A 111,479-nucleotide genomic window follows, 5' to 3' on the forward strand; every position below is an offset into this window, starting at 1 on the left:
CAGCGTCAAGCCGGCCGGAAGCGCGCCGCCGGTGACCGCATAGGAGTAGGGAGCCGCCCCGTTGGCGGCGGCAATCGTCAGGTCATAGGCGTCGGCAACCGTCGCACCGGCAAGCGCACCCGCAGCCGGCGTGAAGGCGAATGTCGGCGGAGACACCGTCACTGTCACCGTCGCTGCGGCAGAGGTCCCGGTCGTGTTCGTCGCCGTGTAGGTGAAACTATCGGAGCCCGAGAACCCTGCAGTCGGCGTATAGCGGAATTCGGTCCCCGCCACCACCACGGTACCGTGCGAAGGCGCCGTGGCGATGGTGACCGACGCTGCCACACCGCCGCTCAGATCGGGCGCAATCACATTGGCAGATGAGTTGGCGGCAACCGTTGCGGCCGTCGCGCCGGCGATCGGCGCCTGGATCCGCACATGCAAACTATAGGTGCCGCTCGATGCAACGGCATTATAGGTATCGGTGGCCACGACCGTGAAGGTGAAGTCGCCGTTGGCCGTCGGCGTGCCGGAAAGCGTTCCCGCCGCATCGAGCGAAAGCCCCGCCGGCAAGGTTCCGCTGGCAATCGAATAGGTGTAGGGCGCCGTACCGCCGATGGCACTGAAGCTCTGGCTGTAGGCTGACGCCACGGTGGTGATTGGCAAGGCGCCGGCGGCCGGTGTAAAGGCGAAGATCGGCGAAGAGACCAAGAACGACTGACTGATGTTGGCGGCTGCCAGATAGGCCGCATCGCCTGCCTGCGAAACTTCAATCACGCACGTGCCGCCGTTGCGGAAGCTGACAGCTCCGCCCGGTGTGACGACGCAGACGGTCGGCGCTCCCGACTGGAATGTGACCGGCAGTCCGGAACTGGCGGTCGCGCTCAAGGTGACCGGCGTCGCATAATCCTGCGGGCCCGGGTTGGCAAAGGTGATCGTCTGCGGCGCTTTTGGCGTCACCGCGTTCGACGCGCTTGAGGCCGGTCCCGTTCCCGCAGCATTGGTCGCCGTCACGGTGAATGTGTAGCTCGTGCCGTTGGTCAGGCCGGGAACCGTGACCGGGCTCGACGACCCCGTTCCGACAAAACCGCCCGGATTGGACGTGACCGTGTAACCGGTGATCGATGCGCCGCCGGCGCTTACCGGCGCGGTAAAATTGACGGACACTTCGCCGTCGCCAGCGATAGCCGTGCCCATGGTCGGGGCGCCTGGCACGACCGCATTGACGATGAACGTCTCGCTTACCGTCGGCGCTGGCAGGTAGGTCCCGTCACCGCCCTGGTCCACAGCGATGGTGCAATTGCCGACGCTGTGGAAGGTCAAGGCGCCGCCCGGCGTGATCGTGCATACGGCCGCGGTCGAGGATGTGAAGGCAACGGGCAGGCCCGCACTGGACGACGCCGTCAATGTCGGCGTGGTGCCAAAACTCATCGGGCCGGGATTGGCGAATGTGATCGTCTGGGCTGCCCGCGGCGTCACCGCATTCGACGGCGAAGACGCCAACCCTGTGCCGGCGACGTTGGTCGCCGTGACTGTAAACGTATAGCTGACGCCGTTGGTAAGGCCGCTCACCGTGACCGGACTGGTTGCACTCGTTCCGGTAAAACCACCTGGGTTCGACGTCGCCGTATAGGTCGTGATCGATGCACCGCCAGAGCTTGCCGGCGCGACGAAGGCGACAGAGGCCGAAGACACATCGGCCGTTGCAGTTCCGATCGTCGGCGCGTCTGGAACAATCGCATCGACGGCAAAGGTCTCGCTCACCTGCGGCGCGGCAAGATAGGCAGCGTCACCGGCCTGATTTGCCTGGATGGTGCAGCTGCCAGCCTGATGGAAGGTCAGATCACCATCGGTCGTCACCGTGCACACAGCCGCCGTCGACGATGTAAACGCCACTGGCAAACTCGAGCTCGCCGTTGCCGTCAAGGTGGGTGTCGTGCCAAACGTCTGTGCCCCCGGATTGGTAAACGTGATCGCCTGACTTCCTTGCGGCGTGACGGCGTTTGAGGCTCCGGAAGCCGGCCCAGCGCCGACGCTGTTGGTCGCGGTTACCGTGAACGTATAGCTGGTGCCGTTGGTCAGACCGCTGACGCTGATCGGGCTTGAGACGGCCGTCGCCGTGAACCCGCCGGGGCTCGACGTGACGGTATAGCCGGTGATTGCGCTGCCGCCATTGAAGGCCGGCGCAACGAAACTCACGTCCGCGCTGGTATCAAGCGCCGTCGCAGTGGCCGCGGTCGGTGCGCCTGGAGCCACGGCGGCGACTGTGATGCTGTAGCTCTCGGTCGCGGCGCGGCTATGCATGTCAGTCGCCGTGACCGCAAAATTGTAAGGACCGGCAATCGAGGGCGTGCCGGTGATCGCCGCGCTCGACGGATCCAGCGACAGGCCCGCCGGCAGGGCGCCGGATGTCACCGCGTAGGTGACCGTGCCAAGCCCATTCGCTGCAGTGATCGACGTGTCGGAATAGGGCGTGCCTGCGGTGGCACCCGCCAAAGCACCGCCCGCGGTCAATGTCATCGCCGGCGCGGTAATCAAAATCGAATAATTTGCGGTTGCCGATCCGGCGGTGAGAGCCGTTGCCGTGATCGTAAAGTTCTTGGTGCCATAGCCGGCTGCCGTCGGTGTGCCCGAGATCGCGCCGGTGGTCGAGCTCAAAGTCAATCCATCCGGAAGCGCGCCCGCAGACACCGAATAGCTGATCACTCCGAGGCCGCCGCTCGCGGTGACCGACGCGCCCGGATAGGTCATGTCCACCACGCCGCCGGCCAGCGCACCGCTCGCGGGCGTCAGCACCACCGGTGGCGCTGCAATCGTTATCGAGTAGGTTTTGGAGTCTTGCCCGACAGTCGCGGCCGTAGCCCTCACCGTGAACGTGGCCGTTCCGTAGGCCGCGTTGGTCGGCGTCCCCGTAATCGCGCCGGTCGACGGATTGATGGCGAGGCCCGCCGGCAGGCTGCCCGACGAAATGGCATAGGTGATGGCGCCGACCCCGCCGGTCGCGGAAATCGACGTGTTCGAATAGGAGACGCCCACCGTACCGCTCGACAAGGCAGTGTTGTTTGCAGGCGTCAGCACCACCGGGGGCGCTGAGACGGTGATCGAGTAATTTGCAGAGGCCGACCCCGAGGTGGCCGCCGTCGCCGTAACCGTAAAGTTCGCAGTGCCGATTGCAGCGGCCGTCGGCGTCCCGGTGATCGCCCCGGTCGCCCCATTCAGTGTAAGGCCCGCCGGAAGCGATCCGGTCGTCACCGTATAACTGATCGTGCCTGAACCGCCCGTCGCCGAAACGCTCTGCGAATACGCAGTCCCCACCGTCCCGGCAGAAAGTGCCGAACCGCTCGCAGGCGACAAAGTCACCGGCGGGAAGCTGTTGATGGTCACCGTAATGTCCTGCGCCAGGAAATGGACGCCACCCGTCGAAATCGTTGTGCTGTCCTGAACCTTCAGTTTGAACGTAAAGCTTGCTGCCGCCGTGGGTGTTCCGGACAGCAAGCCGCTGGACGAAAGGCTCAGGCCGGTCGGCAGAGTGCCGCTGTCGCGTGTGTAGGTGTAACCGGGCGTGCCACCGCTCGCCGTAAATTGCATGCTGTAGGGGACACCGACGCCACCGTCCGGAGGATTGTCTGGCGTTACGTCGATCACCGGCGCTGCGATCGTCGGATTGTAGCTCTTGTCATATGTATGGGGCGTCGGCGTCGTTGAATCGGTCACCCGCACGATGAAATTGTATGGCCCCGAACCGGTGGGCGTTCCCGAGATGACGCCGCCAGCCGAGAGCGTGAGGCCGGGTGGCAGCGTCGTCCCGCCGGTGAGCGCATAGGTATAGGGCGCCGTGCCGCCGGTGGTCGTGAGTGTCTGGCTGTAAGGTGAGCTGATAGCGGGGGTCGGCAGGCTCGCCGGTGTCACCGTCAACGGCGAGCTCGACGGCGCAATCGTCACGTTGAAGGTAACAGGCGACGACATGCTTTCATCGTACGCAATAAAGCTGTCGGATGTCGCTCCGTCCCCGTTGTTGGTGTAAATGAGGGCATTGGTATTCGTCGGCATGCCGAACGTCAGGCTACCGTGGCTCGGAGGCGTCCCCTGGTTAGGGATGAAACCCCATACGGAACAAGTGATGATACTTGTCCCGCCGGACGCCACCGAGATGTTCTGGGTCGTTCCGCAGGCACCCGCCCTGGCGGGGGAAGCCGGCCAGAACGCTCCCAGGCACAGCAGCAACAGGAAACCAAGGAGTAAAGATAACGGCTGGCTACGACCGCCCACGAGGCATGCCCGACCGATTGACTTCTTCAACATGTCCCGCCCCCGTGCGCACTGCACGCCACATGGACGGAAGTCCATCGTCACGATCAGTCCGTTCACCGCCTCGGCTATTGAGTGACACGTAATTTCGAGTCCTACAACCCTGAATCGCACCACTTCTACGCGAAAGCTAATAAAAAATCTTCTATAACCCCTCTTCCTAACTTGCTCGTTATAGGAGAGAGTGGCTGCGGGGATAAATCCAGAGTCGTCACGTTTGTTGATCGGGGGAACAATGGCCGAGGTTTTTGTCGGGCAGATCATGATGGGCGGATTCGGCTTTGCGCCGCGTTCTTTTGCATTGTGCAACGGGCAGATCATGGCAATCAGCCAGAATCAGGCCTTGTTTTCCCTGGTGGGAACGACATACGGCGGCAATGGCAGCACGACATTCGCCTTGCCAAACCTGCAGGGACGCACACCCGTGTCGGCCGGACAATCTGTCGATCCGAGCTGGCAACCTCCAGTCCACGGGATTGGAGCAGTCGCCGGCGTGGAGAACGTAACGCTGAATTCGCAGCAGATCCCGTCCCACTCGCACATTGGCAATGGCGCGACCGCTCCTGGCGGGGAGCGCAATCCGGAAGGCAAGCTCTTCGGCACCACCTCCACGCCGGTGTACGCCAAGACCGGTGGTGTACAGGTTCTGCTGTCTCCGCAAACCGTCGCACCGACCGGTGGCAATCAGCCTCACCCCAACATGCAACCATACAACGTGATCAATTTCTTCATTGCACTTGCGGGTGTTTACCCGTCGCGCAATTGAGCCCAGCCGTCGGAGGTCAAGAATGAGCACTCCCTTTCTCGGGGAAATACGGATGTTCGGTTTTCCGCGCGTGCCGCTCGGCTGGCAGGCGTGCGACGGCACTCTGCTCTCGATCGCACAAAATGATGTGCTCTATGCGCTCATCGGCACGACCTATGGCGGAGACGGCGTGAATACCTTCGCCGTACCGGACATGCGCGGTCGCGTGCCCCTCCATTTTGGTAATGGACAGGGGCTGACACCCCGCAGTCTCGGCGAGAGGGGCGGCACCGAAAATGTAACGCTCGTGAGCACGCAATTGCCTGCGCATAGCCATCCGATATTTGCCACTACGGCGACGGCTGAGAGCACAAAGGTCGATGCGACGATGGAGCTCGGTACGCTGGGAAGCGATACCCTCTACGCAACCGACACGTCCAACCTCCCCGGTTTCAACACCTCGCTGCACTCGACCCAGCTGACAGGCAATTCAACACCGCACAACAACTTGATGCCGACGCTGACGGTGCAGTTCTGCATCGCCACGGCCGGCATCTTTCCGTCGCAAGGCTGATCGAACGAGCCTCGATCTCACAGCAAGGGGATAATAATGTCAGAGCCTTTCGTAGGTGAAATCCAGTTGTTCGGCTTTCCCTTCGCGCCCAAAGACTGGGCGCTTTGCAACGGCACGCTCTTTCCCATCCAGCAGAACACTGCTTTGTTCTCGCTGATCGGCACAATCTATGGAGGCGATGGCCGCACCAATTTCCGGCTACCGAATTTCATCGGACGCGCCGGATGCACGCAGGGCGCGGGGCCGGGCCTGACGCCCCGGGACATCGGGGAGACGTTCGGCGAATACGATCATACGCTGGACTCGACGGAAATGACGGCACATTCTCATGCGTTTACGATCTACAACCAGTCAGACGCGGCAAAGAAGGCAAATACACCTTCCCCTGGCAATTCGCTGACCCTGCCCGCCCAAAGCCAGATGATGGCTTTGGATGCCACCCCATATGCACAGTTTGCACCAGCCATGATCGGCTTGACGGGCAATGGACAGTCGCATGAAAACCGGCAGCCTTATCTTGCGGTGAACTTCTGCATCTCTCTTGCCGGCGCCTTCCCGTCTTTCGGATGATGCGGCCGGATGAAGTTGCCTCAATCACGTTTGCGTCGCGGCTCGATCAGCCTGCCGTCACGGTCACAGGCATGTCGCTGCGACATGCAACACGGGCAGATGTTCCATTTCTGATGGAGCTCTACCGTTCCTTCCGGGTGGACGAAATGGCCCCCGTGCCATGGTCGCCCGAGCAGAAGCATGCGTTTCTTGAGCAGCAGTTCTTGCTGCAACACCGCCATTACACGGCCGTGTTTCCCGAGGCGGAGTTTCTCGTGATCGAAATCGGCGGCAGACCGGTCGGCCGTCTCTATCTCGACAACAAGCAAGAGAACTGGCTGATCGTCGATATCGGGCTGTTGCCGGAATGGCGCCGGCAAGGCAGGGGAAGTGTACTGATATCGGCCATCCAGGACCAGGCAAAGGCATCCGGCGCAGCTGCCATTTCCCTGCATGTCGAACAGCGCAATTTCCGCGCCCAGGCCCTTTATACCCGTCTGGGATTCCGCGTGACAAACGACGCAGGCACGCACATTCATATGGAGTGGGACGCTTCGAGACCGTCCCAAGCGCGACTCGCTTAACGGCCCGTCGTCACCTCAATTGAAAACGGCCTGATAAACGATACCCTGCCTGTCACGGGCTACCGGTACGAGGAAGATGTCCAGCGGGCCGAGCGAGGCATTTTTCAGGCGATAGACCTGCTGCGGCAGGACGATCGCCGAAGTGCTGCGGAAGAGCAGCGAAAACGGAGCCCGAAGCACTCCCGGCAGAATCGGGGTCGTAGCCGCAGTCGCCTCTGCGAGCGTCAGCGGGACAGTGCTTTCGCCAAGAGACAGGTCGAACGCCTCGCCGACGCAACCCGCGAAATGTTGAAGCGTCAGCAATCCCATGCGTTTTCCTCCTCGCGATTCCCGCCTGGGTCGCTTTCGGCTTTTCTACAACACACAAGTTGAATGCAAAAGCCCGCGCGATCCCGTTTGCGTCGGAATGGCGGGCGAAATTTGAGGGGGCGCCGTCACCACGGCCGTTGCTCGTCAACGCAACAGCTGCGAAAGACCGGCGCGAAGATCCGTTTGGCACGCATAGTCGAGCGTGGCGCGCAGCGTCTCGACCGATCCCTGCGAGCGCCGGACTTCGCCGGGCAGGCCTTCCGTGTGGCGAACCGTGGAGGCCGAACCCGTTTCTTCGATCATGATGCGGGCAAGATCGTTGATCGACGTTTCGGTGCCGCTACAGACATTGATGATGGTGGAACCTTTTTGGAAACGGCCGACAGCCCGCACGAGCGCCTCGACGACGTCGCCGACATAGACGAAGTCACGGGTCTGACAGCCATCTCCGTTGATCGTGATCGCTTCGCCGCCCTTCAACCGCTGAACGAACTTCGCGATGACGCCGGAGTAGGGAGATGATGGATCCTGCCCCGGCCCGTAGACGTTGAAGAACCTGAGGCCAATGCTGGAAATGCCGTAGACCTCGTAGGCCGAGCGCGCATGCAGTTCACAGGAGAGCTTGTCGGCACCATAGGGCGAGAGGGGAGCACAGAGACCGGATTCCGACAGCGGCAGATCCTGGCTTGCCCCATAGACAGCGGCGGACGAGGCGTAGACAAGCGGGAGATCGGCGCGTGCAGCGGCAAGCGTCTCGATAAGCGTCAGGAACCCGGTGATGTTGATGGCGTGCGACGCCGTCAAATGGCGTCTGCATCGCTCCACCGATGAGACCGCGGCCAGATGGATACACGCATCGGCTCCCTCAAGCGCGCGACGAACGGCCTCGCCATCGAGGATCGAGCATTTGATGAACGTGGCGGCCTTCGGGATATTCTCGAGTTTTCCTGATGTCAGGTCGTCGAGGACAACCACTTCGTTGCCGGTCTCCAGCAGTTTGCGAACGATGTGCGCGCCGATGAAGCCAGCTCCACCGGTAACCAGAATCCTCTTCACGCGATTTCCCCTCACGACACCGCATCAAGGTGCACCCGGGACTAAAGGAATACCGGCGCTGCTTGCCTGCGCGAAGCCGCCACTTTCCCTACATCTCTCCTGGCGCCACCCTGCGTCCGGCCGCGATCCTCCTTTGCCGCCCTGATGCAGTCAAGCCTCGGACCCGACGGTTTACCGTTTCGCGAAGAAGGCGCGCCCGGCTGCAAAATCACACGCATTGATTGCAGGTCCGCTGTTCGCGACAAGCGCGCCCCTTGCAGTGGCAGATCAAGTGCCGGGGATCTTCAGGACGGACGATATCCAAGGATCAGGTCTTCGACCTCCGAACCGCCGCCGACCCGCTTCACCACAGAGAACGAACCATCTGCGCCGACCTCGAAGAGCGTGCCGCCGTTTTCGCCTTTTTCGTTCGTCCGCGTCACGATCAGGAGGCTCCCGGGGCCGCTCAGATAGGAGTGGATATTGGCGACCGCCGTGCGGATCTGATCATTCGAAAAGTAACTCCGGTTCAAAATGTTGGCGGCGCGCACGAGATCGAAGCGGCCGGCGAAATCGGCCGAGCGCCGCATGATGTCATCTTCGACGAACGCGATGGAATCGGCGTCCGACAACGACCGCGTGATCATCTGCACCGGCTCGCTCCTGCCGCTGCGGATCAGCGCACGCAGGCGCGGCTGCAGGATGGTGCTGGCGAGGTGGCGGGGTATGAAGGCCAGGGACACATAGTCAAGCCGGCGTATCCACGGCCGGATCGCAAGCCCGGCGACATCGTATTGCAGCGGCCAGCCCTCCGGGTCGGCGAGAACACGAATTCCCGTTGCCACTTCGACGATATGGGCGTCTATGAAAAGATCAGTTGCGGTGATCCTCGGCGCCGCGCCGCATGTCTCCAGGTAGCGCAACAGTTCAACCGTCGTCACACCGGTCGAAACGCCGACGTCGAGGGCCTCGCGCAAGCGCTCGGACCGCTCGGTCAGCACCGGCCTGAACGCCGTCTCCAGCTCACGAAAGCGCGATGGCCGTGTCAGCTTGAAGGTGCCGTTCCGCATCTTCAATTTTGCAAAGAACTCCGACTCCCGGGTGTAATCCGTGGAGGCCTCACTTCCGGAATAAAACTGCCGGGCGCTCATAACCATCATCTGACTACCTGTGCAATTGTGACTGCCAGTTGCTGAACCAGGCTTTGTGCGTTCACGTCTCAACCGTGCCGCCTGCGTTGCCGTAGGCAGATTGATTGCTTGCTACAAAGGTCTTGAAAGAGAACTGGCCGTCATCGGCTTCCAAAACTTCGAAAACAACAACAGATGAATTTCAGTATATTCGAAAATAATAGCGGAATGATATCAACTCTCTCCGCAATTCCAAGGTCCTTGGGTCAATTTTCGTCAAACCGTGCACGAAGCGAATCCGAAATATCGCGACGCGCCTTGGGCGGGCCTCGCGTGACTGCGGCATTGCCCGGCCCGGCGTCCGCTCCCGTGGCAACCGATGCCCGTTGGCCCGATTTGACCAGTTCATACAGATCTTCATAGGAAGAGACGGTTCGCTCGATCGAAAAACTTTGCGCCCGTTGCCGCGCATAGGCAGCGGCATCGCCGTACTTCTCCTCGCCCCCGACGAGGGCAAGGATGCGTTCGGCGAGACGCCGGTGATCTTGCGCCGGAAATCGATAGGCGGCATCGTCGACGACCACCGCCAGCCCGCCAACGTCACTGACGAGAACGGGCAGGTTCGCGGCCATTGCCTCCACCACGGCCACTCCGAAGCCCTCCCAATGGGAGGACTGCACATAAAGGTCGATACGGCTCAAAAATGCCGGAATGTCCCGGACCAGGCCGGAAAAATGAACCCGGTCGCGAACACCCAGCGTCACCGCCAACTCTTCGACGAGAGATCGGCGGCTTCCCACGCCGGCAAAACTCGCGTGCACATTGTCCGGCAACAGCGACAAGGCGCGCACGATCGTCTCCTGGTCCTTCTTATCGGTGAAACTGCCGACCATACCGATGTAGAACCGGCCATCCACCTTCGGTCCACGGGCCCGCGTCGACGCGAAACGTTCGAGACAAACCCCGTTTTCGATCAGATGGATTTCTGCCGCCATCGGCGCGAGCCAGGTCTGCAGGTTTTCGCGAACCGGCTCGCTGATGGCCGCCACGCAATCATACCGGCCATAGATCCAACGCTCGATCCCGCGCAACCAACCCCTCGCCCGTCGGCGATTCCACGTGTTGTGCTCGGTGTAGATCTTGCGGAATGGGAGCAGTGCGCAAAAATATAGGGACGGGAAAAGGTGAACGTGAACCAGATCCGCCGCCCGCATGGCGCCCCATGCCCTTGCGATCGACCGCGGGCTTGACAGTTTGACCGCGACAATCGTCACGGCAGAAAAGGCGGCGTCATCGAGGAGCTCGATATTGGCTCCCTTCCAGACGATCACAGTTGCCGAGAAACGCGTTTGGCGCTGCGCCATCTCCACGACCAGCCGCTCGGCACCACCGTTTCCGTTGAGGTCGTTGATGATATGAACGACACTGCCTGTCATCGCAAGACAATCGCCTCAAATATTCGTCCAATTCAATTATGCATAGCAACGATCACATCAACAACAACAACTGCAGAATACGTTTAATATTGCAATTTGTTCGTTCCAAACAAGATCTTCGCACATCACACGAAGCAGCAAGAGAAAGGTGACGCGGCTCTTCTTCGGGTAATGAGCCGTCTTGGCTGTTCAAGAGAGGGAGGTTCATGGCGTCAGAGCAATGCCATGCGATCCAGAAGAAGCGTGTTCACCGCATGAACGTCGAATTTTGACTGCGCCAGGTCACGGGAGCGGAGCCCCATTTCCGGCACCAGCGAGGGAGCCCTGAGAAAGCGGCACATAACCTCCGCCAGTTCCTTGGCGTTGCGCGGTTCGACGAGATAGCCGTTGACGCCGTCGATCACCGTCTCATCGCAACCCGGCAGATCGGTGGTGACGATCGCCCGTCCCGTCGACATGGCCTCGAGAATGCTGCGCGGAATGCCCTCGCGATAGTAGGACGGCAAGACGAACACGCTGCATGCCGCGAGATGGGGGCGCACATCGGTCGTCTCACCGAGATAGGTCAGGCTTCCGTCCTTGACCCAACCGTCGATGGTGTCGGCGGAAATGGCCGCGGGGCCCGGGTCGAATTGCCCCAGAAGGCGGAACTCCGCCTCCGGATGTTGCTCGCGCACCCGGCGCGCCGCCTCGGCATACTCGGTGATGCCCTTGTCCTTCAAAAGCCGTGCGACAAGGAGAAAGACCGGGCGCTCGACCGGGGGGCTCGAGAACGTATAGTGCTCGAGATCGACGCCCGAACCCGGCACCAGCGTCAGTCCCTTGGGGTCCGACATCAGTCCGCAACTGGTGATGTCGGCGGAATCGGCGCGGTTGTAGGCAAACACCCCGGCCGCACCCTTCAGCGCCAATCGGTAGAGCCGGATACTGATCTGCTTGACGCAACGGCCGACCCATCGCTTGCTGGCCGCTTCGGAATAGACATGCCCAAGGCCGGTGACGAGAAAGTACCGCCTCCTGACCCCGGCAAGCCTTGCCGCGATGCCGCCATAGACGATCGGTTTCATCGTATAGGGGATGACGACGTCGATCCGACGCGATCTCAGGAGCCGCCAATAGGACCACAGTGTCGCAAGATCCGTCAACGGATTGAGCCCCTTGCGCGCCATCGGCGCGTGGACGAACTCGACCCCGATGCCGGCCAGTTGCCTGGCGACGTCCTCGTCCTTTTCAGGACCGACGGCCACCACGGAGTGGCCGGCCTGGACCAGCCGACGCAAGAGTTCCAGCCGGAAATTCGTCAACGACCGGCTGTAGCTCGAGAGCACCGCGATGCGCTGTTTCGGAGCCGCTGCCATCGCGACCGCTCCCGTGACCATGGCGCCTGCCCTTTGCTGGGCAGGCGGCTTGACCGGAGAAAAATCGCTCGCATCGATCAACATGCACTGCTCCATACAGGCGTTTGCGGGAAACGGACGATCACAGTGGCATCGGTGTCGAAGGTGGCCCCTGCCTCAGGTTCGCGAGCGCCGCCTGCAGCACATCCTCGGAAAGATGGGCGGAATCCGCGTCCAGTGCCGCTTCCTCGCCGTCAAGCGACGAGGCGCCTTGTGAACCTTCGGCAGAATGCTTGTCGAAGCCCGGAATGAGGCTGTTCATGATCGCAAAGACCATGGTCTGGTCACCGAGTTCGGCAAACAGTTTCAGCCGCGCAAACATCTCTTTCAGCGTGGTAAGCGGAACGGCGTTCGGAATGGCACCGAGAACACCCGGGATCGGCGAACTGATCCGCTGCTCGTTGGTGTCGAACAGTTCCTCGAACAGTTTTTCGCCGGGGCGCAAACCGATGATCTCGATGTCGATATCCTTGCCGGGCGTAAGGCCCGCAAGCCGGATCATGCGCCGGGCGATATCGATGATCTTGATCGGTTCGTTCATGTCCAGAACGAAAATCTCGCCCTTTCCGATTTCGCCTTCCAGCCCGTAGGCCGAGGCTTGCAGCGTCAGCTCCACCGCCTCGCGGATGGTCATGAAGAAGCGGGTCATGCGCGGATCGGTGACCGTCAACGGACCGCCCTTGGCGATCTGCCGCTTGAACAGCGGGATGAGCGAACCACTCGACCCCAGCACATTGCCGAACCGCACGGTCATGAACCGCGGCCCGGAACCCTTCTTCAGGCAATGCAGATCGAGCGCCTGGCAGTAAAGCTCGGCCAGCCGCTTGGTCCCGCCCATCACGCTTGTCGGGTTGACAACCTTGTCGGTCGAAACCTGCACCATCGCCTGCACCTTGAAGCGACGGGCAGCATTGGCGACGTTCATCGTACCGATGACGTTGGTCAGCACCCCCTCGCACGGATTGAGCTCCACCATCGGCACATGCTTGAGCGCCGCCGCATGGAAGACCAGTTCCGGCCGGTATTTCGCGAAGACATCGTTGACCCGGTTCGCCCTGCGGACATTGCACAGGTTCGCCGTACGCTTGACGCCGGGATAACGTTCGCCCAGCTCCATATCGATGGCATAGAGATTGTACTCGCAGTTCTCGACCAGGATGAGCTCCGCCGGCTCGCGCGCAGCCACCTGCAGGGTGAGCTCGCTGCCGATCGAGCCTCCGGCGCCGGTGATCAGCACGCGCCGTCCGCGCACGAGGCGAAGAATTGCATCGTTGTCGAGTGCCGCCTGCGGACGCTCGAGCAGGTCGGTGAGTTCGATCGACCGAAGCTCGAACCGGCTTTCCTGCTTCGCGCTCTTGAGTTCTGTGATTTGCGTCAGGCGTGACACGGTCATGCCACGCGCTTCGGCGCGCCGAACCACATCCTCGGCACCTTCGCCGAAACTCGAGAGCGCCTCGGTAAAGACGACGTGGCGTGGTACCTGACCGGCTGCTGCGAGCTCGCCAACGACCCGGTCGAAATCGCACAGTGCGCCGAGGATCGGAATACCCCGCAAGGTCATGTCCGTGTGCTCGGGCATCGCCTCGAGGCAGCCGACCGGTTTGTGGTTGCAATGCGGATCGCGGCGCAGTGCCCTGAGATAAAGATCCGCGGCATGACCGCTGCCGACAAGCAGGGTCGGGATCTGTCCCGCATTGTCTTCGGCGACGGGCTGGCGCCGCGCCGGCCGCAATGCGAGCTCATCCAGCCGGAAACTCAGCCTGGACGCCGAGAGAAATGCAGTCAAAAGCAACGCCTCGAGGGGCACGACGCTTCGTGGCATATCCTGAAGGCGATTGGCAAAGAACGACATCAGCACGAGAGCTGCCGAGCTGAGCAACACGGCCTGCAGGATCGAGCGCAGGTCCGATACCGAGCAATAGCGCCAATCGCGTGCGTACAAACCGGCGATCGGGAAAGCGAGCGCACAGGCAAGTATGTATTGCGGCCCGGTGGTCGCCAGGGCCCAGGCAAGCTCGGGCCGCGAGGACATGGCATCGAAACCGTAGCGCAGGAAGAAGGCCGCGACGAGCGCCAGCGACGCCGACACGATATCCATCACATAGAGCCTGCGCGATCGGCGGACCTGCTTGATCGACGATACGGTGGTCCGTGCCGCCAAGCGCGCGAGCGCGCGTCCGACGGCGGCAAACCAGTTGAGTGTGTTGAGGAACCGGGCCCAAAATCTCGCCGTCGGTGACGGAGCTGGGGCAACGGCTTGTGTGGGCTGGGCAGCGGCTTCGTTGCGATGCATGCGACACCCTTCGATCAATAGAACGTCGTCCACCCGCCGCGCCGAAAACGGACGGACGGACGATGTACTTTGGACAATCATTGTCCTGTTAATTTGTGCGGAATAAACTTCGGATACCTATGACTTCATACTAAGTTACCTGAAATTTATTTCATTTAATGACTGAACTACGAAAACGTTCTGGCAATAAGATAAGCTATTTGCTCGAAAACTGTCGCACGCCGAAAATCCCATGTAAATTATCTTTTTGTTTTATAGATCGAGTTTTGGCTACCAAACTTAGAACTCAATAGTATTAATCGCATCAAGTGCATAACCCGTAAGGATTAATCACAGAAAAGAGCCGCCGCAGGGCGATGTGCATCGGCGACGATTAGCGCCATTGGCGCGAGATAAATCGGGCATGTGGAAAAGAATAGGCAAAATATCCGCCGCGGAATCAAAGGTGTAATCGTGATGAATTTTGCTCGTCACGACCTTGCGACTTGGAAGATCTATGCCGGCGACAAGTGTAGGGCTGATGCAACGGTTTGCCGTTCACCTGCCGCGAGCGGCAGAAAAGCATGGACACAACCCGGCCTTAGCCGGGTCGGACGGAACGCTGACCGCGTGCCGGCATCAACGGGCCGGCATCGACGGGCTGCATCTCCACGCAACGGCGCCGTCACTCGCCGGCGAAAGCGCGCCTGTAGGAGTCGGCAATCGGCTTCACCAGGTACTCCAGGAAGGTCCGGTCGCCGATTTCGATGAACGCATCGATTGGCATGCCCGGATGGAGCTGATCCATCCGCACGCCCGCGGGCAGTGGCATGTCGAGATGCAGGACCGCGCGGTAATAGGGTTCTCGGGTCGCAGGGTCGCTCAGACGGTCGGCCGACACATGCGCAACCGTCGCAGACACCTCGGGCGTGAGGCTCGCGTTCAGGGCCGACAGACGGATCCTTGCCGGCTGGCCGACATGGACGACGTCGATATCCTGCGGGTGGATGCGCGCGTCGACGACGAGATCGCCGGTCGGCAAGATCTCCATGATCTTTTCTCCCGGGCCGATCACGCTGCCGATGGCATTGTAGACGGAAGCGACGACCACTCCGTCGACCGGAGCCTTGACGACGGTTCGCTCAAGCACGCGGCGCGCCGCCGACACCTGCTCCTCCACGTCGGCGAGCCCGGTCTTCACCTCGTTCATCGCAGTCACCGCCTGTTCGACACGCTGCGTCTTCAGCCGCTCGATCTGTTCGCGGGCCTCGGCAACCTGCGTGCGGCTCGACGAAGCCTCCGCCTGCAGCATCCCGACCTGGCCGAGCAGATCCGCCTCGACCCGCAGGAGCTGGGTGTACTCCGTCCGGTTCGTCAGTCCCTTTTCGAGAAGGCTGAACTTCCGTCCCGCCTCGCTGCGCACGATCTGCGTCTGTTTTTCGACGGCGGCCTTCTGCGCCGAAAGCCCCTCAAGTCCATCGTTCAGACTTTCGACCCGCTGCTGCAGGATGACCGTTTCCGAGGTGAAGCGGGCAAGCCGGCTTTCAAACTCCTTGACCTGCTCTTCGGTAAGGTCACGGCTTGCGGCCGACATGGTGGCGGGGGCATTGCCGATGTTGATCGTCAATTCCCGCCGGCCGTCGCGCTCCGCGGCAAGGCGGGCCTCTCTTGCCTTCAGCGCAACCCATTGTTTGGCCAGACGATTGAGCTGGGTGCGCGCGACCGTATCGTCGAGCACCACCAGTGTCTGCCCCCTGCTGACGGCATCTCCCTCGCGAACCGCGATCTCGCTGACGATGCCGCCTTCCAGATGCTGGACGAGCACGTTGCGACCGGTCGCGGTCAGGGTGCCGGCAGCGACTGCGGCCCCGGAAAGCGGTGCCGTCGCAGCCCAGTAGCCGAAACCGGCGAGGATGAGCACCAGGGCGGCATAACCGATCCGCGCGATTGGCGTCGTGTCGGTCGCGATCGTTTCGCGCCACGACCGTGGCGTCTTGTCAGCCGTCATCATGGGCGGTCACCGGCCCTGCCGGGGACGAAGGCGGCGACATTGGCGGCGGCGATGTTGGGTGGTCGCTTCGCACTAGCTCTTGCCATCCTCTCGGCGCGTTCGGATTGGGCGCGGCGCGCCACATCTTCAGTCAGACCAAAATCCTCGACCCGGCCGTTGTTCATCACCAGGATCCGGTCGCAGGTCTTCGCGATCGACATGCGGTGCGTGACGATGACGACCGTGACGCCCTGTGCCTTGGCGTCGCGAAGCGCCTGACCGAGAGCCGCCTCGCCTTCGCTGTCCAGGTTAGCGTTCGGCTCGTCGAGCACCAACAGGCGCGGGGTACCATAAAAGGCGCGCGCCAACCCGACGCGCTGGCGCTCGCCGCCGGACAGGTTGCTCGAGCCGGGCCCAATCAGGGTCTGATAGCCCTTCGACTGCCTCAGAATGAGGTCGTTGGCATGGGCCGCACGCGCGGCGGCGACGATATCCTCATCGGCAGCATCCGGATCAAACCGGGAGATGTTGGCTGCAATCGTTCCAGGCAGGAGCTGGACGTCCTGAGCCAGATAGCCGACGAGCCGGCCGAGCTGTTCGGGGTCCCAGGTCCTCAGGTCTGCGCCATCGATCGCGATCGTGCCCGCGGTCGGGGCCACGGCACCGGTCAGCAACCGGGCAAGCGTCGACTTGCCGGCCCGACTTGGACCGACGACGGCGATGCTCTCGCCGGCTGCAATCGTGAAATTCAGCCGTTTCAGGATCGGCTCAGGATCAGCCCCTGCGTCCGGCGACACGTAAAGCAGGTCTCGCACGGCAATATGGCCGACCGGGTCCGGCAGCCGGAGCCTGCGCCCCTCCGTGCCTTCCGCCGCGATCACCTTTTCGAACCGCGTCCAGGCACTGCGGGCCTCCATCGCCTGCTTCCAGATCCCCACCAACTGGTCGAGCGGCTGCAGGGCGCGCCCCGAGAGGATCGAAGACGCGAAGATCATGCCGGCGGTCATCTGTCCCTTGAGCACGAGCGTCGCCCCCACGGCGAGGATCGCCATCTGGAGGATCATGCGCACCGACCGGGACACGCCGCCAAAAATGGCGTTGACGATGAGGCTTCCGTCCGACGCGGCGGTTGCGGCCGCGAACTGGCGGCCCCAGACCTCGCCGACATTGCCCGTCATCCCCATCGCGCGCACCGTCTCTGCGCTGCGGCTGAAGAGCTGCGCGGTCAGATTGGCGCTGGTGATGCGCTCCTGTGCGAATTGCGATGCCCGTTTGTTGGCGTACTGGTTGAGGAAAACCACGAGGATGATCACAACCGCACCGATCGATGTCATCACGAACAACATCGGATGAAGAATGTAGAGAAGCGCCGCAAACACCGGCGAGAACGGGAGATCGAAAAGCACGGGCGTGCCGCGCGACGCAACAAAGCCCCGGATGGTCGAAAGATCACGCAACGGCTGAATGTCGCCCGGCTCGCGTCCCGTTGACTTGAGCACGCTTGCGAAGGCTGTCGGTCCCAGTTCGCAGTCGAGCTTGGCAGCCAGGCGCACCGCGTAGACCGCGCGAATCACATCGAGCAATCCGAGGAATGCAAAGGCGAGGAAGGCGATAATCGCAAGATAAACCAGCGTTTCGAGGCTCGATGACGGCAGAACGCGATCGTAGACCTGGATCAAAAACAGGGGTGACGTCAGGGCCAGAATGTTGACCACCGTCGAAAACAGGCCGAGGTCGATCAGGCTGCGCCGAAACGCAGGCCATAGTTTACTGTCTCTGATTCTCTTGTCTGCCATGCTGTAACGACACCGGTTTAAAGATTTTGAGTGGGGCCGTATCGATGGAACTCTTGCCCGCTGTCAACGTGCCGGGAGTTGAGTGGATACTATACATCTATTGTAGGGGTTGCTTATAGATGTTATTTTGGATTCCCACCACATAACGCGACAGGTCACAGTTTTCACACGCTACGGTCGCTTGCTGTTCTTGCAAGGCGGTCGGTAAAAGCAACGGCGCGTATTCTGCCCCACTAATAAAGGATGGAAACATGATCGTTAAGGGAAGACCCGTAGCTGACACGCTTTATGGCACGAACGTAGCCGATACGATTTACGGATATGGTGGCGACGATAGCCTTTGGGGCTATGCCGGGGACGACTATCTCGACGGAGGAGATGGCAACGACCGGATGTACGGTGGCGACGGCAACGACTTCTTCAAGGCCGGTTCGGGTGACGATTACGCCGAAGGCGGCGCCGGCAACGATTCGTTTGACGGCGGACTCGGCAACGACCACTTCGTCGGCGGCCTCGGCAACGACACGTTCGACGGCGAAGACGGCGACGATATCCTCGACGGCGGCGATGGCCACGACATCATGCTCGGCGGTGCCGGCAACGACACCTTCTATGGTGGCGCCGGCGAGGAGTACATTGACGGCGGCGCCGGCAATGACATCATCTATGCCGGTGACGGCAACGACGGCTTCATCAACCGCATCAACCCGGCGACCGGCAAGCTGACGACCCAGGCTGTCGGCGGCGGCGCCGGTGACGACTACATCTACGGCGAAGGCGGCAACGACGCGCTGAAGGGCCAGTCCGGCAATGACCACGTCTATGGCGGCATCGGCGATGACCGCGTCGACGGCGGTGATGGCGACAACTACATGGACGGCGGCGACGGCAACGACATTCTCGATTCCGAGAATGGCCGAGACGAAGCCCATGGCGGTGCGGGTGTTGACAGGATCAGCGTCGGCGCCGGTGACGACCTCGTCTATGGTGATGGCGGCAACGACAGCATCAGCGGCGAAGACGGCAACGACGTGCTGAACGGCGGTGACGGCGACGACCTGTTTTACGGCGGGTTCGGCAACGACACGATCCGCGGCGATGCCGGCCGCGACACGCTCATCGGCGAGTCCGGCTCGGACACGCTGTGGGGTGGCGCCGATGCCGACCGCTTCGTCTTCAAGGGCGCAGGCGCGATCGACGGTGGCAAAGACACCATCATGGACTTCCAGGATGGTCTGGACCGTATCGTTCTCGAAAAGCTCGGCATCACCCGCTACGCCAACACCGGCGCCGCCGGCACGGTGTATGCCTATGACGATGCCAGCGGCGACGTGATCCTGAAGGCACAGGATTCGGCCGGCCACGCCTTCCAGATCGTTGTCGACGATCCGAATGGAACGCTTTCGGCGGCCAACTTCAGCGCTGCCGACTTTACATTCGCATAAGATCGGCGTGCCCCGGATAAGGGCACATCATAACTTTGGCCGCGGACGGGCGCGCACGCTCCGCGGCCATGCTTTTTTTTCAGGCGCCTGCCTGAGGTATGCTTGCGTCGGATGTTTATCAGGGGGAGGTTTCCGCTGGCCGGAACGACCGCAGCGCATCTTGCAATTCGTCGAGATCGTTGATGCGGATATCGGCCTGATGGGCCTGGTCCGGTGCGGCCGACTTGTGAACACGGGCCTCGCGCGCCACCATGACGGTTCGCCACCCGCGGCTGCGCGGGGTGACGAAATCCTTGACCGGATTGTCGGCGACGTAGACGAGATTGTCGGGTTCGAGCCCTGTCCAATCTTCGATCGTTTCGTAAGCTCTTGCGTGCGGCTTCCAGAAGGCACGCCCCCAGAGATCGGTGAAGATCACGCGGTCGACGAAAGCTTCGAGACCAAGCGCCTTGACTTTGGCCTGCTGGGTTGCTGCAGGCCCGTCGGTGATGATCGCCCGTCTGCCTGTGCGTGTTCGTTCCAGATAACGCCGGGCATCCGGGGCAAGAGCAATGTCCGGCTTGTGACCACGGTAGACAGCAACCAGTTGTGCAACCAGCGCCTTGTCGGGTTCAATGCCGAGGGCGGCCAGGGCCTGATCGAAGACATGCCCGCTGTGCCCGTTTGCCGCCGCCGCCCTGCATTGGACGGCAAAGCCTTCGACACCGGCGTGGCTCGCGAGAAAGCAATCGACGGCAGAAAATCCGCTCGCGACGAAATCCCGCTCCAGATAAAGCGTGTCGTCGAGATCAAAGACTATGACCTGCTCGCGGGCCGACATAGCCATTACCCCCTGAATATCGCGGCATCGTACCGCAGCATCAGCACACCCTCGCGCCAATTGTCATGCGCCGTGCTCGGCAAGCCCGCGACCTCTTCAAGGAGGAAACGGGCGTAGGTGGCACCCGCATGGTCGACGAGAGGATAGCCGCCGCCGAACCGGGCGTTGATCTCGATAACCCTCGGCCCCGTCCGGCTGTCGTCGATGACCTGGAAACAGAATGCCCCGCGCAAGGCCGGCAGCGCTCGCATGATGCCCTCGGCCATGGCGCGGTGAACGGCATGGCGCTCGGTAACTCCTTTTTCCACCTCTCCCGCGCGGATGCGCAGACGCCGGTGCGAGATCACCGATACGAGATCGCCGGCGGCGTTGACGAACGCATTGACCGTATGCTCCGGACCGTCGAGATATTGCTGCAGGATCATCGGCTCGGAACTGCTGGCGGGCAGTTCGGCCTCAGAACCGACCACGCTGATCGACCGGCTGGCGCTGCCGGCGTTCGGCTTCAGGAAAAGCGGCCAATCCCAGTCAGCAAGCTTGCCGCGGACCTCCTCCAGCATGCCGGTTCGCGGCACCGGGACGTCGGCGGCGGCCAACACGCGCATCGTTTCGAGCTTGTCGCGGACGACGTCGATGACGGGCGGCGGGCTGACATGGACGCGGCATCCGGCCTGGGCGAAGGCGTCGGCGGCGATCGCAAGTGGCAACAGTTCCGGATCGATCGTCGGAACGATCAGGCGGATTTCATTGGCTTGCGCGAGGTCGGCAAGGCGTGCTGCAAACTCGGGATGGCCATAGGCCGGAACCGTGAAGGCCCGATCGGCGATGGCACAGGCTGCGCTCAGGTCCGGGTCGACATCGCAGGCAAAAACCTTGAGATCGATCTGAAGCGTCTGCGCCGCCCGTCGGAAGCACTCGATGAGGCCGACGCGCCTTCCGGCGGAAGAGACGAGGATGTTAAGCGACCTTTGCGTCATGCGCGCCTTCTCCAGATGTTGCAAGGAGCAGCCACGGGGTCGAGGTCCGCTCTCTCCTATCGAACAAGCCAATCCGAACGTCCGCTGCGGCCGGCACCTACGATCCCATCTTGCTGTGAACGGCCGGGCGGCGACCGTCTGTCCCGCGCCAGGCTGTCACTTCGATGCACTGCCGGTCCCCGCACATGACTGTAAATCCCTCCGTCGTATGCGCCTGCACCTGGCCGGCAAGACCGATGTAACGAAAGGAGTCTGCAAACGTCCGTGCCGCATCGATATGGATCGGCCTGCCGTCTCGAAGAGAGAAGGCGCCCGGGTAAGGGTCGCCGACGGCCCGGATCAGCCGCAGGATCTCGGCGGCCGGGTGAGACCAGTCGATGAGGCCGTCTTCGGCCACGCGCTTTGCGCAATAGCTGGCGAGTGTGTGATCCTGCTCGATCCTCGGCGCCCGTCCCTCGGTCGCCAGCGCCACGGCTTCCGGAACCATCTCGGCCAGGTTGCCGACATGCTTGGCGTAAAGGCTGCGCGCGGTCTCGTCCGGGGCGAGCGGGAAGAGACGCTGCAGGATGATGTCCCCCGAATCCATGCCTTCATCGATCCAGAAGAGCGATGAGCCCGTCGTCTTTTCGTCAAGCAGGATGGTCCATGGTATGACGCCCCTCCCCCGCAGCCGCGGCAACGCGGCCGGATGAAAGCCGATCACGCCGAGGCGAGGAATGTCGCGAAAGGCCTGACGGCAGATCTGCGACCAGCCAAGTACGAGGATGAGATCCGGCGCGGTGGCGCGGACAGCCTCAAGCGTCGCCTCGGCGTTGATATTCGTCGCATGAAACACGGCACTGCCAGCCTTGAGCGCCGGCGTCGTCAGATCGGCAAAATCGGAATGCCGATCCGCCGCCTCCGGTGGCAGGGTGATCACCAGCGACGGCACCATGTCTTTGGACAAAAGGGCCTCAAGGGCTATGCGAGATCCTTCTACGGCACCAACCAGAACAAACCGCATCTTCTCTCTCAAATGCACAAGGTTTCAGAGCGCAATGTACAAAATCAGACCGCAACCAAGGGTAAAATAACCCATGCGGGCGATATTAAAGTATTTCAAGTATGATATTCAGGGATGCTATTTCAGACGCCAGCTATACTGCAAGAGAATAATTGCATGACAGTGTCAGCCGTTGTATCTTGAAACCACTGCCTTTCTAGGGATCTGCCCGGAGAGGCGCATTTAGAGTACCAACACTTTTTCAGAAATGATCGCATCCGATGTGCCCTCCGAAATCGAGGCAACGGAAATTTGATACCCTGGCGCGGAGACCGCGCTGAGGCTTGTGGTGCTCATGGCAGGCGCAGGCAGCCACCGGGTGTGGCGCTTGAAGTCCGGCCGGGGAATGCGGAGGTAGGCCCAAGCTGCGGCGCAACTTCGGATCCATGGTATGATTTTGCATTTGATCACCAATTTCAGCGCAAGTGCCGGAGCTGAAACGATGCTCGCGCGCCTGCTCAAGGCGTCGCCTGACGAGCGCGTCATGGTCGTCTCGCTGCTCGATATCTCGGCGCGAAACCGCGATCTCGCGGGCAATCCGCGTGTCGAATACGTGGCGCTCGGTGCGCGCTCGCTGCCTGCGATCATTCAGGGCACGATGCGGCTTGCGCAGATCATCCGCCAGGAAAAGCCCAGCGTGCTTTTGTGCTGGATGTACCATGCCATGGTTGTCGGCACGCTTGCCGCCAAGCTTTCTCGCCGCGCGACGCCGGTGATCTGGAACGTTCGCCAGTCTCTGGACGACGTTGCCTCACTTTCAAGAAGCTCGCATCTGGCGATCGCCGCAGCCAAGGTGCTTTCCGGCTCCGCATCCGGCATCATTTACAACTCGTCACGCGCGCGCGACATGCACGGCGCCTATGGCTATCGCAACCTCAATTCGGTCGTTATCCCGAACGGCTTCGAGATTCCGGCCGTCGCCACCCATCACCAGGTGCCGGACCAGGCGCCGGCGCGGCGGATCGGCATCGTCGCCCGCTTTCATCCGCAAAAGGATCACGCAACCTTCTTTCGCGCCGCCGCATCGGTGCTGCGTACCCATCCCGACACGCGCTTTCTCGCAGCCGGCCGCGGCCTGGCCTGGGACAATCCCGAAGTTGTCCGGTTGATTACCGATGCGGGATTGCCGAGCGAGGCCATCGACCTCAGGGGCGAAGTCGCCGACATGGAGGATTTCTATCGCAACATCGACATCCTGGCGCTGTCTTCGAGAACGGAAGGATTTCCGAACGTCGTTGCCGAGGCGATGAGCTATGCCAAGATGGTCGTGGCGACAGATGTCGGGGACGCAGCCGAGGTGGCGGGCAATGCCGGGATCGTCGTGCCGGCCCGCGATCCGGAGGCCTTTGCAGACGCCATGCGCAAGGTGCTCGATCTCTCGCCGGAGGAGTACGCCCGCTACGCGCACCTTGCCCGTGACCGGATCGAGAGCGAGTACACCCTGCACAAGATCGAGCGGCGCTACTCCAATTTCCTGAGGAACTTCTAGCGGATATGTGCAGGCGCCGGGCGAAGCAGTGCTGCGAAACAGACCGAAAGGACGATACGACCGACCCACAGTCGTAAACGGAACGGCCACAATTCAAGCATGCCACAAACCATACCGGCCGAACATTGACGAGCAGAAAGCTTGTGATACCATCTGAACTTTCAATGACATACTCTGCGATACTTTTATCTATACAATCAAAGATTGCGACCGCCAGCACCCGTAGTATTTCTAATCACATCACTTCTTTTGCGGGCATGTTGAAATGCGTAGAACCCGAAACACATTTTTTATCATCAGGCGATCCATGTATCACTGCGGTGGAAAACTCCCGTTAAGCGGCAGTTTTCCGCTCGACCATGGGCTCGACGGCTCACGGCGACGGCCGTGCGTCTTGTCTGGCGCCCGGGGCAGCAGGGGAGCGTCATGACCGCACCGATCCGAACTGTGATTGTCGACGACCATCCGCTCGTGATTGTCGGCGCCCGAGCAACGGTCGAGACGACCCAGGATATCGTCTGTGTCGGCGCGGCCGGGAGCGGCACCGATGCCTTGGCGCTGATCGGCGCGACCAGCCCGGACGTGTCGGTCATCGATATCTCGCTTCCCGACATGAGCGGTCTGTCGCTTGCCGAGGAAATCCTCAAGCAAAAGCTCTCGACCTATGTGGTGGTGATGACTGAGCATCAGGAGCGCAGCTATGCGCAGCAGGCGCTCCAGATCGGCGTCAAGGGCTTCATCCAGAAATGCTCCGCGCCGGAGCACCTGTTGCTCGCGGTGCGCTCGGTGACGCTCGGCGGGCTCTATCTCGACCCGCCGACCGCTCAGGAGCTGACGCGATCGACGCCAGGCCCTGGCGCGCAAGCCGTGAGGATGGCCGGCATGCCCGGCCTGACGCGACGCGAGCAGGACGTGCTGAGGCTTGTAGCGCTTGGGTATTCCAACAAGGAAATCGGCGCGAGAACCAATGTGAGCGTTAAATCGATCGAAACCTACAAGGCCCGCGCGACGGAGAAGCTACAACTTCATACGCGGGCGCAGATCGTCCATTTCGCCCTGACCCACGGCTGGATGAGCGCCATCTAGCGCGCCGGCCGTCGAAGCCATGCCTTGCGCCTTCGGGCGCTGATCGATGCAGCCGGATGTGCTTGTCGAAGGTGAAATGCACTTCGACGCGTCCGGCGACGGTGAAGAGATTGTCGCGCATGCCGCAGAACAGGAGCCGGCTTTGCGAATTGTATTTGTGCTCTCCGGGCTAGGAGCGGGCGGGGCCGAAAAGGTCGTCAATATGCTCGCGCATCATCGGCGCGCGCATGGGGACGACGTCCACGTCCTTGCCGTCAGTGCCAACAATGCGGCCAGCTTCTTTGCCTACGACAAGGCGATCAGCGTGGAGGCGCTGGGCGGCGGCACTGCCTCCGGGGCCATTGGAACCGCACGACGTATCGCACGGCTTCGCACGCGCCTGAGCGCATTGTCCCCGGACCTCGTCGTCTCCTTCCTGACAAAGGTCAACATCATGGTGGTCCTCGCATCGCGCGGGCTTGGTCTTCGGCTGGTTCTTTCCGAACGAAACAACTTCAGCACCCAGGCGATGAGCCCCATTTGGCGGCTGTCGCGGCCATTGGCCGCGCGGGCGGCCGAACGGCTGGTGATGCAGACAAGGCAGGCCACCACCTTGCTGCCGCCTGCCCTGAAGGACAAGTCGGTGATCATTCCCAATCCGGTAACGCTTCGGCGCGCCAGCCCCGCGGCTGAGGGCGACGGCACCCGGGTTGTCGCGGTCGGTCGCCTCGATCGGCAGAAGGGGTTCGATCTGCTGATAGACGCCTTTGCCACCGTTACGAAACTGGACCCCAGGTTGACGCTGACGATTTTCGGCGAAGGTCCGGAACGGGCGGCGCTCGAGGCGCAGGTTCAGCGTCTCGGCCTTCAGGATCGCATCCGTCTTCCCGGCACCACCAAATCGCCGGTCGAGTGGCTGGATGCCGGCGATATCTTCGTGCTCAGCTCGCGCTTCGAGGGGTTCCCCAACGTGCTGCTCGAAGCCATGTCAGCGGGTCTTGCGACGATCGCGTTCGACTGCCCGTGGGGACCATCGGAGATCATCAACACGCCCGAGGTCGGAATGCTCGTGCCCCTGGGCGATATCGCGCAGCTGACAGCGGCAATCCGCCGGCTGGCGGGGGATGCGGCCCTCAGGCAGCGGTTGGGGGCAGCCGCGGCCCGCGCCGTGGCCGCGCGCTACGCGACATCGATCGTTCTTCAGCAATGGGACAACGTCATTGCACCGCCGATGACGGCCACGGTCCGATTGCCGACCGAGCAGGTACCGACCTGATGCGGCACGCGGCCACTGCATGTTTCCTTTAATCGTAGCCGGTCAGAGGACAAAAACATGCAGCAATTGAAAGTGCTACAGCATCCTTTGCGCGTCCGACAAGACGCGCGGCGCTGTAGCGGGCCACTGCATTTTTTCAAGACTGGCGCTCAGGACGAGGCGGGTTTCAGATACAGCACCGGCGTCCCGTACCGGTCCTTGAAGCCGAGGGGCGCCGACAACACGTAGCCGTGGCTCTCCGCATAGGCGCGCATGGGTTTCTCCAGCTCATCGTCAAATCCGAGCAGCAGGGCCGCCGGTGGCTCCTGGTCAAACAGAGCGCCGACCGTCTCCGGCGAGGTCATCCTGTAGTATTTCGCGAGCTCCGGGCTGGTCACCGAGGCGGTGCGATAGGCGAAGGGACCGGTAGCAAGCTCGGGATAGACGTCAAGGCCACCCTCCAGCGGATAGATCGGCGAAAGCGTCGCCACCTTGCCGCTGACGCCTGCGGCCTGCATGCGCTCCGCGATCGTCATTCCCGCCTCATGAACACGCATCGTCGTCCACTGCGCCGGATGTACCGCCTTGCCGATGTACTGGCCAAGGCGCGGCGCGTTGACGGCGAGAGCGAGAACCGCGGCCGAAAGAAGTATTGGCCGCACCGATGGCAGCGAAGTCGGCCCGAGCGTCTCGAGAAAGAGGCCAAACGCCAACGGAACGCAGATGAGCGGCGGCGCGAAATATTGCGGAAAGCCGGGGGTCGGCACGAAGCTCATGGCGATGCTCGTCAGCACGACACCGAGCAGCACGAGCAATTCACCCCTGCGCATGCCCGGTTCCGGCGTCCGGCTTTCGGCGCGCCGGGAAAAAACGGTGAGGGCCACGGCAAGCAGGGCCGCAAGTGCGACGGCAACGGCGGGCGCCAGCCATATCTCCTGCGCGAGCGCCAGCTTCTGGGCAAGCGACATGGCGCCCCCTTCGCCGTCACCACTCGCCAGCCGCCAGTATTGCGGATGAGGTCCGGTGTGGTAGCGCACGACATGCGCCAGTAAAAGCTGCGGATCGCGCAGCAGATAAAAGAGGATCGGCGCTCCGCCGATCAGGCCGCCGACCGTCAATGGCGCAACCACCTGAACCAGGCGTTCCTTCAGCCGCAGTGACTGCGGCAGAAGGAATGCGGCGATGGCGACGGCCGGAATGAAGGCGATCGCGCTCAGTTTGAAGCTCACGGCCAGCGCCAGGAAAAATCCGGAAAGCGCCACCAGCATCGCGCGTCGGCGTTCGTTGCGCAACGCAAGCAGGAAGAGACTGAGCCCAAGCAGGGCGAATGGCCACGGCAGGAAGTTGTTTGTGGCGCCGACGCCCGTCTGTGTCAGAAACAGCTCGTTCACCAGCGACAGGACGACGACGCAGACGGTAACCCATCCCGATCGCGTCAACGCGTGCACCACGCCGACCACGACGACCGCAAACAGGATCCAGGCGAGGAAAACTCCCACGCGTCCGCTCAAAAGCAGGTGACTTGGCCCGACCAGCTTGCTGACGCCATAGAAATACCAGGCCGAGCCCGGCGGGTGATTGTAGAAAAAGTCACTGTAAAGCGCCGCGCCATCGAGAAGCTTGATAGGAGGAACGTAAAGCTGCTCGTCTCTGCGCATCTCGAAGTTCATGATGCGAAGAAACAGGAGGACGGACAGGAAGGCAAAGAACAGCGACGTCGCGATGGAATAGAAAACACCGAACGTTTTCGTCGGAGCTGGAACGTTCGCTTCACCGGCAATAGTTGATGGATAGGTCATCTAAAACTCCGAACAGAAAAATGACGAAGTATGGCAGGCGCGCGCGCAACCCGCAGGTCGCGCAGGATGTCAAACGAACGGCCGGATCCGTGGTCTGCGCCTGGCCCGCCCGGCAATTCGGGCAAATCCGGACAAGCGCGCAAGGATAAACCTGACACCTAAAAAGGCTTGCGGCCCAACAGAATATAAGGTATTTCTTTTATATTGGTTACTTAACATATCGGAAACGCTGGGACTAATCCAGTTATATTCCGGAGTGCGCAGATAAGCGCCAGCATTTGTAGACGTGCATTTTTATCAGTTATTGAAAACGACCTTATCGCGCATTGGATCGCGATTGCTCATGAACAACATCTGAGACGTCAACAGTATCTCAAAACTACATTCTTGGAGACCGCTATGAAAGTCGTTCTCTTTGCGGGAGGGCTTGGCTCGCGCCTTGCCGAGGAAACCACGCGCGTACCGAAGCCGATGGTCGAGATTGGTGGCAAGCCCATCATCCTTCACGTCATGGACATCTACAGCCACTGGGGGCATCGCGACTTCGTCGTCGCCGGCGGCTACAAGTGCATGTCGATCAAGAGCTTTTTCCATAATTTCCATCTGTCGACCGCCGATTTTACGGTGGCGCTCGGAAGCGGCTCTATGGTGCTGCACCCCAATCATCCACTCGACTGGAATGTTTCGGTGGTCGACACCGGGCTGTCGACGATGACCGGAGGGCGGCTCCTCAGGCTGCGCGAGTGGCTCGACAACGAGACCTTCATGGTAACTTATTCGGACGGTGTCGGGAACATCGACATCGAGGCGCTTCTGGCGTTCCACCGTTCGCATGGCCGCCTGGCGACCGTCACGGCGGTCCAGCCTCCTGCACGTTTCGGCAACCTCGAGATCGAGGGCGACCAGGTCGTCGAATTCACCGAGAAGGTGCAAAAGAAGGAAACCTGGATCAATGGCGGCTTCTTCGTCTTCGAACCAGGTGTGCTCGACTATATTCCGAGCCTGTCCGAGCCGCTCGAAATGTCGCCGCTGACCAATCTTGCAAGGGACGGCCAGCTGTTCGCCTACAAGCACCACGGCTTCTGGCATCCGATGGATACGATCCGTGACCGCGACTACCTGAACGGCCTTTGCGAGAGCGACGATCCGCCATGGCTGCACTTTGAACGCGATCATATCGCTGGCTCGACAACCCCGATCTCCACCCACCACGTGCGGATGTAGGACATGGTCTGGATCACCAGCGAGGCCGACCTTTCCGAGGCGTTCTGGGGTCAGCGGATTCTGATCACGGGGCACTCCGGCTTCAAGGGAGGCTGGCTTGCACTTTGGCTGAGGCGGCTCGGCGCCTCGGTGGTCGGGCTGTCCCTGCCACCGGCGACACCTTCATTCTTCCGGGCCGCCAACCTCGGCGAAATCATCGATGGTCGTGACGCAGATATCCGAAGTGCGGCCGATGTTGCCGAGGCAATCGAAGGGCAGGACTTCGACCTCGTCATCCACATGGCCGCGCAGGCGGTCGTCCGGGCGTCGTTCGAGAACCCGGTCGATACCTATGCCACCAATGTCGTCGGCACGGCGATCGTGCTCGATGCGGCAAGGCGACTGAAGTCGCTGAAGGGCGTCGTCGTCGTTACCAGCGACAAGTGCTACGAAAACCGCGAATGGGTCTGGGGTTATCGTGAAAACGACCCGATGGGCGGGCGCGACCCCTACAGCTCGTCGAAAGGCTGCGCCGAGCTGGTCGCCGCCGCCTATCGCTCCTCCTTCTTCAACGACCCGAACGGCCCTCAGCTTGTCAGCGTACGCGCCGGCAATGTCTTCGGCGGTGGCGACTGGGGCGCAGACAGGCTCGTGCCCGATCTCGTTCGCTCGGTCGAAAGCGGCACTCCGGCCCGTTTGCGCAACCCGTCCAGCATTCGGCCGTGGCAGCATGTCTTTGAGCCGCTGCGCGGTTACATGATGCTGGCCGCCCATCTCGTTCAGCGCAGAACGCGCTTTGCCGGCGGCTGGAATTTCGGACCCGACCAGGAGGCAACCGTCAACGTCGGCACACTTGCCGACATGGTCGTCAGCCACTGGGGCGACGGAGGACCGCGTGTGATCGTCGAACCGCAGGCAAACGCGCCGGCGGAATCGACCATCCTGCGGCTCGACAGCACGAAGGCACACACGGAACTCGGCTGGAAACCGGTGCTGCGCCTTGCGGACGCCGTTTCGATGACCGTCGCCTGGTACAAGAAATATCGCGACGATCCTGATCATATCCGGTCGTTTTCCGAACACCAACTCGAGCAATACGCCGCGGCCTGGAAACGGGACGCGGAACACGACGCAAAACCATCGCCATTGCGCGCTATCGGAGATTGGAAAGATGCGAGTTAATTACGGGCAATCCGTCTACGGGCAGGAAGAGATCGACGCCGTCAACGCCGTGTTGCGCTCATCGACGCAAATGGGCAAGGCCGTGAGATCGATGCAGGAACGCGTCGCTGCACTGTTTGCCAAGCAGCACGGCATCATGGTGAACTCGGGTTCGTCGGCCAATCATCTTGCCATCGAAATCGCCGATCTTCCCAAGGGCTCGGAAGTCATCACCCCGGCGCTCACCTTTGCGACAACCGTTGCGCCGATCGTGCGTGCCGGACTGTTGCCGGCATTCGTCGACGTGGTCGAGGGCACTTACAATATCGATTCCGATTGCATCGAGCGCATGATCACCAAGAAGACCAAGGCGGTGATGATCCCGTCTCTGATCGGCAATCTGCCCGACTGGGACCGCATCCGCGCCATCGCCGACGCCCACAAGCTGCTGGTGATCGAAGACAGCGCCGACACGCTCGGCGCAACCATCCGCGACAAGAGCACCGGCACCCGCTCCGACATCAGCACGACCAGCTTCTACGGCTCGCACGTGATCACGGCGGCCGGAAACGGCGGCATGGTTTGCGTCAACGACGACGAACTGGCCCGAAAGGCGATGCTCTATCGCTCCTGGGGCCGGACCTCCTCGCTTTTCGTTGAATCCGAAACCATCGAAAACCGTTTCAACATCGACCTCGACGGCTTCGACTACGACGCGAAGTTCGTGTTCGAAGTCCTTGGATTCAACGTCGAACCATCCGAAATGGGGGCTGCGTTCGGTCTCGTGCAGCTGGATCGACTGCAGCAGAACATCGACGCGCGCGAGCGCAACTTTGCCGACCAGATGGCCTTCTTCCGGGAGTACGAGGACTGGTTCGTACTGCCGCGGCAATTGCCCTTCTCGCGCACCGGCTGGCTCGCATTCCCGCTGACGGTTCGTGCCGACGCCCCCTTCACCCGGCGCGAAATGCAGATTTTCCTGGAACAACGCGACATCCAGACACGCCCGGTGTTCACCGGCAATATCCTGCGTCAGCCGGCGATGAACGGTGTCGCCTGCAAGGTCGATCCGCGCGGCTATCCGATCGCCGACGACGTCATGCGCGGCGGCATCCTGCTTGCCTGCCATCACGGGCTGACGCCGGCGCATCTGGACCATATCCACCAGTCGTTCCGCGATTTTGCGCTTCGGTTCGCCAAGTCCGGCAGCGGCAAGCGTCGCCAGCAGCAACCGGCCTCGTTCATCTGAAAGACCTGAGACGGAGGAGGGAAGCGCAGTCATCGGTTCGTATCGGCTTCTGGTCGGCGCGCACCGCAGTTCGCTTCCCAACCGACGCTCAAGCGGAAATGAGAAAAGGCGCATGTCGAGGATATTGATTACCGGAGCGGCTGGCTTCATTGGTTCGCATATGACGCGCATTTGCGTCGATGCTGGCCATGAAGTCCATGTCATCGTACGGCCCGGCACGGAGGATAGTCGCCTCGATGCCGTTGACGGCGCGTTCGTCCGGCACAACTTCGACCTTCAATCGGAGGACGCAATCCGGCGCTGCCTTTCGGACGCGGCGCCGGAGATCGTCTTTCATCTCGCCGCCCGGCCGCGGCGGCGGGAGGAAGCTGAACTGAATGACGCCAAGGCCGGGATCCGCGAACATCTCAATGCCGTGCTCGGCCTGCTCGGTGCTGCCGGCGCCGCCCGCCACCCGCCGAAAAAGATCATCAGAACCGGCTCTCTTGCCGAATATGGCGTGGCGCAGGCGCCCTACGAAGAAGACAGCCGCGAGATCCCGGTCAACGCCTATGGTGCCGAGCTCACCGCCGCAACGCATCTTATCGGCGGCCTGCAGGCGCGCCTGCCGTTTCCAGTGATCACGGCCCGCCTGGCGCTGGTCTTCGGCCCGATGCAATCGACGCAGTTCGCCATTCCACAGTTGATCGAGCACTGCCTTTCTGCCCAGCGCTCGGTCGTGCACCATCCCTCGGACCGGCGCGATCTGCTTTATGTCGACGACGTGGTCGAAGCGCTGCTGCGCGTCGCCGAGGCCCCGACAAGCACGCGGCTCGTCAACATCGCAACCGGCATTGCCCCGTCGATGCGGGAGATTGCCCGGCTGATTGTCGAACACACCGGCGCCGACCCGGCCCTGATCGAGTACGGAGCGGACGGCGTGACGGGCGGCATCCCGGATTTCCGGGCATCGCCAGCTCGGGTGAAGGATCTGTTCGGCTGGAGTGCACGTGTGCCGCTGGCTGAGGGGTTCACCCGCACCGTTGCCTGGCACCGCGCGGTTCTGCCGCCCATAGCAGACGACGGCCCCGCGCCGCGCAAAACCATGTGAGAGTGGCGGACGTGACGACAAAGAGACCGAAGATCTCCATCCTGGTGCCGGCCTTCAACGAGGAGGCCAATGTCCGCCGCGCGCACGAAGCGGTCGTCGACATGTTCCTGAGCCTGCCCGGATATGACCGGGAGATCATCTTCACGGACAACCACTCCACGGACAAGACCTTCGAGATCCTCAAGGAAATCGCCAGCGAGGACCCGACCGTCCGGGTCATCCGCTTCAGCCGCAACATCGGCTACCAGCGCTCACTCTTGGTCGCGTACAAGTCGGCGACGGGCGACTGCTCCGTGCAGATCGACTGCGACCTGCAGGATCCGCCGCATCTCATTCCAGGCATGATCGACCTATGGCGCGAGGGTCACCAGGTGGTCTACGGCATTCGCCGCACGCTGACGGACGGCTGGCTGACGACCCGGATCCGCCGCGCCTTCTACTGGTGCATCAATGCGCTCAGCGAGGACGACCTGCCGCTCAACGCCGGCGAGTTCCGGCTGGTCGACCGGTGCATTCTCGACGAATTGCGCAAGGTCGACGATACCTCGCCCTATCTCCGTGGACTGATCAGCGCCATGGGCTTTTCGCAGGTCGGTTTCGAATATGATCGCCAGGCGCGTGTCGCCGGCGAAAGCAAGTTTCCGTTCAAGGCAATGTTGTCGCTCGCCATCGACGGCATTCTCAACCATTCGCTGACACCACTGCGGCTCGCCTCGATGGCGAGCCTGGTGATGGGAACCGCCACGCTTTTGCTGCTGCTCGGGTATCTCGTCGGCAAGCTGCTGTTTGGCCAGGACTGGCCGGCCGGCTTTGCGACAACGACGATCCTTCTTCTCCTGTCGATAACGCTGAACGCAATCTTCCTCGGCATCGTCGGCGAATATGTCGGGCGCATCTTCATGCAATCGAAGCGGCGCCCTGCCCCCATCATCGAAGCGTCCCTGAACGACGACCGGCACCGGCAGCCGGCCCCTATGATGCCGGAATGGAGGCGCGAAGATGTCGCTGCCGACACCCAAAGACATTAGTGCCACGCCACGTGCCGGTGAGACGCTTGCCCGCTTCGCGGCCGTCGGGGCCGTCACGACGCTTCTCGACATGGGGCTGTTCAACACGCTCTATTTCGCCGGTCTGCCGCCGCTCCCGTCGAACCTCTTCTCCTACTCCTGCGGCATCGCGGTCAGCTACATGCTCAATCGCGCCTGGACCTTTCGCGCCGCCCATAGCCATGTCCAGGCAGTAAAGTTTGTCGTCGCGACCGTCACCGGCCTTCTGATTTCGACCCTCATCGTCGCGACCCTTGCCGTGCTGATCCCGGCACCGGTCGCCAAAGTCGTCAGCGTCCCCATCGTCTTCGTCTGGAACTACTTGGCATCGCGGCTGTGGGTGTTTCGACAGATACCATCACCATCGGCGCGGCCGTAACACACGTATAAAAAGCTCACTCGGAACAGATTCACAGAATATTTAGTATAAAATTCTGAACAAATATCAACATAGAATTGCAGAACGCAATAATTTTGAACTTTATATTGAAGTCGCCCTATTAATATTTCGTCGTTCTGGAGCATTATCCAATGTCCATGACACATCTACAGCGCCTTGAAGCCGAGGCGATCCACATCTTCAGAGAGGTCGTCGCGACCTTTTCCAAGCCTGTCATGCTCTATTCGATCGGCAAGGACTCCTCGGTCATGCTGCATCTGGCGATGAAGGCGTTTTATCCCGGGAAGCCTCCCTTCCCGTTTCTCCATGTCGATACGACATGGAAGTTTCGCCAGATGATCGAGTTTCGCGACCGGATCGCCGCCGAACTCGGCATCGACCTGCTCGTTCACATCAACCGTGACGGCGTCGAGCAGAAGATCAATCCCTTCACGCACGGCTCGAACGTGCACACGCACGTGATGAAGACCGTCGCGCTCCGGCAAGCGCTCGACAAATACGGCTTCGACGCCGCATTTGGAGGCGCACGGCGCGACGAGGAAAAGAGCCGCGCAAAAGAGCGCATCTTCTCGTTCCGCAACAGCCAGCACGCCTGGGACCCGAAGAACCAGCGTCCGGAACTGTGGAAGAGCTACAACACCCGCGTCGGACCATCGGAAACCATTCGGGTCTTTCCCCTGTCGAACTGGACCGAACTCGACATCTGGCAATACATCCTCAAGGAAAACATCCCGATCGTGCCGCTCTATTTCGCGGCGCGCCGGCCGGTCGTCGAACGCGACGGCATGCTGATCATGGTCGATGACGACCGGATGCCGCTCAACCCGGACGAAAAGGTCGAGGAACGCCTGGTGCGGTTCCGAACGCTCGGCTGCTATCCGCTCACCGCCGCGATCGAATCAAGCGCCACGACGCTTCCCGATATCGTGCGCGAGATGCTGACCGCGCGGACCTCGGAACGTCACGGCCGCCTGATCGACGCCGATGAGACAGCCTCTATGGAGAAGAAAAAGCGGGAGGGGTACTTCTGATGACGGCCAACACACCCGCAACGACCAGCAGCGTGCTGGACTACCTCGGTAAGCAGGAAAAGAAGACGCTGCTGCGCTTCATGACCTGCGGCTCGGTGGACGACGGCAAGTCGACCCTGATCGGCCGGCTGCTCTACGACACCAAACTGCTTTTCGACGACCAGCTTGCAGCACTCAAGCGCGAGACCAAGCGGCGCAATGCAAGCCAAAACGACATCGATTTCGCCCTTCTGATCGACGGCCTCGAGGCGGAACGAGAACAGGGCATAACCATCGACGTCGCCTACCGCTTCTTTGCGACGTCACGGCGCAAATTCATCGTCGCCGACGCCCCCGGCCACGAAGAATACACCCGCAACATGGTCACGGCCGCCTCGACAGCGGCGCTGGCAATCGTGCTCGTCGACAGCCGAAAAGGCATCCTTCGCCAGACCCGTCGCCACTCCTTCATCGCGTCGCTGCTCGGCGTCCGCCATATCGTTCTTGCGGTCAACAAGATCGATCTCGTCGGCCATGACCGGCGGGTGTTCGATTCCATCGTCGCCGACTACATGGACTTCGCGAAGAACCTCGGCTTTTCGACAATCACGCCCATCCCGATCTCGGCCCGCTTTGGCGACAACATGACGAACCGGTCGGCGAACATGCCCTGGTACAACGGCCCGACGCTGCTTGAGCATCTTGAAACCGTTGTGATCGAAGACGAAGTCTCCGCGGCGCCGTTCCGCTTTCCTGTGCAGCTCGTGCTGCGCCCGAACCTCGATTTCCGCGGCTTTGCCGGCCAGGTGGCGTCCGGCAGCATCGCCGTCGGCGACCCGGTCGCGGTGGCGAAATCCGGCCAGGTGACACGGGTCAAGGAGATCGTTACCTACGACGGCAATCTGCCCCGGGCCATCGAGGGGCAATCCGTCACGATCGTCCTGGAGGAGGAACTGGAGGTATCGCGCGGCAACATGCTCGTGCCGCCCGAGGACAGGCCCCACGTCGCCGACCAGTTCATGGCCCATGTGATCTGGCTGCATCCCGAGCCGATGCTGCCCGGTCGCAGCTACATCCTGCGCACCGAGGCCGACAGCGTCAGTGCGACGATCACGACCCTCAAGCATCAGATCGACGTCAACACATTCGCCGAAGAAGCGGCCAAGTCCCTGCGCATGAACGAGATCGGCGTGTGCAACGTTTCAACCCAGGCACCGATCGTTTTCGACAGTTACAACGCCAATCGGACCACCGGTAATTTCGTTCTGATCGATCGCTTCACCAACGCGACGGTCGGCGCCGGCATGATCGACTTCCCGCTTCGCCGCGCGCTCAATGTCCACTGGCAGGCGTTGGACATCAACAAGACGGCGCGCTCAGCTCTCAATCACCAGACGCCGCGCGTACTCTGGTTCACCGGCTTCTCGGGCTCCGGAAAGTCGACGATCGCCAACATCGTCGAGAAGATGCTGCACGCCCAGGGCAAGCACACCTTCCTGCTCGACGGCGACAACGTCCGCCATGGTCTGAACCGCGACCTCGGCTTCACCGAAGAGGACCGCGTCGAGAATATCCGGCGGGTCGCCGAAGTCGCCAAGCTGATGACCGAAGCGGGCCTGATCGTGCTGGTGTCGTTCATCTCGCCGTTCCGCTCGGAGCGCCGCATGGCGCGCGACATGTTCGAGCCTGGAGAATTCATCGAGATCTTCGTCGATACGCCGATCGAGGAATGCGCCCGGCGTGACCCGAAGGGTCTCTACAAGAAGGCGATCGCAGGCGAGATCCGCAACTTCACTGGCATCAGTTCGCCTTACGAGCGCCCCGAAACACCGGAAATCCACCTGCATACGGTAGGTCGCGAGGTCTCGACGCTTGCTGACGAAATCGAGGCGTACCTGGACAAGCAATAGCGCGGAAGGCGGCGACGCCAAGAGGACCATCGGAGGCAAATGATGATCGACACGCTGACGGCAGCGGCGATAGAAGCCGGAAGGGCCATTCTCGACGTTTATGAGCGTGATATCGAGGTTTCCGAAAAGGCTGACTGTTCGCCGGTCACGGAAGCGGATCGCTGCGCGGAAGAGATCATCCTTGCCATTCTGGCAAAGACGTTTCCCGACATACCGGTGATTGCCGAAGAAGCCGTCTCGGCCGGCGAAATACCCGAGATCGAAGGACAGCTCTTCTTTCTCGTCGACCCGCTCGATGGCACGAAGGAGTTCATCAACCGGCGCAGCGATTTCACCGTCAACATTGCCCTGATCAGCAACGGCGAGCCGGTCGCCGGGGTAGTTTTCGCACCGGCGCGCCAGGTCGGCTATGTTGCAGAAGGCGGCAGGGCCACCAAGTTCCATGTCGCGACCGACTTTGCCGTTACGCAAGTAACCGAGATCTGCTGCCGCCCGCGGCCGGCGAGCCTGACGGCTGTCGCCAGCCGTTCGCACAGCGACGCCGAAACCGCCGACTTCCTGCAGAAGAACGCGATCCGCGATTGCACCTCGATCGGCTCGTCGCTCAAATTCTGTCTGCTCGCCGAGGGACTGGCGGACGTCTATCCGCGTTTCGGGCGCACCATGGAGTGGGACACTGCCGCGGGCGATGCCGTTCTGCGGGCTGCCGGCGGGCGTGTGACGACACTGGACGGTCACCCGTTTCGCTATGGCAAGCGGCGCCAGGCGAACGACTGCGATTTCGCCAACCCCGGCTTTATCGGCTGGGGACGTGATTGCGGGCCCGTGGCCGTCGATAAGGAAACCGATTGAACAGGAAAGAGTGGCAGGATGTGCGACATGCCAGCGCCGCGGCGGAAGGACCTGACAGCCCTGATCCGCGTCATGTCGAGGGAGGGTGACTTCGAACCATGAGCATGTACAACCACAGCCTCCCAGCAGGACTGGTCCCCAATCGCGATGCCATGCGCCGCGATGCACCGAGCCTGGCGATCACCAAGAGGATCGAGTTCTTTCTCCTGATCGGAGCGGTCTTCTTCTGCTCGATGAACTATTTTCGCTATGGGGACACGAATTTTACCGTTGCCGACTTTTTTGCCCTGGTTTGCTTCTGCTTCGCGGTGCTCAACCGCAACATCGATTTTCAGCTGTTCGGTCGCATCAGCAGCGGCATGTGGTGGCTGGGGCTGGCGCTTCTCGTCTCCGGCCTTCTTGCAAGCAGCATCGCCGGGCCCGACCCGATGCGCGGCATCGTCATCGTCACCCAGTATCTCTATGCCTATCTCTTTGTCGTCCTGCTGTTCAGCGGCCGTACGCTCGACCAGCTCGTGATCGTTGCAAAAACCTACGTGACATCGATCCTCGTCCTGTGCTTCCAGGGGATTTACCTCATCCATATCGACGGGCGCACCAACACCAATTTCGTCAGCGGCAACGGTCGCTTCAGCGGATTGATGGAACGCGAGAACGAGTGCGCGGCAGTGATCGCACTGGCCGTGCCCATCCTGCTCCTTTTGATCACCACCAAGCGGATCAACCGCATCTATGGCTGTTTCGCCTTTGTCATCCTGATCTACGGCATCCTGCTCACCGGCTCCAACACCGGCCTGATGGCGCTCGTGTGCGGCTTCAGCGCCTTCGTCATCATCGGCGTCAACTGGAAGCGGCTTTTCATCAACGTCGCCATGATCGCCGTCGCGATCGTCGCCATCGGCAGTTCGGCGCGCGATTACTTGCCACCGGTGTTCCAGAAACGCGTGCTTGGCGCGCTCGAAAGCGGCGACATCGGGCAAGCCGGCACATTCGACCACCGTGTCGAACTGATCTACGAAGCCATGAACATGACCGACAGCACATTGTTGATCGGCGTTGGCGCCGATCAGTATCGCGTCGCCAGCGCGATCCATCAGCCGGTTCACAATCTCTACCTGCTTTTGTGGACCGAAGGCGGACTGATTTCAGCGATCGGGCTTCTGGTCATGCTACTCTCGGCTTTCGGACCCGCCCTCATCGCAGCCCGGATTCCGGGAGGGCGCCCTTTTGCCGGATGCATCACGGCAAACGTCTCCATTCTGCTTTTGGTCGCCAATGCGGTTCCCCATGCCTACAGCCGGTTCTGGCCGTTTCCGATCGTCATCCCCGTGGCGCTCGCCTGTGCTTACATCGCACTCGATCGGATGACACGACCAAGCTCCGACACCTTTGCAGAGGGTGATACGACCGCGCCGTCACAGCCCGAGTTGCGAGGATGGGCCGACTTGCGGTGACCGGCCGCTCGGCCCGCGGCCGATGAAGTTCACGGTTCGGGCGCCGCCCGTCGTGCCGCGCTCAACCGCTGCTCGCTGATGCGGTCACCGAAGAGCATCACCAACACCGTTTGTGCGACAATCTTCATGTCGATCCATGCGGATCGGTTGGCAATGTACCAGAGATCGAGATCGAGTTTTTCGTCATTCGACAAAATGGCATTGCCGCTGATCTGTGCCCAGCCGGTAAGCCCGGGCCGCACGCTGCAGCGCCGCGTGCCGCGCTCGCCAAGGTTAGCGATCGTCTCCGGGAGGATCGGCCGCGGGCCAATGAGGCTCATGTCGCCGATCAGGATGTTCCAGAACTCCGGCAGTTCATCAAGCCGGGTGCGGCGCAGCAGACGACCGAACCGCCCGGTCCGCTGTTCGTCGCTCAACGGCCGGCCTTCGGCGTCCCTGGCATCCGACATCGAGCGAAACTTCATCATCCGGAACGGGCGACGGTTCAACCCCGCGCGTGTCTGGTGAAACAACACTGGTCGTCCCAGCCAGATTGCGACGGCAACGCCGACCACCAGCATCACCGGCAGGGTCAACAAGCCCGCCAGCAACGCAAAGGCGATGTCAAAACACCGTTTCATGTCCCACTCCAAGCGGCCGTCAACCGAAGCGTCAGCCCCCCATCGGGTCTGCCGCAATGCCCCCAGCGCACAGGATCTAGGCCCGCGCTTCCATTTCCTGCATCGACACCCGGTCACGCCCCATAGCCGGCATGGACGCCGCGCTGACGATCTCGCGCAGGTGGAACGCTGCGCGTTTGACCGCCTCCTCGCTTTGCGCCGGGTCGACCAGGAGCGCGATGCTCGTTTCACCGAGCCGGCGCGCGACCGGGAGCCGTTCCTGGGGTTGCAGTCCGAGATCCGTGAAGCATTTTTCCAGATAGACTTCCGAGCAGCTGCCGGTAAAGCACGGCACACCCGCCGCGTTCATCGCCGCGACAATCCGGTCGCGGTCATATCCGGGTTTCAGCGCCTCGGGTCGCACGAAGGCGTAGTAGCGATAGTAGGCGTGGCGATACCCGCGCGGCAGCCGGGGTTTGCGCAACGCCGCAAGCGTGTCGACCGCCTCGTCGAGGATCGCCGCGTTGCGCGTACGCAAGGCGCGCCATCCCTCGAGGCGTTCAAGTTGTCGCGACCCGAGAACCGCGGACATGGAGGTCATGCGCCAGTTCGTACCGATCGTTTCGTGCAGCCAGCGAAAGCCCGGCGGATGCTCGCGCCGGAAGGCGGCATCATAGGATTTGCCGTGATCCTTGCGGCTCCAGGCCTTTTTCCACAGCGCCTCGTCGTCAAGGGCGATCAACCCGCCCTCGCCGCCCGTCGTGATGATCTTGTCCTGGCAGAAGGAGAAGGCCGCTATATCGCCGAAACTGCCGAGCGGCCGGCCGTCGATCTCGGCACCATGGGCCTGCGCACAATCCTCGATCACCCAGAGCCCCGACCGCCGCGCGAGCGCCATGATCTCCGGCATGTCACAGGGAAAGCCGGCGAGATGAACGGCAATGATGCCTTTCGTCCGACTGGTGATCTTCGGAGCAATCGTCGCCGCACTGATGTTCTGGCTGTTCTCGTCCACGTCGGCAAAAACGGGCACCCCGCCGCAGAAGGAAACACACGATGCGGAGGCGACGAAACTGCGTGGAGTGACGATCACCTCGTCGCCGGCCTCAAGGCCGAGCGCAAAAAGTGCCAATTCGAGTGCAAGGGTACCGTTCGCCAACGCGATGGCGTGGTTTCTTCCGAGCGCGTTGGCATAGGCTTCCTCGAAGGAAGCCACGTGCGGCCCGGTCCAGGCATTCACCTTGCCTGACCTTAAGACCGAAACGACATCTGCTATCTGTTCGTCATCATATACCGGCCACGTCGTCACAGCTTGCTCCCTTGGTCGACGGAAAATTCCGGAGAAATTCAGATCACGTGCCGCACCACCACAAAGGCCTCAGCGGCCGATTTGAGCACGGTTGCGCCACGCAATGTGGCAAGCGCAGTCAGCGTCTCGATGCTGCGCTCATGCGGCGCGGCGCGGACCTGCGACTTGAAGGCCTTCATGGCGGCAAGCTTGCGTTCGACGTGTTCGCTGATGTCGACGAAGACGTTCGGCACGAAACTCGGGGTCACGTAGGGGGCGTTCCAGTTCGTCTCCGACACCGTCTCATAGGCGAGGATCAATGTCGGGTATCCCGGCTGGTGCGGTCTTGCGGCGACCAGCGAGGACAGGAAAATCAGTTGGTGGTCGATGTGCATATCGCCGACAAAGGGGATGAGCAGTGTCTGCGGCGCAATCGAAATTACGAGTTCGAAGAGAGCGGCGTTGAGCGCCGCGTGCGGCGTCTCCGACAGCGCCGCGGCCGGAAAGCCCATCCAGCGCGTTTCCCTGACACCGAGGATCCGGTGTGCCTCGTGCGCCTCGGCCTGCACCGCGACGACGGAGGCACGGTCATAAGCCGGCGGCTTGCCCTCGGTGACCACGGCGGCAAAGACGTCATTGCCTTGCTGCGCAAGCCGCGCCATGGTCCCACCCGCCCCCAGAACTTCATCGTCGGGATGCGGAGCGATGACGAGCGTCCGTCCGAACATCTGCATGAGGCTCATCGCGCCACCTCCGCAAGATCGTCAATCATGCCGCTCAGTCTCGACACGCACGCAAACTCACCCCTCACGCAACTCTCCATCAGCGAAGGATCATCGGGACACCGGCCTCAAAGGCCGGCGATCGAAACAAAAACGACGTCGCCAGGCAGGACCGCGGTCAGGTTCGTGGCCTGGATGCTCTGTCTTGACTTCGTCTCGCCGCGACCGGTCTCACGATCGATCTTGTAAAGGAACGAGACTTCGTCCGGCTTGCGGGCATCAGCGTCGGCGGCAGCCATGAGAGCCATCTGCTCCACGGTCGTTTCGCGCACCGTTTCCAGCTTCTTGAGGGTCGCCTCGCGCTCCTGCAGCAGGGTCAGGATTTCCTTTTCTCGACTGGCCTGCAGCGTCGCCAGCTGGAGCTTCAGGTTTGCAAGCTCGCGGTTCGAGCGCCCGATCTCGGCCACAAGTTCCAGCAGCCGCGATTTTTCGCTCGAGGTCGCCATCTTCACGCGCGAGAGCTCGGATTCCGTGTTCAGCTCTCGCTTTCTGAGTGCAACCGTGCGTTCGACTTCCTGCTCGTTGAGGGCGACCACGTCCTCCTGCTGCGCCTTCAGCTTGTCAAGGATAACCAGGCTCGCTTCGGTCTGCGAGATGCTCTGATTGAGGATTTCGGCCTGGTTCTTCGTCGACACCAGATCGGTCTTCAGGATCTTCTCCTCGATCTCGACAACGGGAGCGACCGACGTCTCGTCAACATACTGCTTCGCGCTTTGCGGCACATCCTTGAGGTCGATCTTGTCCTCGCCTCTCAGCTGCGCATAGAGCCGCGCCGTGTAGACCGCTTCACGCACGATCTCGACATCGGTTTCCTCGATCGTGCCACGCAGCTTCGCGCGGGCAATGATGCGGTCGGCGGGATTGGACATCGCCGATAGCGGACCACCGGCAAGGCCAACCGCCTGCTCGACGGTCAGTCCGGGATAGTAGGGGAACGAGCCCGGCGTCCTCACTTCGCCGAGGATCAGAACCGGGCGGACCGTCACGATGCTGAGCGACAGCTTCGGATCCGTCAGCAGCTGCCGGACCAGATACTCGTCGCGCAGCGCGGCCGTAGCCTCCGGCAGGGTGCGCCCTTCGATCTTCACGGCCCCGATCAGCGGGAAGGCGGCGGCCCCATCGGTGCCGATGGTCAGCGACACCGGTATGTCGGCATCATCGAGAATATCGAACGAGAGGACATCGCCGACGGAAATCCGGTAGGCCGCCGGAGCGGCCAGAGCCGTTACGGGAACGGCCGGGGTCGTGGTGGCGGTGGTCGCGGTCACCGGCGTCCCGGTACTTGGCGCCGAGGCGCTTGCGGTCCCCGCAGCGTCAGCCGGAGACGAAAGCAGCAATGCCGTCGCGACGACGAGAGCAAGACGCGTGAATGCGTGATGGATTGGTTGAGCTGGAAACGTCATGCTTCCCTCTAATGAATAAAATCCGCACTTCGAGAATGGTAAACCGCACCATGAGAAGCGGAATTTAAACTAAGACAATCTGTGAAATTATTTTATAAGGCCTCTGTAAATTCTTTCGATCACTATGATATGCTTCAGACAACAATAACGATTATACAATTTTTAATTGCAATCGCTCAATTAACTCAAACAGATTAGAAACAGACAAACAAAACGCGCACTCCGAGTGAGAACGCCAAAACATACTTTTTATTGTTCCATGAAACAGTCGTAATTGCAACCTCGAAGCAGGATGTAATTTTGTGATATTATTGGAATCACTACTGAAAAAGACCAGAAAATTTCGTGCCGCCTGGCAATCAGAAGCAGACCTCCACGGGCGGCTCAAGAACATCGCACATCTCCTGACCGGGAACTTCGCCAGTGCCTTTATCGGCTTGGCCGGTTTCGCCCTGACCGCCCGCGCGCTCGGCCCGGCCGACTATGGCCTGCTGGCATTGTCGTTCGCCTACACGCGCGGCATCGAGCGGTTTGTCAGTTTCCGCTCGTGGCAGCCGCTGATCAAATATGGGGCCCGGGCGCAGCAGGCAGGAGAGACCGAAGATCTCAAGGCGCTGTTCAAGTTCGGTTTGCTGATCGACCTTGCAACCGCTCTTGCCGGTTGGGGACTGGCGGTGGCGCTGGTCCTGCTCGCCGGGCCGTTCTTCGGCATTTCCGAACAGATGAGCCGCTTCGTACTCATCTACTGCGCGGTCCTGCCTTTCCAGGTTACTGGAATGCCGACGGCCGTCATGCGGCTCTATGGACGCTTCAAGATTGTCGCCTACGGGCAGGTAGCTGCAAGTGTCCTCAGAGCACTCCTGTGTCTCGCCGGCGTCTATTTCGGCTGGGGCCTGTTTGAATTCATGCTTCTTTGGATGGCGTCACAGATCTGCAGCAGCCTGAACCGAACCCTTTGGGCCTTCCGAGAGCTGCGCAAGCAGGGGTTGCGTGGCGTCATGCGGACACCGCTCGGCGATATCAGAAGCCGTTTTCCGGGATTCTGGAGCTTCTCGCTGTCGACCAATCTGGCCCTCATCATCCAGGCCTGCGCATTCGAGTTCGACACGCTTCTCGTCGGCTACCTGGCAGACCCGGGGACGGCGGGCCTTTATCATATCGCCAAGCGCGTCGCCAAGATCGCGCAGCAGGCCGGCGAACAGGTGCAGGCGGTGCTCTACCCGGACCTCTCCCGCGTGTGGGCAACGGAAGGGATCTCCGAGTTCCGCAAGACCGTCAGCCAGACCGGCTGGCTGCTGTTTGTCTTCGGCGTCTGCGCGCTGATCGCTGCGCATCTCTCCATCGAATGGATCCTGCGCATGACGGCAGGTCCCGGGTTCGAGGCGGCTGCGCCGCTCGTGATGGTCCAGTTCGTCGCCGTCATCATCTTTCTGTGCGGCCGAACCCTTTACTCGGCACTGCTTGCCATGGGGCACGAAAAGATTCTTCTCCGAAGCGCCTTTTCCGGCGGCCTGCTTTTCCTCGCCACGGCGACGTTGCTCATCCCGCGCGTCGGCGCGGTCGGCGCCAATGTCGCCCACATCGTCATGTCCGGCGTCTGGTTCGTGCAGATGGCGATTGCCTATCGCCGCGAACTCGCCAGCAGACGGTGACGTCTCGAGATCGCGACGACCGTTCGCACCGTAGCAGCCGACGCGACGCGCGAGCCGCGGGCACCTTCCCGACCACCAATGAAGCGCGACCGCGCGCAGATATCGCCGACAGCGGAGGCGTCGATTGGCCAACGGGACTGGTCGAAGTGGCGACGGTTGACGGACGGCGCCGCGCGTCTGATCGGACGCGCGAAGGCCGCTGTAGGGCTCTGGATTTCTTTCTCTTTTTGCCCTCTAACCGGCGGCGATCAAAGGAAACATCCAGTAGACGTGGCATGTAACCCCGGCGGCCTTGCCAACCAGCCAAGGGAAATCCCGCAATCAGACAGGCTCACTTTCAGGCTGGAGCCAGGACCGCGACGGCGTCGCAGTCGTTTTGTCTCATTGCCGATAAATGCCAAATGAAGAAGCCGCCCCAACGGGCGGCTTGTTCATTCTGGCGCTTGATCGACAGGCTTCGCTCGTCCTCTTCGGATCCGCTATTCGGACCTGTCGCAGTAGTTCATGACACTGCCGAGGATAACCGCGTGGTTCAGCGACAGGCGCTGCTGGACATTGGCGAGCTGGCGGTCGGTGGTGCCGCCGGAATTGCAGACCAGGATGACCGAATCCACATGCGACGCCAGCCAGATCACGCCCTCGTTTTCTTCGACCGATGGCGCATCGACGATGATCAGATCGTAGCTGTCCCTGAGCTCGGCGCACAGCGCGTCCAGGTTCATCAAACCCGGCCGCACGGAAAGGAACTCGAGGTGCGGATAGGCCGGCGACGCCGAAATGCGGCTCTTGATATCGACCTTGCCTTCGAGCGGCGTCGTGATCGCGCTTTCGCTGGTGTCGGCGCCGGCAATGATCGGCGCGCTTTGCGCCGACATGTCGAGATCGATCACAATCGGCCTCAGCCCGTCGATCTTCGCCATCGTGGCCATGCCGAGCGCGACCGTCGTCTTGCCGTCGCCAAGGGCTGGCGAACACAGCATGACCACCTTGCCGCCGGCTTCATGGTCGATGGTCAGCCATGCCATGCAAAGCGTCCGCATCGCGGTGGCGGCGGGCGATTCCGGATTGTTGAGCATGTAGTGATAGAAGGCCGAGGAATTGCGCAGACGCTTGCGCATGTCGGGCACGCTTGCAAGGTTCGGGCGGTTGAGCAGGCGCTCGGCGTCGCGCGGCAGATAGAGCCGGCTTTCCAGCGAGTCCGAGACGATCACGCCGACGACCGCCAGAAGCACGGCACCGATGCTGCCGGCCACGATCACGAGCGTATTGTTGGGAAATGTCGGCTTGGTCGGCACTTCGGCATAGGACGCGATCCTGGCCGTCGGCTTGTACTCGCCACGTTCAGGATTGAGCGCGCCGAGCCGCTGTACGATCTGATCGTAGACCGCCTGTTCCGACTGAAGGTCGCGCACGAGCTCGCGGCGACGAATTTCCGCAAGGTTGCGGCCCTGAACCTTGTCCTGCAGCGAGCTCAGCTCGGCCTGGAACTTCTCTGCGCGCACGGTGGCGACCTTGGCGTCGTTGGCCAGTTCCTGCACGAGGCGGCGGGCCTCGTCGGCAATCATGGTGCGCACGGATTCAAGTTCGTTCGTTGCATCGAGCACGAGCGGATGGTTCTTGCCGAACTTGGCGCCGAGCTGGGCGCGCGTGCGCTCCAGACGCGCCTCTTCGCCGCGCAGCTGATCCAGTTGGGTGGAGGTCAGCGCGCTGCCGGCAATCTTCTTGTCGTCCGAAGATACCAGTTGCTTGGCCTCATTGTACTTCGCAACAGCGCTCGCCTCCTCGACGCGCAATCCGACATACTGCTCGTTGAGCTGCAGCATGCGCGCTCTCAGAACGTCGTCCTGCGGATCGAAGGTCAGGTCGCTGTCGCGCGCAAAGGCGGCGATATCGCGCTCCATGCCGGCGATCCGGGTGGCACTGCTCGACATTTCCCCGCGAAGATAGGACACAGTGTTGTTGGTCGCTTCTTCGGTCGTCTTTGCCGTCCAGGCGAGATATTGCTCGGCGATGGCGTCTGCGATCGTCGCCGCCTTCAGCGGGTTGGATTGCTCCACGCGGATGGTCAACGCCAGGCTCTCGCCGGTACGGGTGACGGTGTAAGCCCCGAGAAGCGTTGATATCGCACGGTTGCGCTGCACGTTTTCCGAGATCAGCCGCTCCTTTTGAACCCCTGACCCCATCCAGCCAAACGCGAATTCGTAAAGGTTGGCGAAGAACGCCTGGAGCATCGTCTCGTGCTCGCTGCGAACCTTCGGAAGATAGGTATTGAAATCAGGGTCATTGACGAGGTTGAGCGCGTCGACGACGACGCCGACGAAAACGCGCGAGCGGATCACGTCCAGCTCGGTTTCCATCACCGAGCGGTCACGTTCCACCTTGCGCAACTCGACCTGCGCCTCGTAGGGGCGGACGTCGTTGCGGTCGAAGACGATGGCCGATACTGCCGTATAGACGCGCGGCAGAAGGGCCGCCGTCAACAACGTGGCAAGCAGCGCCGCACCCAACAGTGAGAAGAAGATCACGCGATATCGTCGGAAAAGCTCCAACAGGTCGCGCACACCGTAGCCACGCGCCGCGGCACGCGCCTCCCGATATTGAACCGCAGGCATCTGCCCCCGCCCGGGAGGCGTGTCGACTTTGCGATCAATGGTCAGCATGAGACCCCTAACGTATATATTTGATTGAAAAAGTTGATTTCAAAGAAATACAGGGAACAGATACGCACACCCACCGCATCGATAGGCAAAGATGCGTCGGGCAAATTTTCACATGGAAATAACATTCAAATTTAGAAAACTATATTATACGAAGACTGGAAGGGCAATAGTGCCTTTTTACCTATGCATTGAACGTCTGCAGCGCCGGGGTTGAAGGCGACCATCGGCATTCAACCCAATTTCACGATCACCTTTCCGGTCGACGGCCGACCATTTGCCAGACGTCGCGACCTCCTTTCGGGCGGGAGCCGAAGCTAGCCCGGATATCGCCCTGCGACACGCTCCTGGGACAGCCACTCCATGAACAGATCAAACCGCGTGCCGTCGCCCGATGACGCCGGTTCCCAGGCATCATTCTTGCCGACGACTCCGCCGAACTTTGCCTCGACGCTGTCGGCCATACCGTCGCCGTCATCGTCGACATAGGGCTGCCCGTCTTCGATGCTGGGGATCTCGCCCGGCTTGATCACCATCCGACCGGCTCCACGCTCGCCCTGCTCGCCCATATCCTTGATCCAGGCGACATCGAGCGCGTCGCGCGGAAAGGCGCCGGACTGGCTGCGGACCTGGTCATAGGCCTCTCCGGCCCCGATGACGGTATCGACGGCGAGCGGGCAAGGCGGACGGGGCACGACGAACTGGGCCGTTCCTGGCGACAGCAGCTGCAATGACTTGGGCGGCGGCGCCCAAAGCTCGTTGCCGCTCTCGTAGATCTGCGGCTCGCCGGCGCTTTTGACATTCTGCCACTTGATTGCGTAGGTCTTTTCGACCGTGCTCGGCCCCGCCTTGAAATAGTTGCCGACATAGGAAATCGGCGTGCCGCCCGGATATTGGGAAAACACCTCGCCCCATTCGGAGCGTGCGTTGTAAAACACGTTGTTGATGATCTCGATGCAGGAACGACCATAATGGTTGTTGTCGGGGTTACGGTCGTTGTTGGAGATGCAGGCATTTTTCCAGAACGTAATGTTCTGCGGCAGCCGCGGGTCGGCGCCAAGCAAGGTGCACTTGCTGTGTTTGATCAGTCCCTCGGCAAAGATCGAGTTCGCGATCGTGATGTCGGTGGTGTTCGAATAGGTGCTGACGTTCTCGTCGGTCGCCCACGACATCGACGTATGGTCGAAATAGACGCGCTGGCTGTTCTCGATGACCGCTGCGTGCACGTTCTTGACGGAGTTGGGCAGCCGCGGACGAATGCGCAGATGCCGGACGATCACGTCATGGGTTTCCTTGGCAACCAGTGGCGTGTGCCGCAGGTCCTCGTTTTCCTGGTCGATCGTCAGCAGTATACCGCCGCCCGGCGCCGTTTGCCCCAGAATGGAGACCGAGTGGTTGTCCTTGCCGATCACCAGCGAGGACTTGAGGTTGATGACGCCCGCCACGCGAAAGATGCAGTTTCTCGCGCCGGCCGCCTCGATGCATTCGCGCAATGTGCCCGGACCAGAATCCTCCAGGCTTGTGACTTCAATGATGCGCCCCCCGCGGCCGCCCTGGGCCATCTTTCCGTGCCCCTCGGCCCCAGGGAACGCGACCGTTTCCGCATAGGCAGACAGGGGAGAGAGAGAGGAAAGCGCAGCCAGCGCGAACGCCGCGCTGAGGCGGGACGAGCCGCGCATGCGCGCCTTGGGCGCAGAATATGGATCGGCAAAGGCAATCGACCGCGTCACGTTTCGCAAGACGCGCAGCATGGAAATTCTGATGGGCATTCGTCACTCCCAAAGCCCTTTGGCCAGGCCCCGCTCCAGAAGCTTTCAACGCTTGTGCAGGGCAATTCGCTTGGCCCTCAAATCAATCAAAAGAATATTTTTATCGCAATGCGGGGCGAAGCTTTCCACTTTTGTTATATTTCGTCAATTCGTTTTATCTTCATCACCCGAAATAGGTATATAAACACCGAAAACAGCCTCTAGCAGCGAGAATAAGACGGCGCTATAGTTTTGCCATATTTAGTTTACTTTCGGGACCTCATTTCGTGTCTCAAAAAGCAATAACCGTCGGATTTCCATTTTCGGGTGATGATATCGGTGGGAGCCACATCTCGGCACTCAACCTTATCGCGTCTTTCGACAGGGAGCGCATCAACCCGATTGTCTTTGTCCATCATCCGCGCAAGGCGCTCTCCAGATACCTCGACGAGCACAGGATCGACTATGTTTCGATCGAGGACATCGACGTCCTCTCGCCACAGCGCGATCGGGGCCTTGGGCGGCAATCCTACTCGGCACTGCGCTATCCGATCTCGATGATGAAGATCATCCGGCTGTTGCGCGATCACCGCATCGACATCGTGCACACCAATGACGGCGCGATCCATACGACCTGGGCGCTGCCCACCTATCTCGCCGGCGCAAAACTTCTATGGCACCACCGTGGAGATCCGAGGGCCAGGGCCGTCAACGTGCTCGCTCCGCTCCTTGCCAAGCATGTGGTCACGGTCTCGAAGTTCGCGCAGCCGGCAAAACCGCTGCTGCCGCTGAAGGGCCGGCTCTCGGTGCTGCACAGCCCGTTCAAACACCCGGAGCAGACCCCAGATCGCGAGGAATGCCGGCTGGCGCTGGTGCGCGAACTCGGCCTGCCGGAAAAAACACGGTTCGTCGGCTATTTCGGCCTCCTCAACGAGCGCAAGCGGCCGCTTCGCTTCGTGGAGGCCGTGCATGCCTTTCAGCAGAGCAATCCGGATTTTCCGGTCGCCGGCCTGCTTTTCGGCACGCCCGAACAGGCAGGCCCGAGGCTCGACCTCGACACCGCCGAACGGGCACGTGCGCTCGGGATCGCCGACAAGATCCACCTGATGGGTTTCCGCCACCCCGTCGCGCCCTATATGTGTGGGGTCGACATCCTCCTCGTTCCGGCCATGAGCGAGCCTTTCGGCCGGACCCTCATCGAAGCGATGATGTACGGCACGCCTGTCATCGCCACGAACCACGGTGGAAACCCAGAGGCGATCGAGGACAACGTCACCGGGTTTCTCGTCGAACCGGAAAATCCCGGGGCTTTCGTCGCTCCGATGGAGCGCCTGCTCAAGGATCGCGACGAATGGCAGCGCATCAGCGAGCGGGCGCGCACGTCGACGCTCGCCGCCTATGGCATCAAACCCCATGTCGACGGCATCGTCAGCATCTATCAGCGTATTCTCGGACGAAAGCCGCCAGACGTCGCAACTCAACGCGCCCACTGACAGCTTGATCCCAGCGCAAAGAAAGAGACCGCCATGCAGCTTGCGGATATCGACTTCCTGATCATCGGCGCCGCCAAGAGCGCCACCACCTGGCTGCAGCAGTCGCTGCAACAGAACCCCGCCGTCTACATGCCCGATCCCGAACTGCATTACTTCAGCCGGAACCACGACAAGGGCGACAGCTGGTATCTGGCGCAATTTGATCCGCAGCCGGGCCAATCGATCGTCGGGGAGAAATCCAACTCCTATCTCGACGAGCCGGAAGCGGCCGCGCGCATCAAGAAAGCGCTGCCCCAGGCGCGCCTGATCGCACAGCTTCGAAATCCGGTCGATCGCGCGTATTCCGACTATTGCATGCTTTACCGCCGTGGCGAGGTCGGCAGAGACATCACCAGATACCTGGATCCGCGCCAGGCCGGCGGCGGCCGTTTTCTTCTGGGCGGTCTCTACTGCCGCCAACTGGAAGCCTATCTGGACCTGTTTCCGGCCGAAAACCTGCAAGTCTTGCTCTTCGAGAACATTCGCCGCGACCCTCAGGGCCATCTCGATGCGGTCAGCGATTTCCTCAGGCTCCCGTCCGGGCTGAAACCGGTCGTCAACAAGGTGAAGGACAAGACGGTGCCTGTGGTGCCGCCGACCCTGCGCCGGCTGTTTCGGCCGCTGAAACCGATCGTCGCGCCGTTCCGCGACAACCCCGTGGCCAAGGGACTTCGCTCCATGATCGCCCGGGAACTGGACTACGTGCCGCTGCCGAGCGATCTGCGCAATCGCCTGATCGACTTCTACGGACCGGAGACGGAGCGGCTGGGAGCACTGATGAAGCAGGATCTTTCGGCTTGGCTCAATGCCGCTTCAAGCAGCGGGGCTCGCCCCGCTGCTTGAAGCGTGTCGGCTAGCTTTCGTCGGCCCGCGCAAACCGCAATCCAAGAACGAGCGGCACGGCCAGGAGATAGACGGCAACGACCGATAACCAGAGCGCTCCCGGCCACTCGTGCCTGACGACGAGGTAGACACTCGAGAACACCAGTGGCGCGACGATAGACGCCAGGCTTATTGCCGAAGCCAGCACACCCTGGAATTGACCTTGCCGGCTCTCATCGACCTGCCGGGTCGCCAGCGATTGCAGAGCCGGCGCGCCGATGCCGCCGAGTGCGAAGACCGGCATGATCGCAAAGACCATCCAGCCTTGCGTGGCGAACGCCATGACGATCAAACCGACGCAGGCGCTTGCGACACCCGCGAGAACCGCACCGCGCTCGCCCAGATGCGTCACCGCCGGCCCAGGAAGGAACGCCTGCACCAGGGTCTGGCAGACACCGAACGCCCCGAGCGAAAGGCCGATCCAGGTGCCGCTCCAGTGAAAGCTGTCACCGCCCCACAGCGCCCAGCAGGTGCCGTAGGCTTCGCCGGTCGCGCTGAAGATGACGAACAGGGCGACGATCGGCAGCAAGCGTTTCGTCGAAAACGCCCACCTGAGGGGCCGCAACGGATTGAGCTCCGAAAGCACGCCCTTCGCCGCGCCGGCCTTACGCGATTCCGGCAGCATGACGGCGGCCAGCAGGAGATTGCCGGCGTTCAGCGCCGCTGCCGCGAGAAATGGCAGCCGCACCCCGTAATCGCCAAGCGTGCCGCCAAGAACGGGGCCGATGATGAAGCCCGCGCCGAACATGGCGTTGAACAGCCCGAAGCGGCGTGCACGCTTGTCCTGTGGCGATATGTCGGTGATGTAAGCCGTCGCCACCGACATGTTGGCGCTGGTCAGGCCGGCGATCGCCCGCCCGATGAACAGCATCGCGAGCGTGGGAGCAAAGGCCAGAAACAGGTAGTTGATCGCAGCGCCTCCGAGCGAGATCAAAAGTACGGTTCGGCGACCGAGGCGATCGCTGAGCGCGCCGAGCACCGGCGCGAAGATGAACTGCATGACGGCATAAAGTGCCGTCATCGCGCCGATATAGGGCGCGACGTCGTTCGCCTTCGTAACCTCCTTGAGGAGCGCAGGCAGGATCGGGAAGATCAGGCCGATGCCAACGGCATCAAGCACGATGGCGGTAAAGATGACGATGAGGGGTTTGTTTGACGTCAGGGGTGTGGTCATAGCACGCTCCGATAGACGCGACCATGCTGACGCCGAGGCGCCAATAGCTCGCGATCGAGGGCTGACGGACGGTCAGCCGATGAATTTTCTTAAGTTTTGGGAGACGCTGGCCGATCCGCGCTGAAACTCGCCCGGATGGCATGTGCTCGACCGCCTGGACGCCAATTCGTCCACCTGTTTACTCCGCCACTGAGCGGATCAAGGGAAGCGGTCGCTTTTCGCGACGGGAAACTCTTACGCCAGATCCGACCGCGGGACAAGCATCCCGTTGCTCAGCCTCGCCCGTTCGAGGCCAACCGGTGGCGATGTCCGAATTCGGGCGGCCGGCCTCGCGGATGCTGTCTTCCGGATGAGGGCGCGCACTTGCCGGCCTCCGACACCCTGGCTTTCAGATTGCGGTCAGATAGCGAATGACAGCGTCCGCGATCATGCCCTTGTGGCGTGCCATGGTCTCCGTGTCCGAAAGGTCGCGCCGGAAGATGGTGCCGAAGGTGTAGCGGTTGGACACACGGAAAAAGCAGAAGGCGCTGATCATCATGTGGATGTCGATGGGATCGGCTTCACGCCGGAAGACACCTTCAGCCACGCCACGTTCCAGAATTCCGGCAATCGTCTCGATCACCGAAACATTGAGGTCGCGGATCGCATCGGAACGCATCATGTGGGCCGCATGGTGGATGTTTTCGATACTGACCAGACGAACGAAATCCGGATTGGCTTCGTCGTGATCGAAGGTCGTTGCGATCAGTCGGCGAAGCGCCTCTTCCGGCGGCAGGTTGCCCAGATGCAGATCCTCCTCGAGCGTGCGGATCTTGCGATACGAACGTTCGAGCACAGCGAGATAGAGCCCCTCCTTGCTGCCGAAGTAGTAATAAATCATCCGCTTTGACGTGCGCGTGCGTTCGGCAATCGCATCGACTCGCGCCCCGGCAAGCCCGTGGGTCGAGAACTCCTCGGTTGCGACGATGAGGATATCCTCCTGCGTTCGCTGCGGATCGTTCTTCCTGCCATTTTCCGGGCGTGCAGCCATGTCCTCGCGGAGACCCCTCTATTTCATTGTTTTTGAACAGAAACTCCGTTCAGAATCAATTTTCGGAGAGCCGTTTCCTCCTTCTCCCCGCTTCAGTCTTATTGAGCTTGACGGGCACTTTCAAGACGGCGGCGCTTGACATTCGAACTAGTTAGTACATTTTGAAGAGGCGTCCCGGCGGCTTGGAGGAGCAGTCGCGGCGCATGTCTTTCGCAACCCTCGCGCACCATCCCGATGGTACGTTTGCCGGATGCGACAGACCGGGAGGACACAATGATCAGGGCAGTCGATTTCTGTTTTTTCCTGTTGAAGGCAGCGATGGCGCTGTTGCTGGCCGGCATGGTGCTGCTGGTCTTCGGCAATGTCGTGCTTCGCTATGCCTTCAACACCGGCATCACCGTATCCGAAGAGTTGTCGCGGCTCTTTTTCGTCTGGCTCACCTTCCTCGGTGCCGTCGTGGCGATGCGCGAGCATGGCCATCTCGGCATGGATTCGTTGCTGCGCCGGCTGCCGCCCAATGGCGCGCGCGTCGCCGCTCTCATCGGTCATCTGCTGATGCTCTGGGCCACGTGGTTGATGATCAGCGGCAGTTGGGTGCAGACGATGATCAACCTCAACGTTTCGGCGCCTGCGACCGGCATTTCCATGGGGGTCTTCTATGGCGCCGGCCTCGCCTTTGGCGTGCCTGCCTTCCTGATCATTCTCGTCGACATGTACGCAATCGCGACCGGCCGCGTCGATATCCGGACCGCCGGGTTCGTGCGCGACAGCGAGGAACTTTCAACTCTCGATGATCACGTCGAGCCGCAGCTTGCGGCACCGACGACGAAACGCTGAGGAGCGCGCCATGACGGTCACCATCTTCCTCGGCGCCCTGCTTGGACCCATGGCGCTCGGCGTTCCGATCGCCTTCGCACTCATCATCAGCGGCGTTGCGCTGATGGTCTATCTCGGCCTGTTCGACGCCCAGATCGTGGCGCAGAACGTGCTGAACGGAGCCGACAGCTTCCCGCTGATGGCCGTTCCCTTCTTCATGCTTGCCGGCGAAGTGATGAACGCCGGCGGACTTTCGCGCCGGATCGTCAACCTCGCCATGGTCATGGTCGGACATATCCGTGGCGGTCTCGGCTTCGTCGCAATCTTCGCGGCCTGTGTCATGGCCAGCCTTTCCGGCTCGGCGGTCGCCGATGCTGCGGCGCTTGGATCCTTGCTGCTGCCGATGATGCTGAAGTCCGGTCACGATCCGGCCCGCGCCGGCGGCCTGCTCGCATCGGCCTCGATCATCGGCCCGATCATTCCACCGTCGATCGGCTTCATCCTCTTCGGCGTCGTCGGCGGCGTCTCGATCACGAAGCTGTTTCTCGCCGGCATCGTTCCGGGCCTGATGATCGGCGCAGCGCTCTGTGTCACCTGGCTGATCGTCTCGCGCAAGGAACAGTTCGTCCTGCCGCCGCGACAGGGCGGCGCCGAACGGATCAAGGCTCTGGTCGACAGTGTCTGGGCCTTGCTTTTGCCGCTGATCATCGTCGTCGGCCTGAAGTTCGGCGTCTTCACGCCGACGGAAGCTGGCGTCGTCGCCGCGGTCTATTCGCTTTTCGTGTCGATGGTGATCTACCGCGAACTGCCGCCGTCGAAGCTGTTCGAGGTCTTCGTGTCGGCCGCCAAGATCACGGCGATCGTCATGTTCCTCGTTGCCTGCGCTGCCGTTTCGGCTTGGCTGATTACGGTTGCCGATGTGCCCGGCGACCTCGTGCGCCTGCTCGAACCGCTGATGGACAACCAGACGCTGCTTCTGCTTGCGATCATGGTGCTGGTGGTCGTGATCGGCACGGCGATGGATATGACGCCAACCATCCTGATCATGACGCCGGTGCTGATGCCGATCGTCAAACAGGCGGGCATCGATCCGGTCTATTTCGGCGTGCTGTTCATCATCAACAATTCCATCGGCCTGATCACGCCGCCGGTCGGCACGGTGCTCAACGTCATCTGCGGCGTGTCGAAGCTGAAGATGGAAGACCTGATGAAGGGCGTCATGCCCTTCCTGATTGCCGAACTGATCGTGCTTCTGCTTCTCGTCCTGTTCCCCGCACTGGTGATGACACCGGTCGCCTGGTTCAGCCGGTAGGCACGCCGCTCAGAACAAATCAACCGGCCGGCGGGAGACCCGGCCCACATGGGAGGAAAGCATGTTGAACCGACTGATGAAGTTGACCCTCGGCCTTGCCGTGCCGCTTGCCTTGCTGGCGGCCGGCCCGTCTGCGGCCGAAATCCGAGAGCACCAGCTCAAATTCGCCTCCGCCAACAACAAGGGTCATCCGCAGGTGACCGGCATGGAGAAGTTCGCCGAACTGGTGAAGGACAAGAGCGGCGGCAAGATCGAAATCAAGCTCTTCCCGGGCGGTGTTCTCGGTGGCGACGTCCAGACCGTCTCTGCCCTACAGGGCGGTGTCATCGAGATGACCGTGCTCAACGCCGGCATCCTTGCCGGCAACGTCAAGCAGTTCGGCGCCGTCGACCTGCCTTTCCTTTTCAACAGCGGTGAAGAAGCCGACAAGGTGATGGACGGTCCCTTCGGCACGGGCCTGATGCAGCTTCTGCCCGATACCGGGCTTGTCGGTCTTGCCTATTGGGAGCTCGGCTTTCGCAATCTCACCAACAACCGCCACGCGGTCACCTCGCTTGATGACATCAAGGGCCTGAAGATCCGCACCATCCAGTCGCCGATCCCGATCGAGCTCTTCAACGCGCTCGGCGCCAACGCGGTGCCGCTCCCCTACACCGAACTCTACACGGCGCTCGAAACCGGCACGGTCGACGGCCAGGAAAACCCCGCCGCCAACATCCTCAATGCGAAGTTCTACGAAGTCCAGAAGTACATGACCGTGACCCGGCACCAGTACAACCCGCAGATCGTCTTGATCAGCAAAAAGTTCTGGGACGGTCTGAACGACGAGGAGAAGGGCGTGCTTCAGGCGGCTGCGACCGAGGCACGCGACTACCAGCGTCAGGTGTCGCGCGACCTCGACAAGAAGGCAATCGACGAGATCAAGGCCACCGGCATGCAGGTCGACGAACTCTCGGCCGAGGAAACCCAGAAGTTCCGCGAAGCGGTCAAGCCGATGATCGAGAAGTTCACGGCCGAGATCGGATCCGACACCGTCAATTCGCTCTTCAAGGAACTGAACGCCGTTCGCGGCAACTGACACTTATTGCCGCCCGCCAACACGCGGGCGGCCCTCTTGGCGTCGACGAAGGCTTTGACCATGACCGAGACAATGCTCAAACCGATAAGGGCCGGATTGATCGGCGCCGGGATCAAGGCTTCGCTCACGCCCGCGATGCACATGCGTGAGGGCGCGGCACAGGGGCTTGAATACGCCTATGAGCTGATCGACCTCAACGAGACCGGCATGACCAGCGCCGATCTGCCTGCCCTGCTTGCGGACGCCGAAGCCCGCGGCCTCTGCGGTCTCAACATCACCCACCCTTGCAAACAGGACATCCTTCCCTGTCTCGACGCGCTTTCTGCGGAAGCCCGCGCGCTCGGAGCGGTCAATACCGTCGTGCTGCGCAACGGCCGCCGGATCGGTCACAATACCGACTGGTGGGGCTTTGCCGAGAGCTTCCGTCGCGGGCTGGCTGACGCCGATCTCGGCTCCGCGGTTCAGCTGGGCGCCGGCGGTGCAGGCGCCGCGACCGCCTACTCGATCCTGTCGCTCGGGCTGCGGTCACTGACCGTCTTTGACCGGGAGCGCGCACGGGCAGACGCGCTTGCCGCATCCCTGTCGCCCCTCTTCCCGCAAGCGCGCATCAGCACCGGGTCCGATCTTGCTGCCGCGATGGGCGATGCCGACGGTCTGATCCACGCGACGCCGACGGGCATGGCGAAATATCCGGGACTGCCCCTGCCCGTCGGCCTCCTGCAGCCGCGCCACTGGGTGGCCGAAATCGTCTACTTCCCGCTTCAGACGGACCTCTTGAAACTGGCGCGCGAACGCGGATGCCGCACGCTCGACGGCGGCGGCATGGCGGTATTCCAGGCCGTCGGCGCATTCGAACTTTTCACCGGCCGCAAGCCGGACGCCGATCGCATGCTTGCCCATTTCCAGGCGCTCACCGCCTGATCCTTCGACCAAACGGAAGGGATGAACCATGAAGACCTCGATCGCCACCGTGTCCTTGAGCGGCGACCTGCGCGACAAGCTCGCGGCCATTGCCAAGGCGGGCTTCGACGGCGTCGAGATCTTCGAAAACGATTTCCTCGTCTTTGACGAGAGCCCGCGCCAGGTCGGACGCATGGTGCGCGACCACGGGCTGGAGATCACGCTCTTTCAGCCGTTCCGCGACTTCGAGGGCATGCCCGAACCTCTGCGCAGCCGCACGTTTGATCGCGCCGAGCGGAAATTCGATCTGATGCAGGAACTGGGCACGGATCTGGTTCTTGTCTGCTCCAATGTTTCAAGTGCGGCCCTCGGCGGCATCGACCGTGCGGCAGCGGACTTTCACGAACTGGGCGAGCGCGCGGCAAGGCGGGGTTTGCGCGTCGGCTACGAGGCGCTTGCCTGGGGGCGACATATCAACGACCACCGCGACGCCTGGGAGATCGTCCGCCGGGCCGACCACCCGAATATCGGCCTCATCCTCGACAGCTTCCACACGCTGTCGCGCAGGATCGACGTCAACTCGATCCGCTCCATCCCCAAGGAGAAGATCTTCATCATCCAGCTGGCGGACGCGCCGCTGATCGATATGGACCTGCTCTACTGGAGCCGTCACTTCCGCAACATGCCCGGCGAAGGCGACCTGCCGGTGCTTGCCTTCATGGAAGCGGTCGCGGCGACCGGCTATGACGGCTACCTTTCGCTCGAGATCTTCAACGACCAGTTCCGCGGCGGATCGCCGTCGGCGATCGCCGTCGACGGGCAGCGCTCGCTCGTCTATCTCGGCGATCAGGTCAGGCGCGCCTTTCCCGGGTGCGCCGTCGGTGCTGCGGAGATGCCGGGGCGCAGCACCGTCAAGAACGCTGCCTTCATCGAGTTCGCGGTCGACGAAAGCGAGGCGCCCGGGCTCATCGGCCTGATCGAAACATTGGGCTTCCGAAAAGTCGCCAAACACAGGACAAAGAACGTCGCCGTGTTCAAACAGGGCGGCGTGCGGCTTGTCGTCAACACCGACGATCGCGGCTTTGCCGGCTCTTCCTATCTGGTGCACGGGACGTCGGCCTACGCCATGGGGCTTCTGGTCGACGACGCTGAAGCCGCGCTGGCCAGGGCTGTCGCGCTCGGCGCGGAGCGGTTCCAGCAACCGCTCGATCCGGGTGAAATCGAGATGCCGGCCGTGCGCGGCGTCGGCGGTGGCATCGTCTACTTTCTCGACGAGACAAGCGCCCTTGCTGACATCTGGACGATGGAGTTCGACCCCATCGATGCTGGAGGCCAGTCGCCCGCCGGCCTCGTCGCCATCGATCACATCGCGCAGACGATGAACTACGACGAACTCTTGACCTGGCTGCTGTTCTACACCTCGATCTTCAAGGCCGAAAAGACACCGGTCGTCGACATCGTCGACCCATCCGGCATCGTGCGCAGCCAGGTCGTCGAGAACGCTGAGGGCACGCTGCGCATCACCATGAATGGCGCAGAGAACCGCAACACGCTCGCCGGTCGCTTCATTGCCGAGACGTTCGGCTCCGGTATCCAGCATATCGCCTTTCGCACGGACGACATCTTCGCGACCGCCGAAGCGCTCAGAAAGAACGGCTTCGTTTCGCTGGCGATCTCGCCCAATTACTATGACGATCTCGAGGCGCGTTTCGGCCTCGACGCCGGCCTGTGCGAACGTTTGAAATACGACAACATCCTCTATGACCGCGATGATGCGGGCGAATATTTCCAGCTCTACAGTCCAACCTACGGGGAAGGCCTCTTCTTCGAAATCGTCGAGCGGCGTGGTTACAGGGGCTACGGCGCGGCCAACGCCATCTTCCGGATCGCCGCCCTTCGCAAACATCTACGGCCGATGGGAATGCCCGAGGTCTAGACCGCGCCAATCTCTGCCGTGAGCGACCTCGACCAATAACATGAGATTTAAACTCCACTATTGCGCTCGCCGTTCCGTCCCGCTATCCCTTGCCCCGCGCCGCCGACCGACGGCGCTTCGATCGCAGGGGCAACTTCCGACCGATGAAAAGCCGTGACGACAAGCTGGCTTTGATCTTCATGCGCGAGCGTGCGGGGCTTTCGCGCTATCTTTCCGCGCGCGCCGGCTCCTCGGAGGACGGCGAGGATCTGGCCCAGGAAGCCTGGATCCGGTTTTCGCGAAATGGCGCCCAGGCGCTGAAGGCACCGGTCCCCTATCTTCGCCGCATCGTGCGCAATCTCGCCATCGACCAGGGCCGCGCTTCCTCGCGCCGGCGGCTGACGCCGCTTGAGATCGAGGATCTGCTGGCGCTGCCGGACGACAGCCCGAGCCCGGAAGAGACGCTCAACGCAAAAAGCGAACTGCTTCGCCTGATCGACATCATGGCGGAAATGCCGGAACGCCGGCGGGCAATCCTGGTCGCGGCCCGCCTGGACGAGAAGCCGCACCGCGAAATCGCCGAAGCGCACGGCGTCTCGACCCGCACGGTGGAACTGGAAATTCGTGCCGCCATCGAATACTGCTCCCGCAGGTTGAGCGAAAACGGACCGGCTACCGACAAAATCAAGCGGTGAATTTCGGTTCCAGGCGTCACCAATCGTTTATTGTCTTACACGTCGGCGTCACCGGAAGCTCTTGCCCATGCACACTGAGGAACCGCAGGAAGCGGAAAGACTGAAGCGCGAAGCCATCGCGTGGGTCGTTCGCATCACGTCCGGCGCGGCGACCGAGGACGATGCGGCGCGCCTCGCGCGCTGGCGGGCAAGCGATGCGAACCACGAAGCCGCCTATCGCGATGCGGTGCGCCTGTGGAAAGCAAGCGGCCCGGCGCTTCAGGCCGGAACCGTCAGGTCCCGCAGGATCTCCCGCCGAAGCTTCCTTGGAGCCGGAGCGGCAGGCGCCAGCATGGCCGCTGGCGTGTCGTTCGCCTCCTATCTCGGTCTGGTTCCGTCATTGAACGCCGTGCTTGCCGACTACGCCACGCCGAGGGGCCAACAGCAGCAACTGACCCTTGAAGACGGATCCATCGTCGACCTCGACGGCGGATCGACCCTGTCGGTGGCGTTTTCCGAGAACGCGCGCTCGGTCACCCTCCACGACGGAGCAGCCCTCTTTACGGTTGCCCATGACCGTTCCCGCCCGTTCACGGTCTCGGCAGCACAGGGTCGCACGACGGCGATCGGGACAACCTTTGCGGTGCGACACGGTACAGAAGACGTCGAAGTCGAGTGTCTCGAGGGCGAGGTCAGGGTCGAGTGCGTCCGCGACGCCAGGCTCTCGGCAGGCGACAGCATCCTCTACACGCAGCAGGGGCTCGGCGCGATATCCGCAGGCAGTCCGGACGAGATGGCCGCCTGGCGAAGGGGGCTCCTCGTTTTCCGGGATCGATCGCTTGACGATGTCGTGCTCGACATCAATCGTCACCGCAAAGGCCGTGTCGTCATTGCGCGCGACCGTCTCGGAACGCGCCGTGTCTCCGGTGTCTTTCACCTCGACCGGCCGGACGAGATCATTGCACATCTGGAAGCGACGCTGCAGCTTTCTGCGAGCCGTGTCGGTGGCGGCGTCGTGCTGCTCTACTGATCCCGGCAGCCAGACATCAAAAAAATCTTCAAAACCATTTCGGGTTCGCAGGCCGGAGTCGTTCTTGTCTTCGAAGGCGCGTGAATGGCGTGCCGATCTGAGACAGGGTTCGGGGACATGAAGAACGGAATTCGGCCTGAGGGCATGACGAGGGCTGCAATCGGAAGGATGCTCGCGACGACGGCTTTGCTGACGTTGGCCAGCGTGGCAGCGGAACTCCCGGCGGCGGCCCAGCAACCGAATGTCTCCTACTCGATCGGCAGTGGTTCTCTTGATGCCGCGCTCTCGCGCTTCGGCGCCACCAGCGGCGTGCAGGTGCTCTACAGCGCCGCCGTGACCGAGGGCAAGACGACGAAGGGCGCCAAGGGCGACCTGTCGTCGGATGCCGCCCTTTCGCAGATCCTGGCGGGCACCGGGCTGACCTATCGCTTCACCGGCCCGAAGTCGGTGACGATTTCCGATCCGAACGCCCCTGCCGTCAACGCGGTCGACGCCAGCGGCGCCACCAGGCTGCAGGCCATCGTCGCGACGGGACAAGCGGGTGAAAACAGCTATGTGGTCTCGCAGAGCAGCACCGGCAGCAAGACCGAAGCGCCGCTCATCGAAATCCCGCAGTCGATTTCCGTCGTCGGCCGCAAGCAGATCGAGGCGCAGAACGCGCAATCGGTCACCGAAATCCTGCGCTATGTCCCGGGCGTCACCATCGAGACCTACGGACCCGATCCGAAGGGCTACGACTGGATCATGATGCGCGGCTTCAATGCCCAGTCGACCAGTTCCTACAAGGACGGCCTGCGGCAGCTGTCTAGCAGCTACGCATTCTTCCGCACGGACCCCTATCAGCTGGAGACAGTCGAGGTTCTGCGCGGCCCATCCTCCTCGCTCTATGGACAGAGCGATGCCGGCGGCATCGTCAACCGCGTTTCCAAGAAGCCGACCGCCGATCGTATCAACGAAGTCGAGGTCGAGTATGGCAGCTTTAGCCGCGTACAGGGCGCCTTCGACCTGTCCGGACCGATCGGCGAGGATCCGTCGCTGCTCTACCGGGTGATCGGGGTCGCCCGGAACAGCGATACGCAGTTCACCTATGGCGACGGTACGGACATCGGCGATGACAGGCTGATGCTGGCGCCGTCGCTGACCTTCGCGCCGGATGCCGAGACGTCGCTGACGATCAGCGGCGACCTTTTGCAGGACAAAAGCGGCGGCAGCGCCATCCGGTACACGCCGACCGGCATCTTGATCGGCGAGCCGACCTTCAACCGCAGCGAACAGATCCAGAAGACGATCGGCTACGAGTTCGAACACCGCCTGAACGAGACCTGGACCCTGCGACAGAACCTGCGCTACGGCCACGTCAACTTCCTGCTCGACAACCTCTTGATCTCGGGGCCGGCGCCTGGCGGCAACATTGCCCGCGTGGCGCGTCGTTTCGACGAAAGCTTCGACGGACTGGCCATCGACAACCAGGCACAGGCCGAATTCGACACCGGCTCGATCGGGCACGAACTGCTGCTCGGTCTCGACTATGCGTGGTCAAGGGCAGACGTTCGTCATTACACCGGCCCGGCGCCCGCTCTCAATCCGCTCGATCCGGTCTACGGCGTTCCCGTCACGCCGCCTGGTGTCCCGCTTCAGAGCTACAAGGAGCGCTACAAGCAGATCGGCCTCTATGCCCAGGACCAGATCAGCCTGACCGACAGCCTGATCGCCACCCTTGGCGGACGCTACGACTGGCTGGATCTCGACAAGTCGAACCGGATGTCGGGGCAACGTTCGGAGATCGACGTCGGACACTTCTCCGGACGGGCCGGCCTGACCTACCTCACCGACTGGGGCGTGGCCCCCTATGTCAGCTTCTCGCAATCCTTCGTGCCGAACACCGGCGCACCCAAGGGGGGAGACAGCTTCGATCCTTCCGTCGGCCGGCAATGGGAAGTGGGCGTCAAGTACGAGCCGACCGCGTTCGATGGCCTTTTCACCCTTGCCTATTTCGACATCGTCAAGTCCAACGTGCTGACGCCGGACACGCGGCCCGGCAACGCCGGCTTTTTCGTGGCCACGGGCGAGGTGCAGTCGCGCGGCGTCGAGCTTGAGGGCAAGTTCAGCATCGGCAGCGGCTGGGACTTTACCGGCTCCTACACCTGGACCGATGCCGAGATCACCAAGGATAACAGCGGCAACGTCGGCAACCGGCCGGCGCTCGTGCCCGAGCATCAGGCCTCCGCCTGGCTCAACTACACGGTTTCCGGCGGTACGCTTGAAGGGCTGTCGCTCGGCGGCGGCGTCCGCTTCGTCGGATCGAGCTTCGGCGACAACCTCAACAGGCTGGAAGTCGACGGCCGGACGGTCTTTGACCTCGGCGCAAGCTACAAGGTCACCGAGAACGCAACCGTCTCTCTCAACGCCACCAACGTCTTCGACAAGCAGTATTACACCACCTGCAACCCGGCGACCTCCTGCTATGAAGGCGACCGGCGCAGCGTGATCGGTCGGTTGAAGATCGGTTTCTGAGGCGGAGATCGCGATGCTCACCCGCCGCCATCTGGTCGCCTCGATCCCATTTGCGCTTGCAGCGCTGGCAGCACCTTCGCGCGCGGCAACGGAAAGCGGTCTCAAACGGGTCGCAGCCATCGACTGGGCAGCAGCCGAAGCACTTGTGGCGCTCGGCGCCATACCGGTTGCCGTTTCCGACACACAGTATTTCCGGCAGCGCATGCCCGTCAGTCTGCCGGAAACCGTCGCCGACATCGGCCCATTCTGGGAGATCAACCTTGAGCGCCTCGCAGCGATTGCCCCCGACGCGATCCTTGCAAACAGCTCCAGCCTGGTAATGACGCCCGCTATCGCCGACGTCGCTCCGGTGGCCCAGGTGCCCGACAGGGCCGCGAAGGGACAGCGCTTCGAACTCGCTGTCGCGATCATGCGCCATGCAGCCGACACCGCCGGCGTTCCGGGGAGCGATGTCGACGCATTCCAGCAAAGGATCGAGACACGCCTTTCGCTCATGCGCCAGGGCCTTGGCCGGGCCGACCGACCGATGCTCGTGCTGCTGCCCGACCAGAACGGGCGGCGAGCGATGGTTTATGGCGAGGGCAGTCTGCCCGACGCGGTGTTGCGGAAACTCGGGCTTGCAAACGCCTGGAGCGGTCCCGTCAATGCCAATGGCCTTGCCCAAGTCGGGCTCGATGCCCTGATGCCGCTTGCAGGCGCGACATTCGTCCAGGTCGAGATCCCTACTCTGAAGCTCAGGACAGCCCGCTCGCTCGGCAGAAGCGCGCTTTGGCAAAGGCTGGAGCCTATCCGCGCGCAAAGAAGCATCACGATCCCGCAGTTCCATCCCTTCGGCGGCCTTCCGTCGGCTGCGCACTTCGCCGAGATGCTGGTCCCGGCGCTCGAGAGACTGCCCGCATGACCGACCTTTCCACGGCCGCACCCCGCCCTGTCCTGCGCGGCGCAAGCATCGGCGTCGCTGCGCTTGCGATCGCCGCGCTCGGGCTGGTCTTCTTCAATCTCTCCACGGTCGCAGGCTCTGAAAGCTGGCTGCAATTGCTGTTTGCACCGGATCTCGAGGACCCCAGGCAGACAGTCGCCTATTTCAGCACGTTCCCGCGGATTGCGCTTGCAATCGTTACCGGGCTGGCACTCGGATTTGCAGGCTCGGTGTTCCAGGCAGTGCTGCGCAATCCGCTCGCCGAACCCGGACTGCTGGGCGTGACATCAGGCGCGCAACTGGCGCTTGCGGCATCGTTGCTCTACGCACCTGCGCTCTGGACCGAAGGCTACGAACTGGTGGCGCTCGGCGGCGGCGTCTTCGTCTTTGCTCTCGTCGCGCTTGCAGCCTCCGGCCGCGGCGCTTCCGCGCCCGCCTTCATCCTGACCGGCGTCGTCGTCAGTCTTTACTGCAACGCGCTTTACGGCCTGCTCATCCTTTTTCATCACGACTTTCTGAGCGACCTTCTGGCCTGGCAGGCAGGATCCCTTCAGCAGAGCGGCTGGCAATCAGTGGCGCGCTTGACGGCGCAAGCGGGCATCGTCGGCCTGGCCATGCTCTTCCTCCTCAGGCCCCTGCGCATCCTGTCGCTTGGCGACGGGCCGGCCCGAAGCCTTGGCCTGTCGCCGGCGCTCGTCAAGGTGTCGCTGCTCGGGCTCGCCTCGACGCTTGCAGCCCTGGTGACCGCGGAAATCGGCATTGTCGGCTTCATCGGCCTGGCGGCACCCGCGCTTGCGCGACACGCCTGGCCGCGTCAATTCGCTAACCCCATTCCCGCCGCACTCGTCGGCGCGGCCCTGCTTCTCTTCATCGACCAGGCCCTCGGTCTGATCGCGCCCTATGCTGGCGATATCCCGGCGGGCGCTGCCGCCGGGCTGTTCACCGGTCCGCTGCTGGCAATCCTTGCGGTGACCGGGCGGCAGGCGGATCGACCGCGCACGGACAGGATGCCCCTTCCTTCAAGAAGGCTCGCAAGACCCAGCTTCGCACTGGGAGCACTCGCGACCTTGCTTGTCCTTGCCGCTGGGCTGTCCCTGCTGACGGGGTTCGGGGACGGCGGCTGGCAGATCGTCTCCCCCACCGATCCGGACCTTCCATGGCACTGGCGCCTGCCGCGACTGCTCGGCGCAGCCGGGGCAGGCGCCTGCCTTGCGATCGCCGGCCTGCTCTTGCAGCGCGCCCTGCGCAACCCGCTTGCAAGCCCCGATCTTGTCGGCGTCGGCCATGGTGCCGGTCTTGGTCTCATCATCGCCTTCATGATCGTTCCGGCCGGCGCCGTCTGGTCGAAGCTTGCCGTGTCGGCCGCCGGCGCCGCCGCAGTCCTGGTGCTCGTCGCCGTCTTGGCGCGGCGCGCATCCTTCCAGCCGGAACGCACGCTGCTCGTCGGCGTCGGCCTCGGCAGCATGGTTCACGCCCTGCTCGTCCTGTTTCTTGCAAGCGGCGGCCCGAATGGCGCGGCACTGCTCAGCTGGTTCTCGGGATCGATCGGCGCGGTGCGGATCGCCGAGGGGGTGATGGTCTGCGTGGTCGCGCTCGCGACCGTTGTCGTCGCCTTGGTCTTCCACCGCTGGCTCGCCGCTCTGCCACTCGGCGATCAAACGTCGCTCTCGATCGGGATCACGCCACGCATTGCCAGAACGATGCTCTTCGCCGTGGCGGCTGTGGCCATCGCGGCAGCGACGATGATCGTCGGCCCCGTCAGCTTCGTCGGCCTGATCGTACCGCATCTCGTCTCTCAGGCAGGGTTCCAGCGCACGCGCGACATCGTGCTTGCCTGCGCCTTGAGCGGGGCGATCTTTCTCGTGGGCGCGGACTTTATCGGACGCAATCTCGCCTGGCCGTGGCCGATGGCGCCTGGGCTGATCGCAGCGCTCCTCGGCGGCCCGATCTTCCTCTGGCTGATCTGGCGAGGTCGCAGCCAATGAACGAGGCACCGGCACACACGATCGACCCAACCGGCCCGCTGAAAGCCGCGCCTGCAGGAAACCCGATGACAGACGCCCCATCCCTCTTCACCTTGCGCAATGTCGGTTTCCGCGTCGGCAACCGCCAGCTCTTGCATCCGACGGACCTCGATATTGTAAAAGGTGAGCTGCTCGCGCTCGTCGGACACAACGGCTCGGGCAAGTCGACGCTTCTGAAGATGCTTGCGCGCCAGCAGCCGCCATCGTCAGGCGCCATTACATTCGACGGCAAGCCGCTTCAGGCCTGGCCGGCACGTGCCTTCTCACGGCGCCTCGCCTATCTGCCGCAACAGATCCCGTCGGCACCGGCCATGACCGTCAGGGAACTGACCGCCATGGGCCGTTATCCGTGGCACGGTGCGCTCGGCCGGTTCGGGCGTGAAGACCGGGAAAGCGTCGAGCGCGCATTGGCACGCACCAACATGCTGCCGCTCGCCGACCGACTGGTCGACACGCTCTCCGGTGGCGAACGCCAGCGCGCCTGGCTCGCCATGCTGCTCGCGCAGGATGCCTCCTGCCTTCTGCTCGACGAACCGACGGCGGCACTCGACGTCGCCCACCAGATCGAGGTGCTTTCGCTGGTGCGCCAGCTGTCGCGCGCGACCGGCATCAGCGTGGTGCTTGTTCTGCACGACATCAACATGGCGAGCCGTTTCTGCGACCGGATCGTGGCGCTTCATTCCGGCCGCGTCATCGCCAGCGGGCGGCCAAGAGAGATCATGGACGGGGCGACGCTCGAACGGATCTACGGGCTGCGGATGGATATCGTCGCCCACCCTTCTGCCGATCGCATCTTTGCCGTGCCAGGCTAAGGCGCGCGTAGCCAACGGGACGCCCCTCGCAACCTGCAAGGGGGCACCGTGTCTGCGACGTTCGCCATTTTGGGCGGGCCATGGCTTCGGCGGCGGATGGCTCCGTCAGTTGATCGCGTTCCCGTAGAAATTGGCCTCGACCTCGCCCATGTCGACCGCCGCCAGGTCATCTGGCAGTGCGTAAGCATCCGCATCGGCATGGACCCTGGTCTTGTCGAAGTCATTCGCCTCGGCGATGAAGTCGTTGGTGACGTAACGGGCCGTGTCGATGTCGACGTTGGATTGGCCGATGGTCTTGAGCAGCTTGAAGAAGCTGTCCCACGCCTGAATATTGTGCTCTCCCCAGCCGGCACGCTTCGCCATGTCGCCCTTGAAGGTGCGGTGGATCTGCATCAGGCTTTCAGTACCCGCTCGCGCACCGTAGTTCGCCCTCGTCGTCGGCAAAGCCTTGAAAACCATGTCGGCAGCGGCACGCGGATTGCGGTCGGCGAATTCGCTGCCCATGGCCCAGCCTCGCAGGTATTTCTTCAGCATGGCCAGACGCGCAGGATCCTCTAGATCGACCCGGCGCACGACCAGCGAATTCGACGGCAGGGGCGAACCGCGCATGCCGAGCCAATAGTCGAAATCGAGCCCCTTTGCGCCAAGATCGGCGCGCAGCCCCTCCCAGGCAAGGCATGCGTCGCCCTGGCCGCCCGCAAGTGCGGTGGTCCAGGTTGGCCAGCCTGCTTCGACATAGGTGATCCTCTTCGTGTCGACACCAAGGGCCGCAAACATCGGATCGCAGATCGATTGCCATGCCGCAGACCCCAGAAGCACGGTCTTTCCTTCGAGCTGCTTCAGGTCCTTGACGCCTTCGCCCTTGCGGAACGCGACGTTGAACAGATCGAGGAAGCCGCTGCCGTAGACCGAGACGAGGTCCATCCCGGCGTTGACGGCAAAGGACAGGACACCCGGCGAGGGGAAACCGATGTCGGCCTGCTCGACGGCCAGGAACTTGACCACTGCCGTCCCGTCGGCGGGCCCCGCCTCCATCGCGGTCTCGACACCCAGGTCGCCGAAGTAGCCGCGCTCCCTGGCGACCCAATAGGGATAGTCATCCATTACCTCGATGGTGCCGCGCGGCGAGATCCAGGTAAATGGCGAGGCGTAGGGGCTGGCATGCGCCGGATCCGGGGTCAAAAGACCGCCGCCCAAAACGGTGGTGGTCACGAGGCCGCCGGCGCCAACCTGCAGCAGACGTCGACGTGTCATCAGGTAATCAGTCATGAAGTGTCCTCCTGTTTGACAGTGCCGCAATGCGAATTGTTCGCGGGTCACACGCGGCGTTTCGCCCGCAGCAGTTCAGCTCTCCCAACCGGCCAGCTTCTTTCCGAGCCAGAAGAAAAAGGCGTAGATCGTGATCCCGGTGATCGCGAGGATCAGGATGCAGGCGAAGAATTCAGGCATGCGCAGGGTCGAGGAATAAGTCGTCAGCCGACTGCCAAGGCCGAATCCGCCTCCCGACATCTCTGCGCCCACGGCGGTGATCATGCCGAAGATCGCCCCGATCATCAGGCCGACAATCACCATCGGCATCGCCATCGGGATGCGGATCTTCGTGAAGATCTGCAGGGTCGAGGCGCCGCAGGATCGGGCCAGTGCGATCTTCATCATGTCGACGCGTCGAAAGCCCGTGGCTGCGTTGATCATCACCATGGGACCGGAGGCGAGCGCGACCGCGATTATCCTTGGCGCAAACCCGAAGCCGAAGTTCAGGATTAGGAGCGGTACCAGCGCCAACATCGGTGTCGTGACCAACAGCAGGATGTAGGGCGTGATCACTTTTTCCACGAACGGAAACTGCGTGATGACAGCCGCAAGCACGAGACCGATCGACGCCCCGATGGCATATCCGGCCACAAGCTCGACCAGGGTGTAGGAGTAGTGCTGCCCGATCGTCGCCATTTCCGGCGAAGGGAAGACCGCCGCGATCGCCGATGGCGTCGGCAGAATGAACTGCGGCACGTCCATCAGCCGCAAAAGAAGTTCACCGCCGCCGATGACCAGGATGGCGACTGCGATGATCGCGGCGACCTCGCGCGCACCCTGACCGCCAGGTCCGTTTGCCAAGGCCGTGGAGCCGGCTATCCCCGCGCCGTTTGGTTGTGTCGTCTTGCTCATGTCCTACCTCATACGGCCCTGGCAACCGCGGACTTTGCCGGCGGCTGCTGCTGAATTTCGTGTTTGATTGCGTTCACCAGGTCGAAGAATTCGCGGGTCTCCATCAGAGCCAGCGATCGCGGGCGCGCGAACGGCACGTCGACGACCCGCGAGATCCGGCCTGGGCGGGCGCTCATGACGTAGACCTTGTCGGCAAGAAAAACCGCTTCGGCGATCGAGTGTGTGATCAGGATCACGGTCTTGCGGGATCCCAGCCAGATCTCCTCGACGAGCTTGTTCATCTCGTCACGGGTGAAGGCGTCGAGCGCACCGAAGGGTTCGTCCATGAGCAGCACCGTCGGATCGCTGGCGAGCGCCCGCACGATCGATGCGCGCTGCTGCATGCCTCCCGAGAGTTCGCGCGGCATCTTTTCGCCGAACCCCTCGAGGCCGACGCGCCGCAACAGCGTGTCGATCCGTTGCTCGTCGGGACGGATGCGACGGATTTCAGAGGGAAGCTCGATGTTCTTGCGGATGGTTCGCCACGGCAGAAGATTGGCCTCCTGGAACATCATGCCGATGCTCGCATGCGGTCCGGTGATCCACTCCTCGCCAAGCGCGATCGCCCCCGAGGTCAGTCTGTGCAGCCCGGCAATCGACCAGAGAAGGGTCGTCTTCCCACAGCCGGAGGGTCCGACGACCGAAATGAACTCGCCCTGGCGAACGGTCAGGTCGACGTCCTTCAGGGCGTGTACTTCGCCCGATTGCGTCCGGTAGGTCTTGGTTGCGCCCCTGACGTTGAGGGCTTTGTCGGTAGTCCGTGTCATCTGCATCGCGTCCTCCGGCGCGGCCCTTTCGGGCATGACTCCTCGCTCCCCGGAGCGACTGGGCTTGGGGATGGCATGTCTGGTTTGGTCAGCAGTTCAGGTCGCGAGCAACGCGTTCAGGTGGCGGTCGACCTGCGCCATGTAGCCCGGCTCGAATCCGTTCAGCCCCATATGCCCTTCCGGCGAGCGGATCACCCGCAAGAGCGCTCCGGGCACCAGAGCACAGTCCGCCTCGCACTCCTCTGGCGGAAAGAACTGGTCGTGGCTGATCGGCATGATCATCGTGCGCGCCGAAATGCGGGCCAGCGCCTTTGCCAGGTCGCCACCCGTATGCCTCGATACGTCGGCCCGTTGCCACTTGTGCATTTCGCTCAAGAGGACGTTGGGGTCCATCGGTTCGAAATAGGCCTTCATGACCCCGTTGATGAAATCGTCCAGCGACGTCATTCCGAGAACGCTCCGCCACCGTTCTTCCGCGTAGAACTGCGGAGACCAGCCAAGCACAGCGACGATCCGCGCCATCCGGTCCATACCGTCGCGAACGTCCAGCCCGGATGCGTACCAGCCGCCGTTCCAGCGCGGGTCCGAGGTGATCGCCTCTTTCAAGGCGTCAACGAATACCCGTTGATGAGGCGATATGCGCGCCGTAGCCGCGATCGGCGCCGCCCGTTCGACCATCTCAGGGTATCGCACCGCCCACTCATACACCTGCTGGCCGCCCATCGACCCGCCGACGACGAGCGCCAGCCGTTCGATCGCGAAACGATCCACCAGCAATCGGTGCTGCGCCTGAACATCGTCGCCGATGCTCAGCCTCGGGAACTTCGCCATGGCCTGCGGAGCGGGGGTATTTTGCGGCGACGACGACACGCCGCCGCCGAGCTGGTCGACGATGACAATGAAATACCGCTCCGGGTCGAGCGCGTGGCCCGCACCGACATAGACATCCTGCATCACCTTCCCGGTACCCGAGAACCAGGTCGTCACCAGCACGGCATTGGATTTTTCCGCGTTCAAGCGGCCAAGCGTCCGGTAGGCGAGCTTTGCGCCGCGCAGCGTCTCGCCGCTCTCAAGCAGCAGATCGCCGAGATCGTGGAGCTTGAAATCGCCCTGCGTCACCTGGGCGTAGTGTGGATTGTCGATCACCTCGGCCTCCCCTTCGATGCCTGCGCGACCTCCTTTGGCTCTTTGAAGTCCAACTGAGGTGCGCACCTCAGTGATTAACAACAACGGTGCCGCGACATCCATTGCGAAGATTCGCGATGCCGCATACCGCCGTTTAAACTGGCGTCGGCTTGGGTTGTACGATTGATTTTTATTATGATTTTCGAGGGACTGACGGCATGGAAGGCTCAGATATGCCTTCTCGTCTCGGCGATCGGCGATCTCTCAGCGCGACGCCAGATCGATGCGGGCAAGCAGGCTGATGAGCGCCGAGGTGCTCGATACGCCGGTTTTCTGGCGAATGCTCCTGAGCTGATGATCAATGGTGGAAAAGGACCGGCCGCGGATCAACGCAATCTCCTTGTAGCTCAGGCCCTTGGCGACCAGTCTCGCCACTTCGATTTCCGAGGCTGTCAGCGCCACGGCCGAAACGCTGCGACCAGCTGCCTCACCAGCATCTGTCGAACCGTCGACAAGTTCGTGCCCACGGACCCGATCCCGATCGTCGATCGCCTTCGCCACGGCGATGATCGGGCTCAGCACGTCGGCCACCGTCTGCTCGAAGCGGTCGTACAGGTTTGAATCGCTTGGCGCAAAATGCTCTGTCCAGTCGGCACAGATCAGGCCGTAGCTGCTGTTGCCGATCCGAAGCGCTCCACCGAACTTCGTTTTCGTCCGCGCCCTCGAAAGCCTTTGCCTGAGCCGCATCTGCACGCGGCGATCCTGCTTGATATCGGCGAAGATGACGGGATGCGGCGCACGCCACATCGCCTGCATCACCGGATCATGGTTGTCGACCGCCGATCCGCCGAGTGTCGGAACATCGTAGTTCGCATCCTTGGCTTCGGCATAGCTCGGATAGTATTCCCGCGCATGTGGCGCGCCGAATCCGGCGTCGACGCGGTGGCATCCAAGTTCGGCCCGCAGCCAGCTGGTCGCCAGCGTCCAGCACGCAGCGAGATCATCAAGGCGCAGAAGCATGTGGGCGGCAAGATCGCGGGCCGGCGCGTACCTTATGACCGGTCCATCAAAAAGCTGGATCCGCAATCGCCGTTGCGTTGCAAAGACGTCCCCGCAGAAACCATCCGCAATGACCAGGGTGCCGTACGCTTGCGAATCTCTTGCGCCCACCAGATCTGCTCCCCTCCGCCTTCCCCGTCCGCGCAAACGCCGTCAGCGAAGAGGCCGGCGATCAGGATGTGCAAGCCTATGCCTGCCCCTTTCGAAGTCAAACGATAAACTGGCAACGGGGATTGTTCGCCGCTGGCAGATCGGCTGCAATCGGCCCCTCCGCCAGCGCCGCGCGACCATGGCATCTCTAATCGGCAGCCTCGGTGGCCCTTGCCGTCATCTCACCCCAAAGCAATTGCGCCGTCGTTGCAAACGCGTTGTAACCGGCTTCAAACGGATGGCCATCGCTGTCGGGATAAAAGCGTTTTCCGGCAAGGATCGCATCCTGCAGGCTGTCGGCGGTCTCGGCGAGCGCGCTGCGGTATGGCAACCCCAGCCCGGCGGCGGTCTCCCGGATCTTGTCCTCGAGCGCAATCTGGCGTTCAACGCTGCGGATAAATCCTGGCGCGGCCGAAGCAAGCTGATCATGACGACGCAGATGTTCGAAGATCACGCGTTCTTTCGACGGTATGAGGAGAATGCCCACCCGCCCTTTCCCCTGCTCGGCCCAGTCGGCCGCAAAGCGCTGAAAGTCGCCGAACATTGCCGCGGTTTCCGGCGACGCCAGATCGGCCATGTGGCCGGCATCGTCGACATAGCGCTTCAGGACGGAGGGACATCCGTCCGCAAAGGTATAGTACTCGGATGCTTCGTCATCGCCCGGCTTGAACAGTTGGGCATAAAGGCTCGCCAGCCGGTCCCTGATCTCATAGTGATAGGCACTCAGGATCGCCACATTCTCGAACAGCTTCGTCTTGAGGCTGGCCGATCGTGCCTTGGCGCACTGCGAATGGCCTTCCGCACCGGCGAACAGCGCCTGGAGATGAAGTCGCTTCTGCTCGGCGAGCCAGAAGTCGGATCGCGCGTTCATGATATCGCAGGCGGAAAAGACGACGGCAAAGTCGTTGCCGGGGAAAATGGCGACGATATCGCCCTTCGCACCCGCGGCTAGCGCATCGCGCACGATGGCGTGGTAGGTGTAGATGCCATAGCTTCCGACGCCGAAGTTATAGGTGCGTTCGCCCGTCTTTGCCGCGAAAGCCGCCGGCCACGAATGCGCGCTATCGACGTTGTTGCCATAGGTCATCGAATCGCCGATCGCCGCGACCCGAAAGCCATGATCTGCGCCAGGCGGATCCCGGAAGCCGTCCTTGTCGACGTCGCCAAGAGCCCTGTCGAGGCGATAGCCGTATTTCTCGTCGATGCTCCGGTGTGTCTGCGTGCCGATCGGAAACGGCGTGAACGCGCGCAACATTGCTTCCCCGGCACCGAGCGTCACGGTCAGCGAAATCAACAGCATCATCATGTTTTTGAACATGTCCCCTCCCTCGTCACACACCGATACAACGTCGGCCCGGCATCATGTTGCCCGCAACAGCCGCGGAAGACGTGCCTGCCGCGCGGCCGATCGCATCAACTTCTGCACCGGATTCCCGCGAGTGTTGAAACTGTCGACGAGGCGAAGATCCGTCCCCAAAAATACGGCGCCGACAGTTGGAAGAAGCCATGACCAGGTTTTGCGCAAGGAATTCGAATATGTCGCTATCGAGAAATACAAGCACACGTATATGCAGAAATCGTATTACGCAATTTCCTAACATGTGTTTGGCGATGCCGCCATTAGCCCGGATGGAGGATAAATCGGGGTGAACCGCCGTCGGTCAGACGGCGGCAAGGCTGCCGAGGGCTCGCTCACCTGTCCCCGCAGGTCAGCGCGCAGACGACGTCCAGCAGCACGTTGGCGCCCGCAGTGACGTCCGCCGGGGTGGCATATTCGCGGGGATTGTGGCTGATCCCATCCCGGCACGGAACGAAGATCATCGTGGTCGGCACGCGTCTTGCGAGGTTGAAGGCATCGTGACCGGCACCGGAGACGATATCGCGAAACGGTAGGCTGCGGGCCGCGGCGCTCTCGCGGACCAGCCGAACCAGCGTGTCGTCGAAGGCGACGACCGGCGAATGCCAGATCTGACGCCCCTGGAGATCGATGTCGGGATGGCCACGCCGAAGCGTCTCCAGCCCGTCGATGAACCGCCGATGCATCGTCTCAAGGACAGCCGCGTCGGGATGCCGGAGGTCGACCGTCATGTCGGCCCGGCCGGGAACGACGTTGATCGCGCCCGGCGACAATTCGATCCTTCCGACCGTGCAGCGCGCGTCCTCGTCGATGTGGCCGATCGCCTGCACCAGCCCGATCAGATGCATCAGCACCGGCACGGGGTCCTTGCGAAGTGCCATCGGCACCGGCCCGGCATGGGACTCCTCGCCCACGACCGAGATCTCGTACCAGCGGATGCCCTGGCCGCCGGTGACCACGCCGATGGTCTTGCCCTCGGCCTCGAGGATCGGACCCTGTTCGATATGGAGCTCGATGTAGCAAGCGGCGTCGGCAAGTTGAGGGAGCGGTTCGCCATCATAGCCATGCCGGGCAATCTCGTCGGCAAGCATGGTGCCGCCATGATCGCGGGCTGCAAGGACGGTTTCCATATCCAAGACACCGCAGGCGACCCCCGACCCCATCATCGCCGGCTGGAAGCGGCAGCCTTCCTCGTTGGTCCAGACGCAGAGATCGATCGGCCGATCGGTTTCAACCGCCAGTTCGTCGAGTGTCTCGAGGACCTCGAGCCCGGCAAGGACGCCGAGCACGCCGTCGAAGCGGCCGCCGGTCGGCTGGGTGTCGAGGTGGCTGCCGATCAGGACCGGCGCCGCTTCGGCGTCACCGCCAGCACGGCGAAGAAAGAGATTTCCGATCCGGTCCCTGCGACGTTGATAACGGCGCGCCGCGCACCAATCGAGAAACAGGGCGCGGCCTGCCTCGTCCGCATCCGAGAGCGTCTGCCGGCAGGAGCCGCCCTCCGGCGTCGCGCCGATTTCGGCCATCGCCATCAGCCTCGCCCACAACCGGTCTCCGTTTATACCGCTTCGCATCTCGTCCTCCTCGCGCATGCATTCGTCAGTCCCCAAGGTCCGTGGCTATTCAGGGGAGCGCCAGTCACCCATGAGGGGGACTGTGCCCCGTTCCCTCCCGCTCGCTAAAACCGGATGCAAGGTCAACCGTGGAGGCAGGTCATGGACACGACACCGGACAGACGATGGCACCGCATCGCGGATGCGTTGCGTCCCGAAACGCGAATGCTGATCGACGGGCAGTTTCTGGCAGCCGGGAGCGGCGAGACGTTCGCCTCGATCAATCCGGCGACAGGCGCTCTGATCGCCAATGTCGCCTGCGGCAACGACACCGACATTGAAATCGCCTGCGCGATTGCCGCAAAGCGTTTCCGGCAGGGTGTCTGGTCGCGCATGCGCCTCAGACAACGCATCGATGTTCTGACACGCTTCGCAGACCTCATTGCCGAAAACCGCGATATCCTGGCGGTGCTCGACACGATGGAGATGGGAAAGCCGATCGCCGAAATGTGTGCGATCGACGTGCCGGGCGCCGTGCTCACCATGCGTTTCATGGCCGAGAGCATCGACAAGATCGCAGGTAGCGCCCCGGTCACCAATCCGGATGCGCTGCACTACATCCTGCGCCAGCCGCTCGGCGTCGTCGGCTGCATCACGCCTTGGAACTATCCGCTGATGATGGCCGTGTGGAAGATCGCGCCGGCGCTTGCCGCCGGCAACAGCGTCGTCCTGAAGCCGGCCGAGGACACGTCCTTGAGCGCGCTTCTGCTCGGTCGCCTGTTTCTCGAAGCGGGTGGTCCCGATGGGGTCTTCAACGTCGTGCCGGGACGCGGTGCCGTCGCCGGCCAGGCGCTGGCGCGCTCGATGCATGTCGAAAAGATCGCCTTTACCGGTTCGACAGCCATCGGCCGGCAGATGTATCGCTATGCTGCGGATACCAACCTCAAGGCCGTTTCGGCCGAGCTCGGCGGCAAGTCGCCGCAGATCGTGCTAGCCGATGTCGAGGATCTATCGGCGGTTGCGGAGAAAATTGCCGACGGACTGTTCGGCAATCAGGGCGAGGTCTGCTCGGCCGGATCGCGCATTCTGGTCGATCGGACCATCCACGACGAATTCTGCGGCCTCGTCGCCGGTCACGCGGCACGGAAATATCGCCCGGGCGATCCGCTCGACCCCGAGACGACCATGGGTCCGCTCGTCAACAAGGTCCACCAGGGCCGGGTCCTCGACTACATCGATGGCGCGCGGCAGGACGGTGCGATGCCTGTGCTTGGCGGCCGCAAGTCCGATCGGACAGCAGACGCCGCATGCTTCGTCGAGCCGACGCTCTTTTCGGGCGTCGACAACCGCATGAAGATCGCCCAGGAAGAGATCTTTGGCCCGGTCGGCGCGATCATTGCGCACGATGGCGCTGATGATGCCGTCCGGATCGCCAACGACAGCCCCTATGGCCTTGCCGCCGGCATCTGGACCTCCAACCTGAACAACGCGCACCGCATCGCCCGCGATCTCGAATGCGGCATGGTCTGGATCAACGGCTACATGAACGGCGACATGAGCCAGCCCTGGGGCGGGTGGAAGCTCTCCGGTCATGGCCGTGACAAATGTCTGCAGGCCCTCCTCGACAACACCCAGTCCAAGTCGGTCTGGGTCACACTCGATTGACGGCTGCGACGACTGACAGCAATGAAGCGCATTGCTGTCAGCAACACGCGCCCGCCATGCATCGTTCATGGGAGAGTTCACCTGCATTGATGTTGCGGGCGTGGTAGTAGAAAGTCCGACAGGAAAGGTACCACCCCATGTCCCGAAACATGAGAACGCTGCGATCGCTGACAGGTCTTCTTCTGGCCGCCTCTGCGCTTTGCAGCGGCGGCGCTGCCGCGGCCGAAACGCTTGTCATCACCGATGCCAAGGTCCGTACCATGAACCCGGCAGCGCCCTTGGCAGAAGCCGTGGCGATCGATGAGGACGGCGTAATCCTTGCCGTCGGCGACGAGCAAACGGTGCTTGAAAAGGCGGGTGCGGACGCGCATGTCGTCAAGCTCGGCGGCAAGCTGGTTCTGCCGGGCTTCCAGGACGCGCACGTGCATCTGGTCGAAGCGGGCGTCAATGCAAGCCTCTGCGAATTCGAAGCCTTCGCCTCGCTCGACGAAACGAAAGCAACCGTTCGTGATTGCCTGAAGGAGAGTGAAGGCGATTGGGTGGTCGGTTCCGGCGTCAGCATGACCAATCTGCTCGACGAAACCGACGATCCGGTGGGCGTGCTCGACAAGATTTCGGCCGACCGGCCGATCCTGATCCTCGACGACATCGGCCATGGCGCCTGGGCCAACAGCGTCGCGCTTGAGGCTGCCGGCTACGACAAGATCGACGGCAATCCACCCGGCGGCATCATCCTGCGAGACGAAAAGACCGGCGCGCCGAACGGCATCGTGCTTGAAAACGCCCAGCAGAAACTGCGCAACCTCGCCTTTCCTGATACCCCCGAAAACGTCAAGTTCGCCTATGAAAGCATGCTGCCGACGCTGAAGACGATGGCCGAAAATGGCATCACGACCGTCAGCGACGCCGGCGGATTCTGGCCGCAGGGACATCTGAAGGCCTGGGAAATGGCCGAGAAAAACGACACGCTGACGCTGCGCGCGGCGAACGCGGTCTATGTCTATCCCGACCTGCCCTTCGACGAGCAGGTGGAAAAACTGACGAGCTTCTACAGCAATGACCCGAACCGTCTGCTGAAGTTCAATCAGGTGAAGATCTATGTGGACGGCATCCTCGAACAGCGCACAGGCGCCTTGCTTGCGCCCTACAACAAGGGACCGGGTATCGACCACGGCTTCGACAGCGGCTTCCTCTATTTCGACGAAGCGACGCTCGACCGCTACTCCAAGACGCTTTCGCAGAAGGGCTTCAAGCTGCACTACCACGTGACTGGCGACCGCGGTGCACGCCTGGCGCTCGATGCGATCGAACAATCGGACCCGAAGCCCGGTCCGCATCGCCTGACGCATATCTACCTGCTCGACAAGGCCGACTACAGTCGCTTCAAGGACGAGGGCGTCGTCGCCGATTTCCAGCTGGCGCCGAGTTCGCTCAGCCGCGAATACGATACCTTCATCCGCAAGTTCATCGGCGATCGCGCCGACACCATGACGCCGGCCGGAAGCATCGAGAAGACGGGCGCGACCGTCGTGATGAGCAGCGATTTCGACGCCGACGAGCTTTCGCCGCTCGTCAAGATCCAGACGGCCCTTCAGCGCAAGAAGGACGGCGCACCGGACGTTGAAACGGCCGTCAAATGGATGACGATCAATCCGGCGAAGCTTCTGAACCAGGACGACAGGACCGGCACGATCGAGCCTGGAAAATTCGCCGACCTCGTCGTCATCGACAAGGATATCTTCGACATCCCGGTCAAGGAGATCGGCAAGGCCACCGTCGAAGCGACCTTGCTGCAGGGTGATCCGGTCTATGACGCGGAAGGCCTGTTCGCCGGAAACTAAGGGCTGAGGCACTGTGTGTTCAAATGAATGCTCAGTGCCTCCGTTTCTGATTCCCGAGCATCTGCCGGCTTCCATGATGCAATCTTGAAAACAGGATGCTCTAGCCGCTGGCACCGCCGAGCAGGAGCGAGAACAACTCGCCCTGCGAGGAAATCTTGAGCTTGGAATAGATGCGCTTGCGGTGAACCTTCACCGTTTCCGGGCTGTTGCCGAGGATGCGCGCGATGCTCTTGGTCGAATGTCCCTTGAGCATCAGCCGGATGATCTCGCCCTCGCGCGTGCTTACCTTCAACTGCGACAACGTCGCGAAGACCATGTCGGCCGCGGGCTCGGTAGCAGTCGATCCCGAGACCGGTTGCGGCCAGTGCTTGCGGCAAAGCTCCGAGACCACGGGCAGCAAACCATCGAGATGGGCGCGGGCCTGCGGGCCGGGACGGCAATCCTCCGTCCGCTGGCCGAGAGACAGCGCGATCGCCGTGCCTTCGGCACTCGCGACCAGCATGACGATTTCATCGAAGAGCCCGGTTTCGGCATAGAACATGCGGTAGTATTCGCTCTCGCGAAAATCATCAGGCGCGCAATCGTCAAGGCTCACCACCCGGTCGCCGGGATCGCTCAGATAGAGGCTGTAGAACGGATCGAGAAGATAGGCGAAGCTGAGATAGGGCCCGATCGTGCGCCTTGTCGCCTCCGGATCGAGGTCGCTATAGAGCTGCAATGGCGGCTGATCGGCGGAAAAGACCGAGACGAAGAGGCTGTCGAAGCCGTATACGTCGAGGCAGAGTTGCCTGAGGGCGTCCGGAAAGGCCGGGCTGCCGATCGCAGCCACGGCCCCGCCGATCAATGTCATCTGTTCGAACGGAAATCCCGTCATTCCCCGCCTTGTCGTCGAGTTGCCCTCGACGATCAAAGCGGTTCCTGCTGGGTAATGCAATGGATGCCGCCGCCGCCAATCGCAATCGCGTCGATCCGCACCTCACGCACGCGCCTGTCCGGGAACAGCGAGCGGAACATCTGCCTGACCGCCGTGTCGGTTTCGATCCCGTAGCACGGCATGATCACGCCGCCGTTGACGAGGTAGGAATTGACGTAGGAGCGGCAGAATTTTGGATGATCCGACGGCGCGTCGACGGCTTCCGGCACGGTAACGATCCGGATCGGCCGTCCCTTCGCATCGGTCTGTCCCTTCATCGCCTCCAGGTTCAGACGAATGTAGTGGTTCCACTCGTCATCCTTTTCGCTGGGGCTCTCCATCAAGACGACGCCCGGAGCAACGAAGACGGCGATGCCGTCCACATGGCCGTCGGTCTCGTCCTCGATCGGGTTGCCGGGCAGCCAGATCACCTTCTCGCCGCCGAGCATATCGAGAAGCTCGCGCTCGATGTCGTCGCGGCTCCAGCCGGGATTGCGGTTGCTGTTGGGGAAGCAGGTTTCGGTGGTGATGATCGTGCCTTCACCATCGACGCTGACGCCGCCGCCCTCGGCAATGAGGTTCGACACGTAGCCGGCGACCCCAGCCTTTTCCAGCACCCGACCGGAAAAGGCGGCATCGCCGTTGAACGGATGGTACTTGCCGCCCCAGGCGTTGAATTTGAAACGCGCGCCGGCGCGCCGGCCGTCAGCCGCCGTCAGGAAGCAGGGCCCGGCATCGCGCGCCCAGCTGTCGTCGATGTCGGCCTCGACAAGGTCGATCGACGGGTCAAGGATGGCGCGAGCTTCGGCCATATCTTCCGGCCGCGCAGCCATCGTCACCGGCTCGAACTCGCGGATCGCGTGGGCGACGGCCGCATAGTCGCGGCGGGTCGCGGCGATATCGTCCCAGACCTCGTGGCGGCATGGCCACATCATCCAGGTGCGGCGGTGCGGCTCCCATTCGGCCGGCATGCGAAACCCGGCTTCGCGGGGTGTCTGGTTCTTCATGGTCTTATACCCTTCCTCACCGGTCCCGATGGCTGCGACACAGCGGGCAGCGCCAGGATCCGGCTTTTACATCGTTGATTGTTTACGAAAAAAGTCAGCCGATCGGCGTCTGGCCGTCGAGTGTGCGGATGGCGCCGTAGAGGTCCGGCCGGCGGTCGCGGTAGATGCCCCAGCTGCGCCGGAAGGTGCGGACCGCATTAAGATCGAAGCGCGCCGTCAGATAGGTTTCATCGGTACGGCTTGCCTCCGCAACGATCGCCCCCGTATGGTCGGCAATGAAGGATGTGCCGTAAAACAGCGCCTCATTGCCGCCGGCCGCTTCGCTGCCGACCCGATTGGAGGCGATCACCGGCACCATGTTGGCGGCCGCATGGCCCTGCATCGTGCGGCGCCAATGGCCGGAACTGTCGATCTCGGCCATCTGCTCGCTGCCGATCGCCGTCGGGAAGAACAGAAGCTCGGCTCCCTGCAGGGCAAGCGCCCGCGCGGTTTCGGGAAACCACTGGTCCCAGCAGATGCCGCAGCCGATCCGCGCATATTTCGTGTCGACGGCCCGAAAGCCGGTATCCCCGGGGCTGAAATAGAACTTCTCCTCGTAGCCCGGCGCCTGCGGGATATGGGACTTGCGGTAGTTCCAGACGATCTCGCCATCGGCATCGATGATCGCGAGCGAGTTGTACTGCGCCGGTCCCGCCTTCTCGTAGTAGGAGATCGGCAGCACGACACCGAGCTCCTTGGCAATCGTCCGGAAGTGCCGGACCGCCCGGTCTTCGCCGAGGCTCGCCGCCAGATCGAGGTGGTCGATCGTCTGCTCCAGGCAAAAGTATGGCGTCTGGAACAGCTCCTGCAACAGGATGATCTGAGCGCCATCCTCATGGGCAAGCCGCACCAGTTCCTCGGCCTTTTCGATGTTTTCGTCGATGTTCCAGCTGCAGGCCATCTGCGTCGCTGCGACCGTGATTTCGCTCATCTCAGATGCTCCTCAAGCGCGGGCTGCCATGAAGGCGGCGATCGATTCCGAAAAGGCTGAAACGATGGTGTCGCATTCGGCCTCGGTGACGATCAAAGGCGGCGATACGATGAGCCGGTTGCCGACCGGGCGGACGATGACACCGCGGGCGACGCAGCCCTGGAAGATCGTTTCGCTCGCCTTCTCGTAGGCCGGCAGCGGCTGCTTCGTGGCCTTGTCGGCGACGAGGTCGACACCGAGCATCAGGCCTGCGCCGCGCACGTCGCCGACGATGTCGTGGGCCAGCAGGGCCTTGGCCCTGCTCTGCAGATACGCACCGGTTTTCGCCGCATGCGGCAGCAGCCGTTCGCGCTCCATGATGTCGATATTGGTGAGTGCTGCGGCACAGGCGACCGGATGGCCGAAATAGGTGAGCCCCATGGAGAACACGCCGCCTTCGCACTGCGGACGGCTGATGACGTCATAAATCTCGTCGGAGATCAGCGTCGCACCGAGCGGGATGTAGCCCGACGTGATGCCCTTGGCCGACACCAGGATATCCGGCTGCGTCTCGTAGATCGCATCCGACGCAAACCACTCGCCGAGCCGGCCGAAGCCGGTCACGACCTCGTCGGCAATGTAGAGGATGTCGTTGCGACGGCAGACCGCCTGCATGCGGCGGTGATAGCCCTTCGGCGCCACCAGAACGCCGCCGGCGCCCATGATCGGCTCGGCGATGAAGGCAGCAACGTTCTGGGGACCGAGCTGGTCGATCCGCATCTCGAACTCGCGCACCAGCAGGTCGCAATAGGCCTCCTCGGTCATGCCGTCGGGACGCGCATAACAATCGGCGGCCGAGATGTGGTGGATGAAATCCTCGCCGACCTGGGCAAAGCCGTATTTGGTACCGTGGATACCGGTCAGGGCCGCCGCCACGTAGGTCGCGCCATGGTAGCCGTTGTTGCGCGAGATGATCTTGCGCTTGCCCGGCTTGCCGCGCATGGCGAAGTAGTAGTGCACGATGCGAATAGCGGCATCGTTCGCCGTCGAACCGCCGCAGGTGTAGTAGACGTGGTTGAGGTTCCCTGGTGCAAGCTCGGCAAGCCGCGCCCCAAGCTCCGCCGCCGGCACGTTGCCCGAGGCGCCGAAGGGATTGTAGTAGTCCATGTCCATGACCTGGGCAGCAATGGCGTCGGCCATCTCGCGGCGGCCATGGCCGATGTTGACGCACCAGAGGCCGGCGATGCCGTCGAGCAGCCGTCGCCCGCTATTGTCGACGACATAGGCGCCCTCGGCCTTCTCGATGATCTGGCTGCCGGTCGCGGCAAAGGTCGAGAAGTCGGTATAGGGGTGCAGGACGTGATCCCTGTCCTTCTCGAAGGCCGAGCGGTTGTTCGGCCGGTCGGAGCCGGCGGCTGCAACGGATTGAACGATGGTCATGATTTTCTCCAGAATGGCATGAGGCGCGGCTGCCGCGGATCAACGCAGCAGCTTGGTCCAGACGCGGTCGTAAAGTTTGGTGACGGCAGGCGTGCAGGCGGTCAGGAATTCAGGCACCGGCGCGCTTTCGGGCGGGCTGAGCTCAGGCGCGCCGGCAAGCGCCTTGTCGACGAAGGCTTCCGAGCCCTTGATGCCGTTGGCGTAGCGGGCGTAGTTGGTGATCATCGCCGCGTTTTCGGGATCCATGATGAAGTTGATCCAGAGCTTGGCGTTCTCGAGGTCGGGCGCGCCCTTCGGCACCGCGACATTGTCCATCCAGCCGGTGTAGCCTTCCTTTGGATAGATGTATTCGATCGACGGCCGCTCATCGCGAGCGCGCATGGCGTAGCCGTTCCAGCTCATCGAGACGGCGGCCTCGCCCGAAACCAGCAGCTCCTTGGTCTCGGAGTTGTAGCTCTTGACGAATTGCTTCTGCGTCGAGAGCAGGTCGAGCACCGCCTTCAGGTCCTCGGGGTTGTCGTTGCAGCGCGGCTTGCCGAGATAGCGCAGCGCCATGTTGATGACGTCGTTGACGTCGCGCAGCATGTTGATCTTGCCCTTCACCGCGTCGTCAGGTTCGAACAGGATCTTCAGCGACGTGTCGTCACCCTTGACGATGTCGCGGTCGACGGCAAGACCGGTCGAACCCCAGGCCCAGGGCGCCGAATAGAGGCGTCCCTTGTCCCAGAAGACGTCCCGCCACATCTCGTCGACATGCTGGTAGTTCGGCATCGCCGCGACATTGACCGGCTCAAGCAGGTTCTCGCGGATCAGAATGGTCATGGTATCGTGTCCCGGCACGATGATGTCGTAGCCGCCAGCGCCCGCCTTCAGCTTGGCAAGCATCGTCTCCATGGAATCGTAGGTGTCGATATGGACCTTCACCCCATAGGTCTTCTCGAACTTCGCCACCATCTCGGGCGGCGTGTATTCGCCCCAGGAGTAGATAAAGAGGTCCCCGGCGGCGAAGGCCGGCCCGGCAGCGGTCGCGGCCATGAGGGCAGCAAAGACGGCATGTTTTTTCATCTGGTGTTCCCTTTCTCTTTTTGATTTTCGTTCTGTCTTTGTCGTGGTGTCAGTGTTTGCGGCCCGCCTGGCCCAGGAGCCCCGAAATCAGCACCAGCACCGTCGAGGCGACGAGCATCAGCGTCGAGATGGCGTTAACCTCGGGCGTCATGCCAAGGCGGAGCATGCCGTAGATGTGCAGCGGCAGGGTCGTGGCGCCGGGGCCGGCGACGAGTGCGGTGATGATGAAGTCGTCGAGCGAGATGATGAAGGCGAGCAGCCAGCCGGAGACGAGGCCCGGCACCAGCAAGGGTAAAATGATGCGCAGGAAGGCGCTTGCCGGAGAGGCATAGAGATCGGCAGCCGCCGATGGCAGCGTTGCGTCCATGCTTTCGAGCCGCGCCTTGATCGGCAGATAGGCAAAGGGAATGCAGAACACGATGTGGGCGATCAGGATGGTGGCAAAGCCGAGGCTGATGCCAACGGCGACGAAAAAGACGAGCGAGGCGACCGCCGTGACGATTTCCGGCACCATCAGCGGGAAGGTCAGCACGACATAGGCACCCTCGCCGCCGCCCTTCTTGCCGTTGACCGTGGCAATGGCGGCCCCGAGCGCAAAGACCGTGGCGGCTGTCGCTGCGATGACGGCGATGACCACCGAATTGATGGCGGCCGTCTGGATGTTCTGGTTGGCAAAGACCGCCTGATACCAGCGGAAGGAAAAGCCTGCCCAGCGGGTGACCGAGCGGCCATCGTTGAAGGAGTAGATCGCAAGGACGACGATCGGCGCATAGAGGAAGACAATACAGCCGACGGAGAGAAGGCCGAAGCCTGGAAAGACGCGCAGGTCGCGCAAGCGGGCGGTGGACATGGCGGGCCTTTCTTCAGGTCAGCTGCTGCTGTTGCGCGGCGCGCCGGGCAAGCCAGAGAAGGACGATGAGGGTGATTGTGAGCAGGATCATCGACAGCGCTGCGCCGAACGGCCAGTTGCGCGCGCCCTGGAACTGCGTGCCGATCAGATTGCCGATCATCAGCGTCTTGCCGCCGCCGAGGATATCGGGCGCGAGGTACGAACCGACGGAGGGGATGAAGACGAGCAGGCTGCCGGCGATCAGCCCGGGACGCATGACCGGCAGCACGACGCGGAAGAAAGCGACCCTGCGGCTGGCATAGAGATCGTAGGCCGCCTCGAGCAGCCGGAAGTCGAAGCGCTCGAAGGCCGAATAGAGCGGCAGCACCATGAAAGGCAGAAACGAGTAGATCAGCCCGAGCGAGATCGCGAAACCGTTGTAGCTCAAGGCCAGCGGCTGGCCGATCACGCCGACGTCGATCAACGCGCTGTTGATCGGGCCGTCATCCCTGAGCACGAAGAGCAGCGCGATGGTGCGGATCAGGAGGTTCACCCAGTAAGGAATGGTGATCAGGAACAGCCAGATGTTCTTCACCCGGTCGGTGCGGGTGGCGATGTAATAGGCGGTCGGCACGCTGATCACGAGGCAGAGAAGCGTCGCTACGGTCGCCTGCATCAGCGAGCGGGCGACGACGATCAGATAGTCGGGCGTAAACGTCAGGCTGTCGTCGAGGAAGTCGCGCTCGAACAGGATCTGCTCGTAGGCTGCTGTTGAAAACGTCCACTCGACGCCGCCATAGGCGGCCGGCACCAGGAACGAATAGGTGAGCATGATCGCGATCGGCGCGACCATGAATGCCAGGATGAGCCCAAGCGAAGGCCAGAGCAGGCCGGCACGGGCGATCCCCGGCGGGATGCGCGATGAAAGCGCGAGCGGACGGGCGCTCATGACAGAAGCACCTTGATGGAGCCGGGTTCGAATCCGATGCTGACGAGCTCGTCCGGCGCGAAGTCCTGCCGGCCGCGCAGGCCGCCACGCGGCGAGCGGGCAGTGAGCGCGTGTTTGCCGACGCGCAGATGGTATTCGACGGCGTTGCCGAGATAGGTGCGGTCAGAGACCTTTGCCGGCCCCTGTCCCTCGCCGTGACCGGCACCGAGCACCAGCCGCTCCGGGCGGATCGAGAGCCAGACCTGCTGCCCAGCTTCCACGCGCTCGGCGATCGGCGCATGGACCTGGCCGAAGCCTTCGATATCGAATGCCGCCTCGCCATTGGCGCCGCCTGCGACCTTCGCCTCGATCAGGTTCGATTCCCCGATGAAGTCGGCGACGAAGCGGCTTTGCGGTTGCTCGTAGATGTCCTCGGGCGAACCGACCTGCTGCAGGCGCCCGTTGCTGATGACGGCGACCCGGTCGCTCATCGCCAGCGCCTCTTCCTGGTCATGGGTGACGAAGATGAAGGTGATGCCGGTTTCGCGCTGAAGCGACTTCAGTTCCAGTCGCATCTTCTGCCTGAGCTTCAGGTCGAGCGCCGACAGCGGCTCGTCGAGCAGGAGAAGCTTTGGCTGCGGCGCGAGCGCGCGGGCGAGTGCTACGCGCTGGCGCTGGCCACCCGACATCGTATCCGGGCGGCGATCGGCGTATTCGGTCATGTGCACCATATCGAGCATGCGCTCGACGGTGCGTTCGACCTCTGCGCGCGGCTTGCCGAGCATCTCCAGACCGAAGGCAATGTTGCGACGGACCGTCATGTGCGGAAACAGCGCGTATTGCTGGAAGACGGTGTTGACCGGCCGCGCTTCCGGCGGCAGGCGGCTGACATCCTCGCCAAAGATCCGGCAGACGCCTGACGTCAGCATCTCGAACCCGCCAAGGATGCGCAGCAAGGTGGTTTTGCCGCAACCGGACGGACCGAGCAGCGTGAAGAACTCGTTGGCGCGGATGGAAAGGTTGAAATCCTTCAACGCCTCATGCGCGCGCGGCGTGCCGGCATTGTAGGTCTTGCAGAGATTTCGAACCTCGGCGGCGACGCTGCTTGGATGCTGCACCGGAAGGGAGCCGGACTTGCTGGCCGACGCAGCCTTGCCGTCGGCGGGCGGTGTCGGATTGGGTTCTACGATGGCGCGCTGCATGGTTCTCCTCCACTGAAGCCGACGGGAGCGAACTGATACCGTTCGGCATGGAAGGACTATGCGTGGGCCCGGGAGGGGGCGTTAGTCCCCCAGAGGGGGTACCGCCGGCGGCCATGGTTTTCGGGCGTTGAGAAACGCCGAAGGCGGCCCGCAGGCCGCCTTCGCTGGGAGGGGCTGCGAAGCGCAGCCAGATTTTGTCATTGACACGCAAGCCACTGCTTTCGCTACCGGATTGGCATCCGGCCTCTCACTATCCCTAGGCCTCCGATTTTCGGAAAAGGATGACCAGAGTGGTCGCCACGATCATGATGACCGAGATGGCGGCGACGGTCGGATCGAGGTCCAGGCGCAGATTGTCCCAGATGCGCTTCGGCAGCGTGATGACATTGACGCCGCTCACAAACAGGGTCACCGAGCTCTCCTCCCAGGACATAACCAAACTGACGAACCAGGCGGCGAACAGGCCGAAACGGATGTTCGGCAAGATCACCCGGAAGATCGACTGCAGCTGCGTCGCCCCGAGGTTTCGAGCCGCAAGTTCGAGGTTCCGGTCCAGTCGGCTCAGCGCGCCGAGAATGGCGATCACCGCAAACGGTACGATCATCACCACGTGCGAGAGCACAAGCCCTGGGATCGTGTCGAGCAAACCGATCCGCGCGAGCAGGAAGTAGAGCGCGACCGCCGAGGTGACGGGCGGAACGATGATCGGCAACAGGACAAGGCCGATCAGGAAGCGTCCGCTCGCCGGGCGGCGCAGCCAGATGCCGATGCCGAAGGCGGCCGCAAGCGCGGTCGCGATGACGCTCGAGAGCAGCGCGACGAGCGTGCTCGTGCCGATGCTCGCAAGCCAGGTGTCGGGATCGAAGATCGCGATATAGTGCCTGAGCGAATACTCGCCGTCCGGCATCGACAGGAAGCGCTTGGCGGTGAAGGAAAACGGAATAACGGCTGCAAGCGGCAGGAGCAGGAAGAGCCCGGCCGCACCGGCGAGAAATCCGCCAAGACGTGATTTGCCAAACATTTAAGCCCTACCGCGACATGAGTTGTTCGATGCGCATGACGCGCTGCGAAAGCCAGAGAATTGCAAAGACGACGACGAGCAGCACCACGCCGAGGGCAGCACCCAGCCCCCAGTTGGCCGTCTGGAACATCTGTACGAAGACCGTCTCCGCCGTCAGCACCACCCGTCCGCCGCCAAGGATCATCGGAGTGACGAAGAAGCCGAGCGAGAAGATGAAGGTCATCGCCAGCGCCGAAAATACGCCGGGCATCGACATCGGTAGGTAGATCCGCCAGAAGACGCCGAGCGGCCGGCAACCCAGCCCCAACGCCGCAAGCAGCACCCGCCTGTCGATCTTGCGCATGACGGATGCCATCGGCAGGATCGCGAAGGGCACCATGAAATGCACCATGCCTGTGATCACCGACCAGACGTTGCGGCCGGTTGAAAGCCCGCCAAAGCCAAACGCATTGGCGACGTCGCTCGCAAGGCTATTGTTGCGCAGGATCACCACCCAACCGAAGGCACGCACCAGCACCGAGATCCAGAACGGAATGAAGATGCAGATCTCCACCAGTCGGCTCCGCCGCGCGCTGCCCATCACCCAATAGTAGGCGAGCAGGTAGGCGATCGGGATGGTGATCGCGGTGCTTACCAGACAGACCCAGGCGGTTCTCAGGAAGATTGCCTGGAAGTCCGCACCGGTGAAGATGCGGACGTAGTTCTCGAAGCCGTATTCGGGCCGGGTGACGCTCCAGAGCGTCACACCGGCGAAGGGCAGCACGTAGGCAAGCACCAGGATGACCGGCAATGCCCACAGCATGAGGAGAGATCCGGTCGCGGCAAAGCGCCTGACAGGGGTCGAATCTGCCCACATCATGATGCGGTCATCGCCAGGTATTTTTCGAGCGCCTGGTCGCTGCGTGCCGCATACCAGTCCATGTCCATCAACACCTGTTGCGACATGTTTTCAGCCGAGCTGCAATCCATCCGTTTCAGTTCCTCCGGCACCAGATCGTGGGCAAGCGGATTGGTCGGACCGCAGCCGAGCGTGCGCAACAGGTCGACTTGGCGCGCCGGGTCCTGGCAATAGCGGATGAAGTCCATCGCCTTTGCGGAGCCCGCCGGATTGCCCTTGATCACGGCCCAGCCCGAAGGTGCCAGAATGCCTTGAGCATAGGTCCAGCTGACGGCGCCGCCTGTGTCCTTTTCCACGAGGTTGGCGCGCGTGTGCCACATCAGCGCCATAGAGGCCTCGCCGTCGCGCATCAATTGCTGGCTCTCGGCGCCTGAATCCCAGAAGCTGACGATATGCGGCTTGATCTCGTTGAGCTTGCGGATCGCCCGCTCCTCGTCGAGCGGATAGAGCTGGTCGATCGGCACGCCGTCGGCGAGAAGTGCTGCCTCCATGCAGCCGGACATCCACTTGTAGAGCGACCGCTTGCCCGGGAATTTCTCGACATTCCAGAAATCCGCCCAGGTTTTCGGCGGGTTGTCGCCGAACTGCTTGGCGTCATAGGCGATGACGTAGCTCAGGAAATAGTTGGCGACGCTGTATTCGTAGGCAAAGCCTGCCTGCACCTTCTCACGGTCGACCACCTTGTAGTCGATCGGATCGATCATTCCTGCCTCGCCCAGGGACTTCGTCGCGCCCGGATCGCAGTCGCAGACATCCCAGGAGACGGCACCGCTTTCGAACTGCGCCTTCATCGCACCCTTGGTCGGTCCGGAGCCGTCGATCTTGACCGCAATGCCCTGCTGTTCGGCATAGCTGCCTGTCAGCGCCGCCTCGAAGGCTCCGACCGCATCGCCACCCCAATTCGTGACCACCAGTTGGCCATCGGCGGCACGGGCCGTCCGGGACCCAAGATGCGGTGCGACGCCAAGGAGGACCAGGCCCGTCAGGAACGTTCGCCGGTCAATGCGACCGGCAAGATGACCATCCTTCAGGAGTTCAAGGCATTCCGATTTCAGATCGTTATTCATAGCATTTCCCCTTGTTGTTGTTTGGTTCGCATGCATTTGAAGCGTGTCAGCCGGCGAGCACCCGCCCGTCCAGGTGGCCCCAATGGACCCAGAGCTGTTCGCCGCGCGCCGGCGGCAAACCGAGCGCATCACGGGCGGTCGTCAATGTCAGGCTGGTGCCCTCAGGGGCACTGCCTTTCACGATGGTCGTTCCGCCCTGAAAGACGACGCCATCGACGGTCATCGGCAAAAGGTTGTACTCGGCCGTCGGCCGGTCGCGGCAAAGCGTCAGTTTCTCCGGACGTATGGCGAGCACGGCCGGTTTGCCTTCCAGCTGGTCCGCACCGGGCAGGACGGCGCGCACGCCGAACTCGCCGACATGCGCATGAAGCTCGCCACCGACCGCCCGTTGTCGCGTCACCGGCAGCGAGTTCATCGTGCCCAGGAACTCCGCGACAAAGCGCGAATTGGGCTCGTCGTAGAGCACGTTCGGCCGATCGAGCTGGACGATCCGGCCGCGATCGAAGATCGCGATCCGGTCGGACATGGCCATCGCTTCCATCTGGTCGTGGGTGACGAACAGAAAGGTCGTTCCCGTCTTGCGATGGATATCGACCAGTTCGTCCTGCAACTGCTCGCGCAGGTTCTTGTCGAGCGCCGACAACGGTTCGTCCAGAAGCAAGAGCTCCGGCTCGAACACCAGCGCGCGCGCAAGCGCCACACGCTGCTGTTGGCCGCCGGATAGCGCCGAGGGGCGTTTGTGCTCATGCCCCCTCAAGCCCACGAGATCGACCATGCGGGCCACCCGCACATCCACTTCCGCCCGCGCCACCTTTCGCACGCGCAGCGAAAAGGCGATGTTCTCGGCGACGGTCAGGTGCGGGAACAGCGCATAACCCTGGAACACCATGCCGAAATTGCGCTTGTCGGCCGGCGTGTCGCCAATGTCCTCGCCGTTTTTCAGAATAGCGCCCGACGACAGCGGCTCGAAGCCGGCGATCGCGTTCAGGAGCGTCGACTTGCCCGAACCGGACGGGCCGAGAAAGGTGAGGAACTCGCCCTTCTCGATGTCGAGCGAGACGTTTTTCAACGCCTCGAACGAGCCGAAGGACTTGCAGGCTTTGCGTATGGAAATATGGGCTGGCATGGTTTGCCTCCGATCAATCGACGCTGTCGCGAATTAGCGGACTCGTCGAGCAATGGATACCGCCGCCGTTAAGTTGCACCTTGTCGTAGTCGATCTCGAGCACGGTGACATTGTTGCGGGCGAGCGCTTCGCGGGTCCTGTCGGAAAGACCGCGCGGCATGATCACGCGGCCCGGCGCGATCGCCAGACCGTTGACGATCCACGGGTTGTCGTCCTCGTTCATTTCGATGGTGCGGATGCCGAGTTGGCGCAGCTTTTCCAGGAAGACGAAGGAGAGGCCCCGCGCCCAGACGAGCGCCAGGTCGACATCGATCATCAAAAAATGCCCGTCGATATGGATGTCGTAGCCGCAGAGGTCGACGACCAGCAGTTCGACACCTTGATAGCGAAGAACTTCGGCGATCTGGCTGATGCCGTCGTCGTTGATGCGGATGCCGCGGCCGATGACGGCGGTGCGGCTGTTGAGCCAAGCGAAGCTGCCGCCTTCGGCCATCGCGGTCCCGTGCAGGGTGCGAAGCACCGGCATGCCCTGCTTGGCGAGGGTCCGCGTCACCGGCAATTCTTCGCCGTGACGCATGCGCGGCGCGAGCCGCGGCACGATCGCACCGCCTTTGACGGCAATACAGGAGTCGCGGGTGTAGACGGACTTGAAGCGGCCACGATCTACACCCTCGACATAGACGACCTCGACGCCTTCGGCGCGCAGGAGATCGGCGAGGCCGTCGTGCTGGGCCTGCAGTTCCTCGAGCGTCGGAATGCTGTCGCTCTGCCAGTACCAGCCGGTCTCGAGGTCGCCATAGGTGCCGATCTCTTCGATGCGCTTGTTGCGGTCGATGACGGAAAACTCGTCGCCCGGCCGATGCATCAGCACGGTGCGAAGCGTGCCGACGTCGTTGTCGCAGCCCCAGTTGCGTCCCCAGAGACGGGCGAGACGCTCCGGCGCTTCGAAGGCCGGCTCGGGCACGGAGCCGAAATACTTGATCGTCGCGGAATAGAGATCTTTTTTCTTGGGCGGTGCGGCGTTCACGTGTGGTCCCCTCCATGCGGGCCGGTGCCGACAAATCGGCCCGGCCTTGTTTCGATAAAGAAGATGCTAACGTATCGTTTTCCTCCCGCATATCGAATTGATTTCCGCTCATACTTGAGGTTTTCTCAATATACGAGTTCGATCGGGAGGACGATTTGTGACGAGGCTGCCGCCACTCAACGCACTGCGCGCCTTCGAGGCCAGTGCCCGCAACAAGAGCCTGACCAAGGCCGCCCACGAACTGCACGTGACGCCGGGGGCGGTCAGCAAGCAGTTCCGGCAGTTGGAAGAGCACTTCGGTTTCGCGCTGGCGACGAAGTCGCGCGACAGCTTCACCCTGACGCCGCAGGGTCAGGAACTGTTCGCAAAACTCGCCCCATCCTTCGAAAGCCTTAACGACGCCGTGCTCGGGCTTCAGCGCAACCCGATCGCCGGACGGCTCGCCGTGCGCTGCATGCCGGCCTTTGCAACCCGCTGGCTGGTGCCGCGGCTCGGAAAATTCTACGAGCGCTTCGAGCGTGTCGAACTGCAGATCCTGTCCATGCCGGAATGGGGCGACCCCTTTCCGGACGGCCAGGCGGATCTCACCATCATGTTCGGTGACCCGGCGGTCGCCAAAGGGGAGACGACCCCCCTCAAGCAGATGGAGTTCTTTCCGGTCTGCAGCCCGATCCTGCTGAACCGCGACGGCGACATCAAACGCACCAGGGACCTGACGCGCCATGTGCTTATCGACGGCGTAGGCTCCACACACTGGAACGACTGGTTCAACCACCAGGGCCAGGACATCCCTGCGACTGTCCGGCGCCTGAGCTTCGAGGATTTCAATCAGAACCTTGCCGCGGCGCGTTATGGGCTGGGCATCGCCATGGGCGACAATATTACTGCCGCTGAAGAACTTGCCCAGGGTGCGCTCGTGCGGCCCCTCAAGGGGTCCATCAAGTCGGGAACCAAGGGCTATTACGTCATCACTCAGAAGAACCGGGACCGGTCGCCACTTGCCAAGGTGTTCATCGATTGGGTTGTCAACGAGGCCGCGGGAACGGGCGACTTTTCCTGAAATGCGCCCGTCATACGCCCGCGGCCATCAGTCAGGGTCGGGGCCGAAGCGGGCCTCCGGATCGCTCCCTACCGACGCGCCTTGGGTTTGGTTGCGAGTGCGTTGCGGATCGAAAAGCTCGAATGGATGCGGGATACCCCGGGAAGAGCCGAGAGGATCTCCTTGTGGATGCGCTCAAAATCGCCGGCATTGGCGACTTCGACGCGCAGCAGATAATCCGAACCGCCGGTCATCAGGAAACACTCCTTGATCTCCGGATGGCGCCTGACCGCCGCCTCGAAACGATCGAGATAATCCTCCGTCTGGCGATCGAGCGTGATGTTGATGATGACCGCAATGGTCGCCTCGACGTTCGAGGTATCCACCAGAGCGGTGTAGCCCCGGATGACGCCTGCCTGCTCCATCAGCTTGATCCGCCTGAGGCAAGCCGACGGCGAGAGCCCGACTTCCGCCGCAAGGCTGGCATTGCTCCTTCGCGCATCGAGCCGCAGCAGACGAAGAATATTGCGGTCTATCGCATCCAGTGCGCTCATTGCAGATCATTCCAAAGATTCGTTGAATCATTCAATGATCACAAAATCACGCAACGATCAATCACTCTTTCATCGGCAATTTCTCGATCGTTTCACTACGCTCCTGATGACTTGGGAGGCTCGACATGGATGGCTTGGTAAGGGACGACAGGCAAAATCGGACGACCCGTGCAAGCGGCGCCTCCGGTTATCTGACCGTCGATCTTGCGGCGCTTGCCCGCAACTACGAAAAGCTCGCGGGCGAAGTGGCCCCGGCTCGCGCTGCGGCTGTCGTCAAGGCGGATGCCTACGGTCTTGGCGCCGGAGCCGTTGCCGCCAAGCTCTACGCCGCGGGATGCCGGCATTTCTTCGTCGCCCAGTTCGTCGAGGCCGTGCGCCTCCGGCCGCACCTGCCGGGCAACGCCCGGATTTTTGTTCTGAACGGCCTGCAGCCCGGAAATGAAGCCGGCTGCGCCCAGCAGGGCATCGTCCCCGTCATCAATTCCCTGGAACAATGGCAGCAATGGTCGGCGATGGCCCAGTCGCTGGGCCACACGCTGCCGGCTGTCCTGCAATTCGACACCGGCATGTCGCGGCTCGGGCTGCCGCCGGAAGAACGCGCGGCGCTGTCAGAGTCGCTTCGCGCTGGCGGCATGGTCGAGGTCCTGTTCATCATGAGCCACCTCGCCTCGGCCGATGAGGTCGATTGCGAGCAGAATGTCAGCCAGCTTTCCGAAATGACCCGTATTGCGCGGGAATTTTCCGGATTCGACGTGTGCTTTGCCAACTCCGGCGGCATCTTTCTCGGTGGCGACTACCATGGCGTGCTCGCCCGTCCCGGCATCGCGCTCTATGGCGGCGCACCGACGGCAGGCGTCGAAAACCCGATGGAAGCCGTGGTCCGGCTCGATGTCGCCGTCGTCCAGACGCGCACGGTTTCGGCCGGCACCCGCGTCGGCTATAGCGGCACCCACATCGCTGCGGCGGAGACCCGGCTCGCGACGATTGCCGCCGGCTATGCCGATGGCCTGCCCCGCAGCCTCAGCGGCAAGGGCGCCGTCTACTGCGATGGCGTGCGCCTGCCGATCGTCGGCCGCGTCTCCATGGACAGCATCACCGTCGACATCACCCGCTTGCCTGCCGACCGTCTCGCTCTAGGTGATCTCGTGGAAGTCCTCGGGCCTAACCAGACACTCGAAGACATCGCCCGCGACGCCGACACCATTGCCTACGAAATCCTGACCGGCCTCGGCGATCGCTACGAGCGGCAGTACCGGTAATCTTCTTTCCCAATGAGGACATCATGAAAGTCATCGTTCTCGGTGCCGGCATCGTCGGCGTCACCTCGGCCTACGAACTCGCCAAGGCGGGTCACGAGGTAACCGTCATCGACCGACAGCCCGGCCCGGCACTGGAGACAAGCTACGCCAATGCCGGCGAAGTTTCCTTCGGCTACTGCTCGCCCTGGGCGGCGCCCGGCATTCCGATGAAGGCGATGAAATGGCTGTTCATGGAGCACGCCCCGCTAATCCTGCGTCCCAAGGTCGACATGGCGATGTTGTCCTGGATGGTGAAGATGCTGTCCAACTGCACGTCCAGGCGCTACGCCATCAACAAGAGCCGCATGTTGAGGCTCGCAGACTACAGCCGCACCTCGCTTGCGGCCCTTCGCGCTGAAACCGGCATCGCCTACGACGAGCGCATGCAGGGCACGCTGCAGCTGTTCCGCACCCAGCAGCAGCTCGACGCCTCGGCCAAGGACGTCAAGGCGCTCGCCGCCGATGGCATTCCCTACGAAGTGCTCGATCGCGACGGCTGCATCCGTGTCGAGCCGGCGCTGAAGCATGTGCGCGAAAAGATCGTCGGCGGCCTGCTGACGCCGAAGGACGAAACGGGCGACTGCTTCAAGTTCTCCAACGCCTTGGCCAAGAAGGCCGAAGCGCTCGGCGTGCGTTTCAACTACGGCAGCATCATCCGGGGTCTCGATGTCGAGGGCGACCGCGTGCGCGGTGTCGTCACGGCGCACGGAACACTTGCCGCCGATGCCGTGGTGGTGGCGCTCGGCAGCTTCTCGCCGCTCCTCGTCAGGCCGCACGGCATCCGCCTGCCGGTCTATCCGGTCAAGGGCTACTCCCTGACGATCCCGATTACCGATGCCGCGCGTGCGCCCGAATCGACGGTGATGGACGAAACCTTCAAGATCGCCATCACCCGCCTCGGCGATCGCATCCGCGTCGGCGGCATGGCCGAAATTTCCGGCTACACCAACGATCTCGGCGAGCCACGCCGTCTCACCCTCCAGCATTCGGTCACCGACCTCTTCCCCGGCGGCGATGTGTCGAAGGCGAGCTTCTGGTCCGGCCTTCGCCCGATGACACCGGACGGCACACCGGTGATCGGCGGCACGAAGGTTGCCGGTCTCTACCTCAACACCGGCCATGGCACGCTTGGCTGGACGATGAGCTCCGGCTCGGCACGGGTGATCGCCGACCTCGTCAGCGGCCGCAAGACGGAAATCGACGCCACCGACCTCGCGATCGGCCGCTACGCCTGAGCGGCCCTGCGCAACGCCTCTCCGATGCGGAAAGGACGAGGCGTCGCGCGGTTTCACCGACGTGCCCGCACGGTCGGGCACACACGGACCGCGACGGCACCGCTTTCGGGATCAGCGGCCGGGCAAGGCTCGGGGCGCGAATCACCCGCAACGGCCCGACATAGGACCCTTGACGACTCCCGGTTGCATTCCACTCGCGATGCCGACCGGGCGTCGCCATCAGCAGGTACAATTCCCGGGTATATGCACGAACACACAAACGAAGCGGCGCTTTCCGGTTTGCACCCGTGAAGTGAGTTGATAAGTTCCCCCTATGTTCCGGCCACGCATCTCACGCGCAAAGCCGTGATTGCCGCTCGACCTCGGTGGGCCCAGTCCGACAGGGCGTGATGTGGCGAAAACAGACGCTCTTGCGAAGACGAGGAATGAATGGGTGCCGCCTATCTCGAAAAACTGAACGATCGCCAGAGAGAGGCCGTCGTCCATGGTGTCGGATTGCCGGAGGGCGAGGTCGGCGGACCGCTGCTGATCATCGCCGGCGCAGGCTCGGGCAAGACCAACACCTTGGCCCACCGCGTCGCACACCTGATCGTCAACGGCGCAGACCCGCGCCGCATCCTGCTGATGACCTTTTCGCGCCGGGCAGCCGCGGAGATGACGCGCCGGGTTGAGCGGATCTGTCGCCAGATCCTGCCTGGCAACGCCTCGGTCATGACCGACGCGCTCGCCTGGGCCGGGACGTTCCATGGCATGGGAGCGCGGCTGTTGCGCATCTACGCCGAGCAGATCGGTCTCAACGTCGAATTTACCATCCATGATCGGGAAGACAGCGCCGATCTGATGAACCTCGTGCGCCACGAGCTCGGGTTCTCCAAGACCGAGAGTCGTTTCCCGACCAAGGGTACCTGCCTTGCGATCTATTCACGTGCCGTCAACTCGGAGACGCCGCTTGCCGAGGTGCTCAAATCGGCATTCCCCTGGGTCGCCAGCTGGGAAGAGCAGCTCAAGGCGCTGTTTTCCGGTTATGTCGAGGCCAAACAGGCGCAGAACGTGCTCGACTACGACGACCTGCTTTTGTACTGGGCGCAAATGGTGTCCGACCCGGACCTCGCCCAAGACATTGGCGGTCGCTTCGATCACGTGCTCGTCGACGAATACCAGGATACCAACCGCCTCCAGTCCTCGATCCTGATGTCGCTGAAGCCGGAGGGCAACGGACTGACCGTGGTCGGTGACGATGCACAGTCGATCTATTCCTTCCGGGCCGCGACGGTCCGCAACATCCTGGATTTTCCGGCGGGGTTTTCCCCAAGGCCGGCCGACGTCATCACGCTCGACCGCAACTATCGATCGACGCAGCCGATCCTTGCCGCCGCCAACGGCGTGATCGAGCTTGCGCGCGAACGGTTCACGAAAAATCTCTGGACCGACCGGCAGTCCGAACAGCGCCCATTCCTGGTCAGCGTCCGGGACGAGGCCGACCAGGCAAACTACATCGTCGATCAGGTGCTCGCCAATCGCGAAGTCGGCATTACCCTCAAGCAGCAGGCCGTCCTGTTTCGCTCGTCCAACCACAGCGGAACGCTCGAAGTCGAGCTGACGCGACGCAACATTCCGTTCGTCAAATTCGGCGGCCTCAAGTTCCTCGACAGCGCCCACGTCAAGGATCTTCTGGCGGTCCTGCGCTTTGCCCAGAACCCGCGCGATCGCGTCGCCGGGTTCCGTCTGTTGCAGATGCTTCCGGGCATCGGCCCGCAAACGGCAGGCAAGATCCTCGATGCTATCGCCGCCGATCCGGAGCCGCTGGCAGCGCTCGCCGAGATCCCGGCGCCTGCGAAAACCGGCGACGACTGGCCGAGTTTCATCACGCTCGTCTCGGGCTTGCGGAAATCCGCTGCAGGCTGGCCGGCGGAGATCGCCACCGCCCGTAGCTGGTATGAGCCGCACCTCGACCGCATCCACGAGGATCCGGAGACCCGCAAGGCCGACCTCGTCCAGCTAGAGCAGATCGCCGGCGGCTATCCGAGCCGGGAACGGTTCCTGACCGAACTGACCCTCGATCCGCCGGATGCGACCAGCGACCAGGCCGGCGTCCCCCTGCTCGACGAGGACTATCTGATCCTTTCCACCATCCATTCCGCCAAGGGCCAGGAGTGGCGCTCGGTCTTCATGCTCAACGTCGTCGACGGCTGCATTCCCTCCGATCTCGGCGTGGGAACGACCGCGGAACTCGAGGAGGAGCGCCGGCTGCTCTATGTCGGCATGACCCGCGCGCGCGACAGCCTTTCGCTGATCACGCCGCAACGGTTCTTCACCCACGGACAGAATGCGCAGGGCGACCGCCACGTCTACGCATCGCGCACCCGTTTCATACCCGCGACGCTCTTGCAGTTCTTCGAAACGACGACCTGGCCGAAGGTCTCGCCGGTGGCCGGCGAACGCAGTGCCCGCCAGATCCGCATCGACGTCGGCGCTCGGATGCGGACCATGTGGAAATGAGTGGCCGGCCCGACGCGCGACAAGCCTGTCGGCATCCGTTCATAGGCGCATATCCGAACAACGGCATTGCCAACCCGCGGTGCGCACGTATAGATTCCACTTCCCAGCGGCTCAGCCGCTGCCCGCCTTGCCGATGACAACATCAGCTTCAACACTGCACGCTTCGCGTCCATTCCTTGATCGTGCCAACCGGCCGCGCATCGATGTCCGTGATGCTCGATGTGTTTTTCTGCTCCGCGCCAGCGCGACGCGGGCTTTTCAGGACCGAAGGATACGGACATGGAATTGAGCTTTTCTCCAGTGCTGACCGTCTGCGGCATCGACGAACTGCCGGACCAGAGCGGGCGGAACGTGACCCATGTTCTGTCCATCGTCGATCCGGAACTGCCCGAGCTGGACGCTTTCGGCAGCTACGGCGAGCATCACCGCACGACCTTGCGCTTTCACGATATCATTGCCGACGCACCGAACCGGGTGATGCCGCGCAGCGAACACGTCGAGACGATCCTGCGCTTCGGCACCGACTTCCTGGCGCATAAGGCGGAGCGCTCGTCGAGCCATCTGCTGGTCCATTGCCATATGGGCGTGTCGCGCTCGACTGCGGCCATGCTGACCCTGATGGCACAGGCGAACCCCGACGAGCCGGGCGAAAGCCTGTTTGCTCGCCTGACGGCCATCCGCCCGCAGGCCTGGCCAAATTCCCAGATGATCGGCTTTGCCGACGCGCAGCTCGATCGCCGCGGCGACCTGACGTCGGCGCTCGCCCGCCACTATGGCCGACAGATCCGGGCCCGCCCGGAATTTACCGAGTGGATGAAGACCTTGGGGCGCGAAGCGGAATTGCACATGGCCGTGCAGGACTGACGCGCTGGCGCGGCAATGCGAGAGTATCCAGCCGCCGCGCTTTCTTGAACTGACGGTCATCAGCCTGGCGTATCAGCCCGGCGCATGGCGCTTCTTAAGTCTGTAATTGCCATGAGCACCAAATCCCGCGGGTACCTGTTCGCCTTCCTTGCCATCTGCATCTTTGCTGGCCAGGACGCCATCACCAAGTATCTCGGCGACCGCTACCCAGCCCTCTTCATCACCATGATCCGGTTCTGGGCGTTCGCACTGTTCGTGTTTGCCTTTGCCGCGTCGTCGCCGGGCGGCATTCGCCAGTCCGTGCGCACGCGTCATCCCTGGCTGCAGATTGTCCGGGGCTTGCTGCTGGTCGCCGAAATCGTCGTCATCGTGTTTTCCTACGTTCACGCCGGGCTCGCCATGAGCCAGTCGATCTTCCAGGCAACGCCGCTGATCATCACCATTCTCTCCATACCGCTTCTCGGAGAGGTGGTCGGCTGGAGGCGCGGAGCAGCCATTCTGGTTGGCCTGGTTGGCGTGCTGGTGATCATCAATCCTGTCGACGTTCATTTCGACACCTCGCTGCTTCTGCCGCTCGCAGCGTCCGTCCTCTTCGCGCTCTACAGCATCGCCACGCGCGCGGTCAGTCATGAGGATTCGGCGGTGACCAGCCTGTTTTATGCCGGTGTCGTCGGGGCGATCGCGATCTCGCTGATCGGGCCGTTCTACTGGACCGATGTCGCACCTTCCGATTGGTTTGCACTGGCAGCGCTCTGCGTCTGCGGCACGCTCAGCCACTATTTTCTCATCCGCGCCTATGGCTTGCTGCCGGCCGCGGAGGTTCAGCCGGTCACCTATTTCCAGCTGGTGCTCAACGTGATCTTCGCCGTCATGCTGTTTGGCGAGACGATAACCAACAACATGATCGTCGGCGCGCTCATTGTCGTCGGCGCCGGCCTGTTCACGATCTGGCGCGAACATCAACTGGCGAAGCGGGCGTAGCCCCGCCGCTTCGCCAGTAATCAGCCGAGGCTCCCTCGCTCAGCGCCCCTTTGAGGTCTCTTGGTTTGCCGCTGCCACGAGGCCGAGGTCATGAGCGCCGAGCCGACCTATCGCCGACAGGATCCGGTAACCGCCCACAACCATATCGCGCTCGGCCGTTGCAAGCCTCACCTGCGCCTTGATGACATCGGCCTGGGCCCTCAGCACGTCGAGGAGCGCCCGCTCGCCGACCGCACGCTCGGCAACCACACCCTCGAGCGCCATGCGCGCCGACTTTACGTCCTGCCTGTTCGCCGATGCGGACGCCGTCGCGGCCTGGTGGTGCGCCCATGCGGCGGTAGCCTGAGCCTGGACTTCGGCGCTCTGCATATCGATGTTGAAACGGGATGCATCGAGGTTCTCATTGGCCTGCCGGACCTGGGCCGAGACCTTGCCACCCTGGTAGACAGGCACTTGCATCAGGATCACGAGCTTTCTCGACGTTGCGCCTTCGTCGAACCGCATCGCTTCGGACTTGCCGACGGCCTGCCCCCTTCCGATCCCGATCGAGCCGGTCACGCGCGGCAGGTGCTTGCCTTCGTTGACCGCGACGTTGGACACCGCGCCGTCTGCAAGATGTCGTTTGGCGAGCAGGGCCGGGTGCTGTTTTGCCGCCACGGCGAGCGCCTTTTCGAGGCTGGACGGTATCTTGTCGGAAGGCGGCCGGGCGCCTGAAAGCTTGCCCGGCGCATCGCCAATGATCTGGCTGTAGGTGGCCTGCGCCTGCTTGACCTCGACCTGAGCGAGCTCGAGCTCGGCCTTTGCGGCGGCGCGGCGCGCCTCGGCCAGGGCGACGTCGGTTCGCGTTCGCTCGCCAACCCGGTGGCGATCCTTCTCGGACCGCGTCAGCTCATTGAGAAAATCAAGGTTCTGTTTGCGCAAGCTGACCAGACGACGCCCGAGCACCACGTCCATGTAGGCCTCGGTCGCCTGGAACAGTATGTTCTGTTCGGTGTTGCGCGCGTTTTCCCGTGCGGCGCGTAGTCTCGCCTCATTAACGGCGACATTGTTCGTGGTCTGCAACCCGTCGAAGAGCGTTTGATCGAGAACAATGCCGAAGCCGCGGCGGCTGCCGCCGGGGGTGCTGTAGCCGACACTGCTGCTCGCGTTGATCTTCGGTCGCATGGCCGCTCCGGCTATGTCGACGTCGTAGGCGCTTGCACGCACGCCCGCCCGCGCTGCATTGAGCGTGGGATTGTTGCGGTAGGCCTTGGCAAGCGCATCCAGGAGCGGCTCGGCCCGGGCTGCATCGGCAGAGATCGCTGCAGTCATGATCGTCAGGGCCGCCATCAATCGTTTCATCGCGTGAGGTCTCCGTTGGCGCACGGCAACCCGTCCGTTCCCGCCTGGGGTGACGCAGTCGATGCCGTGCAAATGCAACAGGACGCTTGTCCAGTTCTGCCAAGACCTGGACGGGAGTTGTCAAAGATCGATCGACAGCCGACCCATGGTATCGGCCATAGTCGGCGAACGGTCACCAAAGGCAGCTGTTACAAGGACTTGGCAGCAGAGAGGAAGGAATGCGGTCGTGATCGCGGGCGCGTCGCGCGCGATCGGCCGGTCGCCTTGTGCGTCACCTGACGCATGTTGCGATGAGACGGTCGAAACTGAGCCAATCGCCGATCGGATCGCCATCTTCAGCAAGGTCACCCGCAAACCGATCGCAGGCCACCCGCATGGCCGGAGCGCCGTGCGCGATCTCTTCACACGGACGGACTCCGGCGCCTTGGCACCCAGCCATCGCTTGCCCGCGGCGCGATCGTGCGCCAGGGCAGTTGCGTTACGGCTTGGCGCCTACCTGCAGCACGCCTTGCAGCAGGTCCGCCTCGTCGGCGACGATGGCGGCGGCTTCGTCCCTCAGCACGTCCTTTGCGTTCTTGCGCGCATTCTCCCGCGCGATATCGGCGGTGAGGCTGCGTTCGTCGGCATTGAGGCCGTCGTCCCCGGCCGTATCTTCGCCCTCGCCTGCGCCTGCGCGAGACTTCCTTCGTTCTTCCCGGGCCGCCTGTTCGCGCCGGCGCTCGGCTTCGTTGAGGGATATGGTGCCCTTCTCACGCTGCGCCTTGACGTCGGCAATGTCTTCCAGAAGGCGCTGGAAATCCGGATTGCTCTCCACCCGCGCATCATGCCGGCTTTGCAGTTTCGGCAGCACCGCCTTTACGCTGTCGACGGGGACGTATTTCGCCGGCTTGATCTTGGTCCATGGCAGGGCATTGTCGTAGCTGGATTCGCCGAAGCGCTTCGGATCGGAGAGCCCGGGCAGGCTGATGTCCGGCGTGACGCCGCGCAACTGCGTCGTACCGCCATCGATCCGGAAGAACTGCGCTATCGTCACCTTCAGCTCACCGAACTCGGGCTTCGTCTTGCGGACCATCTGGTCGAGATTGACGACCGCTTGCACCGTGCCCTTTCCGAAACTGGGTTCACCGATGACCACGCCTCGGCCGTAGTCCTGGATCGCCGCGGCAAAAATCTCCGAAGCGGACGCCGACCCGCGGTTGATGAGAACACCGACGGGACCGGTCCAGGCCGGTTCCGGAAGATCTGACGTCGTTACCACGACCTTGCCGTCGCCGTCGCGCTGCTGCAGCACCGGCCCCTTGCCGATAAAGAGACCGGTAAGGTCGATCGCCTCTTCCAGCGAACCGCCGCCATTGTTGCGCACGTCGATGAGAACGCCGTCGACCCCTTCCTGCTTCAGCTCGCTGAGGAGCTTTTCGACATCGCGGCTGGCGCTGCGATAATCCTTCTCGCCTTTGCGCCGCGCGTCAAAGTCTTCGTAAAACGCCGGAAGGGTGATCACCCCGATCTTGCGGGTCGACTGGCCAACCGTCACCGGCAGCAGCGTCTTCTGGGCAGCCTGTTTCTCCAGGCTGATCTTGTCGCGCACCAGGCTGATGATGCGGTGCGGGGCATCTGTTCCGGCATCGACCGGCAGGATGTCGAGCCGCACGACCGACCCCTCTTTTCCCCGGATCAATTGCACGACGTCATCGATACGGGTGCCGACCACTTCCTTGATCGCCCCATCCTTGCCCTGGCCGACGCCGGTGATGCGGTCGCCGACCGCGAGCTGGCCGGACAATTGCGCCGGACCACCGGGCACGAGCTCGCGAATCGTCGTGTAATCGTCGCGCTCCTGCAGGACGGCGCCGATCCCCACCAGCGACAGTTTCATCGCGATGTTGAAATCGGCGGAAGCGTTCGCACCGAAGTAATCCGTGTGCGGGTCCGTCGACGTCGTATAGGCATCCATGAACAGCTGGAACACGTCGTCGCTCTTGGTCTTGCCGGCGCGATCGAGAGTGTTGGCGTAACGCTTGTCGAGCGTCTCCCGGATAGCCGCATCGGTCTTGCCACCCAGCTTCAGACGCAGCCAGTCGCTCTTGACCCGCTTCAGCCAGAGATCGTTGCTTTCGGCGTCCGACTGCGGCCATGGCGCGTCTTCGCGAAGCAGCGGATAGCTTTCATTCGTGGAGAAGTCGAAGTCCTGCTTGAGCAGGCTGCGCGCGTAGGTCATGCGGTCGACGACGCGCGCGCTATAGGCGTTGAAGATCTTGAACGGGATCTTCAGGTCGCCCCGCTTGATGCCGTCGTCGATCTTGTTTCGGTCGGCCATGAAACGATCGATGTCGGCCTGCAGGAAGAGCGTGCGATCCGGATCAAGCGTCTTGATGAACCGGTCCATGATCTTGGCCGACAAGGCGTCATCGAGCGCGATCGGTTTGTAGCTGAAACGCGTGAGAAACTTCGCACTCACCTGGGCAGCCTGCGACTGTTGCTTGAGTGGCTCCAGGACAGGGGATGCCACTTCAGCGTGAGCCGACTGCGCGATCACAAGAAATGCACCCAGGAAGACGTATGAAATGCGCATTCGGCGTTGTTCCAATTCTTGAAGCCGCGTCTGATGCGCGATCTAGGTGAAGCAATTGTGGTTTTTTGGCAGCCGCGTGGATCACAAGCGCGTGGGACGCTTCGGCTCCACGTTGTTCGTCACAGCCCGCCGACAGCCAAGAAGCTCAGCAGTCTGAGATAGCCCATAACGCTTTTCGCGTCCATCCGGCAGCGCTGCCGTGAACAGCCCTTCAGCGCTGCGCCTCGCGCCGGAAGGCCCTGCGACGGAGTGACCGATCTGATCAGGCAATCGGCAGCGGATGCCTGAGACCGACACTGCCCGCTCGGCGTCGTTGGCCTTGCGACACCGGCCCGGTTGAACGCCAGCCACTGGCGGACCGAGGTCTCTCCGTTTCCTGGCCGAAAATCCAAAAAAACTGCAAATACAGCTGCTTGGCCATATGTCAGCAACGATGCCGCGGACCATCGTTTCCAAATCGAAGGTAAGAACCGGAGTTTGGCGGCGGGAAGCCTCGACTATCCCTTTCCTCAGGTCATCGAAAGCTTCGATGGCCGGCCGATCTTGAAAGAGGATATTTCCATGAGCAAAGAAGAAGACAACAAGGCCGTCGTCGTTCGCTGGTTCACCGAATTCTGGGGCAAGGACGTCAATCTTGCCGTCATCGATGAGATCGCAGCGCCCGACATGTTGCTGCAGTACTCCCTGCACGAGCCGCGCCGCGGCCGCGAGGAGATCAAGGCTTTCATGACCGACTTCCGGGCCGCCTTTCCCGACCTCAACTTCTGGGGTACTGCCGACCTGATTGCCGAGGGCGACTATGTCGTCGGCCAGTGGGAAGGCGGCGGCACGCACTCAGGCCCGGCCTTCGACGATTTCCTGACGGGAAGCCTGCCCGCTGCGACCGGCCGCAAGATGCACTTCACCGGCAAGACCGTGCTGAAGGTCGTCGATGGCCTGATCGTCGAGGAGAGCGGCCTCGACGATGGACTGACGGCGATGATGCAGCTCGGGCTGGTTGAGAAGGCCTGATCGAGGGCGGATGCCTCGGTCCGCACGGGCCGCGGATGCGTTACCCGAAAAATGGAGGCTCGCACGATTTGCTGTGCGAGCCTCTTTTTTAAGATTTCTGGCAATCCCCCTTCGCCGGCGCAAGAACCGGGTGGGATCCTGTTCGATGGAAGAGCAAGGTTCGCAGTGTGGCCGCCCTCGATCCCAGGCATGTCGGCGGAGACCAGATCCGGGGAATAGACAAATGACGACGATCCTTCAGTCCCTTCCAGCACGCCGCGTCTCGCGTCCTTCCGTCGCGGACGATCCCCGCTGGACCCGCGTCGTCACACGGGACAGGTCCGCCGACGGTCAGTTCTGGTACTCCGTCGCGACAACCGGCATTTATTGCCGGCCCTCGTGCCCATCGCGCACGGCAAACCCGAAGAATGTCGCCCTGCACGACACCATCGACAGCGCCCGGGCCACCGGTTTTCGGCCGTGCCGGCGTTGCAACCCCGAAGGCCATTCGCTCGAATGCGAGAATGCAGCACGCGTCGCGCAGGCCTGCCGCATCATCGAAGAGAGCGACGAAGAACCGTCGCTGGAGGAGCTGGCAGAGGCTGTCAGTCGTAGCCCGAGCTACTTCCATCGCATGTTCAAGGCATCGGTAGGATTGACGCCGAAGGCCTATGCCGCAGGCCACCGCGCGAAAAAACTCCGCGCCGGCCTTGAGACCGGCACGAGCGTTACCGAGGCAATCTACGACGCCGGGTTCAACTCGAGCGGCCGCTTCTATGAGAAATCGAACGGCATGCTCGGCATGACGCCCACGCGGTATCGGGAGGGCGGTACCAACGAAGATATCCGGTTTGCGGTCGGCCAATCCAGTCTCGGAGCGGTCCTTGTGGCGTCCAGCGCCAAGGGCGTCGCCTCGATCCTGCTTGGTGACGACCCGGATGCACTGGTGCGCGATCTGCAGGATCGCTTTCCAAAGGCACGGCTGATCGGCATGGATCGCGAATACGAGGCGCTGATTGCCCAAGTTTGCGGTTTCGTCGAAAACCCGGGCATCGGCCTCGATCTGCCGCTCGACGTGCGCGGTACGGCCTTTCAGTGCCGGGTATGGCAGGCCTTGCAGGAGATCCCCGTCGGCGCGCGCCTGTCCTATCAGCAGATCGCCCGACGCATCGGCGCACCGAGCGCCACACGGGCGGTGGCCGGCGCATGCGCTGCAAACAATCTTGCCCTTGCCATTCCCTGCCACCGCGTGGTGCGCAACGACGGCTCGCTTTCCGGCTATGCCTGGGGTGTCGAGCGCAAGCGCGCCCTGCTCGATCGAGAGGCGTCCCTTTGAATAGATCCCGCCGGTGTGGTCAATCCGTCGCCTTGTGCGCAAGCCTTGACGACGACTGGCGCATTCCGTGCGCGCGTGGGTACGTGTTGACGTAAATGCTGCATCGGGAAAGCGCCATGCCCCTTCAAAACCGCGTCACGCCCTTCGGGGAGATTGTCGCCATTCCTCAGCGGGGCCTGTTTACCGGCAATCGCGGCATCCTTCACGATCCCGCGACGAGGACACTGCTCGGGAGGCGCTGGGCGTCGAAGGCCTGGCTCGTCTGCGCTTGCGACTTCAGGGGACGGCGGCGCGACGTGATGGCGCGCCGGAGCTGGACCGAGCTGTTTTTCCTCGACGAGGCCGTGGCGCTCGCCGCCGGGCATCGCCCCTGCTTTTTCTGCCGGCGCGACGCGGCGGAGCGCTTCCGACGTTTCTGGGCGTCGGCAAAAGGCGAACCACCTCCTTCAGCCGCTCAGGTCGACAGCGTTCTGCATGCTGAACGCCTCGATCGCCGCCGCAAGCGCATGCATCCGGTCACCACTCCCTTTGCCGCGCTGCCGGACGGCGCGGTCGTGGCAGTCGGGGATGACGCCTACACACTGCATGCCGGCCGGGCGCATCGCTGGACCGACGAGGGCTACTCCGGGCCCGAATTCCTGCGTCGGGCCGATTGGCTGCTGACGCCACCATCAACGGTCGGTGCACTGCTGGCGGGCTATCGGCCCGTCTTTCACCCTTCGCTCAACCCGTTACCCCACAGGCCTGAAAATGCGCGACCTGTTTGACCTGCTTGCCCCCGTCGACCCCGTCGTCGAGACAATGGCCAAAGGCGCCATGCTTCTTCGCGGGGCAGCACTTTCCCGCGAAAACGAACTGCTCGCAGCCCTCGGTGACATCACCAGCCAGTCGCCCTTCCGGCACATGGTCACGCCGGGCGGCTTCACCATGTCGGTGGCGATGACAAATTGCGGCGCGGCCGGCTGGGTTACGGATCGCACAGGTTACCGGTACGATCGCAACGATCCGGAAACCGGCCGCCCTTGGCCGGCCATGCCCGCATGCTTCCTCGACCTTGCTCTCGAAACGGCAGCGCGGGCCGGCTATCTGGGTTTCCGCCCGGACGCCTGCCTGATCAACCGCTACGAGCCTGGTGCCCGCCTGTCGCTGCATCAGGACAGGAACGAGCGCGACTTTGCCAATCCGATCGTCTCGGTCTCGCTCGGGCTTCCGGCAATGTTTCAGTTCGGCGGCCTCAAGCGGGATGATCCGGTGAAGAAATATGCACTGCGGCATGGTGACGTCGCGGTCTGGGGTGGACCGTCGCGCCTCTTCTATCACGGCGTCCCGGAGTTGAAGGATGGCGTCCATGAGATCGTCGGGCGGATGCGGATGAACCTCACCTTTCGCGGCGCCCTATGACCCTTCCGGGCATGGTTCCGTTTGATTGCGGGTGTCGGAGTTCCGCGAGAAATGCCTCGAGGTGACGTGCCGCTGATGACCGGTATGGGAGCGTCGGACACCTGCAGCCCGCCCGCCACGACGTCCGGAACAAGGAGAGCCACAGTCATGTTTTCGCGGGGCGGATCGGATGCGAAAGGAAGCCGGCGCAAGCGCCCTCAGCCCCGGGAAACCATCGATACGCTCATTGCGCGTGCAAAGGGCAATCCGGCAAAGGCACTCGTGCTCACCTGTATCGGCCAACTCGCGATCGCCGGCCTCGTGGAACTGCGCATGCGCGAAAACGGCGAAGCGGAAGCCCGCTTCACCTCCGGGGAGATCTATCTTCTCGCTGAAACGACAGTCATACGGCTCGCCTGACGCGATCTCTCCGGCATTTTCCATACGCTGGCATCGACCCCCGCAAAGTTTCGATTTGAGAACAAGGATCGGAGTTCGGCGGCGCGGCCGCAAATCTAGTCTCGCTCATGAGGATGCAACAAGGAGCAACACCAATGAACCTCTTGATCAAGACTGACCATGTACAGCCGAGCGTGCGGCAGATTTCCCCCTCGACCATCGCCGACGTTATCTCCTACGCGGTCTTCGACTGTGACCTCGGCAAGGGTTTGGTTGCGCGCAGCGCCAATGGCGTCTGTGCGATCCTGCTTGGCGACACAGCCGAGGCGCTGACCGCGGATCTGCACGATCGCTTCCCGTACTCCACCCTTGTCGCAAGCGAAGCGATGGTCAGGGACGATATCGCGAAAATCCTGCGCTATCTCGCCGAGCCTTCGCACGGTCTTCATCTCGCGCTCGACATGCGCGGAACGCCGTTCCAGCGCCGCGTCTCGGAAAAGCTGAAGGCGATCCCGCCCGGCCGGACCGTGAGTTACACGGAGCTTTCCAGGTGGGTGGGCCCGCTCGCAAACCCGCGCGCCGTCGCCGGCGCCTGCGCCGCCAATCCCGTGGCACTTGCCATTCCCTGCCACCGCGTGCTGCGCGCCGACGGAACGCTTGCCGGTTTTCGCTGGGGCATTAAGCGCAAGCGCGTGCTCATCGAGAAGGAAGCCAGGGCATGAAAACGACTGCAATCGATATGGTCGAGACGTCCCCGGATTTATCTGCGCAGACACGGATTGACGCCTACGACTGGGATGCGCTTGCCCGCGAACTCGACGGCTTCGGCTGCGCCGTTCTCCCCCGGCTCCTGACGCCCGAGGAATGCCGTGGCGTCGCGTCTCTCTATGGCGACACGAGCCATTTCCGCAGCCACATCGTCATGGCGCGGCATGGCTTTGGAAAGGGCGAATATCGCTACTTCAGATATCCGCTGCCCGATCTGATCGGTCGCATCCGGACCGCGCTCTACCCGCGCCTTGCCGGCGTCGCCAACGCCTGGAACGAGCGAATGGGGCTGGACCAGCGCTTCCCCGGCGAACATGCCATGTTCCTCAAGCAGTGCCATGACGCCGGTCAGACGCGACCGACGCCGCTCCTGCTGCAATATGGTCCCGGTGACTTCAACTGCCTTCACCAGGATCTTTACGGCGAGCTCGCATTTCCGATCCAGGTGGCGATCCTGCTTTCCGAGCCGGGCCGCGATTTCACCGGTGGCGAATTCGCCCTGACGGAACAGCGGCCGCGCATGCAAAGCCGCGTCGAGGTCGTGCCGCTCAGGCAGGGCGACGCCGTCGCCTTCGCCGTCCACAATCGCCCGGTCGAGGGAACGAGGGGGAACTATCGTGTGAACCTCAGACACGGCGTCAGCCGCGTGCGATCCGGCATGCGTCATACTGTCGGGATTATCTTTCACGACGCCCGATGAGCGTGATGTCGGCGTGCGCGGCTTGGGTTTTCCCGCACGCCGGAAGGGCTCGGAGTTTCCTCGAAGCCCGCTGTCTGTTGGGGGTCCCAGAAACGCCAAAAGCCCCCTTGCATTTCTGCTTGGGGGCTTTTTTGATTTGGTTGCGGGGGCAGGATTTGCGGATATCTGTCCCGCTTCGTCGGCTGCGCCTCCTTGCGGGCCCCTGAAGAGGTGTTAACTCCTC

At 62.4% G+C, this 111,479-nt stretch carries 91 protein-coding genes; 47 read left to right on the plus strand and 44 right to left on the minus strand.

Annotation, left to right across the window (positions count from 1 at the left end; genetic code table 11):
• Positions 1-3,945 (minus strand): beta strand repeat-containing protein (locus VGO12_RS16370; protein ID WP_327513799.1); only part of this gene is annotated, 3,945 nt, incomplete at its 3' end.
• A 577-nt stretch (positions 3,946-4,522) separates the two neighbouring features.
• On the opposite strand from VGO12_RS16370, the gene VGO12_RS16375 reads away from it, so the two are divergent.
• Genes VGO12_RS16375 through VGO12_RS16390 form a run of 4 tightly spaced genes read left to right on the plus strand, consistent with a single transcriptional unit; the run spans position 4,523 to position 6,739 of the window.
• Positions 4,523-5,053 (plus strand): phage tail protein, encoded by a 531-nt coding sequence (locus VGO12_RS16375; protein WP_327513800.1) that lies wholly within the window; start codon positions 4,523-4,525, stop codon positions 5,051-5,053.
• 22 nt (positions 5,054-5,075) lie between these two features.
• A complete protein-coding gene (locus VGO12_RS16380) occupies positions 5,076-5,606 on the plus strand; it encodes a phage tail protein (protein WP_327513801.1) in 531 nt (176 codons plus the stop codon).
• 36 nt (positions 5,607-5,642) lie between these two features.
• The gene (locus tag VGO12_RS16385) at positions 5,643-6,176 is read left to right on the plus strand and encodes a phage tail protein (RefSeq protein WP_327513802.1); all 534 of its coding nucleotides are present in this window, start codon (positions 5,643-5,645) and stop codon (positions 6,174-6,176) included.
• Positions 6,173-6,739 carry a GNAT family N-acetyltransferase gene (locus tag VGO12_RS16390; protein ID WP_327513803.1) on the plus strand — a complete coding sequence of 189 codons (567 nt, stop codon included), beginning with the start codon at positions 6,173-6,175 and terminating at the stop codon, positions 6,737-6,739. The genes VGO12_RS16385 and VGO12_RS16390 overlap by 4 nt, the downstream gene beginning before the upstream one ends.
• 15 nt (positions 6,740-6,754) lie before the next feature.
• On the opposite strand, the gene VGO12_RS16395 is transcribed toward VGO12_RS16390, so the two are convergent.
• From VGO12_RS16395 to VGO12_RS16430, 8 genes are all read right to left on the minus strand, one after another.
• A complete protein-coding gene (locus VGO12_RS16395; protein WP_327513804.1) occupies positions 6,755-7,048 on the minus strand; it encodes a DUF6916 family protein in 294 nt (97 codons plus the stop codon).
• 144 nt (positions 7,049-7,192) lie between these two features.
• Positions 7,193-8,104, minus strand: a complete 912-nt coding sequence (locus VGO12_RS16400) for an NAD-dependent epimerase/dehydratase family protein (RefSeq protein WP_327513805.1) — start codon at positions 8,102-8,104, stop codon at positions 7,193-7,195.
• A 284-nt stretch (positions 8,105-8,388) separates the two neighbouring features.
• Entirely contained in the window at positions 8,389-9,240 is an 852-nt protein-coding gene (locus VGO12_RS16405) for an ATP-binding protein (protein ID WP_327513886.1), read from the minus strand.
• 239 nt (positions 9,241-9,479) lie between these two features.
• Positions 9,480-10,649: a glycosyltransferase gene (locus VGO12_RS16410; protein ID WP_327513806.1), complete on the minus strand. Its 1,170-nt coding sequence runs from the start codon at positions 10,647-10,649 to the stop codon at positions 9,480-9,482.
• A gap of 212 nt (positions 10,650-10,861) precedes the next feature.
• Complete coding sequence (locus VGO12_RS16415) at positions 10,862-12,091, minus strand: glycosyltransferase family 4 protein (RefSeq protein ID WP_327513807.1); 1,230 nt, start codon at positions 12,089-12,091, stop codon at positions 10,862-10,864.
• 37 nt (positions 12,092-12,128) lie between these two features.
• On the minus strand, positions 12,129-14,339 hold the full coding sequence (locus VGO12_RS16420; protein WP_414650734.1) for a polysaccharide biosynthesis protein: 2,211 nt from the start codon (positions 14,337-14,339) through the stop codon (positions 12,129-12,131).
• Between the two features lie 664 nt (positions 14,340-15,003).
• Positions 15,004-16,329, minus strand: coding sequence for an HlyD family type I secretion periplasmic adaptor subunit (locus VGO12_RS16425; protein ID WP_327513808.1), 1,326 nt, complete (start codon positions 16,327-16,329; stop codon positions 15,004-15,006).
• A complete protein-coding gene (locus tag VGO12_RS16430; RefSeq protein ID WP_327513809.1) occupies positions 16,326-18,104 on the minus strand; it encodes a type I secretion system permease/ATPase in 1,779 nt (592 codons plus the stop codon). Before VGO12_RS16430 ends, VGO12_RS16425 begins: the two co-directional genes overlap by 4 nt.
• A gap of 251 nt (positions 18,105-18,355) precedes the next feature.
• On the opposite strand from VGO12_RS16430, the gene VGO12_RS16435 reads away from it, so the two are divergent.
• Positions 18,356-19,549: a calcium-binding protein gene (locus tag VGO12_RS16435; protein ID WP_327513810.1), complete on the plus strand. Its 1,194-nt coding sequence runs from the start codon at positions 18,356-18,358 to the stop codon at positions 19,547-19,549.
• Positions 19,550-19,667: 118 nt separating this feature from the next.
• Here the strand turns inward: VGO12_RS16435 and VGO12_RS16440 are convergent, their stop codons facing one another.
• The 3 genes from VGO12_RS16440 to VGO12_RS16450 form a co-directional block, all read right to left on the minus strand.
• Positions 19,668-20,375 carry an HAD family hydrolase gene (locus VGO12_RS16440; protein WP_327513811.1) on the minus strand — a complete coding sequence of 236 codons (708 nt, stop codon included), beginning with the start codon at positions 20,373-20,375 and terminating at the stop codon, positions 19,668-19,670.
• Positions 20,375-21,346, minus strand: coding sequence for an ATP-grasp domain-containing protein (locus tag VGO12_RS16445; protein WP_327513812.1), 972 nt, complete (start codon positions 21,344-21,346; stop codon positions 20,375-20,377). The genes VGO12_RS16440 and VGO12_RS16445 overlap by 1 nt, the downstream gene beginning before the upstream one ends.
• A gap of 97 nt (positions 21,347-21,443) precedes the next feature.
• Entirely contained in the window at positions 21,444-22,349 is a 906-nt protein-coding gene (locus VGO12_RS16450; RefSeq protein WP_327513813.1) for a methionyl-tRNA formyltransferase, read from the minus strand.
• Between the two features lie 430 nt (positions 22,350-22,779).
• On the opposite strand from VGO12_RS16450, the gene VGO12_RS16455 reads away from it, so the two are divergent.
• The 3 genes from VGO12_RS16455 (at position 22,780) to VGO12_RS16465 (ending at position 26,218) form a co-directional block, all read left to right on the plus strand.
• Complete coding sequence (locus tag VGO12_RS16455) at positions 22,780-23,877, plus strand: glycosyltransferase (RefSeq protein WP_327513814.1); 1,098 nt, start codon at positions 22,780-22,782, stop codon at positions 23,875-23,877.
• 426 nt (positions 23,878-24,303) lie between these two features.
• Positions 24,304-24,963, plus strand: coding sequence for a response regulator transcription factor (locus tag VGO12_RS16460; RefSeq protein WP_327513815.1), 660 nt, complete (start codon positions 24,304-24,306; stop codon positions 24,961-24,963).
• Between the two features lie 46 nt (positions 24,964-25,009).
• Positions 25,010-26,218 carry a glycosyltransferase family 4 protein gene (locus VGO12_RS16465; protein ID WP_327513816.1) on the plus strand — a complete coding sequence of 403 codons (1,209 nt, stop codon included), beginning with the start codon at positions 25,010-25,012 and terminating at the stop codon, positions 26,216-26,218.
• Between the two features lie 149 nt (positions 26,219-26,367).
• Here the strand turns inward: VGO12_RS16465 and VGO12_RS16470 are convergent, their stop codons facing one another.
• Positions 26,368-27,996 carry a glycosyltransferase family 39 protein gene (locus VGO12_RS16470; RefSeq protein WP_327513817.1) on the minus strand — a complete coding sequence of 543 codons (1,629 nt, stop codon included), beginning with the start codon at positions 27,994-27,996 and terminating at the stop codon, positions 26,368-26,370.
• 399 nt (positions 27,997-28,395) lie between these two features.
• Between VGO12_RS16470 and rfbF the strand changes: the two genes are divergently transcribed.
• From rfbF to VGO12_RS16520, 10 genes are all read left to right on the plus strand, one after another.
• Positions 28,396-29,220 (plus strand): glucose-1-phosphate cytidylyltransferase, encoded by an 825-nt coding sequence (gene rfbF / locus VGO12_RS16475; RefSeq protein WP_327513818.1) that lies wholly within the window; start codon positions 28,396-28,398, stop codon positions 29,218-29,220.
• A gap of 3 nt (positions 29,221-29,223) precedes the next feature.
• Positions 29,224-30,381: a CDP-glucose 4,6-dehydratase gene (gene rfbG, locus VGO12_RS16480; protein ID WP_327513819.1), complete on the plus strand. Its 1,158-nt coding sequence runs from the start codon at positions 29,224-29,226 to the stop codon at positions 30,379-30,381.
• Complete coding sequence (locus VGO12_RS16485; RefSeq protein WP_327513820.1) at positions 30,371-31,609, plus strand: DegT/DnrJ/EryC1/StrS family aminotransferase; 1,239 nt, start codon at positions 30,371-30,373, stop codon at positions 31,607-31,609. Before rfbG ends, VGO12_RS16485 begins: the two co-directional genes overlap by 11 nt.
• A 112-nt stretch (positions 31,610-31,721) precedes the next feature.
• Positions 31,722-32,699, plus strand: a complete 978-nt coding sequence (locus VGO12_RS16490) for an NAD(P)-dependent oxidoreductase (RefSeq protein WP_327513821.1) — start codon at positions 31,722-31,724, stop codon at positions 32,697-32,699.
• An 11-nt stretch (positions 32,700-32,710) separates the two neighbouring features.
• Positions 32,711-33,727 carry a glycosyltransferase family 2 protein gene (locus VGO12_RS16495; RefSeq protein WP_327513822.1) on the plus strand — a complete coding sequence of 339 codons (1,017 nt, stop codon included), beginning with the start codon at positions 32,711-32,713 and terminating at the stop codon, positions 33,725-33,727.
• Complete coding sequence (locus VGO12_RS16500) at positions 33,699-34,124, plus strand: GtrA family protein (RefSeq protein ID WP_327513823.1); 426 nt, start codon at positions 33,699-33,701, stop codon at positions 34,122-34,124. The genes VGO12_RS16495 and VGO12_RS16500 overlap by 29 nt, the downstream gene beginning before the upstream one ends.
• Positions 34,125-34,276: 152 nt before the next feature.
• Positions 34,277-35,176: a sulfate adenylyltransferase subunit CysD gene (gene cysD / locus VGO12_RS16505; RefSeq protein ID WP_327513824.1), complete on the plus strand. Its 900-nt coding sequence runs from the start codon at positions 34,277-34,279 to the stop codon at positions 35,174-35,176.
• Entirely contained in the window at positions 35,176-37,065 is a 1,890-nt protein-coding gene (gene cysN, locus VGO12_RS16510; RefSeq protein WP_327513825.1) for a sulfate adenylyltransferase subunit CysN, read from the plus strand. Before cysD ends, cysN begins: the two co-directional genes overlap by 1 nt.
• A gap of 42 nt (positions 37,066-37,107) precedes the next feature.
• The gene (cysQ, locus tag VGO12_RS16515; protein ID WP_327513887.1) at positions 37,108-37,917 is read left to right on the plus strand and encodes a 3'(2'),5'-bisphosphate nucleotidase CysQ; all 810 of its coding nucleotides are present in this window, start codon (positions 37,108-37,110) and stop codon (positions 37,915-37,917) included.
• Positions 37,918-38,015: 98 nt separating this feature from the next.
• Positions 38,016-39,371, plus strand: a complete 1,356-nt coding sequence (locus VGO12_RS16520; RefSeq protein WP_327513826.1) for an O-antigen ligase family protein — start codon at positions 38,016-38,018, stop codon at positions 39,369-39,371.
• A 29-nt stretch (positions 39,372-39,400) separates the two neighbouring features.
• Here the strand turns inward: VGO12_RS16520 and VGO12_RS16525 are convergent, their stop codons facing one another.
• From VGO12_RS16525 to VGO12_RS16540, 4 genes are all read right to left on the minus strand, one after another.
• Positions 39,401-40,003: a sugar transferase gene (locus tag VGO12_RS16525; protein WP_327513827.1), complete on the minus strand. Its 603-nt coding sequence runs from the start codon at positions 40,001-40,003 to the stop codon at positions 39,401-39,403.
• A 64-nt stretch (positions 40,004-40,067) separates the two neighbouring features.
• Complete coding sequence (locus VGO12_RS16530) at positions 40,068-41,279, minus strand: DegT/DnrJ/EryC1/StrS aminotransferase family protein (RefSeq protein WP_327513828.1); 1,212 nt, start codon at positions 41,277-41,279, stop codon at positions 40,068-40,070.
• 38 nt (positions 41,280-41,317) lie between these two features.
• Positions 41,318-42,001 (minus strand): PIG-L deacetylase family protein, encoded by a 684-nt coding sequence (locus VGO12_RS16535; protein WP_327513829.1) that lies wholly within the window; start codon positions 41,999-42,001, stop codon positions 41,318-41,320.
• A gap of 107 nt (positions 42,002-42,108) precedes the next feature.
• Complete coding sequence (locus tag VGO12_RS16540) at positions 42,109-43,443, minus strand: polysaccharide biosynthesis/export family protein (protein ID WP_327513830.1); 1,335 nt, start codon at positions 43,441-43,443, stop codon at positions 42,109-42,111.
• A gap of 302 nt (positions 43,444-43,745) precedes the next feature.
• On the opposite strand from VGO12_RS16540, the gene VGO12_RS16545 reads away from it, so the two are divergent.
• Positions 43,746-45,095, plus strand: coding sequence for a lipopolysaccharide biosynthesis protein (locus VGO12_RS16545; protein ID WP_414650735.1), 1,350 nt, complete (start codon positions 43,746-43,748; stop codon positions 45,093-45,095).
• A gap of 479 nt (positions 45,096-45,574) precedes the next feature.
• Here the strand turns inward: VGO12_RS16545 and VGO12_RS16550 are convergent, their stop codons facing one another.
• Positions 45,575-47,707, minus strand: coding sequence for an exopolysaccharide transport family protein (locus VGO12_RS16550; protein ID WP_327513832.1), 2,133 nt, complete (start codon positions 47,705-47,707; stop codon positions 45,575-45,577).
• Positions 47,708-48,069: 362 nt separating this feature from the next.
• Positions 48,070-49,521 carry a hypothetical protein gene (locus VGO12_RS16555; RefSeq protein ID WP_327513833.1) on the minus strand — a complete coding sequence of 484 codons (1,452 nt, stop codon included), beginning with the start codon at positions 49,519-49,521 and terminating at the stop codon, positions 48,070-48,072.
• Positions 49,522-49,787: 266 nt separating this feature from the next.
• Here VGO12_RS16555 and VGO12_RS16560 point away from each other — a divergent pair, with 266 nt between their 5' ends.
• Positions 49,788-50,993 carry a glycosyltransferase family 4 protein gene (locus tag VGO12_RS16560; protein WP_327513834.1) on the plus strand — a complete coding sequence of 402 codons (1,206 nt, stop codon included), beginning with the start codon at positions 49,788-49,790 and terminating at the stop codon, positions 50,991-50,993.
• A 33-nt stretch (positions 50,994-51,026) separates the two neighbouring features.
• Positions 51,027-51,875, plus strand: coding sequence for a sulfotransferase (locus VGO12_RS16565; protein ID WP_327513835.1), 849 nt, complete (start codon positions 51,027-51,029; stop codon positions 51,873-51,875).
• Between the two features lie 10 nt (positions 51,876-51,885).
• Here VGO12_RS16565 and VGO12_RS16570 read toward each other — a convergent pair whose 3' ends face one another.
• Together VGO12_RS16570 and VGO12_RS16575 are read right to left on the minus strand one after the other, a co-directional pair.
• Positions 51,886-53,088 carry a TCR/Tet family MFS transporter gene (locus tag VGO12_RS16570; protein ID WP_327513836.1) on the minus strand — a complete coding sequence of 401 codons (1,203 nt, stop codon included), beginning with the start codon at positions 53,086-53,088 and terminating at the stop codon, positions 51,886-51,888.
• A 388-nt stretch (positions 53,089-53,476) separates the two neighbouring features.
• Positions 53,477-54,118, minus strand: a complete 642-nt coding sequence (locus tag VGO12_RS16575; protein WP_327513837.1) for a TetR/AcrR family transcriptional regulator — start codon at positions 54,116-54,118, stop codon at positions 53,477-53,479.
• A 273-nt stretch (positions 54,119-54,391) separates the two neighbouring features.
• On the opposite strand from VGO12_RS16575, the gene VGO12_RS16580 reads away from it, so the two are divergent.
• The 11 genes from VGO12_RS16580 to VGO12_RS16630 all read left to right on the plus strand — a co-directional run bounded on the left by VGO12_RS16580 (position 54,392) and on the right by VGO12_RS16630 (position 68,112).
• Positions 54,392-54,955, plus strand: coding sequence for a TRAP transporter small permease (locus VGO12_RS16580; protein WP_327513838.1), 564 nt, complete (start codon positions 54,392-54,394; stop codon positions 54,953-54,955).
• A 10-nt stretch (positions 54,956-54,965) separates the two neighbouring features.
• Positions 54,966-56,246, plus strand: a complete 1,281-nt coding sequence (locus tag VGO12_RS16585) for a TRAP transporter large permease subunit (RefSeq protein WP_327513839.1) — start codon at positions 54,966-54,968, stop codon at positions 56,244-56,246.
• 61 nt (positions 56,247-56,307) lie between these two features.
• A complete protein-coding gene (locus tag VGO12_RS16590; RefSeq protein ID WP_327513840.1) occupies positions 56,308-57,324 on the plus strand; it encodes a TRAP transporter substrate-binding protein in 1,017 nt (338 codons plus the stop codon).
• A gap of 60 nt (positions 57,325-57,384) precedes the next feature.
• Positions 57,385-58,245 (plus strand): shikimate dehydrogenase, encoded by an 861-nt coding sequence (locus VGO12_RS16595; RefSeq protein ID WP_327513841.1) that lies wholly within the window; start codon positions 57,385-57,387, stop codon positions 58,243-58,245.
• Between the two features lie 28 nt (positions 58,246-58,273).
• Positions 58,274-60,160 carry a bifunctional sugar phosphate isomerase/epimerase/4-hydroxyphenylpyruvate dioxygenase family protein gene (locus VGO12_RS16600; protein ID WP_327513842.1) on the plus strand — a complete coding sequence of 629 codons (1,887 nt, stop codon included), beginning with the start codon at positions 58,274-58,276 and terminating at the stop codon, positions 60,158-60,160.
• A 143-nt stretch (positions 60,161-60,303) separates the two neighbouring features.
• The gene (locus VGO12_RS16605; RefSeq protein WP_327513843.1) at positions 60,304-60,834 is read left to right on the plus strand and encodes an RNA polymerase sigma factor; all 531 of its coding nucleotides are present in this window, start codon (positions 60,304-60,306) and stop codon (positions 60,832-60,834) included.
• Between the two features lie 67 nt (positions 60,835-60,901).
• Positions 60,902-61,843: a FecR family protein gene (locus tag VGO12_RS16610; protein WP_327513844.1), complete on the plus strand. Its 942-nt coding sequence runs from the start codon at positions 60,902-60,904 to the stop codon at positions 61,841-61,843.
• Between the two features lie 117 nt (positions 61,844-61,960).
• Positions 61,961-64,357: a TonB-dependent siderophore receptor gene (locus VGO12_RS16615; protein ID WP_327513845.1), complete on the plus strand. Its 2,397-nt coding sequence runs from the start codon at positions 61,961-61,963 to the stop codon at positions 64,355-64,357.
• A 13-nt stretch (positions 64,358-64,370) separates the two neighbouring features.
• Positions 64,371-65,258: an ABC transporter substrate-binding protein gene (locus VGO12_RS16620; protein WP_327513846.1), complete on the plus strand. Its 888-nt coding sequence runs from the start codon at positions 64,371-64,373 to the stop codon at positions 65,256-65,258.
• On the plus strand, positions 65,255-67,261 hold the full coding sequence (gene fhuB, locus VGO12_RS16625; protein ID WP_327513847.1) for a Fe(3+)-hydroxamate ABC transporter permease FhuB: 2,007 nt from the start codon (positions 65,255-65,257) through the stop codon (positions 67,259-67,261). The genes VGO12_RS16620 and fhuB overlap by 4 nt, the downstream gene beginning before the upstream one ends.
• A 65-nt stretch (positions 67,262-67,326) precedes the next feature.
• Positions 67,327-68,112, plus strand: coding sequence for an ABC transporter ATP-binding protein (locus tag VGO12_RS16630; RefSeq protein ID WP_327513848.1), 786 nt, complete (start codon positions 67,327-67,329; stop codon positions 68,110-68,112).
• Positions 68,113-68,217: 105 nt separating this feature from the next.
• Here VGO12_RS16630 and VGO12_RS16635 read toward each other — a convergent pair whose 3' ends face one another.
• The 7 genes from VGO12_RS16635 to VGO12_RS16665 all read right to left on the minus strand — a co-directional run bounded on the left by VGO12_RS16635 (position 68,218) and on the right by VGO12_RS16665 (position 76,343).
• The gene (locus VGO12_RS16635) at positions 68,218-69,381 is read right to left on the minus strand and encodes an ABC transporter substrate-binding protein (RefSeq protein WP_327513849.1); all 1,164 of its coding nucleotides are present in this window, start codon (positions 69,379-69,381) and stop codon (positions 68,218-68,220) included.
• 75 nt (positions 69,382-69,456) lie between these two features.
• On the minus strand, positions 69,457-70,275 hold the full coding sequence (locus VGO12_RS16640; protein ID WP_327513850.1) for an ABC transporter permease: 819 nt from the start codon (positions 70,273-70,275) through the stop codon (positions 69,457-69,459).
• An 8-nt stretch (positions 70,276-70,283) separates the two neighbouring features.
• Complete coding sequence (locus VGO12_RS16645) at positions 70,284-71,081, minus strand: ABC transporter ATP-binding protein (protein ID WP_327513851.1); 798 nt, start codon at positions 71,079-71,081, stop codon at positions 70,284-70,286.
• Positions 71,082-71,177: 96 nt separating this feature from the next.
• Positions 71,178-72,227: an alpha/beta fold hydrolase gene (locus VGO12_RS16650; RefSeq protein WP_327513852.1), complete on the minus strand. Its 1,050-nt coding sequence runs from the start codon at positions 72,225-72,227 to the stop codon at positions 71,178-71,180.
• 243 nt (positions 72,228-72,470) lie between these two features.
• Positions 72,471-73,226 carry a helix-turn-helix transcriptional regulator gene (locus VGO12_RS16655; RefSeq protein ID WP_327513853.1) on the minus strand — a complete coding sequence of 252 codons (756 nt, stop codon included), beginning with the start codon at positions 73,224-73,226 and terminating at the stop codon, positions 72,471-72,473.
• A gap of 337 nt (positions 73,227-73,563) precedes the next feature.
• Entirely contained in the window at positions 73,564-74,733 is a 1,170-nt protein-coding gene (locus tag VGO12_RS16660) for a hypothetical protein (protein WP_327513854.1), read from the minus strand.
• A gap of 374 nt (positions 74,734-75,107) precedes the next feature.
• Positions 75,108-76,343: a Zn-dependent hydrolase gene (locus tag VGO12_RS16665; protein WP_327513855.1), complete on the minus strand. Its 1,236-nt coding sequence runs from the start codon at positions 76,341-76,343 to the stop codon at positions 75,108-75,110.
• Positions 76,344-76,484: 141 nt separating this feature from the next.
• Here VGO12_RS16665 and VGO12_RS16670 point away from each other — a divergent pair, with 141 nt between their 5' ends.
• Both VGO12_RS16670 and VGO12_RS16675 read left to right on the plus strand, forming a co-directional pair.
• Entirely contained in the window at positions 76,485-77,987 is a 1,503-nt protein-coding gene (locus VGO12_RS16670) for an aldehyde dehydrogenase family protein (RefSeq protein ID WP_327513856.1), read from the plus strand.
• 137 nt (positions 77,988-78,124) lie between these two features.
• A complete protein-coding gene (locus VGO12_RS16675) occupies positions 78,125-79,828 on the plus strand; it encodes an amidohydrolase (RefSeq protein ID WP_327513857.1) in 1,704 nt (567 codons plus the stop codon).
• A 100-nt stretch (positions 79,829-79,928) separates the two neighbouring features.
• Here VGO12_RS16675 and VGO12_RS16680 read toward each other — a convergent pair whose 3' ends face one another.
• The 13 genes from VGO12_RS16680 to VGO12_RS16740 form a co-directional block, all read right to left on the minus strand.
• On the minus strand, positions 79,929-80,702 hold the full coding sequence (locus VGO12_RS16680) for a helix-turn-helix transcriptional regulator (protein WP_327513858.1): 774 nt from the start codon (positions 80,700-80,702) through the stop codon (positions 79,929-79,931).
• Positions 80,703-80,734: 32 nt separating this feature from the next.
• A complete protein-coding gene (locus tag VGO12_RS16685; RefSeq protein WP_327513859.1) occupies positions 80,735-81,748 on the minus strand; it encodes an agmatine deiminase family protein in 1,014 nt (337 codons plus the stop codon).
• Between the two features lie 94 nt (positions 81,749-81,842).
• The gene (gene aguB, locus VGO12_RS16690) at positions 81,843-82,718 is read right to left on the minus strand and encodes an N-carbamoylputrescine amidase (protein ID WP_327513860.1); all 876 of its coding nucleotides are present in this window, start codon (positions 82,716-82,718) and stop codon (positions 81,843-81,845) included.
• 12 nt (positions 82,719-82,730) lie between these two features.
• Entirely contained in the window at positions 82,731-84,137 is a 1,407-nt protein-coding gene (locus VGO12_RS16695; RefSeq protein ID WP_327513861.1) for an aminotransferase, read from the minus strand.
• 39 nt (positions 84,138-84,176) lie between these two features.
• The gene (locus VGO12_RS16700) at positions 84,177-85,202 is read right to left on the minus strand and encodes an extracellular solute-binding protein (protein WP_327513862.1); all 1,026 of its coding nucleotides are present in this window, start codon (positions 85,200-85,202) and stop codon (positions 84,177-84,179) included.
• Between the two features lie 49 nt (positions 85,203-85,251).
• Positions 85,252-86,052: an ABC transporter permease gene (locus VGO12_RS16705; RefSeq protein ID WP_327513863.1), complete on the minus strand. Its 801-nt coding sequence runs from the start codon at positions 86,050-86,052 to the stop codon at positions 85,252-85,254.
• 13 nt (positions 86,053-86,065) lie between these two features.
• Positions 86,066-86,980 (minus strand): ABC transporter permease, encoded by a 915-nt coding sequence (locus tag VGO12_RS16710; RefSeq protein WP_327513864.1) that lies wholly within the window; start codon positions 86,978-86,980, stop codon positions 86,066-86,068.
• The gene (locus VGO12_RS16715) at positions 86,977-88,161 is read right to left on the minus strand and encodes an ABC transporter ATP-binding protein (RefSeq protein WP_327513865.1); all 1,185 of its coding nucleotides are present in this window, start codon (positions 88,159-88,161) and stop codon (positions 86,977-86,979) included. Before VGO12_RS16715 ends, VGO12_RS16710 begins: the two co-directional genes overlap by 4 nt.
• A 256-nt stretch (positions 88,162-88,417) precedes the next feature.
• Entirely contained in the window at positions 88,418-89,182 is a 765-nt protein-coding gene (locus VGO12_RS16720) for an ABC transporter permease (protein ID WP_327513866.1), read from the minus strand.
• A gap of 7 nt (positions 89,183-89,189) precedes the next feature.
• Complete coding sequence (locus VGO12_RS16725; RefSeq protein WP_327513867.1) at positions 89,190-90,041, minus strand: ABC transporter permease; 852 nt, start codon at positions 90,039-90,041, stop codon at positions 89,190-89,192.
• Complete coding sequence (locus VGO12_RS16730; protein ID WP_327513868.1) at positions 90,038-91,147, minus strand: ABC transporter substrate-binding protein; 1,110 nt, start codon at positions 91,145-91,147, stop codon at positions 90,038-90,040. Before VGO12_RS16730 ends, VGO12_RS16725 begins: the two co-directional genes overlap by 4 nt.
• 46 nt (positions 91,148-91,193) lie before the next feature.
• Complete coding sequence (locus VGO12_RS16735; protein ID WP_327513869.1) at positions 91,194-92,273, minus strand: ABC transporter ATP-binding protein; 1,080 nt, start codon at positions 92,271-92,273, stop codon at positions 91,194-91,196.
• A gap of 13 nt (positions 92,274-92,286) precedes the next feature.
• Positions 92,287-93,300 (minus strand): dimethylarginine dimethylaminohydrolase family protein, encoded by a 1,014-nt coding sequence (locus tag VGO12_RS16740; RefSeq protein ID WP_327513870.1) that lies wholly within the window; start codon positions 93,298-93,300, stop codon positions 92,287-92,289.
• 157 nt (positions 93,301-93,457) lie between these two features.
• Between VGO12_RS16740 and VGO12_RS16745 the strand changes: the two genes are divergently transcribed.
• Positions 93,458-94,360, plus strand: coding sequence for a LysR substrate-binding domain-containing protein (locus VGO12_RS16745; RefSeq protein WP_327513871.1), 903 nt, complete (start codon positions 93,458-93,460; stop codon positions 94,358-94,360).
• A 68-nt stretch (positions 94,361-94,428) separates the two neighbouring features.
• Here VGO12_RS16745 and VGO12_RS16750 read toward each other — a convergent pair whose 3' ends face one another.
• Entirely contained in the window at positions 94,429-94,893 is a 465-nt protein-coding gene (locus tag VGO12_RS16750) for an Lrp/AsnC family transcriptional regulator (RefSeq protein ID WP_327513872.1), read from the minus strand.
• Between the two features lie 125 nt (positions 94,894-95,018).
• Between VGO12_RS16750 and alr the strand changes: the two genes are divergently transcribed.
• From alr to VGO12_RS16775, 5 genes are all read left to right on the plus strand, one after another.
• Positions 95,019-96,152, plus strand: a complete 1,134-nt coding sequence (gene alr / locus VGO12_RS16755; protein ID WP_327513873.1) for an alanine racemase — start codon at positions 95,019-95,021, stop codon at positions 96,150-96,152.
• A 23-nt stretch (positions 96,153-96,175) separates the two neighbouring features.
• Complete coding sequence (locus VGO12_RS16760; protein WP_327513874.1) at positions 96,176-97,426, plus strand: D-amino acid dehydrogenase; 1,251 nt, start codon at positions 96,176-96,178, stop codon at positions 97,424-97,426.
• Between the two features lie 429 nt (positions 97,427-97,855).
• The gene (locus VGO12_RS16765; RefSeq protein WP_327513875.1) at positions 97,856-99,925 is read left to right on the plus strand and encodes an ATP-dependent helicase; all 2,070 of its coding nucleotides are present in this window, start codon (positions 97,856-97,858) and stop codon (positions 99,923-99,925) included.
• A 279-nt stretch (positions 99,926-100,204) separates the two neighbouring features.
• Positions 100,205-100,789, plus strand: coding sequence for a protein-tyrosine-phosphatase (locus VGO12_RS16770; RefSeq protein WP_327513876.1), 585 nt, complete (start codon positions 100,205-100,207; stop codon positions 100,787-100,789).
• A gap of 111 nt (positions 100,790-100,900) precedes the next feature.
• On the plus strand, positions 100,901-101,770 hold the full coding sequence (locus VGO12_RS16775; protein ID WP_327513877.1) for a DMT family transporter: 870 nt from the start codon (positions 100,901-100,903) through the stop codon (positions 101,768-101,770).
• A gap of 39 nt (positions 101,771-101,809) precedes the next feature.
• Here the strand turns inward: VGO12_RS16775 and VGO12_RS16780 are convergent, their stop codons facing one another.
• Entirely contained in the window at positions 101,810-103,183 is a 1,374-nt protein-coding gene (locus VGO12_RS16780; RefSeq protein WP_327513878.1) for a TolC family outer membrane protein, read from the minus strand.
• Between the two features lie 406 nt (positions 103,184-103,589).
• Positions 103,590-105,683, minus strand: a complete 2,094-nt coding sequence (locus VGO12_RS16785; RefSeq protein ID WP_327513879.1) for a carboxy terminal-processing peptidase — start codon at positions 105,681-105,683, stop codon at positions 103,590-103,592.
• Positions 105,684-106,244: 561 nt separating this feature from the next.
• Here VGO12_RS16785 and VGO12_RS16790 point away from each other — a divergent pair.
• From VGO12_RS16790 to VGO12_RS16820, 7 genes are all read left to right on the plus strand, one after another.
• Entirely contained in the window at positions 106,245-106,694 is a 450-nt protein-coding gene (locus VGO12_RS16790) for an ester cyclase (protein WP_327513880.1), read from the plus strand.
• 223 nt (positions 106,695-106,917) lie between these two features.
• The gene (gene ada / locus VGO12_RS16795) at positions 106,918-108,009 is read left to right on the plus strand and encodes a bifunctional DNA-binding transcriptional regulator/O6-methylguanine-DNA methyltransferase Ada (RefSeq protein ID WP_327513881.1); all 1,092 of its coding nucleotides are present in this window, start codon (positions 106,918-106,920) and stop codon (positions 108,007-108,009) included.
• A gap of 116 nt (positions 108,010-108,125) precedes the next feature.
• Positions 108,126-108,776: a hypothetical protein gene (locus VGO12_RS16800; RefSeq protein ID WP_327513888.1), complete on the plus strand. Its 651-nt coding sequence runs from the start codon at positions 108,126-108,128 to the stop codon at positions 108,774-108,776.
• Positions 108,760-109,410 carry a DNA oxidative demethylase AlkB gene (alkB, locus tag VGO12_RS16805; RefSeq protein WP_327513882.1) on the plus strand — a complete coding sequence of 217 codons (651 nt, stop codon included), beginning with the start codon at positions 108,760-108,762 and terminating at the stop codon, positions 109,408-109,410. The genes VGO12_RS16800 and alkB overlap by 17 nt, the downstream gene beginning before the upstream one ends.
• A 147-nt stretch (positions 109,411-109,557) precedes the next feature.
• The gene (locus tag VGO12_RS16810) at positions 109,558-109,809 is read left to right on the plus strand and encodes a hypothetical protein (RefSeq protein WP_327513883.1); all 252 of its coding nucleotides are present in this window, start codon (positions 109,558-109,560) and stop codon (positions 109,807-109,809) included.
• A gap of 134 nt (positions 109,810-109,943) precedes the next feature.
• Positions 109,944-110,510: a methylated-DNA--[protein]-cysteine S-methyltransferase gene (locus tag VGO12_RS16815; RefSeq protein WP_327513884.1), complete on the plus strand. Its 567-nt coding sequence runs from the start codon at positions 109,944-109,946 to the stop codon at positions 110,508-110,510.
• Positions 110,507-111,256 (plus strand): 2OG-Fe(II) oxygenase, encoded by a 750-nt coding sequence (locus tag VGO12_RS16820; protein ID WP_327513885.1) that lies wholly within the window; start codon positions 110,507-110,509, stop codon positions 111,254-111,256. The genes VGO12_RS16815 and VGO12_RS16820 overlap by 4 nt, the downstream gene beginning before the upstream one ends.
• Positions 111,257-111,479 lie beyond the last annotated feature (223 nt).

This window comes from Ensifer sp. (assembly GCF_035999135.1).
GTDB lineage: Bacteria > Pseudomonadota > Alphaproteobacteria > Rhizobiales > Rhizobiaceae > Ensifer.

What these genes read in the sequence shown, in the direction of transcription:
- VGO12_RS16630 (WP_327513848.1), top strand. Translation starts at nt 67,327, where the DNA reads ATGACAGACGCCCCATCCCTCTTCACCTTGCGCAATGTCGGTTTCCGC.
- VGO12_RS16590 (WP_327513840.1), top strand. Translation starts at nt 56,308, where the DNA reads ATGTTGAACCGACTGATGAAGTTGACCCTCGGCCTTGCCGTGCCGCTT.
- VGO12_RS16605 (WP_327513843.1), top strand. Translation starts at nt 60,304, where the DNA reads ATGAAAAGCCGTGACGACAAGCTGGCTTTGATCTTCATGCGCGAGCGT.
- cysQ (WP_327513887.1), top strand. Translation starts at nt 37,108, where the DNA reads ATGATCGACACGCTGACGGCAGCGGCGATAGAAGCCGGAAGGGCCATT.
- VGO12_RS16520 (WP_327513826.1), top strand. Translation starts at nt 38,016, where the DNA reads ATGAGCATGTACAACCACAGCCTCCCAGCAGGACTGGTCCCCAATCGC.
- alr (WP_327513873.1), top strand. Translation starts at nt 95,019, where the DNA reads ATGGATGGCTTGGTAAGGGACGACAGGCAAAATCGGACGACCCGTGCA.
- fhuB (WP_327513847.1), top strand. Translation starts at nt 65,255, where the DNA reads ATGACCGACCTTTCCACGGCCGCACCCCGCCCTGTCCTGCGCGGCGCA.
- VGO12_RS16750 (WP_327513872.1), bottom strand. Translation starts at nt 94,893, where the DNA reads ATGAGCGCACTGGATGCGATAGACCGCAATATTCTTCGTCTGCTGCGG.
- VGO12_RS16390 (WP_327513803.1), top strand. Translation starts at nt 6,173, where the DNA reads ATGATGCGGCCGGATGAAGTTGCCTCAATCACGTTTGCGTCGCGGCTC.
- VGO12_RS16675 (WP_327513857.1), top strand. Translation starts at nt 78,125, where the DNA reads ATGTCCCGAAACATGAGAACGCTGCGATCGCTGACAGGTCTTCTTCTG.
- VGO12_RS16405 (WP_327513886.1), bottom strand. Translation starts at nt 9,240, where the DNA reads ATGGTTATGAGCGCCCGGCAGTTTTATTCCGGAAGTGAGGCCTCCACG.
- VGO12_RS16435 (WP_327513810.1), top strand. Translation starts at nt 18,356, where the DNA reads ATGATCGTTAAGGGAAGACCCGTAGCTGACACGCTTTATGGCACGAAC.
- VGO12_RS16660 (WP_327513854.1), bottom strand. Translation starts at nt 74,733, where the DNA reads ATGTTCAAAAACATGATGATGCTGTTGATTTCGCTGACCGTGACGCTC.
- VGO12_RS16645 (WP_327513851.1), bottom strand. Translation starts at nt 71,081, where the DNA reads ATGACACGGACTACCGACAAAGCCCTCAACGTCAGGGGCGCAACCAAG.
- VGO12_RS16600 (WP_327513842.1), top strand. Translation starts at nt 58,274, where the DNA reads ATGAAGACCTCGATCGCCACCGTGTCCTTGAGCGGCGACCTGCGCGAC.
- VGO12_RS16820 (WP_327513885.1), top strand. Translation starts at nt 110,507, where the DNA reads ATGAAAACGACTGCAATCGATATGGTCGAGACGTCCCCGGATTTATCT.
- alkB (WP_327513882.1), top strand. Translation starts at nt 108,760, where the DNA reads ATGCGCGACCTGTTTGACCTGCTTGCCCCCGTCGACCCCGTCGTCGAG.
- VGO12_RS16425 (WP_327513808.1), bottom strand. Translation starts at nt 16,329, where the DNA reads ATGATGACGGCTGACAAGACGCCACGGTCGTGGCGCGAAACGATCGCG.
- VGO12_RS16395 (WP_327513804.1), bottom strand. Translation starts at nt 7,048, where the DNA reads ATGGGATTGCTGACGCTTCAACATTTCGCGGGTTGCGTCGGCGAGGCG.
- VGO12_RS16445 (WP_327513812.1), bottom strand. Translation starts at nt 21,346, where the DNA reads ATGACGCAAAGGTCGCTTAACATCCTCGTCTCTTCCGCCGGAAGGCGC.
- VGO12_RS16430 (WP_327513809.1), bottom strand. Translation starts at nt 18,104, where the DNA reads ATGGCAGACAAGAGAATCAGAGACAGTAAACTATGGCCTGCGTTTCGG.
- VGO12_RS16730 (WP_327513868.1), bottom strand. Translation starts at nt 91,147, where the DNA reads ATGAATAACGATCTGAAATCGGAATGCCTTGAACTCCTGAAGGATGGT.
- VGO12_RS16695 (WP_327513861.1), bottom strand. Translation starts at nt 84,137, where the DNA reads ATGACCATCGTTCAATCCGTTGCAGCCGCCGGCTCCGACCGGCCGAAC.
- VGO12_RS16765 (WP_327513875.1), top strand. Translation starts at nt 97,856, where the DNA reads ATGGGTGCCGCCTATCTCGAAAAACTGAACGATCGCCAGAGAGAGGCC.
- VGO12_RS16500 (WP_327513823.1), top strand. Translation starts at nt 33,699, where the DNA reads ATGTCGCTGCCGACACCCAAAGACATTAGTGCCACGCCACGTGCCGGT.
- VGO12_RS16725 (WP_327513867.1), bottom strand. Translation starts at nt 90,041, where the DNA reads ATGATGTGGGCAGATTCGACCCCTGTCAGGCGCTTTGCCGCGACCGGA.
- VGO12_RS16415 (WP_327513807.1), bottom strand. Translation starts at nt 12,091, where the DNA reads ATGTTGATCGATGCGAGCGATTTTTCTCCGGTCAAGCCGCCTGCCCAG.
- cysD (WP_327513824.1), top strand. Translation starts at nt 34,277, where the DNA reads ATGTCCATGACACATCTACAGCGCCTTGAAGCCGAGGCGATCCACATC.
- VGO12_RS16440 (WP_327513811.1), bottom strand. Translation starts at nt 20,375, where the DNA reads ATGGCTATGTCGGCCCGCGAGCAGGTCATAGTCTTTGATCTCGACGAC.
- VGO12_RS16565 (WP_327513835.1), top strand. Translation starts at nt 51,027, where the DNA reads ATGCAGCTTGCGGATATCGACTTCCTGATCATCGGCGCCGCCAAGAGC.
- VGO12_RS16715 (WP_327513865.1), bottom strand. Translation starts at nt 88,161, where the DNA reads ATGCAGCGCGCCATCGTAGAACCCAATCCGACACCGCCCGCCGACGGC.
- VGO12_RS16655 (WP_327513853.1), bottom strand. Translation starts at nt 73,226, where the DNA reads ATGCTTCTGCGCCTTGATGATCTCGCTGCGTGCTGGACGCTGGCGACC.
- VGO12_RS16810 (WP_327513883.1), top strand. Translation starts at nt 109,558, where the DNA reads ATGTTTTCGCGGGGCGGATCGGATGCGAAAGGAAGCCGGCGCAAGCGC.
- VGO12_RS16420 (WP_414650734.1), bottom strand. Translation starts at nt 14,339, where the DNA reads ATGCATCGCAACGAAGCCGCTGCCCAGCCCACACAAGCCGTTGCCCCA.
- VGO12_RS16785 (WP_327513879.1), bottom strand. Translation starts at nt 105,683, where the DNA reads ATGCGCATTTCATACGTCTTCCTGGGTGCATTTCTTGTGATCGCGCAG.
- VGO12_RS16580 (WP_327513838.1), top strand. Translation starts at nt 54,392, where the DNA reads ATGATCAGGGCAGTCGATTTCTGTTTTTTCCTGTTGAAGGCAGCGATG.
- ada (WP_327513881.1), top strand. Translation starts at nt 106,918, where the DNA reads ATGACGACGATCCTTCAGTCCCTTCCAGCACGCCGCGTCTCGCGTCCT.
- VGO12_RS16375 (WP_327513800.1), top strand. Translation starts at nt 4,523, where the DNA reads ATGGCCGAGGTTTTTGTCGGGCAGATCATGATGGGCGGATTCGGCTTT.
- VGO12_RS16770 (WP_327513876.1), top strand. Translation starts at nt 100,205, where the DNA reads ATGGAATTGAGCTTTTCTCCAGTGCTGACCGTCTGCGGCATCGACGAA.
- VGO12_RS16615 (WP_327513845.1), top strand. Translation starts at nt 61,961, where the DNA reads ATGAAGAACGGAATTCGGCCTGAGGGCATGACGAGGGCTGCAATCGGA.
- VGO12_RS16385 (WP_327513802.1), top strand. Translation starts at nt 5,643, where the DNA reads ATGTCAGAGCCTTTCGTAGGTGAAATCCAGTTGTTCGGCTTTCCCTTC.
- VGO12_RS16635 (WP_327513849.1), bottom strand. Translation starts at nt 69,381, where the DNA reads ATGACTGATTACCTGATGACACGTCGACGTCTGCTGCAGGTTGGCGCC.
- rfbF (WP_327513818.1), top strand. Translation starts at nt 28,396, where the DNA reads ATGAAAGTCGTTCTCTTTGCGGGAGGGCTTGGCTCGCGCCTTGCCGAG.
- VGO12_RS16470 (WP_327513817.1), bottom strand. Translation starts at nt 27,996, where the DNA reads ATGACCTATCCATCAACTATTGCCGGTGAAGCGAACGTTCCAGCTCCG.
- VGO12_RS16610 (WP_327513844.1), top strand. Translation starts at nt 60,902, where the DNA reads ATGCACACTGAGGAACCGCAGGAAGCGGAAAGACTGAAGCGCGAAGCC.
- VGO12_RS16670 (WP_327513856.1), top strand. Translation starts at nt 76,485, where the DNA reads ATGGACACGACACCGGACAGACGATGGCACCGCATCGCGGATGCGTTG.
- VGO12_RS16680 (WP_327513858.1), bottom strand. Translation starts at nt 80,702, where the DNA reads ATGACGGGATTTCCGTTCGAACAGATGACATTGATCGGCGGGGCCGTG.
- VGO12_RS16735 (WP_327513869.1), bottom strand. Translation starts at nt 92,273, where the DNA reads ATGCCAGCCCATATTTCCATACGCAAAGCCTGCAAGTCCTTCGGCTCG.
- VGO12_RS16665 (WP_327513855.1), bottom strand. Translation starts at nt 76,343, where the DNA reads ATGCGAAGCGGTATAAACGGAGACCGGTTGTGGGCGAGGCTGATGGCG.
- VGO12_RS16705 (WP_327513863.1), bottom strand. Translation starts at nt 86,052, where the DNA reads ATGTCCACCGCCCGCTTGCGCGACCTGCGCGTCTTTCCAGGCTTCGGC.
- VGO12_RS16380 (WP_327513801.1), top strand. Translation starts at nt 5,076, where the DNA reads ATGAGCACTCCCTTTCTCGGGGAAATACGGATGTTCGGTTTTCCGCGC.
- VGO12_RS16465 (WP_327513816.1), top strand. Translation starts at nt 25,010, where the DNA reads ATGCAGCCGGATGTGCTTGTCGAAGGTGAAATGCACTTCGACGCGTCC.
- VGO12_RS16760 (WP_327513874.1), top strand. Translation starts at nt 96,176, where the DNA reads ATGAAAGTCATCGTTCTCGGTGCCGGCATCGTCGGCGTCACCTCGGCC.
- VGO12_RS16815 (WP_327513884.1), top strand. Translation starts at nt 109,944, where the DNA reads ATGAACCTCTTGATCAAGACTGACCATGTACAGCCGAGCGTGCGGCAG.
- VGO12_RS16550 (WP_327513832.1), bottom strand. Translation starts at nt 47,707, where the DNA reads ATGCCTGCGGTTCAATATCGGGAGGCGCGTGCCGCGGCGCGTGGCTAC.
- VGO12_RS16460 (WP_327513815.1), top strand. Translation starts at nt 24,304, where the DNA reads ATGACCGCACCGATCCGAACTGTGATTGTCGACGACCATCCGCTCGTG.
- VGO12_RS16455 (WP_327513814.1), top strand. Translation starts at nt 22,780, where the DNA reads ATGATTTTGCATTTGATCACCAATTTCAGCGCAAGTGCCGGAGCTGAA.
- VGO12_RS16410 (WP_327513806.1), bottom strand. Translation starts at nt 10,649, where the DNA reads ATGACAGGCAGTGTCGTTCATATCATCAACGACCTCAACGGAAACGGT.
- VGO12_RS16575 (WP_327513837.1), bottom strand. Translation starts at nt 54,118, where the DNA reads ATGGCTGCACGCCCGGAAAATGGCAGGAAGAACGATCCGCAGCGAACG.
- VGO12_RS16640 (WP_327513850.1), bottom strand. Translation starts at nt 70,275, where the DNA reads ATGAGCAAGACGACACAACCAAACGGCGCGGGGATAGCCGGCTCCACG.
- VGO12_RS16710 (WP_327513864.1), bottom strand. Translation starts at nt 86,980, where the DNA reads ATGAGCGCCCGTCCGCTCGCGCTTTCATCGCGCATCCCGCCGGGGATC.
- VGO12_RS16555 (WP_327513833.1), bottom strand. Translation starts at nt 49,521, where the DNA reads ATGCCCATCAGAATTTCCATGCTGCGCGTCTTGCGAAACGTGACGCGG.
- VGO12_RS16450 (WP_327513813.1), bottom strand. Translation starts at nt 22,349, where the DNA reads ATGCGGTTTGTTCTGGTTGGTGCCGTAGAAGGATCTCGCATAGCCCTT.
- cysN (WP_327513825.1), top strand. Translation starts at nt 35,176, where the DNA reads ATGACGGCCAACACACCCGCAACGACCAGCAGCGTGCTGGACTACCTC.
- VGO12_RS16720 (WP_327513866.1), bottom strand. Translation starts at nt 89,182, where the DNA reads ATGTTTGGCAAATCACGTCTTGGCGGATTTCTCGCCGGTGCGGCCGGG.
- VGO12_RS16700 (WP_327513862.1), bottom strand. Translation starts at nt 85,202, where the DNA reads ATGAAAAAACATGCCGTCTTTGCTGCCCTCATGGCCGCGACCGCTGCC.
- VGO12_RS16540 (WP_327513830.1), bottom strand. Translation starts at nt 43,443, where the DNA reads ATGACGTTTCCAGCTCAACCAATCCATCACGCATTCACGCGTCTTGCT.
- VGO12_RS16790 (WP_327513880.1), top strand. Translation starts at nt 106,245, where the DNA reads ATGAGCAAAGAAGAAGACAACAAGGCCGTCGTCGTTCGCTGGTTCACC.
- VGO12_RS16685 (WP_327513859.1), bottom strand. Translation starts at nt 81,748, where the DNA reads ATGAAGAACCAGACACCCCGCGAAGCCGGGTTTCGCATGCCGGCCGAA.
- VGO12_RS16620 (WP_327513846.1), top strand. Translation starts at nt 64,371, where the DNA reads ATGCTCACCCGCCGCCATCTGGTCGCCTCGATCCCATTTGCGCTTGCA.
- VGO12_RS16535 (WP_327513829.1), bottom strand. Translation starts at nt 42,001, where the DNA reads ATGAGCCTCATGCAGATGTTCGGACGGACGCTCGTCATCGCTCCGCAT.
- VGO12_RS16485 (WP_327513820.1), top strand. Translation starts at nt 30,371, where the DNA reads ATGCGAGTTAATTACGGGCAATCCGTCTACGGGCAGGAAGAGATCGAC.
- VGO12_RS16595 (WP_327513841.1), top strand. Translation starts at nt 57,385, where the DNA reads ATGACCGAGACAATGCTCAAACCGATAAGGGCCGGATTGATCGGCGCC.
- VGO12_RS16775 (WP_327513877.1), top strand. Translation starts at nt 100,901, where the DNA reads ATGAGCACCAAATCCCGCGGGTACCTGTTCGCCTTCCTTGCCATCTGC.
- VGO12_RS16490 (WP_327513821.1), top strand. Translation starts at nt 31,722, where the DNA reads ATGTCGAGGATATTGATTACCGGAGCGGCTGGCTTCATTGGTTCGCAT.
- VGO12_RS16585 (WP_327513839.1), top strand. Translation starts at nt 54,966, where the DNA reads ATGACGGTCACCATCTTCCTCGGCGCCCTGCTTGGACCCATGGCGCTC.
- aguB (WP_327513860.1), bottom strand. Translation starts at nt 82,718, where the DNA reads ATGAGCGAAATCACGGTCGCAGCGACGCAGATGGCCTGCAGCTGGAAC.
- VGO12_RS16570 (WP_327513836.1), bottom strand. Translation starts at nt 53,088, where the DNA reads ATGACCACACCCCTGACGTCAAACAAACCCCTCATCGTCATCTTTACC.
- VGO12_RS16800 (WP_327513888.1), top strand. Translation starts at nt 108,126, where the DNA reads ATGCCCCTTCAAAACCGCGTCACGCCCTTCGGGGAGATTGTCGCCATT.
- rfbG (WP_327513819.1), top strand. Translation starts at nt 29,224, where the DNA reads ATGGTCTGGATCACCAGCGAGGCCGACCTTTCCGAGGCGTTCTGGGGT.